Origin of the sequence: Bifidobacterium primatium, assembly GCF_002802875.1 — a bacterium.
GTDB classification, from domain to species: domain Bacteria; phylum Actinomycetota; class Actinomycetes; order Actinomycetales; family Bifidobacteriaceae; genus Galliscardovia; species Galliscardovia primatium.
Window position 1 is genome coordinate 283977 of record NZ_PEBI01000003.1, and the last position, 115343, is coordinate 399319.

Sequence of the window (115343 nt, forward strand, 5' to 3'; positions counted from 1 at the left end):
TTGCCGTAGAGTCAATATCGGATACGCGTACGGTCATAGCTTTGCACACATGGCCTCATACCTTTTCACCAATCCCATAGTCAGGTCCTGCCTGATAATGACTGAGTAACCCCTTGTTCTTTTGAGAGGTCGCTTCGCTGATTATCGTGAGCTTCGTTAAGCTCGGTTTCGTTGCAATGACGCCGTTTTGGTGACGTTCACGAGATTCGTTGATTGCCGTCGATTTCGCTGTTCTCCGCGGCCATTGTGTCCCGGTTGTGTCCACAACGGCACCAGTGTAGTCAAATGAGACGGAACGACTGAGGAGCACTGGAACCGGCGACGAGGCATTCATTCGGACCGCTCATGCGAAACGCAGCCGGTGCGAGGTCCTCCATCGCTGCCCGGTTCGCTCTACGTGTAGCGGGACGCCGAACATCGATTCGAGACGTTCGTCGGTAAGTCCTTCGTCAAGTGGTCCGGTGAACGTGATGGTTCCCGGTGTCGTGTTGCCGTCAAGTGTGGCGTAGATGCGCGGATGCGTGTCGAGGGATGTCATGCACTCGTGTTCCATCATTCGGCCCATCATCGCGATATGGTCGAATCCGGCGGGGATGTCCTCCACCCGATGCGTGACGAGTAGCATCGTGCGCTCGTCCCCTCGCGAGGCCAGCGCCGACAGTTCTCGCAACACCGTTTCACGGCCACCTAGATCAAGGCCGGTGGTCGGTTCATCGAAGATCAGGAGATCCGCCGGCGAGACGAGCGCGCGGGAGATCATCACCCTCGTGCGCTCGCCTTCGGACAGGTTGCGCCACTGTTTGCCGGTCAGATATGCGATGCCGAGTCGGCGCATCATCGCGTACGCCTTCTCGTATGCCTCGTCGGCCGAATCCTTCGTTCCTCGTGGAATCCCCGAGGCGACGACCGTGAGCGGGTTCATTCCCGACCCGATGTTGTGCCCGAACGCCGCAGAGACGATGGCTATGCGGGTGCGACGGCGCTCCGGGTCCGAGCCCGCGACTGTTCGGTCCCCGAAGACGCGCAGTCCGCCGACGTTGGGGTAGGTGCGCATCGCGATCATTTCCAGCAGTGTGGATTTTCCCACTCCGTTCGGTCCGAACAGCACCCATCGTCCGCCGGTGGCAATGGTGAGGTTCACGTCGGCAAGGATTAGCCGCCGATTGCGATAGCAGCCCACCGACCGGGCTAGTACCATTGCGTCGTGGGTTGTTTCGCCGAGCATGGTCATCGCCCCACTTCCGTATTCCGTCCGATGATGATGCCGATGGCGGTCTGTGCGACGGCCAGTATGGCCAGCATGATGAGCACCGTCGCCATCCCGAGGTGATGTCGTAGATCGTTCCGGCCAACATGGGACCGACCGCGGCGAGCAGGTATCCGACGCATTGAGCCATGCCCGACAGTTGCGTCGTCTCCTCGGTGGTCGAGGTCTTCAATCCGATCAATGAGAGCGCCACGACCAGAGAGCATCCCGAGCCGATGCTGGTGACGATGATCCACCGCAGATCAAGCCGCGGCGCGAATGCCAGTCCGAGCGCGCCGATGGCCAATGGCACGCTGGCGACGACAACGGCGGCGACCTGGCTGTCGCCCTTCAGCAGCACGGGGATGAGCAGTCCCATGACGATGCCGACGAGCTGGAAGACCGCCAGATGCCAGCCGGTCCGGTCGGCGGGCACGCCGAAGGAGACCTCGATGGTGGGCAGCCAGGTGACGCACACGTAATAGTTCACGGATTGCAGCCCCATGAACAGGGTGACGGCCCATGCCTCCGGCCTTTTCCACATGGAGACTCGGAGTCGGGTCTCCGATGCCGTACTCCGTCGGCTGCGGGGCTGCGCATCGGCGGCGGTCTTCGCAGCCGGGGTCGTCCTTCGCGCATTCGCCCGTGAACGCCACAGCTACAGCAGCGTGACGATTCCGGCGGGAACGGCCCAGATGCCGAGCGTGCCCCGCCACCCGATTGCATCGGACAGGGGCAATGTCACGGCCGAAGCGAACGCGGCCATGCCGATCATACATGCGGAGTAGATGCCGGTGGCCAGTGATGTGCGACCGGGATAGTCGCGTTTGACTATGGCCGGCACCAGAACGTTGCCCACCGCGATCGAACAGCCGATGACAAGCGTGCCGACCCACAGTCCGGTGGTGCCGCATGCCGAACGGATCACAATGCCGATCGTCAGGAACGCCATCGCGGCCAGCACGGTCCGTTCGATGCCGAGGCGTCCGGCGGCCCGGTGCGCCATCGGGGAGACGGCGGCGAACGCGAGGATAGGCAACGAGCCGAGCAGACCCTACATCGTCGCGTTGAGATGTTCGGACGCCCCTATCCACGGCAGCAGCGGGCCGACGGACGTGAGCGGGGCTCGCAGATTCAGCGCGACGACGAAGACCAGCGCGGTCAGTATCGATGCGGCGAATCGCGATGCCGACGAGGGGATGGGATGACGTTCTGTTATCTGTTCCATGATGATTGATGGGTGATTGATGGGTGTCCGTGTGATGATGCCGTTGATGCGTATGGGTGGGAGGATGGCCGTCATCGCCCGCCGGGAATACGCGCGGCGATGGCGTTGAGGTTTTCGGCGACCGCCGCGATGATCTCGTCGTCGCTTTGTCCGCCCTCCAGCTTGAGCAGTCCGAGCGAGTGGAGCGTCCCGGCGATGGAGAAGACGGCGGCGATGCGCTCGCGCTCGTTCGCTGCTCGGGCGGAGTAACGTTCGACGAGCGTCGATTCGATTTTGCGGAACATGGCTTCGGGGCGGCCTGCGAACAGGACGCGCAGATCGTCGATCTGGCTGTCGATGGCCGGTCTCCAGCCATTGAGGAATGCGGGTGGATCGGACAGGATCTTGTCCTTGTCGGGGTAATGCTCCAGCATCGCGTCGATGGTCTCGTCCTCAAGCTTGTCGTTGAGGTCGTATACGTCGAGGTAATGCTTGTAGAACGTGCTCGGGTTGACGAGCGCAAGGTCGCAGATGTCCTTGACCTTGACCTTCGAGACCGGAACTCCTGATGCCCGTAGGCGCAGGAACGCCTCGCGGATTGCCTTGCGGGTTTTGATGATGCGCAGATCGGTCACCATGCTCCTTTCGTTCTGCCGGTAGCGCCATTCCCACTCCGTCCCATAAGCCGTGGGTTGTTCGACGATTCAGGCGAATCGTCGAATAAGCGAGAAATGTCGCATATCGGTGGTTGTCATCCGTTGCGTTTCGATAATAATTGATGCTCGTTGAATAATCAACAACTATTGTTTATCGGAGTGTTATTGTGAAACTTGGCATCAACAGGAAACAATGGATCATGGTCATCGTGCTGCTCATGGGCACGTTGCTGGCCGTGCTCAACATGTCGGTGGTCACGCCGGCGTTGCCGTCCATCATGAAGGACCTCGGCGTGGACTCCACCACCGTGCAGTGGCTGTCCAGCGGCTATTCGCTGGTCGAGGCGATGGTCATCCCGCTCGCCGCGTTCCTCATGGGGCGCTTCTCCACCCGCAGGCTGTTCATTGGATGCATCTCATTGTTCGCGGCCGGCAGTCTCGTCGCCGCATTCGCGTCGACCTTCCCCCTGCTCATGGTCGGCCGGGTGCTGCAGGCCCTGTGCACCGGCGCGATCATGCCGATGGTCACCGCGGTGATCCTGCTCGTGTTCCCCAAGGAAAGCCGCGGTACGGCAATGGGCATCACAGGACTCGTCGTCGGTTTCGCCCCGGCGCTCGGCCCGTCCGTCTCCGGCGTGATCATCGACTCGTTCGGCTGGCGCACGCTGTTCGTCATCATGGCGGCAGTCTCGCTGATCGTCATCGCGTTGGCCGCCGTCTACCTGCGTAACTTCGACGGCTTCCAACCGGGTGCGTTCGACCTTGTCTCCGTGCTGCTCTCCTCGGTCGGTCTGGCATGCCTGTTGTACGGGCTGTCCACGTTCACGTCCACCGGCAACATGATGCTCACCGTCTCGCTGATCGTCGTCGGCGTGCTGCTCGTGGCCATGTTCGTGCGCCGACAGCTCAAGGCGAAGGAACCGATGCTGCGCGTCGGAATCCTCGCCAACCGCACCTACGCGCATTCGGTGATCATCGTGGCATGCATGCAGGCGGCCCTCATGGGTTGCAACGTCATGGTGCCGATGTTCATCCAGACCGTGCTCGGCGCATCCGCCACCGCCAGCGGGCTCGCCATGCTTCCCGGCGCCCTCATCGGCGCATGCTGCGGCATCGTCTCGGGCCGCATGTTCGACAAATACGGCATCCGCAAGGTCGCCCTGCCCGGCCTGACGGTCATGGCCATCGGCGGCGTGCTCATGGCTCTGCTCGGCGCGGACGCCTCGGTCATCCTCACGGCATGCGCCTACACCGTGCTCTACACGGGACTCATGTTCGCCATGACCCCGGTGAACACCTGGGGCATCAACGCGCTCGACAACGAAAACATCGGACACGCGCAAAGCGTGACCAACACCGTCGGACAGATCGCCTCCTCGATGGGCACAGCCCTCATCGTATCCATCTCCGCGCTGTCCACCACCCTCGCGCCCACCGCCACCGGACACGCGCAATCCATACTCGGCTCGACGCTGGCATTCGCCGCCATCGCGGTCATCCTCGCGGCCGCCCTCATCACGGCGCTTCTGGCGACTCGAACGCACCGAGGCACGACGAAACGGACTCTCGTCGGACAGTGACCGAAACGACAACGCATCAACAGACAACACGGAACCAAAACGAAACGAGACATGATGAACACCACGAACAACTCGCTGACCCACAACATCCGCACCTTCCACCACGGCACCGAACCGCTGGTGGATCCCATCCAAGACACATTCATACGCACCGACAAAGCCGGCAACTCATGGTTCTGGGTCGGTCATTTCGAGACGGGCGGCCACACCCTTGACTTCATGTACCACGTCAGCGTCCTGCAGCTCTCCAAATACCTGCCGGTGCGCATGATCAACAGCGTGCTGTCCATCACCGATGAGACCGGACGCATCTACCGTCACGAAGACCGCTTTTACAAGGTCAGGCGAGGACAGGTCGCAGGCCAGGGACTGCACATCCACACCGACAAGGACGTCATCGAAGGCGACCTCGACAACATGCGCATCGCATCGGCCATGCCGGACGGATCCATCTACCTCGACCTGCACGGCACCGGATACCCACTCTACAGTCTCGGCACCGGCTACTTCCAGATCGCCGGAGTGGCCAACTACCAATACTCGTTCCCGCACATGGCCGCCAAAGGCGTCATCACTCTCGACGGCCAGCGCCACGAGGTGGAGGGGATGGTATGGATGGACCGTCAGTTCGCCGGCATGCCCAAAGGCAGAAGCCTCAAGGACGGCTACAACTGCAAATGGCTGTGGATGAACCTCTGCTTCGACAACGATCCCGACGTGATCAGCCTATGGGGTGTAACCGAACTGGCCACCGGCAGCGAACATTGCTGGGCCAGCGTCCTGCACGAGGACGGCACCCAATCTTCCGCCGGCGTGGATCCGATGGTCGACGACTCCTTCAACGTGTGGGAAAGTCCTGTGACCGGCATGAAATACCCGACCGGATGGACTATCTCCATCCCCGAATGGGAAGCGAAACTCACCGTCACATCCATCATGGACGAACAGGAAATCGCTTCGCCGAACCCCTCAGGACGCAAATACGAAGGCGCAAGCCAAGTGGCCGGCACCTACCGAGGACACTCGGTGACGGGCCACTGCTGCCTCGAACTCGTCGGAGGATGGAACTGACAACACCGGCCCATTTTCCGAAAAACACCGGCATCGGGCTGATTCCGCCAACCCGCCGAAGAAAGCCACAACCCGACGAACCGGTGAACAAGGAATTTGGAATGGGCACTGAATAGCCTTTCGGGGGCTCTCGCACAAGTTAAGCCCGTCTCGCGCACAACACGAGACGGGCTTAACTTCTTGTTTTTATTTAGCTTCGCCGGCTTTGCTGAGCTTGCCGCTGAACGCCTGGTTCACGATTGTGTAGACGGCTTGTGCGACGCCGATGACGCCGGTGAGAACGATGCCCCAGCCGTAGCCGTAGAGGCCGTTGGTGGCGGCGATGGCGATAACACCAAGCAGGATGCTCAGCCGAGAGAAGTCAGCCCCACGTAGTCAGTGGGGATGTACTTCTTAAACTCCTACACGAGTGCAAGCGCTACGAGGGCAACGATGCCGACGGCGAGGGTGGAGCCGCAAAAATGTCCACTCTAACGACAATGAATCAGGTCCTGCGGCCATCGGATAAAATCCGATAAACCACCCCATTCCCGATAAAACAACAAAGCCCTACTCCCCCAAAGCGGGAGTAGGGCTTTCGGTCGGGCCAGCGGGATTTGAACCCACGACATCCTGCTGTATCCGACGTTGTTGGCACTGGTTTGCACTACCATGCGCTACGCTCCTTTTCGTTGATATTTCAACGATTATAGAGCATTCTATGTACACGCTGATGTGCGCTGATTAGCGCTGGTTGCGGTAGCCATGTACCCGATTTGTACCCGATTCAAAGACCTAATTCGAAGCTGTCATCCATGTCTTTCGTCAAAGGTCGAATCGGGAAATGATGCTACTAAAACAAGCATTCAACTTCTTCATGGAGTCAGAGGGAACGTAAAATTCTTCGGATTCATAGCAAAGGCACCTTGCAAGAAGGTACAAAGTCACCTGCATACGTTCATCATCCCGACAAGGATGCTGCTTGGACAAGTCACATATTATATCGAATATGTGCATGAATGTACCATATATTCTTACGTCTCCATTCAATACATTGTTCGCCAGGCTTTCAACCTGTAAAGCTAATTCTTTACGGCCTCGTAGCAGTCCATATTTTTTCGCCCACTGGAAGACCGACGCCATATCACCATACGTTTTGCGGGAAATGGTGCTTTCCGGATTACCCATAAGCCGTGCTTGGGCTTTCAATATGCAAAGCACTTCCTTTTGTCGGTGCCGCAAAGCAGTCACGCGCTCCGCATAAAAAAGGTCTACGGATAATCGAAGCCTTGCCGTTATTTCTTGCTGCTTTTTGTCCTCGGATTCTTCCCCTTGCGTATCATCTTGCCTGTGTTGCTCGGAAAATAACAAGTATCTGCGGAACACATCCTCCTCACACCTCTGTCTCCAAAGCTCATATTCCTGATGCAGGGCATAGGATTGTGATTCCAGTTCTTGTAAATTTTGAAACCCGTCTCTCATGATCCGCAAGCCATCATTCATCCTCTTTGCGGCTTCATTTCCATGAACGTCTTCGACCGGACCGTCGATGAATTGATGCACTTGAATATTGGTCCATCCGAGGGTGGAGAACGGCTCTATCTTCGATAGCTTGTAAGGATTCGCATAGTCCACCAGTAGAGCGCTGAGGGGAATCCCCATCCCCCTTGCGATTAGGCACAATTCCGTCAAAGAGGCGTCCTTCCTCCGTTTATCGCCAGCTTCGAGATTTTTAATAGTGCCTATTTTGAGGGCCTTATCTTCTGGTATTTCGTTATCCGCGAAGTACGCGATTTGTTCTGCTGTCAAATTGATTCTCTTGCGGAGCTCCGCGATTCTCTGTCCAATACTCACGGTGTGAGTGAATCATAATCTGAATTATTTTTTCATTACGACACGCCTATATTTTCAACGATTACTTCCAGAATATGACGAAAAAAGATGTAATTCTGTGCAAAAACGGGCCGTAGGACGCATATAAGGGGCGTCGGATAAAGCATCCGACAGTGCTATCCCGAAAGGAGAATCATGAACGATAACATCGAAAACAACGGCATCCCCGACGCCTTCCGGTCCAAGGTCGAAAAGAACCACAGGCAGAAGGCAGCGAAGGCCGGGACGGAATCCGACGACAAGCCGAAGCCCGCCTCGGCGGGAGACCTGATCCAGCTCGCCCACTCCGGGTGCGACATCCGTCGCCGGGACGATGGCAGGGCGTACGCGGTCGCGAAGGGTCTGGGCGTGTTCCTCGACTCCGACACGTTCAGGGGCTTCCTGAGCAACCTCGCCCGACGCTGCGGGTTCGCGCCCGCCCACAAGTCGACCATGGAGGACGCAATCCTCTGCCTGCAGGACGACGCCAAGGACACCGAGCCCATCCCCGTGCACCTGCGCGTCGCCAGGACCGAAACCGGAGTCTGGATCGACAACATCGGCCAAGATGGCCGGCTGGTCCACATCGCGAACGGCCGCTGGTCCTTGGTGGACAGAGGAGCCGACGCCGGAGCGCCGGTGTTCGAGAGGCCGGACGAGATGCGGCCGTTGCCCGTGCCGTCGGAAGATCACGGCGACCGCCTCGACGCGTTCTGGGAGGTGATCAACTGCGCCGAGCGGGACCGCGGTCTGTTGGCCGGGTGGATGGTCTACGTGCTGACCCACGAGTCCAACCCGTTCCCGCTCCTGTTGCTGGACGCCGAACAGGGCAGCGGCAAGTCCTCCTCCATGAACGCCATCCTCGAGCTGGTCGACCCCAGCGGTATCGAGGCCGGGAAGCTCCAGAAGGACGAGCGGGATACCGCCATCGTGTGCGAACACCTGTGGTGCCTGCGCTACGACAACATCAGCTCGATGGACACCAACAAGCAGGACATGTTCTGCCGGATCAGCACGGGCGGGGGCTACGCCACGCGCTCCTTGTACAGGAACCGCGACCTCGCGACCTTCCGATTCATGCGCCCCGTGGTGATGAACTCCATCTCCCTGCCGGCCCTCCGCCCCGATCTCGCGCAGCGCACGGTCAGGCTGGAGCTGCCCCGAATCCCGGCCGAGAACCGGCAGACCGACGCAGCGTTCAAGGCGAGGAAGGAGCAGCTGAAGCCGATGCTGTTCGGGTGCCTGCTGTCCCTGTGCGCCAAGGTCGAGCAGATGCTCGAAACGGAACCGAACCTCGCGAACCCGCCCCGCATGGCGGACTATGCGGCGACCCTCCACGCCATCGACCAGATCACGGGCTGGAACAGCCTCGACTCCTACCGCGCCCAGCAGCGGCAGCTGTCCGACGAGTCGATCTCCGAGGAGCCGATTGCGCTGGCGCTCGAGAAGATCGCAGAACAGTTCCGCCTCCCATGGGAGGGCACCTCCAAGGAGCTGCTCGAGAAGTTCCCGGAGACGTTGGGCTACGACCTGCCGACGTGGAAGAGCATGCCCCAGTCCGCCGGCGATGTCACGCGCAGCCTCAAGCGTTGCGCACAGTCCATGCGGGCCAAGGGGTGGACCATCGACCGGAGGACCGGAACCGGGCCCACGTCCGGGACGGCCATCTGGCACATCAAGGCTCCCGCGGAGCTGTAGGAGACATCGGTCGGGGGCGGGCGTAGGGAAATCTCTGCGCCCGCCCTTGGCGGACCCTGATAGAACAAAATGCATATGCAAAGCAGGTGCGATACAAAATGGCATGGTATGAAGACAAAAGCCAGTTCCGCTTTAGCGCCGTGAGCACCCTGACCGGGCTGCATGACTATCGTGTTATCCCTCTGGCCAACGGAGACCGTATCTGTCCTACGCGCCAGTATGGCGGCGCCCTTTGGAAGAATGAGCGCAACGACCCCGGCAGGCATCCAGAGCTGTTGCAGCGTATGCTGTTCGGGCTGTATATGGGAAGTACCGACCTTATCTGCTTGGATATCGACCGGCATGAGAACAAAGGCGATGGATTCCTGACCCTGAAAAAGTGGGAAAGCCTGGGTGCCTCTCTGCCCATGACCTTGGCGACGAACTCAAGGCATGGCAGCGGCGTGCACGTGTTTTATCGCGGCAGCGGCAGACTCAATGCCTTGAACAGGGATATCCAGAATCTGAATCTTGGAGACAAGAATCTCACCGGATTGGATGTCATCATCCGGGGATTGGTCACGTTCTGCACCCAGGACCGCCCGCCGCTCATGGAGACACGCGCCAATGGGGAGCCTTTGGCCGTCTGTCCGGAATGGCTGGAATGGCTCATCCACAAACGTCTTACACCGCCGGCAATGCCCGTCAGCGTCCCCGTTCAACGCCACCGTAAGGGATGCCCCGCAAAATGCGTCGAGCCCATCGAGAAAGGTATCCGGAACACGGAGCTCTACCGTTGGGGCTTCGGCATCTCCCATTCATATGACAACTGGGACGAGCACGTCCGGCATCGGGGCCTCGCCAGTGGACTGCCGAGAGGAGAGATCGAGAATATCATCAAAAGCATTAGGCGGGGACGTACGGGCGCCTAAGCTATCAACGCAAGGGGAGATTGGGGAGATTGGGGAGTCCAGAGACGTTCTTTCTCTCTCTTCCCTCTTCCCTTCTCTCCTTCTTACACAAAAGAAAAAACTCGCCCCAAAGCCCCCAAAGCCCCCATCAAGACCCTAACGGCATCATCCTTTCACTGACTGAATGACGCTTTCGGCGAGGGGCACCTCTCCCGTCTCGACCAGTCCCATTACCGTGGCCAGGACCGTGGGCATGGCCCTGAGTTGTTTCGCCTGCCGTCGCGTGAGGTCGATGAGGTTCAGGCCCAGCATGTGACGGTTGATGATCTGTTCATCGTCCTGTTCTGCCCCGATGCCTGCCTCCTTCCGTAGGTGCCGGCTCCATGTGATGGAACGGCGACGGTATACGGCATCGGAATATTCAAGCCATAAGTGGCGCGCTCGTGCCTCCCCCAGACCGTTGATGGTGTCGTCGTCGAGCAGCTCGAAGGGGGCTATCGATCGCCCGCGCCCGCGTTTCGCATCCCCTCGGGCCATCTCCTGCTCGATGCCGTGCGACGGTCTGCCGTCCGGGTCCTTCCCCAGGTATTTCGCCGCCTTATCGGGAGTGTCGGTGATGCCTCGCAGATCCACTCCCCACCGCGGGGACGGTCTCCGCGCACCGGTACGCTCGCACGAAACCGCCCACGATTCGTAAAGCCCGCGTCGCAGTCCGTCCATGGCTGCGTCGTCGAGCGGCCGGTCATGGCACAGGAGCACGTGAAGGTGGGCGTGCCATCCCGATGACGGCCCCCATGTGATTTCCATGGCACGGACGTAGTGGCTGATTCCGTAGGCCTGTTTGATGCGCCGCCAGCGTTGGCTGCCGGCCAGCGCCGACCATGCTCCCGCTATGAGGTCTAGATTGTCCGTCAAAGCGTCCGTTTTTCTATGTCGGGTGGTGAGGGTCGCCATTGACAGACCGTGGGCCGCATCCTGCAGCCAGTAGTCGACGGCCTGCGTCAGGTCCTGTCGGCGGGCGGAGCGGATGATCGGCGTGCAGATGGGGCAGGCCCATGGGCTTGCGCAGTGCTCGAGACCTGCCATGTAGGCGGCGCCGTCCTGGATGCGGATTCCCGCTCTGCCCACCGGCCATCCGCATCTCGCGAGGCGTGGTGGGCAGATGAAACGAGGCACCGGGTCCGCCGTCCTCTCCCGTAGGACGCGTTGGATGAGCCATCTCGAACTCTGGTTGCGCCGCTGCCACTGTCTGGTTCTCCACTGCCTCCGGTTGTCCGCCTGTACTCGTGGATTGACCATTGGCTGCTGTTGTGTCATATCTGCGGCTATGTCCGGTACTGTTCCAGTTGCGTATCGTCGATGAAGGGGACCCTGAAGCGCGTGGCCATGCGCGTATCCCATATCCATCCCGTGCCCGGCCTGTCCAGGGGGATGAGCCATGGGGCGCAGCCCGCCTGCAGGGCATCCTCGCCCATGAGCAAGCGTGATTCCTCTATGGAATTGAGACGTAGGGCGATACGGGAGGGGAAGCGGTCACGTAGTTTGAAGCTTTCCTTTCTGGGGTCCTGACTGGATGCGATGACCATCAGCCCTGCGCTGCGCCCTAGTCGGAGCAACGAATCCAAGGGGGCGAGCAGCTTGCGTGTCGCGGCTTCGGAGTCTCCCCGCAGCTCCGCGGCCTCATCGAGGATTACCAACAGAAGAGGTGTTTCCTGGCCGATGCCGACTTTCCTCCGGTGCTGTTCGATAAGCATACGGTTCCGTTTGGCAAGCTCATTTCGTAGATCCGAAAACATGTCCGACGCCGCGGTCTTTTCGGTGGCAAGACGTCCGATAAGCCGCCCATAGGCGGACATCTCCACACCGTCCTTGAGGTCCACCCCGTAGGTGAGTACTTTTCCTTCGGCGATCGCGTCGGCCATGTTGACGAGCAGATTGGTGATGATCTGGCTTTTGCCGGAACCGGTCAAGCCGCAGATGTAGGTGTGCGTCATGGGCAGGGACACCCAGCGCCGGCGTTCGGTGTCATGGAAGCCCAGCGGAAGCGCACCGGCCGGCCGCTTCCGCTGTTCGCCACGCTTGAATAGGCGTGGCAGGCGTGGCGTCATCGTGTGAGGATCCATGTACGGCGTCGGTGTTTTACCGGCAGGGATTCAGCCCCGCCCATAGACAGCGCGTCCCGTAGTTCGGTGGCCTTCTGATTGGCCTTCTCCATGTCTTTGATGGCGGGGACATCGCGCACGGGCACGGTTATGCGAATGCTGCGGGCCCGTCCCATGGTCCATGGTATGAATTGGGGGAGCCCCCACGGCCCATACCAGATGCGTGGTTTCTTGTCCTCGGCCATTCCCAGCAGGGATTCGACGGTCCTGCTGACGTCCTGCGTGACATAAGCCGCGTAACAGACCACCGATAGGCAGACGAGTCCCACAAGGGCAATGAGGATGATGGGCCAATAGGCGGTGAGAAAATCAAGCATGTATGCCTCCTGATACCGGGGTTGATGGCACCCGCGAACGTTGCCTGCGGGTGCCACCATCGTTATTCCTGATTGAACTCGTCGTCATCCGCGGGGACGGGGATGCTCGCAGGGACGGGGGTGCCGGAGGGTCTGATGGCGTCCGCCCGCATGGTGATTCCGGCGCGTCCGTCAATCGACCACTGGGATGCCGTGAGGTTCTCGATGCTGACTGGCGTCATCTGGGCGATGGCGAGGGGTGTCATGCTGGGCACGTTGACGTCGATGACCTCAGGCTTGCCATTTTCGGGCTGGATGAGAATATGCGTGGTCTGCTCGGGCACGCCGTCACGCAGACGCTGCTTGCCTTCCTGATCGAGTCGCGGTTCGACTGAGACGAACAATGTCGGACCGAGGGCCGGCACGGAAATGGGCATATGCTTCATGGATCACTCCTTGTCTGTCGCTGTATCAGGGCTGAGAATGTCCCCTCATGCAGGGGCTATGCGAGCAGCGAAGCCTTGGTAATAATCGCGGTTAACTCCGTGTGGAATGCAGTCCATGGTGGATGGCAGTCAGTATCGTGGTCGCCAATGTGATATCGGCATCGATGTTGAGGGCCATGATGGCTGCGGTCTCGGCTTCATCCGTCAAGCCCTGCATCCACTGCAGGTAGGCGATGACGGCGAGGCATTGCGCCCGTGCCGGAAGCGCTTGCTGCGCCGCATCCATGATGATGGCGGTCATGTCATCGGCACGGCCGTGCATGATGGCGCGTATCTGCCGAGTGGTGGCGTTGTAGGCTGTGGTCACGATATCGGTCACGATGCGCGCTGTCTTGGCATCGGCCGGTGCTTGGATGATTGCCATGAACTGCCGTTGGCTCAGTGTGGGGTCCATCGCCTTGCACAGGATGGCGTCCCTATGGCAGACCGACATGATGGATTCCCCTATCAGGGTGGTAAGACGCAGACACTGTTGCGGGGTCAGACCGGTCTCCGTCCGGTCCAGAAGCTCCCATAGCTCCCGGTCATGCTGCATGTTGTGTTGTGTCATTGTCCGTCCTTTCGCCTGTTGCTTTTTTGTTTTTGCCGTTTCCGGCTGGCTCCAGGACTGTGGTGGCGTCGCGGACGTCCAGCCGGAACACTCCGTGCCGTGTGTGGGCCGGTTGGACGTCCGCGACGCCACCGCTATCGTGGTGATGCCGGAAACGCCAAAACAGGGCCATCCCGGCCAAGGCCGGGATCCGGGAAAGACATCATCGCCGCCGGCTTGCCACGCCGGCGTCCCTATACGGGTGCGCGCCTGCGCGTTCCTTATTCCCCCGACCACGCGTCGCCAGACTCCGTCGTCTGATGCGGCGGATTCTTCCATGGGCCGCGCTTGCGCGGCCAAGCCCCGACGGGCCGTAGGCCCGGCGGGGCGCCTTGGTAATAATCGCGGTTAACTCCGCATCGATATTTACCTTCGGGAATAGGCCATGGAAAACAAGAACCCCATCCCTCCGATCATGGAGAAGATGGGGCTCTAATGTGTCAGCGTCCTATGGCCGGCTGTCAGCCTTCGATGAGGCTTTGGGTGTCGGTCCAGCCGGCGGCGTGCTTGGCGTAGCGGCGGCGCATGAGGACGCTGCCGGCGCCGGCCACGGCCATGATGGCGGTCAGGCCGAGGATGACGGTGGACTCCGTGCCCGTGTGGGCGAGGCCGTTCTCGGAGACGCCGGCGGTCTTCACGTCGCCGGTGGCGACGGCCGCAGCGCGAGCCTTGGCCTCCTTGGCGGCCTTGGCCTTGGCTTCGGCGGCGGCCTTGGCCTTGCGTGCGGCTTCGGCCTTGGCGGTCTGGGCCTTCTTGGCCTCGTCGGCCTTCTTCTTGGCCTCGGCTTCGGCCTTCTTGGCGGCGGCGAGCTCCTTGTCGCTGGCGGTCTTGTCGGCCTTGGCGGCGTCGTACGCCTTCTTCGCCTTGGCGTAGTTCTCGTCGGCGGTCTTCTTGGCGGCGTTGGCCTCGGCGAGGGCCTTGTCGGCGGCCTCGGCCTTGGCCTTGGCGTCGGCCAGCTCCTGCTCCACGTTGGCGTAGGAGTCGATGACGGCCTGCGCGGCCTTGCCGCGGGCCTCGGCGTCGGACAGGGCCTTGTTCGCGGCCGTCAGGTCCGCGGTCCTCGCGTCGTACGTGGCCTTGGCGGCGTCGACCTTCGCCTGCGCGTCCTTCACGGCGGCGCTGCTGGCGGCGTGCGTGACCTTGGCCGTCTCCAGCGTCTTCTCCGCGGCCTTGAGGGCCGTGTCGGCGTCGGCAACGGCCTTGTCGGCCTTGGCGATGCGGTCCTGTGCGGCCGTGATGGCCTGCTGGGCGGCGGCCTTGTCCTTGACCGCCTGTTCGGCCTTGGCGGCGGCCGCGTCCACGGCCTGCTGCGCCTTCGACTGGGCCTGCTGTGCGGCCGTCAGCGCGTCGGCGGCGTCCGAGGCGGTCTTCGCGGCCGTGTCGGACTCGGTCTTGGCGGTGGCGGTGGCGGCCTTGGCGGTCTCGTAGGCTTCGGTCTTGGCGGTCTGGTCGGCCTTCGCGTCCTTCAGCGCCTGCGCCTTGTCGCCCTGCGCGGCCACGGCCTCGTCGTAGCGCTTCTGCGCCTCCTCGACGGCCTTCGCGGCCGCGGCGGAGTCCTTGGCGGCCTGCTCGGCGGCCTGCTGCGCCTTGGCGGCCTGCTCGGTCGCGGCGACCAAAGCCTTGGCGGCGGCCTCGGAGTCCTTGGCGGCCGTGTCGGCGGCGCTCTGGGCCTTCTGGTAGTCCGCGCCCGCGTTCTTCAGGGCGTCGCGCCATGCGGTCAGGTCGGCGATGTAGTCGTCGACGGTCATGGTGCGGGAGCCCTCGGACTGCCCGTAGAAGTCGCTGGTGCCGAAGCCCATCTGGGAGACGTAGCCGCCGAAGACGTTGCCCTCCGCGCCCGCGCCCACGACGGCAGCGCCGGCCACGTCGTTGTACGTGTTGATGAGGTTCTGGTAGTGGCCGGTCCGGTTGAAGTCCGTCACGCCCTTGTCGTACTGCTCCTTCTCGGCGAACCACCAGCCGCCGAACGGGCCGTCCGTGTTGTCGGTGTCGTTGAGGTTCGGATCGTAGCCCATCGCCAGGTTTTCGGTGCCGACGATGCCGGAGTGGTTGCCGATCATGGAGCCGCGCAGGGCGCTCAGGGCGGAGGTCGCCATGATCATGTCGTTGACCTTGAGGGCGGGCAGACCCTGGGTGGCGCGCAGCTCGTTGGCGCGCTTGATGAGCTTCAGCGCGGCGATGACGTTGTCGATGTTCGTCGGCGAATCCGGATTGTCATAGCCCAGCTTGGCGAGGTCCTTGACAGCCTGGTTGCGGTTGGGGTTTGTGGCGAAGGTGGGGTCGGTAAGCGCCTTGTACGCAGCGACAGCCCCCTTGTCGAGGTAGTATCCGGCCACCCCCTGGCTGAGCTTCTCGTCGGCCGAGTCGGCCTTCGCCTTCGCGGCCTTGGCGGCGTCGGCCTTCGCCTGCGCGTCGGCCTGCTTGGCCTGCGCGTCGGAGGCCTTGTCGCTCTTCGCCTTGTCCGCGTCGGCCTTCGCCTTGTCGGCGGCGCTCTGGGCGGCCTCGGCCTTCGCCTGCGCGTCCTTGGCGGCCTGCAGCTGCTCGGCGAGCTTCGCCAGCCCGTCGTCGCCCGACTCCAGGTCCTTGACCTTCTGGTCGGCCGCGTCCTTCGCGGTCTTGGCGTCGGCCTCGGCCTTCTGGGCCTTGTCGAACGCCTCGAGCTTCGCCTTCGCATCCGCATCGGCGTTCTGCTTGGCCGTGGTCTTCGAGGCCACGTCCTTGTCGGCGGCCGTCTTGTCCTTCGCGGCCTGCTCGCCCTCGCTCTTCGCGTCCGCGGCCTTCTGGTCGGCGGCCTTGTCGGCGGCCTGCGCGTCGGACAGCGCCTTGTTCGCGTTCGACTGCTCGGCCACGGCGTTCTGCTTGGCCGTGGTCTTGGCGTCCACGTCGGCCTGTGCGGCCTTCTCGGCGGCCGCGTCCTTCGCCTCCGTCTGCGCCTTGGCGTCACGGTCGGCGGTCGCGGTGTCGAGCTGGCCCTTGGCGGCCGACTGCGCCTGCTGGGCCTGCGTCACCTGCTGGCTGGCTGCGGCCGCGTCCTTGGCGGCCTGCTGGGCCTGCGCCGTCGCCTCGGCGCGCTTGGTGCCGGCCTCGTCGGCGCGCTGCTGCGCGGTCGCGTAGCCGTTGTGTGCTGCGGTCGCGTTCGACTGGGCCTGCTGCTGGTTGGCCGTGGCCTGCGATTGGGCCTGTGCGGCGGCGTTCAAACCGGCCTGCGCCTTCTCGAGGTTCGCCTGCGCGGCATCCGCCTTCGCCTGCGCCTCCTTGCTGGAGGTCGGAGCCGCCTTCACCGCGGCGTTCGCCTCCGACGCGGCCTGGACGCTGGCCTGCGCCTGCGCGACCGAAGCGGCCGCCTCCTCGTCCTTCAACTGCGGTTGCGCCGTCTCCGCCGCGTTCGCCGCAGCCGGACCCGCCAGCGACGCCACCGCCGCGACCGTGGCGACCGTGGCCTTCAATGCCTTGCTCATGTGTTTCTCCTTCGGTTCCTCCATGGAAACGGGACACCCCCACACCCCGACAACCGACATGCGGAAGCGCTATACATGCGTTTGTATGCCACATATATATGGCATCCACCATATGACGGAGCATGAACAACCCCCGACCCCCACCACTGCATTTAGCCATATAAGAGAGGCTATATACATGTTGCATAGGTTTCAGCATGGATGTCATGCCCAAGACCAGCCCCGCAGACGACGAATGGCGCGAATACGTAAAACGACTGGGGGTCAACCTCCAGCGGGCGCGCCAGCAAAGACGCCTGTCGCAGGAACGCGTCGCCTACGACGCCGGCCTGTCGCGGTATACGTACCAAAAATTCGAGAAGGGCGAGTCCATGCCAGGTACTCCGGCGAATCCCAGTCTCCACAACGTCATGGCCATAGCCCAAGTTCTTGGCGTCGATTTGACCGACCTGCTTCCGGAGCCATGGCCCGACCTACGGGCCAAATAATCAGACTATTGGACCTATAGCAGCACGTCGTCATTTATCGCCCCGGCAATCTCGCTTGCACGATTCGGCCATAAGTCGGCATAGGTATCCAACGTCTCGGCGGCCGAGGCATGGCCCATAACGTTCTGCAACGTTTTCACATCACACCCATTCCGTATGGCGATGGACGCATACGAGTGCCTTAGGGAATGAATGGACAGCCCACGAACGCCGTCCAGCCCGGCTGCTTGCAGAGCATGTCTCCATATACGACTGCGCCAGTTATTTACGATATGACGTCCTCCGCGTGGTGCCCGAAACAGATAGTCGTCGTCCCCTTGTCTCTCGGTAAGGGCCATGAGCATTGGCTTCAGCTTCGTCGGGAAAGGCACCGTACGGGATCTGCCATTCTTCGGAGTGGTCTCAATGGCATGCCCTTCCGCATCCACTGACTGGGTGCGGGTTATGGATATGGTCGCCGCATCGAAATCGACGTCACCGCAGCGTAGGGCCACAGCCTCCCCTATGCGCACGCCTGTGTATGCGAGCAGATAGACCATTGACCTGTCAGGTACGTTCATCTCGGATGCAATGGCGTGAATCTCCTCAGGGGTGAGATACACGCGCGGTACGGAAACCGTCTGCTTCGGGATTTTCACGTCGTTCACGGGGTTGGACTGCATCCACCCTGCTTTGACCGCGTAATCCAGACATCCCTTGAAAACCACCTTGACGATCGATCGGATGGATTTGGGGGCAAGCGGTCTGGGTTCTCCGATTTTCCCGTTTCTGGGAGCGGTTCCCTTGACCAGTTGCGCCACCCATGCCTGTATGGAGGTCGATGTGATTCGCCCCAAGGGAACTCGCCCCCATCGGGGGAGCACCCATATGCGCAGTTCGCGCAGGTAACGCCCCTCCGTCGCACCCTTAACCGTTCCGGTCAGACCGGAAGACCACGAATCCGCAATCTGCTTGAATGTACGTTCCAGATTGTCGGGGTTGATGTACCGGCCGGATCGAATATCGTCCTCAACGGATGCCTTGAACTCTTCGGCCAAGCGGTATTCGGAGAAATTCCTCTTCTTCCTTTTCCCGTCGGCGTTCCAATAGACGGTCCATCTCGCCCCCTTGCCGAATTCCACGGTCCGGAATTCCTCCGGTACCTTCGCCCGCTCGGGGTGCGTCATGTTCTGCGCCAAGGACCGCTTCATTTGAGGAGAGGGCTCGACACGCGTCTTCGACCCATCCCCCAACGTTATTTGTGCCGAGGTAAGCCACCGGTCGTTTATCCATGCTCGTGCCATACCGACCTCTATGCGTCCAGAGACGACCGGTTGCCCCGCATAGCCAGAGGCATGATGACCAAAGATGATAGCGAGGAGAATCTGCTCACCCCGGCGCAGGTGGCGAAGATTCTCGGCATACCGGTAAGCACGTTGTCGCGATGGCGAAGCGAAAGAAGGGAACTGCCGTATGTCAAAATCGGCCGGGTCGTAAGATACCGCCCATGCGACCTGGCGGAATGGCTGGAGACCAAAATCGTCCACCCACGCCCGTAGGAAGGACCTCCATCATCCATGTACCCGATAGGTACCCGATTGTGAAAACAGCGGAATTCCAACACCATAGAAACGTTGAAATTCCGCCACTTCGGTCGGGCCAGCGGGATTTGAACCCACGACATCCTGCTCCCAAAGCAGGCGCGCTACCAAACTGCGCTATGGCCCGTCGCATTCATCATCGTCAGATGACCAATCTGAACACGAGTTATCAGTATAACCCATGAATGGAATGAATATGGCATATCCGCAGAATATTTTGTGTCTTTATCCTGGCATCTATAGTGCAATCTACAGTGGATGTGTATTGCGAACGCATATCATACATCTTCGGACGGGTGCAACGCATCGCGTATAACAGGCAACGGCACGGGTGGAGGAAGTATTGGGAAGGCATCAGCAGGCCGAGACGCTCGGTCTCATCGCGTCACTGGTGTGCGCCGTCGCCTCCGGCGTTGTGGCCGATTTGTATCTTGGTTTTGCTTCGGCGATTTGGCTGGTCTCCGGTCGTCTGTTCGCGGTGTGCTCCGGCATGGTCGCCGCATGTGGTGTCGTATCGTTCATTGTGGGGTATTCCCGGCGTTCGCATTCGTGGAGTCTGAAGCGTGGATGGTTCGTTCCCGTCCGACGGGCGTTTGAGACGCTGTCGCTTTCCGTGGTCTATGGCTCCACAATCTTCCTGAGCATGTATGCGCTGTTCGGCGTCATCAACAGCACGATGGGCCTGCGGTCGTTCAGTTCGTACGTTCCCGCCGTGGTCGCCCTGTTCTCCGCCGTGACCGGCTATCTGGTGTTCGTGCAGGCGGATTCGCTCAATTCGAAGACCATCGCCTCGCTGCTGCCGCTGTTCGTGGTGTCGGGTGTCTCCACGGCCGGTCTGACCTCCGACGATCCGAACTGGTGGAAGAACAATTTCTCCCAGCTTGGCGACCGAACCACCTTTGCTGCCCGCATGTTCAACTCCACACTGGTGTTGGCCGGTGTCTGCGTGGTCATTCTGAGTTATTTCGCCGTGTCCGAGCTCATCGCCACGCAACGCATGCGAATGCTGTGGCACGCCACCGCCGAGAAATCGTCCGATGACGGGGAACCCTCCGGTGAGGGCAAGCCCGACGAAGTGGACATCCCCCGTTTCTGGGCGAGAATCATCTGCCTGTCGGTGCTGCTGACGTTGGCGGGCATGTGCTTCGCCGGCGTGGGGCTGTTTCGCTACACGCCACATCCCATACTGCATAACGTATTCGCTCGTGGCCTGAGTCTGCCGATGAGCCTGCTCATGATATTTCTTCCCTGGCTGGCGCCGCAGTTGTCGAAGGCGATGTATGTGGTGTCCGATCTGATCATCGTCGCGATTGCGGTGGCGGGGGTGCGCTGGCTGCAGGGCGGCACCACGCTGACGAATGTGGAGGCGTTGGCCTGCATTCTGTTCATGGGATGGTTCATCGTGTTCTCACGTCAGATCGCCGCAATCGAGGCGGATCGCGTGCATGCGCAGCTTATGACGAGCCGTCCGGTGAGCGTGGTCCCGCGTGATTCCCGCATCTCGCCGAGGAACTGAACGCCCGGACACCGGCCGTCTCGCGAAGCGAATCATCACGCGGCCAACGGTTTCACCGGTCCGTCGTAGAGGATCTCGTCACGGGTCACCGCCGTCGACAGCAGCATGGAGACCGCAAGGTCGGCGATGTATCCGGCCATCGGGGAAAGCTCCCATCCTTTGCGCGTGACGAGGGCGAATGTGTCGTAGATGGGTTTCTCGAATGCCGTGGTATGGATCGACGTGGGGAAATCCTTGTCCATGGTCACGGCGCGAGGCAGGATGGTGTCCCCCAGTCCATGCGCCACGAGGTCGACGGCCGCGCCGACGGTTTCGATTTCGATGATGGGCTCCAGGGTCACGCCCCTCATCTGCGCCTGTTGGGCAAGCTGACGTCGGGACGGGTCATGCCATCCATGATGGGCGTCATACAGGATCAGCGGCTCCTTGGGGATGTCCTCCACACGCATGGGCTTCGCGCAGCGCTCCGGCTTGGAACTGGCCCATACGATCTGCTGACGCATGAGCGGCACGATCTCCAAGCCGTCGGAGGGAACGGGAAGGCAGAGCAGACCGCCTTCGAGCTCGCCGTCGCGCACGGCGTCGGCCACTTCGAACGAGTTCTGCCCGACAAGCCGCAGATGAACGTTGGGGTGGGCCCGGCAGAAGACCGCGGCCAGACCGGAAAGCCCGTAATATCCGGCGTTGCGCAGAATGCCGAAGGAGACCGTGCCGCCTTCTCCGGTAAGCAGGGCGTTCATGGCGGTCTCGGCTCCGAGCATGCCGTCGAGCAGACGTTTCGCCCAAGGCAGCAATGTTCGCCCGGCGGTGGTCGGCACCAGTCTTCTGCCGCCGCGAACGAACAACGGCAGCCCGTATGTCGATTCGATCTTGCGTACAAGCTCCGAAACGGTCGGCTGGGTCATACCGAGATAGTCGGCGGCCGCAGTGAACGATTCCAATGTGGCCGCATAGTAGAACGCCTGCAGCTGTGTTACGGTCATGTTACCTTTTTGACCGCTCTGGGCCGGCGATCGATGGAGATCGACGTCATGGTTTTGCCGTGATTGCAACGTTTTCATGAGTGTCATTCTATATCGCATAGGTTTTCCCTATGTTAATTCAAGGAAGTGGTGCCCTTGTACGATACGAATGCGCTGCGTATGGTCATGAACTGTTGTTGCAGCCACCCAACGGCGGCAATGAAACATCGACAGCACAGACCGATTCGGGTCTGACACGACCGGACCATGAGGGAGAAACACCATGACCGCTGCGATTCTGACACCAGTACACACCACCGCGACCACCGCCGACGCCACGCGGACCGAGCATGACTGCATCGGCGAGCTGCAGGTGCCGGCGAGCGCGTACTGGGGAATCCACACACAGCGTGCCATCGAGAACTTCCCCGTCTCCGGCGTGCCGGTCAGCCGTCACCCGGAGCTCATCCAGGCGTATGCGCTCGTCAAGCAGGCGTGCGCCCGCGCCAACGTGCAGCTCGGCGGCATCACGAAGACGCAGGGCCGTCTCATCGACGCCGCCTGCCGAGACATCTACGACGGAGGATTCAACGACCAGTTCCCCGTCGATGTGCTGCAGGGCGGCGCCGGCACCAGCACTAACATGAACATGAACGAGGTGATTGCCAACCGCGCACTCGAGATCGGCGGTTACGAGAAGGGAGACTATGCGGTCATCCATCCGAATGACACGGTGAACAAGTCTCAGTCCACGAACGACACCTACCCTGCGGCGGTCCGCCTGTCGCTCGTTTTCGCGCTGCGTACGCTGATCCGCAGCTGTGACGCCCTGGCCATGTCGTTCCTCGCGCTCTCCCACCGCACCGAGAACATCGTAAAGCTCGGCCGCACCCAGCTGCAGGACGCCGTCCCCATGACGTTCGGCCAGGAGTTCGGCGCCTTCCACACCGTGCTGGCCGCCGATGCGAAGAAGCTCAACGCCGAAATCGCCAGACTGTCCGTAGTGAATCTGGGAGGCACCGCCATCGGCACGGGCATCTGCGCGGACGCGAGGTTCCGCGGCCTCGTGACCAAGGAGCTGCGCAACGTCTCCGGCGTATCGGTTACCGCCGCCGAGGATGCGATCGCCGCGACCAGCGACATGGCCGACTTCGTGGATACGTCGTCGCAGATCAAACGTCTGGCCGTGCATCTCGGCAAGATCGCGAACGACATTCGCCTGCTGACCAGCGGCCCGCAAGCCGGTCTGGTGGAGATTCACATTCCGGCACGTCAGGCGGGGTCCTCCATCATGCCGGGCAAGATCAACCCGGTAATTCCCGAATGCGTGAACCAGAGCGTATTCACCGTCATGGGCATGGACACCACGGTCAGCTGCGCCGCCGAGGCGGGCCAGTTGCAGCTCAACGCCTTCGAACCGGTCATCGCCCATTCGCTGCTCGATGGCATCGCAATTCTCGCCCACGCCATGGATACCCTGCGCACCAACTGCGTGGAAGGCATCACCGTCAACGAGCAGATCGGCCTGGCGCGCGCCACGAACAGCGCGTCGCTGGCCACGTCGCTCAACGGATACGTCGGCTACGAGGAGGCCGTGCGTCTGGCGAAGAAGGCCCTTGCCGAAGGTCGCAGCGTGCATGACGTCGCCATCGACGAAGGCATGGTGCGCAAGGAGATTCTCGATGACGTGCTTGACCCGTTGAAGCTCACCCGTCTGAACAAGTGAATTTGATTGAATGATGATGCGAGGCCCTTCTCCCGAAAATTCCGGGAGAAGGGCCTCGTCCATCCCGAAAGCGGGATGATTCGAAATCCGGTTATGCCAAGTGCAAAGACCATGGGTCGGTGTTGATCTGCGACAGGGTTATCGGCATGACAACACCGTATGCCTGTTCGATGGCGTCCCGCACATCGCCCACAAGATAATGGAACAGGGAACGCTCGATGGCGGAATGCGGCGTATTGATCAATGCGGGCCGAGGCGTTTCGTCACCGGAACCGATCCGATATCCACGTTCGCGCAGACGGGCCTCGTATCGTGCCTGCTGCCAGGCGTCGGTGGCCGGGTGATGGCGCAGGTCGCTGGTGATGTATACGTCGGCGCCACTGGCACGAACCTCATCGAACAGTGAATCCCCCGAGCCGGGCAGAGTGGCCACGAGTCGCACCGGGGCGTCCAGTTCTCCGGCCACCTGCACGCCCATGTTCGTCTTCGGCAGAAGCTCCACAACGCAACGGGCCAGATCACGAAGGGTCATGGTCTCGGGCAGTGTTCCCACACGACCGAGACCAACGGGAAACTCGCTGCGTTCATCATGAACGGGCACGAGCGGCCGCTGGTCGACCAACCCCAGTCGGTCGGCGAATGCGTGGGCGGTGCCGCGATGGGCCGAATCGGCATTCGTGTGCCCCACCCACAGGGCGCAATGGTTTTCGATGAGCCGGTTGACGATATCGCCGCGGAACCCAAGGCCCGAGACCTCATGTACCGACCGGAAGAACAGCGGATGGTGGGTGATGAGCATGCCGGCGCCGGAAGCGATCGCCTCATCCACGGTCTCGGGTGTCGGGTCGACCGCGCAGTGGATTCTGCGCACCGGCCATGAGGGATCTCCCACGATCAGCCCCGGAGCGTCCCAATCTTCCGCATAACGCAGCGGATACAGTGTCTCCAGAACGTCCACGACCTGCTTCACATCGATGGAATCAACCATGGGAATCCTTCCTTAGGGCCGGTGCGACCGGCTATGGGTTTGCGGGAATCAGTGTGCGGCAAGCTGCCAGTCGTCGCCGATACCAGTGGACACGTCCAGCGGCACGTCCAAATCCACCGCGTGTTCCATGGCGTCGCGAATCAGCGCCGTGACCTGCTCGCTTTCGCCGGGAGCCACCTCCAGCACGAGTTCGTCATGAATCTGCAGGATGATGCGACTGCGCATGTTGTGTTCACGCAGTTCGGCATCCGCCTTGATCATGGCGAGCTTCATGATGTCGGCCGCCGACCCCTGGATGGGAGCGTTGAGGGCTCCGCGTTCAGCCGCGTCGCGGACCCGTCGGTTCGTGGACCGCAGTCCGGGGAAATACCGGCGGCGTCCGAACATCGTCTCCGTGTACCCCTTGTCCTTGGCCTCGGCCACGAGTCCCTCGAGATAGTCATGGACCTTGCCGAACGTGGCGAAGTACTTCTCCTTGAGCACGTCGGCCTCGGCCGGGGAGATCTTCAGCTGCTGGGCCAGTCCATACGTGCTCAGGCCATATGCGAGGCCATAGCTCATCGCCTTGACGTGGGAACGCTGGTCGCCGGTGATCTCATCCATCGGAACCTCGTAGACGAGCGAGGCCACGTACCGGTGGAAGTCGGCTCCCGAACGGAACGCCTCGATCAGCGACTCGTCGCCGGAGCAATGCGCCATGATGCGCAGCTCCACCTGCGAGTAATCGCAGCTCAGCAGGGAGACGAATCCTTCGCCGGGCACGAACGCGCTGCGGATTTCACGACCGGCCGCGTTGCGGTTGGGAATGTTCTGCAGATTCGGGGCGGCGGAGCTCAGACGTCCCGTGGCGGCGACGGTCTGCTCGAACGTGGTGTGGATGCGACCATCATCGTGATTGACCTCGTCAAGCAGGCTCTGCACGATCTGCTTGAGCTTGTTGGTCTCACGATGCCTCAGCAGCGCTACAAGGAATGTGGTCGCCCGTTCGTTGCCGACATTGCGCACGACCATTTCCTGGAGTGCGGCGGCGTCGGTGGTGTATCCACCGGTCTTGGTCTTGCGTGTCCCACGAAGCTGCATGTCGTCGAACAGTACGGCTTGCAGCTGCTTGGGGCTTTGCAGATTGATGCGCCTGCCGGCGGCCTGCCACGCCTGTTCCTGGGCGTCACGCGCCTCCGTGGCGAACCGGTCACGCATGCCGATGAGCCTGCCTTCGTCCACAGCCGCGCCGACGGATTCCATGCCGGCCAGTACCCGTGATACGGGAAGCTCAATCCTGCGCATGATGTCGTCCTGCTTGCGGTCGAGCGTCATCGGCCGCAGATGTCGGACCAGCGCGGCCACGCACGCCGCATGATGCGCCGGGATCTTCGCGGCCGTAGCATCGCCGTCATCGGAGTCATCATCCAGATCGAGCGACAGCTCGCCCTGGGACGAGGTCTCCTCCTCTTCGACATGCAGGTCGAGGAAATGCTCGGCGGCGGCATCCAACGAATCGGGATGGAAATCCGATTCCACGAGGTATCCGGCCAGCTGCGTATCGAACCATGGCAGCGGCACCTCGATGCCGGCCGCCGAAAGAAGATGGGACTGCTCCTTGTACCCGTGCATGGCAAGTCCGTCGGCATGCGCGGATGCCAAGGCAACGACGACGTCCGAGACCAGGGACGGCCAATCGCCTTCCAGTACGACGACATGGTTGTCGGGGGCCAGAAGAGTCAAGGATTTCAGCGTGCTCACACCGTATCGGGTGGTGCCTTCCGCATGCAGCACCCAGAACGCGTCCGCATCCTGCCGATTCGCACCGGTCTCAATGTGTTCGCCGATCCACGAGCGCACGGAGGATTCCACATCGGCCGAACCGTCGAGAATGTCAACAAGCGGATCCTCGAAATCGTCCTCGACCGCATCGTCCATCGCGGCTTTCAGGCTCTCGTCCTCGAATCCGTCGGGAAACGCCTTGAGTACACGGCTTTTCGTACGCGGACCGAATTCGAGCTTCGTGAACAGGTTGTCCAATGCCGTGATGTTCGGCGGCGAAAGCACCAGTTCGCCGATGTCGACTCCAAGGTCGAGATCACGCACTAGGGCGTTGACCCGTCGGTTCAGTTTGACCTGCTCGATGTTTTCCCGAAGGGCCTCGCCCTTCTTGCCCTTGATTTCCTCGGCATGTTCGATGATGCCGTCCAGCGAGCCGTACAGGTTCAGCCATTTGGCCGCGAAGCCGTCGCCCACGCCGGGGACGCCGGGAATGTTGTCCGCGGTCTCGCCGCGCAACGCCGCCAGATCGGGATACTGCTGCGGCGTGACCTTGTACTTGTCCACGACCGACTGTGGCGTCATATGACGCAGGTCCTTGAAATGATGGCCGGGGTACAGCACCGTGATCGAATCGTCGATGAGCTGGAATGCATCCCTGTCGCCGGAAAGCACGAGCGTGCGGAAGCCGGACCTCTCCCCCATGGAGGCCAGTGTGCCGATGACATCGTCGCCTTCGAATCCCGGCTTTTCGATGTAGGTGACGCCCAATGCGCGGAGCATGTCCTGAATGACCGGTATCTGCGGAAGCAGGTCCTCCGGCGCCGCGTCACGTGTGCCCTTGTACTGGGGCAGCAAATCGTTGCGGAATGTGCCGCCCTTGACGTCGAAGGCCACGGCGACATGCGTGGGCTTGTTGTCGAGGATGACACGCGTCAGCATGTTGGCGAAGCCCCATACCGCATTGGTGGCGAAGCCGGAGGATGTGGTGAAGTTTTCGGCGGGGAGGGCGAAATACGCCCGGAAGGCCAGGGAATGGCCGTCCACGACGAGCAGTGTCTTTTCTGCCGTCGCCTCCCCCGCTATCGTGTTTTGCGAAGACAGAACCATGAACCTGCTCTCAGCCCTGCACCTGCTCGATGACGGCGTCCGCGACCTCCTGCATGGTGAGTCGACGGTCCATCGAGGTCTTCTGAATCCAGCGGAACGCCTCGGACTCGGTCAGACCCATGTTCTCCATCAGCAGGCCCTTGGCACGGTCGACCCGCTTGCGGGCTTCGAAACGCGCCTTCATGTCGGAGACCTCGTCACGCAGCGCGTTCATCTGGTCGAAACGGCTGATGGCAACCTCAAGGGCGGGGAACAGCTTTTCGGGAACGAACGGCTTGACCACATAGGCCATGGCACCGGCGTCGGCTGCCTTCTCCACAAGATTCTGCTGGGAGAACGCCGTCAGCATCACGACCGGGGCGAGATTCTCCTCGGCGATCTCCTTCGCTGCGGTGATGCCGTCCTTTCCGGGCATCTTGACGTCCATGACGACCACGTCGGGCACGAGCTCCTTGACGAGGTCCACGGCCTCCTGACCGCTGGCCGCCTCACCGACCACGTCGTATCCGGCGCCACGCAACGACTCCACGATATCCAGACGAATAAGGGCCTCGTCCTCTGCCACGACTACGGTGCGACCCTTGGAATCGTCGACCATTCCATCAACGTCAATGTCTGCCATTTCCGACCCTTTCAACTGCTTGAATGCGGGTGACACTTCACTCCATTGTAAGAAGACACGGCAGAGAGGCATTTCTGTTCGACCCGTCATGGACGGACAGAGGGGACGCCTCCGATATGTCTCCAATTACGGAATTCTAGTTGCCTTTTCCTGTTGCAAGTGTATCAGAATAGCATCCGCCGGCGATTGCACGGAATTCGCGTGTTTCACCACGTCATGGAATACGGAACAGGGCCGGAAACATTGGATTTCCGGCCCTGTCGATACCTGTGCCCCGGGTGGGACTCGAACCCACACTGTACAGATTTTGAGGCTGTCTCCTCTACCAATTGGGATACCGGGGCGGCACCAGATGTACATTACACCATGTTCATGGTTCTGACAAACACAAGAGACCTGCCTGCGTGTCCTTGAGACACGGCAAGCAGGCCTCTTGTCGTCACCGTTCATACGGCGACGATGACATCAAATCCGATGCACGGAATCAGGCCTTGTGGCCGACGGTGTGCACGTAGATGGAGTCGGTGCTGCCCGGCTTGTGATCGCCCTGGGAGCAGCTGAGCACGACGATGTGGTCGCCGTCCTCGACCTTGCCGGCGGCCTTCAGGGTGGCGTCGGTGAGGGCCATGACTTCCTTGCGGGTCATGTCGTGGTAGTCCTTGTCGAGCAGGAACGCCTCGGTGCCCCAGCTCAGAGCCAGCCAGTGGTAGGTGTGCTCGTTGGCGGTCAGGGCGTAAATCGGGGCGGCCGGACGCTCGCGGGAGACGCGGTGCACGGTGTCACCGGTCTGCGTGAAGGCGACGATGGCCTTCGCGTTGAGCTTGTCGGCGAGATCCACGGCGGCGGAGGAAACGGCGCCGGACTTGGACATGTCGAGGTTCTTGAGCTCCGGGATACGGTCGAAGCCGTGCTCGGTGGCGTAGCCGGAGATGCGGGACATGGTGGCCACGGTCTCGGTCGGGTACTGGCCGACGGCGGTCTCGTTGGAGGTCATGGTGGCGTCGGCGCCGTCAAGCACGGCGTTGGCGCAGTCGGAAGCCTCGGCGCGGGACGGAACCGGGGAGTGGACCATGGAGCCCAGGACCTCGGTGGCCACGATGACGGGCTTGGCGTACTGACGGGCCAGCTCGATGATGCGCTTGGTGGCCAGCGGAACCTCTTCCAGCGGGCACTCGACGGCCATGTCGCCACGGGCGGCCATGATGCCGTCGAAGGCCTTGACGATGTCCTCGAGGTTCTCGAGGGCCTGCGGCTTCTCGATCTTGGCGACGATCGGGATGCGACGGCCTTCCTCGTCCATGATCTCGTGGGCGCGGTCGATGTCGGAAGCGAAACGCACGAAGGACATGGCGATGATGTCGGCGCCGGTGCGGATGGCCCAACGCAGGTCGGCCTCGTCCTTCTCGGTCAGGGCGGGCAGGCTCACGGCCACGCCCGGCAGGTTGATGCCCTTGTGAGAGGAGACCGGTCCGGCCACGACGACCTTGGTGTGGACGTTGTTGCCTTCGACCTTGGTGACCTCGAGGCGGACCTTGCCGTCGTCGATCAGGATCGGATCACCGGGGTGGCAGTCGCCCGGCAGGCCCTTGAACGTGGTGGAGGTGATGTGCTCGTCGCCTTCGATGTCGTCGGTGGTGATGACGAACTCCTGGCCTTCCTTGAGGATGACCTTGTCTTCGCCTTCAGCGTTCTTCTTGAACCAGCCGCAACGAATCTTCGGGCCCTGCAGATCAACCAGGGCGGCGACATTGCGACCAACGGTCTTGCCGGCCTCACGGAGGTTGTTGTAGACCCTCAGATGATCCTCGGGCGTGCCATGGGAGCGGTTCAGTCGAGCGACGTCCATGCCCGCTTCGACGAGCTTGGTGATGTTCTCGAGAGACTCGGTGGCGGGTCCGATGGTATCTACGATCTTGGCTTTACGCATATTGCCTGCCTATTCCTTCTAGACGGACGGGGATCAGGGAACGTCCCCGCTGTTGCCATGGATTAGCTTACTAGCTGTTCAAGACCTGATTGATAACCGCGACGGCGTGTTGCATGAACACCTGATGACGCGCAATGGACGCCAAGACGCGGACGGTCGGTCAGGATTGGACACGATAACAATAGCAAAACGCCCCGCCCGCGGGTACCACGGACGGGGCGATGAGCTTGTCTATCGCGAATGGGACCGGACGTCGTCGGATGCTCCGTTCTCGGCCGGAACCGCGGTTCAGTCCTTTTCGGCTTGGGCGTCGATCTTGCGCATCTTGAGCACACTGGCAAGGGCCGCGGTGCCGATGGACACGACGATGACGGCAAGCGAGAGCCAGGTGGGCACCTCGGGCACGGCGTGGATGGGCTGGCCGCCGTTGATGAACGGTAGCGTGTTGGCGTGCAGGGCCTCCATGATGAGCTTCACGCCGATGAAGCCGAGCACCACGGACAGACCCACCGGCAGGTAGACGAGCTTGTCGAGCAGCGCGCCCAGCAGGAAGTACAGCTGCTGCAGGCCCAGGAGTGCGAACACGTTCGAGGTGAACACGATGAACGGGTCCTTGGTCAGACCGAAGATCGCGGGAATGGAGTCGAAGGCGAACATGACGTCGGTGGTGCCGATGGCGAGGAACACGATGAGCATCGGGGTCCAGTACTTCACACCGTTCTTCGTGGTGCGCAGACGCTCGCCATCATATTCGTCGGAGATGCGGATGACCTTGCGCAGCGTCGAGATCAGGGCGTTCTCATGGTATTCCTCGTCGTCGTCCTTGCCGAAGGCGAGTTTGAACGCCGTGACGAGCAGGAAGGCACCGAACAGGAAGAACACCCAGGTGAACCGTGTGATGATCGCGGCGCCGAGCAGGATGAAGATGCCTCGCAGCACCAGCGCAATGGTGATGCCGATGGACAGTACGAACTTCTGCAACTGCTTGGGCACGGCGAAATTGGCCATGATGATGACGAACACGAACAGGTTGTCGATGCTCAGAGAATACTCGGTGAGCCAGCCGGAATAGAACTCGATGGCGGGTTTGGATCCGGCGACACCCCATACGATGCCGCCGAAGATCAATGCCATGACGACGAAGAACGCGATATGCTGCACGCATTCCCTGGTGGACGGCACATGCGGCCGCCGTCCGATGACGAACAGATCGATGATAAAGAACACGGCGAGCACGACAAACGTGCTCACCATAAACCACAGTGGAGTCTCAGCCATGTGACATCACTATACGGAAGGTTTGTGACGGCACAAGAGCCGGTATGGAAACTCTGACGTTTTTTTACAAAGGAATCGGCCTTCGGACGAAAAGCCCATACCACATGGTTCAAGGTGTCATTCGCCGGATTTCCCGGAGTCCGGACGGTCCTGCGCGGTTCCCCTCCCACCCTTGAACGGGTCAAGCAGCGTCGAGGCATCGGATACGCCGAGCATGCTGCGGCCGCCGGTACGTTCCGGATGGAGATTCAGATACAGCGTGGAAAGACCGGCGGGAACCATGACGACAAGCAGTATCAGCGACAGCCACCAGCTGTATCTGACGCCCACGAACACCAGCATCGCCACGGCGAGGACCGTCACCACCGCATATGAGGCGATGCGTCCCGAACGCGAATCGTGGCCTGACTGATTGCCCTTGGTCATCATGACGCTCCTTTGCTCGGTTGCCGTTCACGCCGTAGTATGGTGCGGGCGCGTCCGCACCATACGCGTATCCCGCAATCGATACTACCCCCTCAGTCCTTCACCGGCTATTTCTGCGCTTCGGTCATCTGCCGCAGTTCCTTCTTCAGGTCGCGGATCTCGTCGCGCAGACGGGCCGCCAGTTCGAACTGCAGCTGTTCCGCCGCGGTGTGCATCTGTTCGCTGAGCTGCCGGATGAGGTCGGCGAGGTCCTGCGCGGGAAGCCCGGCCTCGAGAATCTCCCTGTGCCGTCTGTCGGCTTCGTCCGCATTGAACGTCGGTACGCCGAGATGGGAGTTTCCGGCCTTGTTCGCGTTACGGTACCCTCCTTCGAGCAGGGTCTGGGTGTCGACATCCTCCTTGGCGAGCATGTCGTTGACGTCGCTGATCTTTTTGATCAGCGGCTTCGGGTCGATGCCATGCTCCCTGTTGTATTCGATCTGCCTCGTGCGACGACGGTTGGTCTCGTTGATTGCCTTGGTCATGGCATCGGTACGATGGTCGGCGTACATGATGACCGTGCCGGACACGTTGCGGGCGGCGCGGCCGATGGTCTGGATGAGCGAACTGTATGACCGCAGGAACCCCTCCTTGTCGGCGTCGAGGATCGCCACCAACGAGACCTCCGGCAGGTCGAGGCCCTCGCGCAGCAGGTTGATGCCGACGATCACGTCGATCTTGCCCTCCCTCAGTTCGCGCAGGAGCTCCACTCGGCGCAGCGTGTCGACGTCCGAATGCAGATATTCCACCTTGATGTCGCGTTCCAGCAGATAGTCGGTGAGGTCCTCGGCCATCTTCTTGGTCAGTGTGGTGACCAGCACGCGTTCGTTCCTGGCCACCCGGTCCTTGATCTCGCCAAGCAGATCATCGACCTGCCCTTCGACGGGCCGCACGTCGATCTTCGGGTCGACCAGACCCGTCGGCCTGATGATCTGCTCCACCACGCCATCGGAGAGTCCGAGCTCATAGTCGCCCGGCGTGGCGGAGAGGTATACGGTCTGACCGATGCGTTCGAGGAACTCGTCCCATTTGAGCGGCCGGTTGTCCATGGCGCTGGGCAGACGGAAACCGTGCTCGACCAGCGTGCGCTTGCGGGAGGCGTCGCCCTCGTACATGGCGCCTATCTGGGGGATGGTCACATGGGATTCGTCGATGACCAGCAGGAAATCGTCGGGGAAGAAATCCAGCAGGGTGTGCGGCGGCGTGCCGGGGGCACGGCCGTCGAAATGCCGCGAGTAGTTCTCCACGCCTTGGCAGACGCCGATCTGCGTGAGCATCTCCAGATCATAGGTGGTGCGTTGGGTGAGTCGCTGCGCCTCGAGATCCTTGCCCTGCTTCTTCAGCTGTGCCACACGCTCGTCGAGTTCCTCGCGGATGGTCTTGAGCGCGCGTTCCATACGCTCCGGGCCGGCCACATAGTGTGATGCGGGGAAGATGTGCACCTGAGGCTCGTGTGCTATCTCGTCGCCGGTGAGCGGATGCAGCGTCGAGATGCGGTCGATCTCGTCGCCGAAGAATTCGATGCGGATGGCCAGTTCCTCGTAGACGGGGATAATCTCGACGGTGTCGCCGCGGACGCGGAACGTGCCTCGGGTGAAGGCGATGTCGTTACGCTTGTACTGCATGTCGACGAACCGGCGCAGCAGGTCGTCGCGATCGATTTGTTGCCCCTCCTTGAGAAACAGCATGCGACCTGCGTATTCCTCCGGGGTTCCCAGACCGTAGATGCAGCTGACCGTGGCCACCACCACGCAGTCTCGCCGTGTCAGCAGATTGGCGGTGGCGGCGTGGCGCAGGCGCTCCACGTCGTCGTTGATGTTCGAGTCCTTCTCGATGTAGGTGTCGGTCTGCGGGATGTATGCCTCGGGCTGGTAGTAGTCGTAGTAGCTCACGAAGTAGCTGACGGCGTTGTCGGGCATGAGCTCGCGGAACTCCGCGCACAGCTGCGCGGCAAGCGTCTTGTTCGGCTCCAGGATCAGCGTCGGCCGTTGAAGACGCTCGATGAGCCAGGCCGTCGTCGCGGTCTTTCCGGTGCCGGTGGCGCCCATGAGCACCACATCGTTCTCACCGTTCTCGATGCGTCTGGCGAGCTCCTCGATGGCCTGGGGCTGGTCGCCGCTTGGCTTATAGGGGGATTTGACCACGAAGGGTTTGTCGATGCGTTCGATGTTGTATCCCATTGCCCCACCTTGCCCCGTTCCGCGCGGATTCCACGGACGGTCGTTTGCGAATCTAATACGACGGATGCGTCAGTATGCGATACAGCCTATCAACATCCTCGAACATCTGTTCGATGGGCTTTGTGGAATCGATGACATAGTCGCTGATGTCGAAACGCTGCTGTTGCGTCGCCTGGTTCCGGATGCGGGCCTTGGCGGCGGCGCGAGTCATGCCGCGGTTCCTGACCATGCGTCGGATTCGCGTCTCCTCGGGGGCCTCCACGGTGATGATGGCGTCGAAATAGTCCCACCGCGACGTCTCTACCAGCAAGGGGATGTCATGAATGACCAGACGCCGCGTGCCGTCCTTGGGCTCGGGATGCGAGTCGATCCACTGGTACTCCAGCCTGCCGGCCTCGCGGAACACGATGGGATGGACGATGCGGTTCAATTCGTGCAGACGTTCGGGATTCCCGAACACATGGTCGGCCATCCATTGTCTGTTGAGTTCGCCGTCCCTTCCACGGGCGTGGCGCCCGAAGCATGCGATGATCTGCGCGAGCCCTTCGCTGCCCTTCTCCACGGCGGCGCGGGCAAGCCTGTCATAATCGATGACGTAGGCGCCCAGCTCGACGAATCGTGATGCGACCGTGCTTTTCCCCGCGGCTATGCCGCCGGTCAGTCCGACACGTGTGAACATGCATGCTCCCTTCCGGATGCCGGACGACAGAGCATCGTCGCCTTGCCGAACCGCTCCGTTCCTCCCGGCCTACATCTGCCAGTCTACAGAGAAACCCGGTTGCCATGGGTAATGACAACCGGGTTTCTCATTCAGTCAGTCAACGCTGAAGGCTGGCTCACTTCTTCTCGTTGAGCAGCTGCTCGCGCAGGGCGGCAAGCTGATCGGAATCGGCGAGAGTGCCTTCGGACGTGCTCTCGGAAGAGTAGTTGGAGGTCTCCTCCACCTTCTCTTCCTTCGGCTCGCCCTGGCCATCGGCGGCGGCGGAGGCTTCGGCGTTCTCGAGCTCCTTGGCCACGAACTCCTTGTGCTGCTCCCACAGATCGTGGGCGGCGGCGTACTGGGCTTCCCACTCCTCGCGCTGCTTCTCGTAGCCGGCGATCCATTCGTTGGTCTCCGGGTCGAAGCCTTCGGGGTACTTGTAGTTGCCCTGCTCGTCGTACTCGGCCGGCATGCCGTACAGAGCCGGATCGAAGTCCTCGGAGGAGATGTCAACGGAGTCGTTGGCCTGCTTGAGGGACAGGGAGATGCGACGACGATCGAGATCGACGTCGATCACCTTGACGAACACCTCTTCGCCCGGCTTGACGACGGTCTCCGGGTTCTCCACGTGGCGGTTGGCCAGCTCGGAGATGTGCACCAGACCCTCGATGCCGTCGTCCACGGAGATGAACACACCGAACTGGACGATCTTGGTGACCTTGCCCTTGACGATCTGGCCGGGAACGTGGGTGCGGGCGAAGCGCTGCCACGGATCCTCCTGGGTCGCCTTGAGGGACAGGGAGATGCGCTCGCGGTCGAGATCGACGTCGAGCACCTCGACGGTGACCTTGTCGCCGACCTTGACGACCTCGGACGGGTGGTCGATGTGCTTCCAGGAAAGCTCGGAGACGTGGATCAGGCCGTCAACACCACCGAGATCGACGAAGGCGCCGAAGTTGACGATGGAGCTGATGACGCCCTCGCGAATCTGGCCCTTCTTGAGCTGCGAGAGGAAGGTCTCGCGGACTTCGGACTGGGTCTCCTCGAGGTACTGACGACGGGACAGGACCACGTTGTTGCGGTTCTTGTCGAGCTCCAGGATCTTGGCCTGGATCTTCTGGCCGATGTACGGGGCCAGGTCGCGCACGCGGCGCATCTCGACGAGGGAGGCGGGCAGGAAGCCACGCAGGCCGATGTCGACGATAAGACCGCCCTTGACGGCTTCGATGACGGTGCCTTCGACAACGCCATCGGCTTCCTTGATCTTCTCAACATCGCCCCAGGCGCGCTCGTACTGGGCGCGCTTCTTGGACAGAATCAGACGGCCTTCCTTGTCTTCCTTGGTGATGACAAGGGCCTCGACGGTGTCGCCGACCTCGACGACATCGTCAGGATCGACGTCCTTCTTGATGGAAAGCTCGCGGGAGGGAATCACACCCTCGGTCTTGTAGCCGATATCCAGGAGCACCTCGTCGCGATCGATCTTAACGACGGTACCTTCGACCAGATCACCATCATCGAAGTTCTTGATGGTGGAATCGACTGCCTTGATGAAGTCCTCTTCGGTGCCGATGTCGTTGATGGCAACCTTGGTGGCTTCAGTGTTGTTCTCTGCCATGTAGGTATATGGTTTCTCAATAGATGGATGGATAATTACTCGATATTCAGTTATGCACGCATACTCCCGTACACGCAAGTTTTAAGAGTACCGCCAGGCATGGTCAAAAAGGCTATAAGGAATTCGGGCGTGTCGCGATACGACACGCCCTCATACAACTCGCATCACCTCGGCTCCGTCGTGTCGCCTCGGCGTCGCCTACGGACAGTCCACCGGACTGTCCGCTTGACGGCTCCGTGGACGAGTCGCGATACGACACGCCCTCATACGACCCGCATCACCTCGGCTCCATGGTGTCGCCTCAGCGCCACCTACGGACAGCCCACCGGACGGGGCAGCACGGGGACGGGATCAACGCAGCGAACGCTCGGCGATTTCAACGACATTGCGCAGCAACATGGCGCGGGTCATCGGTCCGACTCCGCCGGGGTTCGGCGTATAGGCGCCGCATACCTCGCGGGCGGCGGGATCGACGTCGCCGAGAATCCTCGACCTGCCGGTCTCGGGGTCGGTGACGCGGCTCACCCCGACGTCGACGAGCACGGCGTCCGGTCTGACGTCCTCGGGCTTGACGAAGTGCGCGCTGCCCATGGCGGCCACGATGACGTCGGCCTGCCGCATCAGCTCATGCACGTTCCGGGTACCGGTGTGGCACTGCGTGACCGTGGCGTTGATCTCCTTGCGGCCGATCAGCAGGCCGATGGTGCGGCCGATGGTGATGCCGCGGCCGAGCACGACCACATGCTTGCCGTTCAGATCGATGCCGTTCATGGACAGCAGCTCCACGACGCCGCGTGGGGTGCAGGGAAGCGGGGTGGACAGCTCGCCGCGGGGATGGAGGACCAGCTCGCCGAGGTTGTACGGATGCATGCCGTCCGCATCCTTGGCGGGATCGATGAGGTCGATGATCCTGTTCTCGTCGATTCCTCGCGGCAGGGGCAGCTGCACGATGAATCCGGTGCACGCGGGATTCTCGTTGAGCCTGCGGACCGCCTCGGCGATCTCCTCGTAGCCGGCGTCCTCGGGAAGCTCCTCGGCGATGGATGCGATGCCGACCTCGGCGCAGTCACGATGCTTGCCGGCGACGTACTTCACCGAGCCGGCGTCATGACCGACGAGCAGTGTTCCCAGCCCCGGGACCACGCCCTGCTCCTTGAGCCTCGCCACGCGCTCGGCCAGATCGGCTTTGATAGCCGCGGCGGCCTGCTTGCCATCCAAACGTTGTGCCATATCCGTAAATGTCCTTCCGTGTCGCCGGATTCGATACTCCGCATCATAGGCTATCGTGAAAACAGCCCGATGAACGATATTATGCGAACGCATATTCGGGGATGCGACGAGGATGTCCCCGAACGGTTTCCCGGGCCGGCAGCAGAAGGCGGTGTTGATTGTTATGACGTTGTTCACCATGTGGAATGCCGCGGCGCGCATGAGGGGCGCGGCGGCGGCAGTGGTATGCGCGGCCGTTCTCGCGGCGACGGGGTGCGGCTCGGGAACCCAGTCGACGGAGGAAGGCTCCGGTTCGACCGCGCAGTTCGATCCGATCGCCGTGGTCGCGTCAATCAACCAGTGGGGCATGCTCGCCAAGGAGGTGGGCGGTGACCAGGTACGCGTCACCTCCATCCTCGGCTCCACCAATGTGGACGCCCATGACTTCGAACCGAAGACCAGCGACATCGCGACCGTGTCGAAGGCAAAGGTGTTGGTGGCGAACGGCGCCGGATACGACGAGTGGGCGACGAAGGCCGTCAGCGGCGACACCACGGTCGTGACGGCCGCCACGACCGTGGGAGCCTCGGATGGAGACAATCCCCATCTGTGGTTCTCGAAGGACGCCCGCAAGGCCATGGCCAAGGAACTGAGCGAGGCCTTCTCGAAGATCAAGCCCGACAGCAAGGATTATTTCGCCAAGCGGCTTGCCGCATGGCAGGAGGACGAGGACGAGCTCGAGACCTCCATGGATAAGTTCTCCGAAAAGCACCCCGAAGCGACCTACGCCTCGACCGAATCCGTGGCCTACTATCTGATGAGCGACCTGAACGTCAGGGACGTCACGCCCGAACAGTACGCCCAGACGATGCTCAACGGCGGGGAACCCGCACCCGCCGATGTGCAGGACCTGCAGACGCTGTTGGAGAAGCACAAGGCCGGCATGCTCATCAACAATCCCCAGGAGGCGTCCGACACCACCAATCTCATCACCGGCACCGCCCATAAGTCCGACGTCCCCGTGGTGAACGTCACCGAGCAGGTTCCCGAACGCTACGACAGTCTGGTCGATTGGATGGATTCGCTGGTCACGGAGTTCGACAAGGCCCTGGCTTCCGACGCCACGTCGCCGGAAGCCACACCGAGCCCGTCATCCTCGGCATCGGACGCCGGCTCCAAGTAGTTCCGGACGCACAGCAGACGGTCAGGCAGAGTCATGGCGCCTGTGCCCGCGGCCATATCCGCGGGCACAGGCGCCATGCATTTACACACGCAACACGACGAAGTGGACGAAATCCATGAATATTGATTACTATTCTCATTAGCAATATCCCGTATTCCAAACCTGAACAGAGATGATGCATCATGACCTCCCCCACTGCCCACGACGACGCCGTCGTGCTTCACGATGCCGCCGTACGACGCGGCGGAAGACTCATCTGGTCACATGGAAACTTCGCGATTCCGCGCGGAACCGTAACCGCGGTGGTCGGCACCAACGGAGCCGGAAAGACCACGCTGCTGGACGCCGAGCTCGGCCTGATCCCCACATCCCAAGGCGACATCACGGTACTGGGGCGGCCGGCGGGCCAAAGCAACCAACGCATCGGCTACGTACCACAGACCTACACTTCGGGGCTTGATTCGACGATCACCGCACGGCAGTCGGTAATACTGGGGCTGACGGGCACGAAGTTCGGCATCCACTTCGTCTCCGCGGAGGAGAAACGGCGTGCACAGGAGGTCCTGGAATTCGTCGGGCTCGCCGACAAGGCCGACTACCGGCTCAACGAGCTTTCCGGCGGCCTGCGCCAGCGCGCCGCCATCGCGCAGGCGCTGGCATGCAGCCCCGAACTGCTGCTGCTTGACGAGCCTCTGGCCAATCTCGACATCGCCAGCCAGCGTTCGGTCGTGGAACTGCTCGCCCGTCTGAACCATGAATGGGGCATGACCATCGAGGTCGTGGCCCACGACCTGAACATGCTGCTGCCCATCCTCACCGGAGCCATCTACCTGCTCGACGGGCATCCGCACTACTCCCCCATCCGTTCGGTGCTGGACTCCGATCTGCTCACGCATCTCTACGGCACACGCGTGGAGGTCGTCACCACGCCCCAGGGCGACATGTTCGTGACCCCGAACCGCAAGCTCGAGCCGGAGGAGCGCCTCCAGGACACCCATGACGTACGCGAGGCCGCCCACTTCCACGAGCACGGGGATCCGAAGGACGGAGGAACCCATGCCGATGCACATATCGCAGGCACCAAGGCCAAGGAGATGAATCGATGACCATACAGTTCGCCTTCGACCCCGAATGGATGAGCGTCCTCACGGCACCGTTCATGGTCAATGCCATCGAAGCGGGACTGCTGATCGCCGTCGCCGCGGGAATCATGGGGTATTTCACCATCACGCGGCATTCGACGTTCGCCGCCCACGCGCTGGCGCACATAGGGCTCCCCGGCGCGACCGGCGCCGTATTGCTCGGACTGCCCGTCTCGCTTGGCCTGGGCGCATTCGCGCTGGGCGGGGCGCTGGTCATCGGCGCATTGGGCAAAAAGGTCTCCGAGCGCGAAATCGCCACGGGCACCGTGCTGGCGTTCGCCACGGGTCTGGGACTGTTCTTCGCGAGGCTTTCCTCCAGCGCCTCGCAGCAGATGCAGTCCATTCTTTTCGGGTCCATCCTGACCATCACCGACAATCAGATCGTCGGCTTCGCCATCTTCGACGCGTTGCTGCTGGTGGTGGTGTCGCTTGTGTACCGGCCGCTCCTGTTCAGTTCGCTGGACGAGCAGGTCGCACGGGCCAAGGGCGTGCCCATCGGTGCGATGAACGTGCTGTTCATGGCCATCATGGCCGGGGTCATCACCGTGGCTGTGCCGGCGGTGGGTACATTGCTGATCTTCGCCCTGGTCGTCACACCTGCGGCGACGGCGTCGATCGTCACCCGATCCCCATTCGCGGCCATCATCGTGTCGTGCGTGCTGTGCCTGGCGAGCATCTGGGGCGGACTGGTGCTTTCGGCGATGTTCCCCACCCCGCCCAGCTTCGTCATCGTCACGCTCAGCACGGCGATGTGGGCGATCGCGAAGATCGTCTTCCGCAATCGCTGACCGTGATGGCAGGCCGTTCTCAGCCGCGGACGGCCAATGCCGTGGCGATGGCTGCGACGCCTTCGCCACGACCGGTGAACCCTATGCCGTCCGTGGTCGTCGCCGTGATGCTCACCGGCGCCCCCAAGGCGCCGGACATGGCATGCTGGGCCTCGTCGCGACGACGCCCGATGCGGGGGGCATTGCCGACTATGGATACACCGACGTTCACGATGGTCCAGCCATGCTCCCGCACATGATCGCCTACGGCGCTCAACATGGCGTCGCCATGCATGCCGGAGCCGAGGCTGCGGGGGCCCACGCCGAACAGCGTGCCGATGTCACCGAGACCGCAGGCCGAGAGCACGGCGTCGATGACGGCATGCGCGGCGACGTCGCCATCGGAATCGCCGAGCACCCCTTCGCATCCCCGCCGCTCGTCCTCCTGCCAGCGCAGGCATGCGAGCCACAGCTCGCGCCCCGTGCCGGAGGGGGCGAAACGATGCGCATCGAAACCCTGTCCGATGCGCATATTCGTCACGTCCGCCATCGGCTACTTGGCCGACTTCCTCGTGCTCTTCTTCTTGCCCTTCGCGGCCTTGGCCTCCGCCTCGATGCGGTTCAGCGTCTCGCTGGCCGGTTCCTTGGGGCTCTTCGTATGATGCTTGTCGTCGCCGGGCTCGGGATCGCGGTAGCCGAGGTTGACGTCGAGCAGACGCTGGGTCTCCTCCTCGCTCAGCTTCTCGCTCAGCGAGATCTCGGAGGTGAGGATGTTGCGGGCCTTGGTGAGCATGCGCTTCTCACCGGCGGACAGGCCGTGTTCGTCGTCGTCGCGCTGGGCGAGGTCGCGCACGACCTCGGCGATCTTGTTCACGTCACCGGTGGCGATCTTCTCCACGTTCAGTTTGTAGCGGCGGGACCAGTTGGTCTTCTCCTCGACGATGGGCGTGCGCAGGATCTCGAACACCTTGGAGACGGCCTTGGCGTCCACGACGTCGCGCACACCGACCTTCTTGACGTTCTCCGCCGGAATCTGAATCACCAGACCGTCGGACGACAGCACGGAAAGCTTGAGATACGTGCGCTTGACGCCGTTCATCTCCCGCTCGGTAATCTCTTCGATCTTCGCTGCGCCATGGCGCGGATAGACAACGGTATCGCCAACCTGGTAAGTCATGTATCAAGCCCCTCTATAGATTAAAGAAGACATCTTATGATTGCACGGAGGTTGGACTTATAGTCATGAGCGAGCGAAATTTCAGTATATACGCCCAAGGGGGCGAAATCCAAAAGAGAACGCTCACATGTTGAACGTTCAAAAAATCAACACGTCGTTAAGCGTTTTTCACGAAATCATTTCGTACACTCGTTTGTATGAGCAACACAAACAATGCCATCCCGCAGCCGGTCAGCGTCGACCATGCGATTCTGGATGATGTCAGCAACGGCGTATACTACGACCCGCACACCGTGCTGGGAGCCCATCTCAACGACGAGGCAGGCGGCGAGGGCTACGCCACCGTTCGTGTCCTGCGCCCCTTCGCCAAGCACGTCGTCATCGTGACCGAGGATGGGGAGTACACCGCCGAACATGAGTGGAACGGCGTCTTCACCGCCGTCATCCCCGCAATCGCCTCCACGGACGGCGAAGGCTATGCAACCCCCGACTACCGCATTCGCGTATCCTACGAAGGCGGCGACACCGCACTGGTGGACGACCCCTACCGCTACATGCCCACCGTCGGCGAAATGGACATGTACCTCTTCGGCGAAGGCCGTCATGAGCGCCTCTGGGAGGTGCTCGGCGCGCATGTGCGCACCTACGACGACGTCATGGGAGACCCGGACGGCTCCTCCCCCGACACGGTCACCGGAACCTCGTTCGCGGTATGGGCCCCGAACGCGCACGCCGTACGCGTCGTCGGCGACTTCAACTCCTGGTCCGGCCGCCAGCATGCCATGAGGGAGCTGGGCTCCTCCGGCATCTGGGAGATCTTCATCCCCGACGTCGGCGCCGGCGAGCTGTACAAGTACGAGATCCTCAACGCCAACCATGAATGGAAGCAGAAGGCCGACCCGATGGAGAACCTCCACCAGGTTCCCCCGCTGACGGCATCGGTCGTCGTGGACTCCAAGCACGAGTGGCACGACGAGGAATGGATGGAGCACCGCCGCAACACCGATCCGCACTCCGGCCCCGTCAGCATCTACGAAGTCCACGCCGGCAGCTGGAAGATCGGCATGGACTACAGCAGGCTCGCCGACGAGCTGGTGCCCTACGTGAAGAAAATGGGCTTCACCCATGTGGAGTTCATGCCGCTCGCCGAGCATCCGTTCACCGGCTCCTGGGGCTATCAGGTCACCGGCTACTACGCGCCGCAGTCCCGTCTCGGCAACCCCGACGACCTCAAGAAGCTCATCGACGCCTTCCATCAGGCCGGCATCGGCGTGATCATGGACTGGGTCCCCGCCCACTTCCCCAAGGACGATTTCGCGCTGGCGCGCTTCGACGGCACGCCGTTGTACGAGGACCCGGACCCGCTGCGCGGCGAGCACCCCGACTGGGGCACCTACGTGTTCAACTTCGGACGCAACGAGGTGCGCAACTTCCTCGTGGCCAATGCCTGCTACTGGCTTGACGAGTTCCATGTGGACGGTCTGCGCGTGGACGCCGTCTCCTCGATGCTCTATCTCGACTACAGCCGCGAGAACGGCCAGTGGCGTCCGAACAAGTACGGCGGGCGCGAGAACCTCGAGGCCATCGACTTCCTCAAGGAGGCCACCGCCACCGCATACGGCCGCAACCCCGGCATCATGATGATCGCCGAGGAGTCCACCGCATGGCCGGGCGTGACCGCGCCGACGAGCGAGGGTGGACTCGGATTCGGTCTCAAGTGGAACATGGGATGGATGCACGACACCCTCGAGTACCTGCATGAGACGCCCGTCAACCGCAAGTGGCATCACGGCGAGATCACCTTCTCGATGATGTACGCCTACTCCGAGCACTATGTGCTGCCCATCAGCCACGACGAGGTCGTATACGGCAAGGGCGCGCTGTTCGGCAAGATGCCCGGCGACGACTGGCAGAAGTACGCCGGCGTGAGGGCCCTGTTCGCCTACCAGTGGGCGCATCCGGGCAAGAACCTCACGTTCATGGGCAACGAGATCGCACAGTACGGCGAATGGGACTACAAGAGCTCGGTGGACTGGAACGCGCTGAACTGGCCCGACCATCAGGGCGTACAGAAGCTTGTACGCGACCTGAACGAGCTGTACCGCAAGAGCCCCGAATTCTGGAGTCAGGACTTCGATCCCGCGGGATTCCAGTGGCTCACCAGCGACGACGCCGACCACAACGTCCTGAGCTTCATGCGTCTGGACACCAAGGGCAATCCGATTGTGGTCGTGGTCAACTTCTCCGGCTGCGCCTGGCAGGACTATCAGGTCCCGCTGCCCAGCGGCGGCGAATGGGAGGAGATCCTCAACACCGACGCCGAGGAATACGGCGGCTCGGGGATCAGCAACACCGACATCGTCGCCGAGAAGGGCGAGTACCACTCGCGTCCGTATTCGGTGAAGATCACCGTCCCCGCACTCGGCGCCCTGTTCCTCAAGCCCAAGGCATAGAATCGCCGATGACGGGAGCATCGCTCATCTGATAACGTAAGGCCAGGTTGAAATCCTGGCCTTACGTATGATATACGCTAAGACACATCTGATTGGATATATATCAAGGGATCAAAGGGATTAATGGCGATGAACAGCATTGATACACACACCCAGCAGCGCACGATTCTCGTTGTCGAGGACGAACCCACGCTGGCCACGGCCATCGCCCAGCGTCTGACCGCGGAAGGCTGGAACGCCCGTGTGGCTGGTGACGGCGCGAGCGCGGTGCAGGCGGCGTCCCAGCTGAAGCCCGATCTGGTCATCATGGACATCATGCTGCCGGTGATGGACGGCCTCGAGGCCACCAAACGCATCGTGGCCAGCCGCCCGGTCCCCGTGCTGATTCTCACGGCCCGCGACGACGAGGCCGACAAGGTCATCGGTCTCGGAGCCGGTGCCGACGACTACATGACGAAGCCGTTCTCGATGCGCGAGCTGATCGCCCGCTGCAAGGCGCTGCTGCGCCGTGTCGAGCGGGCGAAGGTCATCGCGAAGAACTCCGAAAACGAGAAGCTGCTCGACTTCGGCACCCTGGTCATCGATCCTGCCCAGCGCATCGTGACCTTCGAGGGCGAGCCCGTACACCTCACCCCGACCGAATTCGATCTGCTCGCCACGCTGGCGCGCCGTCCCAAGTCGGTGCTCACCCGTGAGAAGCTGCTCGAGGAGGTATGGGACTGGGTAGATGCCTCCGGAACCCGAACCGTCGACTCCCATGTGAAGGCGCTGCGCCATAAGCTCGGGCCGGAACTCATCCGCACCGTGCATGGCGTCGGATACGCCTTCGAACCGCCGGAAGCCAAGTGACCATGGCCGAACGCAAGGGGCAGGCCGCCCGTCAGAAGCGACGCGCGCTGCGGGACCGGCCCATAGGCATGCTGTCCTCCCTGAAGGTGGAGCTCAGCGTACTGATCGTCATAGCAACGGCCATAGCGTTCGTGCTGGCCTGGCATTTCCTCAAATGGGGGTGGAGCGGGTGGATTGCCATGCCGCTCACCCTTGTCGTCGCCCTGGGCATCACATACTTCTTCGCGCATGGTCTCACCGCGCCGCTGCGTCAGATGAGGGATGCCGCCGAGGCCATGGCCGAAGGCGACTATTCCGTGCGCGTGGAAGGCGTCACCAATTCCCGCGACGAGGTCGGACAGCTCGCCAGGTCCTTCAATGAAATGGCCGCCGAGCTGCAGCACGCCGATCAGATGCGCAGGGACATGGTCGCCAATGTGAGCCATGAGCTGCGCACTCCCGTGTCGGCGCTTCAGGCGCTGGTGGAGAACATGGCCGATGGCGTGGTGGAACCGACCCCCGCGAACCTCGAGGGTATTCTCAATCAGACGCACAGGCTTTCCGACCTCATCGCCTTCCTGCTCGATATGTCGCGCGTCGAAGCCGGCGCGGCCAGTCTTGAAGTCGAACGCTTCGACTTCGGCGGATTCCTCGACGAGACCATCAAACCTCTGGAGATTGCGGACGGCGGCCACAACCACACCATTCATCTTGAGGTCCCCGACCATCTCATGATGGAGGGCGACCAGGACCGTCTCAGCCAGCTGTTCACCAATATCATCGCCAATGCGTTGAAGCACTCCCCTGACGGCACGTCCGTACTGATCGAAGTGCATGAGGACACCAGTCTCGGCACCATCATCACCAACGTCGTGAACTACGGGTCGCAGATTCCCGAAGAGGCCCGCAATGATATCTTCCGTCGCTACGTCAAGGGGGCGGGCCGTCCGGGCACCGGGTCGGGTGGAACCGGACTCGGCCTGTCCATCGCCCGCTGGGCGGCGGGCCTTCATGGGGGCACCGTCAAGGTGGTGCCCGACAAGCGCGGCGCCAACTTCGAAATCGCACTGCCCAAGAATCACGTCGCGCAATAGGCGACTGCAGCAAGGACCATGGCGGCGACCACCGTCGCGTCATGGTCCCGCAGCGTCTGCGAGCACTGGCGTATGGTGGCGCCCGTGGTCATGATATCGTCCACCAGCAGAATCTGGCCACCACGCAGCGCCTCCGGATTCCGCACGCGGATATGCCCTGACAGTCGTGCCGCACGTTGTCCCACCCGCGACCCCTGTACGGATTTCGTCCGTACGCCGGTAATCGATAGCGCCGGCATGACAACGGCGTCAAGACCGCATGAGGTCAGATGCGCGCATACCGCCTCGGCCAACGGAACGGTATGGCGGCGTCCCCTGCGACGCAGCGATTTCGGCGATGAGGGAACCGGTACGACCATGACACTTCGGTCGACATCCATCAGCCGTTCCACGGCGCCGTTCCGTGCGCGTTCCCGCATCATGGCGGCCAGGTCCGGGGTGATCTCCTCGTCTCCGTGGTCCTTCCATCGCAGGATGGCCCGGCGGACGCCTTCCCTGTACCATCCGCATGCCAGGACACGTCCACCGGAGCACATGGTGGCGGGTACCGTTCGTACGACGCGTCGACGGAATCCCGCGGTGCACCCCGCACAGAGACGCTCATCCGGCATATCGCAGCCGGCACAGCCACGTGGCAGCATGATGTCACGTATCAGCCGCAGCAGTGTTCCTGATTCGTTGTCGTCCATGTTCGAACCATACCCGATGCGAATGCGGATGGTCCAGCCGTGGAGACGATGTTGACGAACGTGCCCCGACGGCCACCGGAGACATGGCGTCGCAATCAGCGGTGGGAAAAGACGTTCAGCAGATTCCGAATGACACGCAGGGTGTCGTCGGGGCCGGAAACATGAATCGCGTACGCCCCGGCGACCGCCGTGGGATAATCGTTGCCATCGGGATCCATGCGGTCCCCCACGAACGCGATGCGGGGGATGTCCACGCCGAGAATGCCGGAAAGCTCACGGATGGCATATGACTTGTCGATGCCGCGGGCGACCACGTCCACGCTGGTCGACCCGCCCGACCGGACGGTGAGCTGCGGCAGATCGGCCGCGACCGCGGCGGCGAGGCGATTCTTCTTCCTACGGTCGGGGTCCCATGCCTCCTTCGCCTCCACCGGCGCGAGCTGGCCGAGCGCGGAGAACGTTATCTGACTGCCGCGGTCCTCGAGTCGGTCTCCCCATATGCGGTCGTCCGGCAGCCACAGCCCCTGTTCCTTGGCATGTCTGGTCAGTGATTCGATGGCGGCATCCCGGTCCCTTTCGCTGAGGTCGTGGGCATATCGGCATTCCCAGTCGTCACCGTTCCACGCATAGTACCGAGTTCCGCTGGTGGGCATGAAATGCAGGTTCCTCCGATCTGCCATGTCGCCGATTCTGGCGATGATCTGTCGGGAGAACAACTCGTATTTGCCTCCGGAGACCACTGCGCAGGGAATATGATGCGTCAGCTCGGAGAATGCCTCGGCCATCTGCGGCGTCATCGGGGTCTTCGACTTCGCCAGCGTGGTGTCGAGATCGAATCCGATGGCCCCGATGTGCGATTCCAGCCATGCATAGTCCACTTCATCCCAGCGATGAATGGTCACGGCACCCATACAGACTCCTATCCCTGACGAAGAAAACCCACGCGCCATCCGGCAGACGGCATACCTAGCATTATCGCATAGACGGCCGCCACAACCCGCGAGAGACGGCGGAACACCGGGCAAAACGTCCGTTCGGCGATTAGGCTGTATGCCATGACCGAAGAGAAAACGACATCCGCAGGCATGCTGCGCACCGGAGGCACCCCGCTGCCCTGGGAACGCAAAGTCTACCGCAACCGGCATGGCCGGGGCAACCGGCAGGCGACGTTTGGCATCCGTATGCCCCGATACCGCACCAAGGCCGGCATGTTCGACAGCATGGTCGTGGCGCAGCTCAAGAGGCTGAACGCGGCCTGGCCGCAGCTGTTGGACGGCGTGCAATGCGCCGTGGAGGACGTGCCGCCCTCGGCACCCGTCTCATGGGAGACCAGACGTGCGTTCCTTTCCCAGAGCTTCCCCGCCAACCACGGCATTCCCGCCCGTATTGTGCTGTACCGCCGTCCCATCGAACAGCGTGCCGTGGGCAGGGTGGATCTGCAGCTCATCATCCGTGACGAGCTGGTCTCCTGCCTCGCCGACCTCAGCGGGAAGCATCCGGAGGACATCGATCCGGATTGGGGCTTCTAGGCTTGCTCCAAACGTCCTTATTGGGAAGGGCCATCCCATTTGCGGGAATGGCCCTTCTTCGATATCTACTGCACGACGTTCAATGATCTGTTCACACGTACCGAGGCCTGCGTCGGCATGAGGCTGGTCGAGCCGATGTAGGCAATGCCTTTCGCCTTGGCCTTGGAGACCGCGTCGTTGCGGACGACGGCGCCCCATGCGACGGCCTTGCCGGTATCGCTCATCGTCAGGGCGACCGCGTTTCTGGCTACGTCCTTCGGAGCCAGCACCACGGCCTGACGGCCGTTCAGCGTGATCTCCTTGACACCGGCCTGGTCTCCCTGCTGCGAATATGCGGTCAACGTGACCGTCGTCTTGGTGTCGGTCGTGTTGACGACATCGATAAGCGCCTCGATGCCTTCGGGAAGCGCGATGGCGCTGACCTCCTGGACGTCGGCGGCCTGGACCAGAGAGAAATCGGACTGATCGGAGCCATTCTCGACGCACATGGCCGTCGCGTTCATCTTGACGTCGGCGGTGACGCTCACGGCCACGGCATCAGATGGGGCCTTGCCCAGCGACAGCACCGCGACCCTGTTGGCTTCAAGCCTGACCGTCTTGGCCTTGACGGTCCTCGACTTCGTCACCCATGACAACGTGGCATTCCCGGCCTTCTCGGAGAACATCTCGACGGTGACGTCGCTGCCGGATGCCACAGCGGGCAGCATCAGCGATTCGGAGGGAGTCCCGACCGGCGTGGCGAAGTCGGAGCCGCGGGAGACCAGTCCCTCGGCGTGCACGGCACGCACCACGGCGGCGACCGCCGTGGTGGTGCTGTTCAATGTGACGTACAGTCCCTGCTGCGACGGCGCCGCAGCCGACAGATTGACAACGGTCTCGCCATTGGCCGCCACGGTCACCTTGCTGTCGGTGGCAAGGGGAATCGAATCGCCGTTCCTGGTGCCTTGGGCTTCGATGGCGACCGTCGTGGACTTGTCCGAGGGATTGGACAGCACGAGCTGTTGGGTCCAACCGGTCTGTGTACCCGGAAGCAGCAGCGACTGGGTCAGTTGCGGGGTGACGCACCGCGTGGACGAGACGCCCTGCAGATCGCCCTTGGTGGCCCATGACGCCACGGCGGAGGCCGCGCCCGAACCCTTGTCCGTCTCGAGAAGCCGGGTCGTGTGCAACGACGACTTCTTATCGGCGCCGGATTGGTGGATGAAGGCCTTGGCCGAATCCGACATGTCGATGGAGGCGGTCTTCTGCTTGTTGTCGCCGCTGATATCGGTGACGGAGGAATCATAGAGGGAGCCGAATGCCGCGAATCTCGTCTTGCCGGTGATGTCGCCTTCGGAGGACCGGTATTCGGCGTCTCCATACGAACCGGTGTCCGCCAGCTGCATGCGTGCCGGGCACACCGTCTGCAGCGTGGTCTGGCCTACGGCTACGGTATGCGACGACGAACCGCCGTCGCCATGGTCGATGGCCCCACGCACGGGAACGAACACCGTGGCGACGCCGAACAGACCGAGCAACGCCACCAACGTGACGGTGGAGACCGTGGCTTTGGCGACTGTGCCCCATATGGACCGTCGGGGGCGTGCTCCCCCGTGCCTCGATGTCTTGCTCATGCCTTCACCCCATTTCGACGGATGCGGGGGAACGCGACGACGATATACAGTATCGTGACGATTCCCATGCACCATAGCCATGCCCATCTCCAGGGACTGTGCAGCGCCTGGGCCTCACCGGATTCATCGATGCCCTGCGTGGTCGTGTCGTCGACGGTGAGACGAATATACGTGCCTGATTCATTGCTGACGACGGATTGCGTGCCGTCGCTCGCCAGAATGTTGGAGACCAGCGAACGGCTTGCCGAATCGGGCGCGTACGGAATGTATATGCCTCCGAATCCCAGATCGACGATCTTCGCAATGGCGTCGTCGTCGTTATGCTGCAGCAGTGTCGCGGACGATGCGGCGATGGTCTGGGACGTCCGGTCCCATCCCGTGGAAACGTGCGCGGCGGATACCGACGGCGAGTAGTCGATGAGATCGCCCCGTGCGGTCCGCATGGACGAGAACGACACCTCCGTGGAGGAATCGGCGCGCAACGCCAGAATCCTATGCCCATCGCCCGAAGCGAGATAGTCCTGGGCGATCAGTGGAAGTTCATAGCGCTGCGGAACGAGACGCTCCCCCTTGTAGGCCCTGACGCCGCCGATGGCGCCCCACAATGCCACGCATGCCGCGAGCAGCAGCACCAGCAGCGCACGCGCGACGATGACGAGATTGCGTCGCGCATAGTGTCCGCGATCCTTCGAACCGATGGCGCGACTGTGGTCGACCTCGCGCGAGACCAGCGGAGAGAACGGCTTCGCCGCACGACCGGCCACCATGCACACGCATGCGAGCATACCGACCATGACGAAGGCCAGACCGGGCAGCGTGGTTCCCGCGACCGCGCCGGTCTGTGCGGGGGCAACGGCCATGCGTGCGGCAAGCAGCGTCTCGAAGGCGCCGGCCACTACGATGACCCACATCATACGGGAGACACGCAACGCGAAGGGAAGCAGCAACGCACACGCCGCGATGACACACAGCGCCACAAGGCTGAGCATCGTAAGCAGGGCGCCCATGTTCGCCGTGGACGGCAAAGCGCGCAGATCAATGCCCGGTCCGAATCCAAAGGCGTGCAGCGTCAGCGAGAACAGATTCGACGCCGAGACCGTCGATGCATCGCCGGATGCCGGGTTCATATCGGCAAAGAGCTGACGGTACGAACCGTCCCCAAGGTTCAGCACGACGTTGAGCAGCGTGGGGGCAAGCGCAAACGCTCCGGGAACCGGAATAAGCAGCAGCATGATCCTGTGGGAGCGTACGAGCACCATGAAGGCCGCGAACACCACGAGCAGCGGCAGCACCAGCTGCGGTTCGGCCGCGACGACCATCATCATGCACAGCGAGGCCAATGCGGCCGACTGCACCGAAGCCGTGGCGGAGACCACATCCTCGGTGTGGTACATACCCACCGCTCGGAACGCAAACGCCATGGCCGCAGGCAGGAAGACCATCACGGTGAGCATGGGGAGATTGCCTTGCGAATACAGCCCCAGGACCCCTCCGAACACGCACCACAGCAGTCCCATGACAACGCGAATCGGGTTCGAACGGGTGAAGATGCCGGCGAGCGCCCAGAACGACAACGCCGACAACGGGGCGGCGGCGAACACCATCAGTCCGATGGCCACGGTGACGTGCCCGAGGGTAACGGCCGAGGAGGCCAGCAGCACAAGAAGGAACGGGGACGGAGGCGCCGCCACGCCGAGGCCGTCGGCGTAGGTGTAGGCCGACGTGGCCGACTCGAACAGCTGGCGCCATGACGCCGCGGAGGCGACCAGCGTCGAGGAGTGGAAGCTTCCGCCGGTGACCAGGGCCTTCCATGCATCAAGGTTCACCAGCAGGCCGGCGACGAAGGCCAGCACGGCCATGACGGCGGCCCATGCCAGACGACGACGGCGCTGCCTGCGCAGATGGGCCACGGCAAGGGGGCTGAGCAGGGGCACGTTCTTCGAGTCGGCGAACGCGGCGCTTCGTTCACGCCATTGCGCCACCTGGTCGCGACGGGCCACCAGCACGGTCAGCTGTCGCAGCGTGGCGGTCGATTGCCGGGCCACTTTCCTGCGGGAGCCCATCAGTCGGGGCATCGCCAGCAGCAGGCGCCACGGCGCCCCCAGTTCGCACGCCGCCTCATACGGACGCTTGCCCACGAGTTGCCTGATGAACAGCACGATCGAGACCAGCAACCGCCATACCCACATGGGGGCCCACAACGCAAGGCGAATGTCGGTGAACCGGTAGCGTTCCCGCGCGTCGATGAGGTCAGCGGAGACCCTGGCGCTTTCGTGACGGGTCGGTTCGCCGTCATGGGTGCGCAGTCCCTCGAATCGCGCGCGGCGGTGCGCGATAGCGCTCTTGGGCACCACAAGCACGCGGCCGCCGGACAGACAGACACGGCGGCAGAAATCGGCCGATTCCGCGAACTCCCCCATAGCCTGGTCGGTGCCGTCAAGGGTACGCCACACCGGCAGCGACACCAGCGCGCCCGCAAGATCGACCATGTAGACATCCTGTCGGGCGTCATACTGCTCCTGATCGGGCTCGCCGTCCACGACCAGCGAGGCCACGCCATGGTTGGTCGTGGCGTAGCAGCCCACGTCATGCAGGGTTTCTTCCTCATCCCATCCGACTTGCTTGCAGCCGAGCACGGCGGCGGTCGGCGCATTGCGCCATGCCTCGAGCATGGTTTCGAGGCATGAGGCGTCACGAGGCCGCGAATCATCGTGCAACAGCCACAACGACCGCACCGTCGTGGGCAGGTACGCGTTGTCGAGCGCCTTGCGAACCGCCTGGCCGAACGACGAGGCGCCGGCCGCACCGACAAGACGCACCTCCACGTTCTGCATCGAGGAATCCGCGCTTACCGTCGTCTTGGTCGCCGATTGCCCCTCGTCCGTGCAGTCGGCGATGACGATCACGGAAGGAAGCACCGTCTGGTTCAATACGGATCGCAGGGTCCGTGAAAGGAAACGCCGGTCATCCTCCACGGTGATTATGGCGGCCACGGCCGGTTCCACGGATTGTTCGGCGGACACCCGGCATTCGGCGAGGACACCGCCCACTACATCTTGCACGCTTCGCGCCTCATCAATAACAGGATTCATCTTTTCCACTGTAGAACACCGGACGTCGCTTCGTCGGATATGCTAGGCCCGTTCTTTACCATGTTCTTTCTTATACCGCCGGCGCTCGCGTTCGCTCATGCCACCCCAGATGCCGAAACGCTCATCGTGGTCGATCGCCCATTTGAGGCACTGCTCTCGCACCTCGCATTCGGCGCACACCTTCTTCGCGTCGCGGGTGGATCCGCCCTTCTCCGGGAAGAACGCCTCGGGATCGGTCTGCGCGCATAGCGCCTTGTGCTGCCATGACACATCCTCGTCGGGATTGAACAGCCCCCAGAGTTCCAGAAGGGCGTTGCCGTCGGCACCTCGTTCGTGCTGATTCTGGGAATCGTCGAACACCCCCCACATGTCGAAACCTCCCGCAACGCCTGCTCATTTTCACGGACCCGAAACCAAGTCCGTGCTAAATTACACACTTGTCATTCACGTTTTGTCAAGTCTCTTGAGTGTCATTACCGCATTTTGAAATGTTCAGTGATAATGTTCGCCCTTCCGCTCTTTTCATGGCCTCCCCCTCATTCTGTGCCGTTCCTGAGAAGGATTGACGATATTCTTCATCTCCTGCAACGTTTTGCGCAATAGTCATTGCAGCACCATCGCCGTCACCCGAGGAGGAATCAAATATGGGACAGGGGCCTCTTGACAACCAGTCAGGGAGCAATCCTCCGAGCTTCATCCCCTCGGGAGCCCCACGCCGACGCGCCACGACCGCAGCGCCCGCACAGACGCCGCGGTCCTTCAGACCCCAGGAGATTCCCGCCCGCCCTCGCCCGACCGTACGACATCGAGACGAGAACCCTCACGGGAATACGTCCGGACGCGCATCATCGGCCCCGCCAAGCTTCACCCCCTCGACGGGCGGAGATGCAGCCCGCCACACCGAAGCCCCGCGCACATACAAGGCGGCGAACCGGCCGGCAATACCCTCACCGGCCCGTCGCCGCCATCTGCCCGGCCACACCGCGAAGACGGGCCGTGCAGGCGGGACGATGCGCACGGCGGCCATGCGACGCCCCGACGCGAAACGAATCGCGTTGTGCGTCGTCGGCGCGCTGCTGGCGCTCGCTCTCGTCCTTGTGTTCGGCACAGTCGGTTGGATCAACGGCCAGCTGAACCACAGGTCCATGCTCACCGACATGCGCAACACTCCGGCCTCCACCTGGCTGATTCTCGGCAGCGACGAAAGGGACGGCACGGCCGGCACCGGATCCTCGAAGGACGTCAGCGGCTCCCGCACCGACTCCATTCTCGTGCTGACCAAGCCAAGGTCGGGCAACAGCTCGCTGATCTCCATCCCCCGTGATTCCCTGGTCAACGTCAACAACCAGGACATGAAGATCAACGCGGTCTCCACCCTCGCGGGATATCCGTCCTTGGTCTCGGAAGTGGAGAGCATCACCGGCATGAAGATCGACCATGTGGTGCAGATCGGCTTCGGTGGCGTGGAGAAGGTCGTCGACGCCGTCGGCGGCGTGGAGCTGTGCTACGACAGCACCGTGAACGACGCCCGATCGGGACTCAACTGGAAGGCGGGATGCCACACGGCCGACGGGGCCACGGCCCTGGCGTTCTCCCGCATGCGCTATTCCGATCCGACCGGTGACATCGGACGAGCCAAGCGGCAGCGCGAGGTCATCGCCGCCGTGGCGAAGAAGGCCTCATCGCCTTCGGTGCTCGCGAATCCCGTCAAGGTCAAGAAGCTCGCCAAGGCCGGATTGTCCTCCCTGACGGTGGACGAGAAGACCAACGCCTTCTCCCTGGCCTCCATGGCCCTGGCCTTCAAGGCGGCCACCGGGTCCAATGGCATCACCGGCACGCTGTACTATCAGAATCCCAACTACTACCCGTCCTCGGGCATCGGCTCGACGATTCTTCTGGACGGCACCAGAAACACCCAGCTCTTCGACCAGCTGGAGGCGGGCACCCACGACCCCGGCACCGTGGGCGGTATGTAGGGGCATTGCGGAAACCGTTCACGTTCGTCCACATTCCTCTCTTGGCTTGCCCTGACATCACGTCGGACGTCACCATGGAGACATGGGTTTTTCAACAAAGCGCGACACGCGCAATGAATCGGCATTACTGGCCATTTCCATGGTCGCTCCCGTTTTGGGGCAATTCGCGCTGCTTGTGATGATGATCGCGGAGCGACGCTGGATGTTCCTGTGTCTCGTCATACCCGGACTGATCGGCTGTCTGGCGTCCGCCATCGCGGCGATGGCCGCACACCGCCGCCGGACCGTGTCGGAGGCCTCGTCCGACACAGGACAGCCTCCCCCGGACGGCCGGGACGCCATGCGGCCCGATGCCGCCCGATGCGCGACGCTGCGCCCTCGTCTTGAATCGCTGCTGGGCCTCGAACCGTCCCGCCCCGACCACCTCTGGCGCCGCATCGCACGTAACTGGCATGAGGCCTCGGAAGCACAACGAATCCGCAAGCAGACCGTGCTCGACGGCATGCATGCCGTCGCCGTCGGGGAATCTGACAAAGGCCGGACGACGACCCTGAACCTGCCGAAGGCCGGGCCACATGCCCTGGTGGCGGGAACCACGGGGTCCGGCAAATCCGTTCTATTGGAATCCTGGTGCCTGTCGCTGGCATGCCGGTTCCCACCATCGATGCTGAACTTCGTCTTTCTGGACTTCAAGGGCGGTGCGGCGTTTCGTGTGCTCCACCGTCTTCCCCACACGGTCGGATTCGTATCCGATCTGAATCTCGACCATGCGGTCCGCGCCCTGCGAGCCATCGAGACGGAACTGCGCAGACGGGAACGAGTGGTGGCGGAGCATCACGTCGCAGGCACCGATGAGCTGGATGATCCCCCGCCACGGCTCGTGGTCGTCATCGATGAGTTCCATGCGTTGAGGCAACAGCTGCCGGACTATATGACGCAGCTTGTGGCGCTGGCCTCGCTGGGGCGCTCTCTGGGCATGCATCTCATTGCATGCACGCAGAATCCCATGGGACAGATCGGCGGAGACATGAAGGCGAACATCGGATTGAACATCTGTCTGCGCGTACGGGACCCCCTGCAGTCGACGGAGCTGCTCGGCGTCCGGGACGCGGCGTTCATCAGTCCACAGCATCCCGGGCTGGCCTACCTGTTCGATGGCGAACGGCGCATGGCGTTCCGTTGCGCGATGCCCGTATCTGCGACCGCACTCACCCATGGATGCGACCATGCCCGCCGGTTCCTGAATGAGATCGAGGCAACGCCACTGTTTTCGCCGCCGCTGCCGAACATGGTGGAGTGGCCGGGCCTCGACACGGTTTCGAAACGGCCGTTGGACGCCGTCTCGCTGGGATTGCTTGACCTCGGAGTGAGACTCGAAGCGCTGGAATTGCCATTGGACTCCGGCAACATCGCCATCGTCGGCCCTGAAAGACGCGGCAAGACCTCCGTGCTCGGTCTGATCCGCCGACAGCTCGCCGCCCGTCCGGGCCTGGAGATCGTCGATGTCACCGTCAGCGGCACGGGATACGAACGCACAACAACCATGGGGTCGGCGCCGTGGCACGAGGGCCGACGATCTTCCGCGACCCGCGCCGAAGACGCTCCTCCCCCGCCGCCGCGATCGACGAGGATATGGCTGGTGGACGATGCCGACGCCCTGCTCGATCCCCTGTACACGGATGCGTTGCACGACGAGTTCATGCGGACGCTGGCGGATCCGCACACCCCCGTGGTGTTCGCCCTCAGCTCACCACGGCATCTGCGGTTCCCCGACCATTGCACGATACGCGTGCTGTTCCCCACCGGGGACAGGACCTCCGACATGATGGCCGGCATACCGTCGCAGGCCCTGTCGTCGTGCACCGACGACGACTGGCGCACACCGGGCAGGGCCATGCTGCTGATACACGGCCAGGCACGTCTCATCCAGTGTTTTCGCCTTGCCGAGGAATGACATCTCCACATGTTTTGGGTATTTCACTCTTGAAAAATGACCGCATTCGTGGTTTGCTCGTATATAAGAGTTTTGTATTTCAATCGGGATCGAGGGACACAGATGAGCAGTGCATATGATTGGCGCGCCAAGGCGGCCTGTCGAGACAAGGATCCGGAGTTGTTTTTCCCGGTGGGCAATACCGGCGCCGCCTATCAGCAGATCGAGGAGGCCAAGGCCGTGTGCCGCACCTGCAAGGTCATCGACGCCTGCCTGAAGTGCGCGATGGACACGAATCAGGACTATGGCGTATGGGGCGGCCTCAGTGAGGATGAGCGCCGTGCGCTGAAGCGTCGTGCCATGCGTGCCCGCCGTTCGGCGGCGTTGCAGATGCAGGCGTAGCAGTCTGTCTCTCCCCGCATCCGCTATCGTTCATATACGACGGAAAAGGGCTCTTCCGAAGGTTTCCTCTTCGGAAGAGCCCTTTTTGCTATCGCTCATTGCGACGGCACCGAACGAGCCCGTTCACTGGGCCGCACGCAGCTTCATGTCGAGCACGACGCGGGTGCCTCCGTCACGTCGCGGTTCCCAACGGACCGAGCCACCGAAGTCGTTCGTCACGAAGGTGTTGATGATCTGCGTTCCCAGTCCGGAACCGCTGGAGCGCGCCATGCCCTGGTCGGACTCCGAGGTGTATCCGATGCCGTCATCCTCCACGACGACGTTGAGGTTGTTGCCTCCACGACCGACGGAAATCCATACATTGCCCTCGGTGCGCCCCTGGAAGCCGTGCTCCACGGCGTTGGTGACGAGCTCGGTCAGCACCAGCGACAACGGCGTCGCATCCTGCGCCGGCATCATGCCGAACTTGCCGAGATACGAGATGTGGATGTGCTGGTCCTTGCTCGTGGCGAGGTCGACGCTCATGCGCAGCAGATCGGAGATGACCTTGTCGAAGTCGACGATCTCGTCGGCGGTCTGGCTGAGTCCCTCATGCACGACGGCGATGGTCTCCACACGGCGCATGGCCTCCTCCAGCTCCGACTTCACCTCGGGGGACTTCGTGCGGCGCGCCTGCAGGCGCAGAAGGGCCGAAACGGCCTGCAGGTTGTTCTTCACACGATGGTGAATCTCGGCGATGGCGACGTCCTTGGTCTCCAGCTCCTTCTCGCGACGACGCAGCTCGGTGACGTCACGGCACAGCACCACGGCGCCGGTACGTCCGCGGTCGTCGAAGAACGGCAGCGACCGCATCGAGACCGTGGACCGGTTCGCGTTGATCTCGGAATCGACGGCCGCCTTGCCGGAAAGCACCAGCGGCAGGGTCTCGGAAAGCAGGTCGTTCTCATGAATCAGCGAGGTGCCGATCTCGGAGAGATAGCGTCCCTCCATGACCTCGAGCGAACCGAGACGACGGAAGCAGCTGATGGCGTTCGGCGAGGCGTATTCCACGATGCCGTCGACGGACAGCACGATGAAACCATCGGACACGCGGGCGTTGTGCCGCTGGTTGAGGATGGTGTCGTGATACGGGAACGTGCCTGCGGGAATCATCTCGAACAGACGCTTGCCGGCGGCGATGCTCTCCGATTCGAAACGACCGTTGAGCATACGCGTGGCCATGTTCGTCTCGCGGACCACCACGCCGAGCACCTTGCCGTTATGGCGGACCGGCGCGTACACGTCGCATACGGTGGTATTGCCCACTGCGCGATAGTGGTCGAGGCGCGAGATCTTCTGCTCGCTCATGGTCTTGGATATGGCGCGGGCGTCCTCCCCCTCGATGACCTTGCCGACCATGTCCTCGAATCGGATGGACATCACCGTGGAGGGACGGCATTGGCCCGCCACCACAAACTGTCCGGAGGGGGATGGCAGCACCAGCAGCAGGTCGGCGAAGCTCAGGTCGGCGATGACCTGCCAATCCGCCATGAGATGATGCAGCCATTCACGGTCCGATTCGTCGAAATCCGGATTATTCGCTACAAGATGAGAAAAATCAACCATGGCTTTATGCTAACGGTTGACGAGGAAAACGACGACGGGCAACACGGAATCTGACACACGTTCACCGTATATTGACACGAAAGCTACGGCAGCGTAAGTTACGGTAACGTAGGATTGATGCCGGACCCATCAGACGAGGTGAGCTATCCATGACGCAGCTGCAGACCCACGATTCCGGCGAAGGCGCGGACGGCACGGAACAGACCCGCGAGCAGCGGCTCGAACAGACCCGTCAGGCCGTGCGGGCCGCGTTCCTCAAGGACCGGCAGGCCAAGGCCGACGAGGTGCGCGCCCATGCGAAGGCGAAGGCCGAACGCGTGCTCGCCAAAGGCGAGCTCAAGGCCCGTCGCATCGAGAACAAGGCGCTCGGCATCCGTCGAGTCCGTCTCGACGTCCATGGACGTCCCAAGCCCCTGATGCGCGGATGGATCCACGCGTTCGCCACCCCCCTCGCCCTGGCGGCCGGCATCGTGCTCATCTGCCTGTCGAGCACGGCCCCGCTGAAATGGGCCTGCGCCGTGTTCATGACGTGCTCGCTGATCCTCTTCGGCAACTCGGCCTGCTACCATCTGGGAGACTGGTCCCCCAGGGTGACCGACGTGCTGCGCCGCATCGACCACGTCAACATATTCCTGCTGATCGCCGGCACCTACACCCCGGTCTCGTTCGCACTGGAACCGTTCTGGATGGATATCATCCTCATCGGCATATGGTCCTGCACCCTGGTGGCGCTGCTGATCCATGTGGTGTGGATCTCGGCCCCGCGATGGCTGTACACCATCGTGTACATCATCTTCGGCGTCTCCGGCGCGGCATATCTCGGACTGTTCTGGCAGTCCCCGACCGCCGGACCGGTCGTGGTGTGGCTCATCGTGGCCGGAGGCATCTGCTATATCGCCGGCGCGATTGTCTACGGTCTGCGCAGACCCGACCCGTGGCCGAAGGTGTTCGGATTCCATGAGATCTTCCACTGCGGCACCGTCGCCGGCTACGCCTGTCATATGGTCGCCATCTACTTCGTCATCGTCGCATTGATGTAGTGGCAGAATGCAAGGATGGCGGCGGGAGATGAATCTCCCGCCGCCATCCTTCATATTGCGCGGACGTGCCGCACAGTATCGACGAGCGTCATGCCTGCAGCGGCTTGGACTCCTTGATGGTGACCTTGATGTCACGACCATTGGGGGCCTTGTAGCTCACGGTATCACCCTGCTTGGCGCCCATGATGGCCGCGCCGATCGGCGACTCGGGGCTGATGATCTCGTACTTCGTGGCCACGGCGAGGTCACGGGAACCGAGCACATACTGCATCTCGTTGCCCATGACGTCGAGCGTCACCAGCGAACCGTTGCCGACATTGCCAGCCTCGGGGGCCTCGAGAATCTTGGCGGAACGCAGCTTGACCGTAAGCTCGTCGATGCGTCCCTGGTTCTTGCGCTGGGCCTCGCGTGCGGCCTGGTAGCCGCCGTTCTCGCTCAGATCGCCCTCGGCCCTGGCCGCAGCGACCTTGGCGATGATGTCATCGCGGTATTCGCCCTCGCGCCATGCCAGCTCCTCCTTCAGCTTGTCGTATGCCTCCTGGGTGAGCAGCAGCACCTTATCTTCTGCCATAGTGAACTCCTCGTGGATTACCGTCAGCGGGTGGAAATGATGTCGATGACGAACACCAGGGTGTCGTCGCCGCCGATCCCCGCCTGCGGGACGCCACGGGAGCCGTAGCCGTACTCCGGCGGGATGGACACGACGAGTCGGGAGCCGACGTTGTGGCCCGGAACAGTCTGGTCCCAGCCCCTGATGACCTGGCCCACGCCGATGCCGAAACTGGCCGGACTGTGGCGCTCGAAGCTGGAGTCGAACGGGGCCTGCTTGCCCCACACGACGCCGTGGTAGTTCACGGTGACGGTGTCGCCCTTGCGGACCACGGGGCCGTCGCCCTCCACGATCTCCACGCTCTTGAGGCCGGCGGGTGCGGACGGCGTCGGGAACTCGATCTGCGGCGCGGCGCCGAACTCGGCATTGACCTGGGGCATCGTCGATTCGCTCATCATTGCTCCTTGCATGATATTCGTTGGTATGTGTATCGGATTCGGGCGTTCCTTCGCCCAAAAGCTCGCATATAACCGTTAAACGTATACGGTATCGCAGACACTTGCAAGCATGTGATCACCGTTCGGCCTTGCCATGGAGCCTAGCCGAGAGTCGAGTAGAAGCCCCAAAGGAAGAACGCGCCCAGCGCTGACAGCGCCAGCACGACGACGCCCATGGCCACGCACGCCGGAACGCGCCGCGACAGCCTCGGTGCGAATATCGCCGCCAGCAGAAAACCCACCAGGCCGATGATGGCGCAGTTGAAGACGATGGCCCACACGTTGCCTCCGGAGATGGAGGGCAGACCGGCGGGTTCCAGAACGGAATTGATGAACGTCGGGTAGATGAGCCCGCCCCAGATGCCGAACGAGGCCATGCCCACGATGCCGTAGCTCACCGGGGCGAACCTCGCGGGGAAGTTATGGGCGATGTTGTCGGCGAGCCAGAGGAACGCAAATCCGAGGACGGCCATGAACACGACCGCCAGCAGACAGGCCACGGCGGCCCACGGGACAAGGGCGAAGGCCCCCGAGACCATGCTGATGATGACCGGCGCGCAGATGATCTCGCACACGCACATCACCGAGGCGACGACGACGGCCTGGGCGAGCATCAGAGGCACGGGGCCCTCTGCGGCATCCGCCGCCGGCACCGGGGAGGACGTTGAAGTCCGGAGAGAATGGTTCTTGTCAGTCATGCGCTATATCCTGCCATGGATTTCGAACGGACAGGTTACCGCAGTCCATATTGCGACGCGAGATGCAAGCCACAGCGATCGGGCTATCGGATGAGGTGCCCCCGGTGGGACTCGAACCCACAAGCCGAAGCGGCCGATTTTAAGTCGGATGCGTATACCAATTCCGCCACGGGGGCATGCCGGCGAAAGCCGACTTGGCCATTATGCCACGAAACACCGAGAAACGGGGCTCATTCGAGCCCCGTATGTCAGAAGCGGTCAGGAGTTCAGCAGACGGCGCCCCAGATTCAGCACGATGCCGTCGAGCAGGCCGTGCTCGCTGGTCACATATGAGTTCAACTCGCGTCCGGAATCCTCATGCACGGCGTCGCGCACGCGTGCGAGCACGCGGTTCCATACCAGGGCTCCCCCGCCGATCACGTCGATGCGGCCGGGATGGATCACCTGATATTCCGCCCGTTCGGCGCGGGTCATCCGCAGCACCCTGTCGCAGGTGGTACGGGCGTCGTCCACGGTCACGATGGCGCCGTCGACGGCGTCGCGATCGTATTCCCTCAGCCCCATGGCGATGCCGCTCATGGTGGTGACCGTGCCGGAGACACCGATCAGGGTGCCGGTTCTGCCTGCGGGAACCGTGGCGAACGCCTCGTCGATATGGGCGTCGATGTCGGCGATGGCCTCATCGATCTGCTGCCGTGTCGGCGGATCGGACACCAGATGGCGTTCGCTCATACGCACCGATCCGATGTTCATGGAGAACGCCGCGACGGGATGGTCCGCCGGCGCCTCGACGCCGTCGCCGCCGATGACCATTTCCGTGGAGCCTCCGCCCAGGTCGACGACCATATACGGTGCCGGAGGCATGTGCGGACCATCCTGCGACTCGAGCACCGAAGTGGCGCCGAGGAAGCTCAGCGCCGCCTCCTCCGTGCCGGGAATGACGTCCGGTCGCACACCAAGACGCGATTGGACGGCGTCCTCGAACTCGTCGCGGTTCTCGGCGTCGCGGGTGGCGGATGTCGCGACGAATCGCAGCGCATCCACCGGATGCTCCTTCAGCACGGCGGAAAACTCGTCGATGGCGGCGTACGTGCGTGCCAGCGCCTCGTCGTCGAACCGGTGCGTCTTGTCCACGTCCTGACCGAGACGCACCACGCGCATGATGCGAGGCACCTCCACGGTCATGCCGTTCTCGCTCACCGTGGCGATCATCAATCGGATGGAATTGGTGCCGCAGTCGATGCCGCCTACCGTAACCGCCGTCATGCGCGATGCTCCTTCTCCGTTTCGTCGTCGACGATCACCGAGCATCGACAGACGTTCGTATCGAATTCGTCGGTGATGCGGTCCCGGACCGCATCACCAATCGGGTTGACTCCCCGGCCCATGACCAGTGAGTGGCCGAGCAACGCGTGAAGGCATTTGACGCGCACGGGCATGCCGCCCGCACTGATGCCTTCGATGTGCTCCTCGCTGTCGCCGAGGCGTTCGGCCAGTTCATGACGGAATGCGAGATAGAGCCTGTGGGCGCGCTCGTAGGCCAGACGCACGTCGTCGTCCTCCTGCACCTGCCGGGTGTATTCGGTCATGCCGCCGGCGGCCTCGATCTTCGAAACGGCCTTCACCGCCTCGGGACTCGTGAGATAGCAGGTGGTGGGGAACGGAATTCGCCCGTCCACAAGCGGGCGGGTGATGACGGCGAGCGGATTGCCGCAGACGCAGCGTGCACCGACCGCGACCATGCCTCGCGGGAAACGTCCCAGCTGGCGCTGCACCACCGCGATGTCATGCGCACTGGGCTTCACGGCGAGTTTCTCGTCCAGAACGTCCTGGATCAGTCGGGTATCGTCGTTGGTCATTTACCTTCCTTTGACTGTGTGGGCGTTGCATCGGCCTTTTCGAATGAGGAGAACATGTCCTTGTACCAGGGCAGCTTCTGCTCGGTGTCGGAGGACGACTTGCTCGAGGCGTCGGAGTCCGTGGTCTTGCCGGTCACCGCCTCGGGATGCAGTATGCGGATGGAACGCTCTCCGGGGAACACGAAGCCCAGCCGTTCCCTCGCCTGCGCGGTCACGTAGGCGTCATCGCCCCAGCGGTCGATGTCGTTGTCGAGCTGCTCCTTCTGCGCTATCAGCGACGCCTCCTCGTTTTTCAGCGAGTTGAGTTCGGCGAGGTTCAAGGCATAGGTGTGGAATGTGGACAGCAGCTGGATGGCGCCCAATATCACGATGATGATGGTGATGAAGAACGTGATGGGAGCGGAGGACAGCAGCCCCGACGACGCCGACGATTTGCCTCCGTTCGCACGGGTCGCGCCTTTTTTCACGGTCGACGGCCTCCCCTGACGTTTCGATCTGGCGTCCTTGTTGCTCATAGCTATGAAAATACCCGTCGCATTCGACTTGACCCGAATGCGACGGGTATTGTTCACCAGTTGTTCAAAGCGTGGATGTCACGCGATGATTCACTTGGCGATGTACTTCTTGCAGGCCTTGAAGGCGCTGTAGCCGGCGTACTGAGCGGTGGAGCCGAGCTCCTCCTCGATCTCGAGCAGGCGGTTGTACTTGGCGACGCGCTCGCCACGGGCCGGGGCACCGGTCTTGATCTGGCCGGTGTTCTTGGCAACGGCGAGGTCGGAGATGGTGGTGTCCGGGGTCTCGCCGGAACGGTGGGAGACCATGGAGGTGTAGCCGTTCTTGGTGGCGAGCTCGATGGCGTCGAGCGTCTCGGTGACGGTGCCGATCTGGTTGAGCTTGACCAGCAGGGAGTTGGCGGCGCCGAGCTCGATGCCCTTGGCCAGACGGGCCGGGTTGGTCACGAGCAGATCGTCACCGACGAACTGCAGGCGGTCGCCCAGCAGCTTGGTGATGGCGGTCCAGTCGTCCCAGCCTTCTTCCTGGAACGGATCCTCGATGGAGACGATCGGGTACTCCTCGATGAGCTGCTCGTAGAAGTCGAGCATGTACTGGGAGTCACGGTCGTCACCCTCGAAGTGGTACTTGCCGGTCTCCTTGTTGTAGAACTCGGAGGAGGCCACATCGAGGGAGATGCCGATCTGCTTGCCGGGCTCGTAGCCGGCGGCGGAGATGGCGTCCATGATGTAGTTGAGGGAGTCCTTGTTGGACTTCATCTTCGGGGCGAAGCCGCCTTCGTCGCCGAGGCCGGTGTTCAGGCCTTCCTTCTTCAGGACGTTCTTCAGGGTGTGGTACACCTCGACGCCGGCCTGCAGGGCCTCGGAGTAGGTCTTGAAGCCGTACGGGGAGATCATGTACTCCTGGATGTCGGTGGCGAAGTCGGCGTGGGCGCCGCCGTTCATGATGTTCATGTTCGGAACCGGCAGGATGTGGCCGTTGGTGCCGCCGAGGTAGCGATACAGCGGCTGGTCGGCGGATTCGGCCGAAGCGTAGATGGCGGCGAGGGAGACGCCGAGGATGGCGTTGGCGCCCAGCTTGCCCTTGTTCGGGGTGCCGTCGAGCTCGATCATGGTCTCATCGAGAGCGCGCTGATCGGAGGCGTCCATGCCGATGACGGCCGGGGCGATGACCTCGTTGACGGCCTTGACGGCGTCGAGAACACCCTTGCCGCCGTAGACGGACTTGTCGCCGTCACGACGCTCCCAAGCCTCGGCCTCGCCGGTGGAGGCACCGGAGGGGACGAGACCCAGGCCCTGAGCACCGTCTTCGGTGTCGAGGACGACCTCGACGGTCGGGTTACCGCGGGAATCAAGGATCTGGCGCGCGTACACGCTTTCAATTGCTGCCACAACTTCTCCTTAAGACAAATTATGTTGTGCTGACAGACTCTAAGAGTAATGCCTTTTATGGACGTTGCCCAGATTTTCACCGAAGGTGTCGTCAAAGCGCCGGTTTTTCGTCAGATATGGCCGATTTGTCCATGTTCGCGCTCACATGCAAGGCGTCCGTACTCCTGCATAAGCCGCCGGGTAATCGGCCCCGCAGGAATCGCGGTGCCGCCGATGACGGATACCGGACGCACTCCCATCAGCGCGTTGGTGGCGAACACCTCGTCCCACCGACCGAGTTCGAATGCGCCGCCGCCGAGCCCGTCCCCGTCCCGGGAGGCCATGACCGGCATGCGGCTCTCGACCACCGGCCGACGCTCGCATACCCACTGCCGTACCGTGCCGGGCAGCAGCCCGCATTCCTCCGCCGGCGTGCGGATGACGCCGTCACGTACGAAGAACAGGTTGGCATTGGTGGTCTCGCAGATCTCGCCACGCGTGTTCACGAATACGGCTCCGTCGAATCCCGATGCCCTGGCGCGGCGAGTCTCGAGGATGTTGTCCCCCTGGTTGAGGGTTTTGTGGAAGGTCAGCGGCGAGCGCTCGTTGCGCCACGCCCGGCACCATCCGAGCTTCAGTGTTCGGTCGTCCGCCCACCGATCGTAGGGGTTGGCCCGTTGGGTCAGGACCAGCTCGTCGTCGGAGGTGATGACCTTCAGTGCGCAGGACGTCCAGAGCGAGGGGTTCTCCTCGCGCAGCCGACGCAGGTGCCGGTCGATGCGTTCCCTGAGGGATGCGTCATCGGGATCGGGCACGCCCACCGCATGGCAACCGCGGTGGAGGCGTTCGATATGGCGCTCGAGCATGATCGCGCGGCCATGCCTCACCGCGATGGTCTCGAATACGCCGAGCCCGAACTGGTATCCCTCGCCCGGACCGGCCGGACCGAAGCCAGGCGCGACGCAGTGCAGGTCGTCGGTGCTTTCGTCAGTCATGCCATTGGCCTTTCATGTCGCAGCCGAGGGCATCGAGGAGCGCCTCGGCCTTCTGCATAGCCTCGTCGTATTCGAAGTCGGGGTCGGAATCGATGGTGATGCCGCCTCCGGCGCCGATCAGGTATTCGTATTCGCCGCCCTGTCCGTTCATGCCGGCCGAACCGATATGGGTGGCCGAACGAATGAGGATGTTGAGGTCGGCGTCCCCGTCGAATCCGATGTATCCAAGGGAGCCGGTATAGGCGCCTCTGGCCGATCGCTCGTAGCGGTCGATGAGCTGCATGACGCGGCGTTTGGGCGCACCGGTGATGGAGCCGCCCGGCGACATGGCCTCGATGGCGTCCTCGACCGTCCGCCCTTCGGCGAGATCGGCTTCCACGGTGGAGATGAGATGATGCACGTGGGCGAAGCTGTGAACGGCGGCGAACGCCGGCGTGACGACCGTCCCCGGCTTCGCCACCCGGCTCAGGTCATTGCGTTCAAGGTCGGTGACCATGAGCAGTTCGCTGTGGTCCTTGTCGGATCGTTCGAGTTCGATGCGGTTGACGAGGTCCCGGCCGGGGTCGTTCGAACGCGGACGCGTTCCCTTGATGGGTTCGGTGGAGATGTGACGTCTTCTGCATTGCAGGAACCGTTCGGGCGAGGAGCTGACGATCTGCCATCCGCCGCCGTTGACATAGCCGGCGTACGGCGCCGGATTATTGATGGCAAGCCTTTGGAACAGCCGCATGGGCGCCAATGGGCCGGAAACGGAAAACCGCAGCGAGTAATTGGCCACATAGGCGTCGCCGTCGCGCATATGCGCGCGCAGGGACTCGATGCCCTGCACGTATGATGCACGGTCGTGATCGCAGGTCCAGGTCGCACCGGCGAGATCGTCATGAGATCCGGCCGGCTCCGAAGCGGCGGATCGCCATAGGTCCTCGATGCGAGGCGCATCGTCGCGACGATGGTGGGATATCAGCGTCGTTCGGCGGGCGCGATGGTCCTCGACGAGGATGTCGTCGAAATCCCACCATGCGGCGTCGGGCATGGCCGTCGACCGGACGTGGCGGGATACGAGACCATGTCGCCTCAACCCGTCGTCATAGGAGAGAAATCCCATGACACCATGGACGAACGGCGGGTATGCGTCTCGTCTTCCCGATGGCGTCGAAGTCGATGCGTCGTCGTCCGCCCCATCGCCCGTTGCTCCGCCATGGGCTTCCGCGGACCAGCGGCGAATGATGTCCATGACGTCGGAGTCATGATGAACCGTCCGTGCCCACGTACCGGATTCGTATCGCGACTCCCTGACGTCGCCGCCGTACTGCAGCAGCTGCCGGCACGGATTGACGCCGAGTATGGAGTACCGGCCCCCTTCTTGCGAATCGAGGAGGACCATGGGGGCGTCGTCGGAACCGAGGACTGCGGCCATGTCGGCGAGCGCACGGTATGGCCGCAGTTCCTTCATGGTGGTCGCGTTCGTCATGGCCGCTTTTCCGGCGTGTGCTTCCAGGCCAGGTCATCGAGCAGCTGGTCCGTCCAGTCGATCACCGCTTCGGAGTCCATGGGGCCGGATCCCAGCGATCCCTGGAAAGGCGCGGGGATCAGGTACGTATGGGTGACCGGCCGGTATTGGCTGCCCTTGTATATACGGCCGATGCGCATCGACACCGATTCGGGCGGGTCGATCCTGCCTACGCGCACGTTGCGTCCCTGCGCCACGATCTCGCTGATGCCCAGTGATCGTGCCTTCGCACGCAGGCGGGCGACGTCGAACAGGATGTCGAGCTGCCTCGGCGGGTTGCCGTAGCGGTCGGCGAGCTCGTCGCGCAGTTCCCGAAGGTCCTGATCGTCGCGTGCGGCCGCCATCTTCCGATAGGCTTCGAGACGAAGCTTGTCGGAGTCGATGTAGGTTTCGGGGATGGATGCGTCCAGCGGCAGGTCGATGGTGACCGACACCGGTTCGGTGCGCTGCGGCTCCTTGTATTCGGCGACGGCCTCGGAGACCATGCGCACATAGAGGTCGAACCCGACGCCTTCGATGTGTCCGGACTGTTCGCCGCCGAGCAGGTTGCCGGTGCCGCGCAGCTCAAGGTCCTTCATGGCCACGTCGTAGCCGGAGCCGAGCGCCGTGTTCTGGGCGATGGTGGCGAGACGGTCGTGCGCAGTCTGCGTCATCGTCTTGGACGGGTCATAGAGGAAGTACGCGTAGGCGCGTTCGCGGCCTCGGCCGACGCGGCCTCTCAGCTGGTGCAGCTGGGAGAGGCCGAACTTGTCGGCGTGGTCCACGATGAGCGTGTTCGCGTTGGAGATATCCAATCCGGTCTCGATGATGGTAGTGCATAGCAGCACGTCGATGTCCCTATGCCAGAAGTCGCGGATGACGGCGTCGAGCTGCTTCTCCCCCATCTTGCCGTGAGCGATGCCGACGCGGGCCTCGGGCACAAGCTCCTTGAGCCTGGCCGCGGTGCGTTCGATGTCGTTCACGCGGTTGTGCACGTAGAACACCTGACCGCCGCGCAGCAGTTCGCGTCGTATGGCGGCCGTGACCTGTGCGTCCTCATAGGCTCCCACGTAGGTGAGCACAGGGAGCCGGTCCTCGGGCGGCGTGGCGAGTGTGGACATCTCGCGGATGCCGGTGATGGCCATCTCCAGCGTGCGCGGAATCGGCGTGGCCGAAAGGCTCAGCACGTCCACGTTCGTGCGCAGCGCCTTGAGCGTCTCCTTGTGTTCGACGCCGAAGCGCTGTTCCTCGTCGATGATGACGAGCCCCAGGTCCTTGAATCTGATCTTCGGGTTGAGCAGCTTGTGCGTGCCGATGACCACGTCGACGGTTCCTTCGGCCAGGCCCTCGGTCGTCGCCTTGATCTGTGCCGGCGTCTGGAATCGGCTCATGGCGGCCACGTTCACGGGAAATCCCGCGAACCGTTCGGTGAAGGTCTCGTAGTGCTGCTGCACGAGCAGCGTGGTGGGCACCAATACGGCGACCTGTTTGGAGTCCTGCACGGCCTTGAACGCGGCACGCACGGCGATCTCGGTCTTGCCGAAGCCGACGTCGCCGCATATCAGCCGGTCCATGGGCACCGGCTTTTCCATGTCGGCCTTCACGTCGTCGATGGTGGTGAGCTGGTCGGCGGTCTCCTGATAGGGGAACGCGTCCTCCAGCTCCTTCTGCCACGGGGTGTCGGGACTGAACGCGAATCCCCTGGTCTGCTGACGGGCCGAATAGAGCTTCACCAGGTCCTGGGCAATCTGCTTGACGTGCTTGCGAGCCTTCGCCTTGGTGGCCGCCCAGTCGGAACCGCCGAGTTTGTTGAGCTTGGGCGTGTCGGCGCCCACGTACTTGCTGATCTTATCGAGCTGGTCGGTGGGGATGAACAGCTTGTCCGGCGGGGCGCCGCGTTTGGACGGCGCGTATTCGACCACCAGATACTCGCGTTGCGATCTGGTCGCGCCCGAACCGATGGTGCGCTGCCGCATCTCCACGAACCGGCCGATGCCGTGCTGTTCATGGACGATGTAGTCGCCGGCCTTCAGCTCCACGAGGTCGATGCTCTTGCGGCGGCGCTTCGGTGTCTTCGCCTGCGCCGCCACGCCGGATTTACCGGTAAGGTCGCGTTCGGTGAGCAACGCCAGTCCGGCCGCAGAGTCGATGAAGCCGTCCGACGCGCGGGATGGCAGATAATCGACGTCGGCGATGCCCGCCTCGGCCAATGCGCGACGCAGACGCGACAGCGTGCCGCCGGCCGCAGCCGTGATGGTGACGCGCATTCCGGAATCGACAAGTCCCTGGATGCCGGATGCGGCCTTCCGCCCGTCGCCGCGGAACTCCTCGGGGGCCACGGCGCCGAGAAGAATATGGCCGCTGCGTTCGGGATCGACGCCGAAATCGGCAAGGGACCATACCTGACGGTCGGAATGCTCGAGGTCGCGCACGACATCGTCGTAGTCAAGGAAGCTGGCCTCGTCGAAGCTGATGGGGGCGCCGGATCCGTGTCCCGACGCCGCGACGTGCCAGCTGGCCGCCAGGAACTCGTCGGCGGTCTTGTTCAGGTCCTCCCCCGCCCGGCGCAGGCGCTCGGGTTCGTCGAGCATCACGCAGGCGCCGGCCGGCAACAGCGTGGATACCGGGACGAGATCGTCCACCAGGGCCGGCAGCAACGATTCCATGCCTTCCACAGGTATGGCCTGGGATATGGATTCGAGCATGTCGCGTGCGTTGGGGATGCGTTCGGCCAGTTCGCCGGCACGGTGGCGCACCGCTGCGGTGAGCTGCAGTTCACGGCAGGGCGTCGCCCATATCGTCCTGAGCCCATCGCCATAGGTTCGCTGGTCGGAGGCGTGGAATTCGCGGATGGAGTCGATGGTGTCGCCGAAGAACTCGATGCGGACCGGATGCGGCGCGGTCGGGGGAAACACGTCGAGTATGCCGCCGCGCACGGCGAATTCGCCACGGTCCATGACGAGTTCGGTGCGTGTATAGGCGTTTTCCACGAGTCTGGACACGGCCTCGTCCAAGGGTATGTCCTCGTCGATAGTGAACACCAGCGGATCCACGTCGCCGAGGCCGGCGACCACGGGCTGGATGAGCGAACGCACGGGCATGACGAGGATGCGGATCGGACCGAACATGCCGCCCGCAGCACCCGGATGGGCGAGACGGCGGAACACGGCCATACGGCCGGCGACGGTGTCCGAACGGGGCGACAGCCGCTCATGCGGCAGCGTCTCCCACGCCTGGAGCAGGGCGATGTCGCCGGGGTCGCCGCCATACCAGGAACGCAGCGAGGCCACGGTCTCCTCGGCGTCGCGCCCGGAGGGAACGACCATGACCACGGGCCGTTTCGCTGTCGAGGCCACGGCCGCGGCGAGCGCCGGCCGGATGCCGGCGGCCGCGCCGATGGTCAGCACATGTTCGTTCGAACGGACCGTGTCGCGGAAACGACCGTCGGCGTCCAGTCCTTCGAGAATCGGGGACAGCGAGCCGTCCGCGGCCGCTGCGTTCCGGTCAGCGGCCATTGAACCGCTCCTGAGCCCGGCTCAGGCCGTCGATGATGATGGTTTCCGCCGCGTCGGCGCCGTCGGCGAGGAATTCGTCGAGCTGCTTGCGCTGCTGGGGCGAGAATCCGCCGAGCACCCAGTTGACGGTGTTGTCGTGGGCGTTCGGGCCGCGACGGGCGTGGCCGACGCCGAGCCGGACGCGCGAGTACTTGTTGGTTCCCAATGAACGGTCGATGGATTTGATGCCGTTGTGGCCGCCTGCCGAACCGCCTGCCTTGACCTTGATGCGGCCGAAGTCCAAGTCCATGTCGTCGTGGATGACGACGATGTGCTCGGCGGGGATGTCGTAGTATGCGCTGATCGAGGAGACGGCGTTGCCGGACTCGTTCATGTAGGTCAGCGGCTTGGCGAGGAAGAACTTCACGCGCTGCCCGCCCAGGGACATGACGCCCTTGCCGAGCTTGGCCAGACCCTTGTGGTCGGAAAGGCTGACGGACCAGCGTTCGGCCAGCACGTCGGCGCACATGAAGCCCATGTTGTGACGGGTCCCCTCGTATTTGGAACCGGGGTTGCCCAGTCCTGCGATAAGCCAGAAATCGGATGCCATTTAGTTTCCCAACTCCTTGTACCAGTAAGCCACATCGAGTAGTTTGTCGCCGTTGCAGCACGCCTTGGGCAGGTACCCGTAGCGTTCGAATCCGAAGTGATGCATGAGCGCGGTCGAGCCGGTGTTGTCGGCGAAGACCACGCAGACCGCGATGCGGAAGCCGATGCGCTTGGCCGCCTCGACCAGCCATTCGACCAGCATGGTGCCGAGCCCCTGGCGGGAGAACGCCTTGTCGACGTAGTAGCTGAACTCGGTGATGTCGGAGTAGCCGGCACGGGCGTGGTAGCGCGACAGCGACGCGAATCCGGCCACCTTGCCGTCGACCTCGATGACCACCACCGGGTACTGGTCGCGGGGGTTATGGGAATACACCCATTCGCGACGCTGATCGAGATTGCGCGGGGTCAGGTCGGCGGTGCTGCCGCCTACGACGACGGCCATGTTGTAGATGCGGGTGATGTCGTCGAGATCGCTGTCCTCGGCGTCTCGGATCACAATGGTACGGCCGTTGGAATACGTCGTGGAATAGGTTTCGTTCAATAACTGCACGGCAATAGTGTATATCGGCACGGGACCGATATGAATCGAGGGGCGCGGCGACGCACGACGTCGGTTCCGTGCGTCACCGCGCCCCTCGATCCGGGACGGCGGGAAGACTCTGCCTACTGCTGGTCGCCGCTGAGCGACATCGCCTTGTTCAGCGCGTCCTGCAGCTGCTTCTGCGCCTTGCCATAGGCGGTCCAGTCGCCGTTCTTCATGGCGGCGTCGGAGTCCTTCATGGCCTGGGATGCGTCCTGCAGCGCCTGCTTCATCTCCGGCGTCATCGCGGTGGCGGAACCGCCGGACTGCTGCGACTGCGACTTGCCGGACGTGGATTCGCCGGTCTTGTCGCTCTTGCCGGACTGCTGCTGGCTCTGTCCCGTCTTCTCGGCGTCGCCGGCCGAGGCGCCGGAATCACCGCCGAACACCTGGTCGAGCGCCTCGTCCAGGGTGTCGGCGAAGCCCACCTGGTCGCCGAAGGCGACGAGCACCTTCTTCAGCAGCGGGTAGCTGGTCGCGCCACTGGACTTGATGTAGACCGGCTGCACGTAGACGAGGCCGCCGCCGATGGGCAGGGTGAGCAGGTTGCCGCGCTCCACCTTCGTGCTGCCGGACTCGAGCAGGTTCAGCTCCTTCGACACGTCGGCGCTTGAGTTGAAGTTGTTCTGCGCCTGTCCGGGGCCGGGGACGTTGGTGTCCTTGGGCAGTTCGAGCAGACGGAGCGTGCCGTAGTTCGGCCCGACCTTGCCCTTCTCGTTGCCGGCGTCGGAATCGACGGACAGGAATCCGGTGAGGATCTCCCTGGTCTGGCCGCCCGCCGGAATATAGGTGGAGGTCAGCGAGAACGTCGGCTCCTTGGTTCCCGGGGTCTGCATGGTCAGGTAGTAGGGCGGCTGCTTGATGTCCTGCTTCTGCTCCTGCTGGGACTCGGTGGGGTCGGTCGGCGTCTGCCAGAAGTCCTCTCCGGAGAAGAACTGGCTGGCGCTGGAGACGTGGTACTTGCTCAGCAGCGAGCGCTGGACCTTGAACAGGCTTTCCGGATAGCGCATGTGGCTCATCAGGTCGCCCGAGATCTCGGAGATGGGCTTGTACTGGTTGGGGAAGATGCTCTCCCACGCCTTGAGCACCGGATCGCTCGGATCCCATGCGTACAGGTCGACCGAGCCGTCGTAGGCGTCGACCGTGGCCTTCACGGAGTTGCGGATGTAGTTCGCCTGCTGGCTGCCCAGCCCCTTGACGGTGTCGGAGCTCACGGTCAGCGAGTCGGTGGTGGCCGATCCGAGGTCGGTCTGCTGCGAATAGGGGTAGGCGTCCGACGTGGTGTAGCCGTCGACGATCCACTTCACCCTGCCGTCCACGACCGCCGGGTAGACGCGGCCGTCGAGGGTCAGGTACGGGGCGACCTTGGCGACGCGGGTCTGCGGGTCGCGGTCGTAGAGGATCTGCGAGGCGGAGGTCACACGGTCGGAGAACAGAATCTGGTCGGAACCGAACCGGATGGCATACAGGATGCGCGAGAACAGGTTGCCCACGCTCGGCCCGCCGTCGGCGTTGAACGTGGTGGTGGCGCCCTTGGAACCGGTCGGGTAGTCGAACTCCCATGCACCGGTGCCCTCGGGCGCGCCGACGATGGAGTAGTCGGGCGAGTTCGGCGAGAAGTAGATGCGCGGCTCGTAGTGCTGCGATTCGGTGAGCTTGCCCTGGGTGGGGATGCCCTGCTCGAAGAATTCGGGCTGTCCGTCGGAGGTCACCTTGTTGCCGTAGGCGGCGACGACGCCGTAGCCGTGCGTGTACACGGTGTGGTCGTTCACCCAGTTGCGGTTGTCGTTGCCCTCGAGGTTGATGTCGCGCACGCCGATGACCGTGTCCTGGCTGACGCCGTCGATCTCGTACTTGTCGACGGCCAGCGTGTCGGAGAAGGTGTAGTACTGCTTGGACTGCTGCAGCTGCCTGAACGTCGGGGACACGACCTGCGGGTCGAGCAGACGGATCTGTGCGGTGGTCTCGGCGTCGGATTCGAGCGCGCCGGATTTGCCGGCGGTCGTGGCGTCGTATTCCTGGGTCTTGACCTTGTCGAGGCCGTAGGCGGCGGTCGTGGCGTCGATGTTGCGCTGGATGTACGTGGACTCGAGCTCCTGGGCGTTCGGATTCACCTTGAAGCGCTGCAGCAGGGCCGGGTACACGATGGTCAGCAGCATGGACGCGATGACGACCACGGCGATCGCCACCACCGGAGTGCGCCATGCCCTGAGCGCCGCGGCGGCGGAGGATGCCGGGGTGTCGTTGCTCAGGCTCTTGGTGGTCATCATCCACACGCCGAGGACCACGCCGAGGACGGCCACCAGCACGGCCATGGCGAACGTCACCGGAATCGTGGCGTGCACGGCGGCGTATGCGGCGCCGGTGATGCGGTCGCCCTGCTCGGTGAGCGTGGAGAACACGCCGAGCGCGATGCGCACGGCCCACACGAGGAAGAACAGGATGAGCCATACGGCGACCTGGCGACGGGCGCGACGGGTCATGTCGAAGATGGAGCGGCCCTTCGTCGGCATGCCCAGACGGATGCCTCCCATGAGCACATGGGTGATGACGGAGAACAGCAGTCCCATGACGAGCATGGTGAACAGCGCCGAGGCCACCAACTTCAGGCCGGGCAGCACGAACACATAGAAACCGTTGTCCAGACCGAACTGGGCGTCCTTCGTGCCGAAGGACTGATTGTGGAACAGCAGCAGGATCTCGGACCAGTTCGCATTGAACTGGAAACCGAACACCAGACCGACGATCAGCGAGATGATGACAGCGATGCGTCGGGCCATCTTCGAGCTGACGCCGGGATCCATCTCCATCACGCCGTTGCGGAAACGAATCTTGGTGCCGTCCTCGAAATCGGGACGTGCACGGATGGCGAGCCACGCCGCGATGTACGCCACCAGGGCGACGACGACGGCATACACCACCCACAGGCCGATGCGTACGCCGTACGTGGTCCAGATCACGCTGGAGAAACCGAGCTGCGAATACCACATGACCTCGGTGATGAAGCGGGAAAGGCCGAATACCAGGCCGAGGAGGATGACCAGCGCGACCACCACGCCGATGAAGATCCTGTTGCCGCGTCCCATCGAAGGCATGCCGGCGGAGCCCGCCTTGGGGATGCGGGGGAAGTTCGGGGGAACGCTGCCTCGTGACGAGCGCGACGAATCGCCGTCGTGACGCTGCTCGCCGTCGGCGGTGACGTCAAGGATCACGGGATCGTCATCGCCTCCGCGCTGGCCCTTGGCGCTTCGTCGGTCACGATTGCCCTGAGGGTCAAAGGGATCGGGGAAACCAAACATATCAAATAACGACATGGTTCAAGACTACAGTAGTCCCGCGAAAGGCCTCGGATCTCCGTCTTTTTCCATGGCCCGACATCCGGACGTCATATGGCCGCCGATAATGGTATGGAAACAGAGAGAAGCCAATCAATAAGGGACACTGGACCAATCATGAGCCATTCGACAGGTACCCCTGACATTCCACGACCGCCGAAGCGGAAGGATTCGCCGGCGGCGAAACGACCGGCATTGCCGCCGAAACCCGCCGCAGGCCCGGCGATTCCCCCACGCCCGTCCGTCCCCGACGCGCCGACGGTCGAGTCGCCCGCACTGCCGCCGAAACCGAGCCTGCCCCTGCCGACGGCGAGGCGTGAGCGGAAGGCGACGTCCCCAAGCGATGACGCCGGCGCCACGATGCTGCGCCGGCGGGGCTCCGCCGTCTCCAGCCGTGCCAAGGTGGCGATGCCTCATACCGTGAAGGGCGTGTTCGACCCGCGGGGCGGCGGCAGCGGCACCATCGGCAGGGACCCCGCCTGCACCATCGTCCTCAGCGACATGCTGGTGTCGCGACGTCACTGCTCGGTGCGCGCGTCCCGCGACGGCATCGAGCTCACCGACCTCGGCAGCGCGAACGGCACCTATGTGAACGGCCGCCGCGTGGGCAAGGTGTGGCTCAAGGAGAACGACGTCGTGACGCTGGGCAACACCGATCTGGTCGTCACCGGTTCGGTGCTGCAGGCCCGCAAGTCGTTCATGAGCACCAAGTGCGTCTCCTGCGAGGGCATCGGCCTCACGGTCGGTCAGGGAGGCAGGGCCAAGCGTCTGCTGGAGGGCATCGACGCCACCTTCAACGTGGGCTCGCTGACCGCGGTCATCGGCCCGTCCGGAGCCGGAAAATCCACATTCGTCAAGATTCTCGCCGGCCTGGAGTCCCCCACCGACGGACATGTGGTCTTCGACGGCCACGACGTGCAGCGGGACATCGCGCTGCTGCGCAGCCGTATCGGCTTCGTGCCGCAGGACGACGTGGTGCACGGCAAGCTGCGCGTGGACGCGGCCCTGCAGTACGCGGCCAAGCTGCGTCTGCCCGGCTCGACCGCCTCGGAACGCACGCAGGTGATCGACAAGGTGCTCGACAACCTCGAGCTCACCGAGCACAGGAACACCCGCATCGACCGTCTTTCCGGAGGTCAGCGCAAACGCGTCTCGACGGCGATCGAGCTGCTCACGGAACCCGAGCTGCTGGTCATGGACGAGCCGACGTCCGGCCTCGATCCGGCGCTGGACCTGCGTGTGATGTCGATGCTGCGCAAGCTCGCCGACGAGGGGCGCGTGGTCGTGGTCGTCACCCACTCGCTCTCGTACATCCACGACCTGTGCGACAACGTACTTATGCTCGCCCCCGGCGGCAGGCCCGCGTTCTACGGGTCCGTCGAACAGATGGATGAGGCGTTCAAGGGCCGTGAATGGTCCGACATCTTCAAGGACGTGGCCGAGCATCCGACGCGCACGTTCAGCACGGCGCCTGCCAACCGGCCCAAGGCCGTGGTGCAGCGGCACGACGGGGAGAAGCCGCCGAAGCCACGACGCTTCCGTCAGTCGCTGACCCTGGTGCATCGACAGCTGCATCTCGTGGTGGCCGATCCGGGACTGCTGGTGTTCCTGCTGCTGTTGCCCCTCATACTGGGCGCGCTTTCGCTGGTGGTGCCGGGGGACCATGGCCTTGGCCTGGCGGACGTGAAGGACTCCCCCACCGAGCCGAACCAGCTTCTCGTGCTGCTGATCCTCGGTGCGAGCTTCATGGGAGCGGCGCTTTCCGTTCGCGACATCGTCTCGGAACGCCCCATCTATTTCCGCGAGCGCGCCGTGGGGCTCTCCCCGACGTCGTATACGCTTTCGAAGTTCGTGGTGCTGTGTCTCGAGACGCTGCTGCAGTCGCTGCTCCTGGTCATGGTCGTCGTCGTGGGCGGCAAGGACATGCCGAAGTACGGCGCCGTGTGGCGCAACGGCAGCACCGTGGAACTGGTGCTGGTGGTTTGGGCGACGGCATGGGTGTGCTCCATGCTTGGTGCCGTGGGCAGCTCCCTGGTGAAGTCCACGGAGCAGACGATGCCGCTGCTGGTCATTGTGGTCATGGCGCAGCTGGTGTTCTCCGGCGGCATGATCCCGGTCACCGACCGTGCCGGACTGGAACAGGTGTCCTATCTGTTCCCGGCACGTTGGGGATTCGCGGCCGCGGCGTCCACGGTCGATCTGAAATGGGCGATGCTCAACGCCGAGGACGATCCGCTGTGGACGCATTCGACGCAGCAGTGGTGCTTCGACATGGCGGTGCTGGGGCTCATGCTGCTGGTGCTCACCGTGGCGCTTCGCATCCGCATGGGCATGAAGCAGTCGCAGCGCGACTGAGATGACGGGGCGGGAACGGTTCGCCTCCCGCCCCGTTCCTGACGGATTCCGTCCGCACGGTTGATATTTCAGCCTATGGTGACCGGGGTATCGACGGGCAGCTGCTCATACAGCCATTTCGCGTCGGCCACCGTCAGTCGCACGCAGCCGTGCGAGGCGGGACGTCCGAGTTTCTCCGCCTCGGAGACGATGTAGCGCCCCTGCCTGTCGGTGGGTACGGAGTGGAACAGGTATTCGCCGTAGTTGGCCCATGACACCCAGTATTTCGCCCCCATGTTCTCGTTGGGATTGAAGAAGTCCTCGCCGCGGTTCTGCACCTTGAATCTTCCGGTCGGGGTGCTGCCCTTCATGCCGGTGGAGCATCGCATGGTGTAGACGACGGTCTTCCCGCTGAGGATGTAGGTCTTCTGCTCGGCGATGGACACACGTACATTCAGGTCACGCACCTTGCGCAGGTCGACGTGGGCGCCGCCGCTGGGCATCTGCCATGACGGGGTGGTCGGTTTCGGTGAGGGCACCGCCTTCGCGCGCTTCACCGAAGCGGTCGGCGTAGTCGTCCTTTTCTCCATGTCGACCTGTTCGACGACGGGAGCCGTGTCATCGAGCAGCGGCTCCGGCCCCTTGGGAATGACCACGGCGAGGGCCACCACGGTGACGATGCCGCAGGCGATGATCAGCGCACGCGTCGGCTTGTCGAACAGCCTGAGGAACGACGCGATCATCGACAATATGGTCCTGCGCGCCGGAGTCCTCTCCTTCGCATCGGAAATTCTGGGAAACACCATACTGCCACCTCTGCCATTCACATCGTCCGCCCTGATGATGCAGACGACGGATTCCTCTCTGTCTCGACCGTCCCCAGCGTATCACTGCAATCGGCTGCGGCGCCCGGGCTTGGCGACGAGCGCAATCCTTGGATTGGGGGCGTGCTATCAAGGGACGTATGACCATCAAGCGTTCCATCCTCTCCGGCCGCGACATGAGCGGCCGCATGCACGGCACTGCAGGGAGGCGTCTTGCTGCGGCGTGCGCGACGATCGGCATGCTGCTGGCCACGGCCGGCTGCTCCATGCCGCTGTTCCCGTCCTCGGAGGCAGCCCCATCGTCTTCGGCCGCAAAGCCGGCGGGCAAAAGCGCCGTTCCGTCTCCCAATGCGACCACATCGTCCCCGCGGGCGACCTCGCAGGATGCCGCCGACCAGGCGCGATCCATGGTGGCCTCCATGAGCGTGGAGGAGAAGGCCGGCCAGTTGCTGATGGTGCCGTTGTTCGCCGGCAATCCCGCCACCGACGTCAAATCCCTGGTGCAGGACAGCCATGTGGGTTCCGTCGTGCTGCTGGGCAACTGGAACGGCGGCACGACGTCGGTCGCGAAGGTCTCGAGCACGCTTCAGGGGTATGCGCCGGACAACGCCAAGCTGCTGATCGGCGTCGACCAGGAGGGCGGACAGGTCCAGCATCTCACCGGCAACGGGTTCAGCGACATGCCCAGCGCCGTGGAGCAGGGACGACTGAGCACCGATGCGCTGCGATCGTCCGCAGCCACATGGGGCAGGGAGCTCAAGTCGGCCGGCGTGAACGTGGACCTCGCCCCGGTGGCGGGGACCGTGTCGACGGCGAGCCGCAGCCAGAACGCGCCGATAGGCGCGCTCGACCGGGATTTCGGTCTTGACGCGGCGGGCAACGGCCAACATGCCGCGGCGTTCATCACCGGCATGAAATCGGCCGGAGTGATGACGACGGTCAAGCATTTCCCCGGACTGGGCGCCGTGACCGGCAACACCGACTTCACCGACCAGGGCATCACCGATACGACCACAAAGCTCGACGGCGGTCAGATCGAGGGATTCAGACAGGCGCTCGCCGCCAGGCCCGACATGGTCATGATGTCGCTGGCGACGTATCAGGCCATCGATTCCTCGCAGCCGGCGGCGTTCTCGAAGACCATCATCGACGACTATCTGCGCGCGAAGCTGGGCTTCCAGGGCGTGGTCACGTCGGATTCCGTATCCGCCGAAGCCGTCAGCTCCATCCCGGCGAGGGATCTCGGCGTCCGGTTCGTGGCGGCCGGGGGCGATCTCATCTGCATCGGCGACTACGAGAACGTGGGGCCGATCATCGACGGCCTGGTCTCCAAGGCGAAATCGGACGCGGCGTTCGCCCAATCGCTCGACCGGTCGGTACAGCGCGTGCTGACCCTGAAAATCAATGCGGGACTGGCGAAATCATCGTGACGAACCGGCCTGCGGGACACCATGGGAAACGAACATTCGCGCCATTCGATATGTTCGTTCCATACGTTACGATGATATGCGAATCATCAAGGACATCAAGAGTAAAGGAAGTGCGATCATGGCTTCTGACAACAACCTGTTTCTCGTGGTGAAGGTCGTCGACAAGGCCACCGGCGCGAAGTCCCTCGTGGGCGTCACCTCGGCTCTCGGCGATGCCGCACTGCTGATCGGCAAGGACCACCCGGACTTCAAGGACGCCAACATCAACTTCGTGGGAGAACGCGAGGAGTTCGGCGCCCTGCGTCAGCTGTTCAACCTGCCGTTCGACGACACCTATCTCATCTACAAGGTCCAGGCCGGCGCCGTGCTCGACCCGCTGCTGACCAAGTAGTCCCGTCGTCCATCCACCAGACGATAGACGACGGCCCGTATCCGGGCTATGAGAGGCGGCCGTTCCGAAAGATCGCGGAACGGCCGCCTCTCATATGCGATCCCCGTCGTACCTCATGTACGCATTCCATATGTGCCGACGTATCATACGCATGTTCCGGCATATGCCGGTCCCATGAATACGCGATGCACGGACGATATGGACTATTATCGAACTATGTTGCCAGCGGAACGAATGAGCGCAGTCGCTTTCGCCGCCACGAACTGCGCGCTCGAATCAATGACGATCAGCCCGCGAACGATGAGGCTCGCCCGATCGTATATGGACGGCAGGATGCCTCTTGACGAGTTCGTGGACAGAACCCCGTCCGACGGCGGGGACGATTTGGCGGACTGCGCGGACGCCGTCTTCGCCCGTACCATCCTATTCGCTGAACGGCCCGCCTCCCCCAGCGGCGACCTTGCCGAACTGCGCGCCATCCACCATACGTTGTTCGAGGGCATCCGCGTCGATGCCGGCATGCTGCGCAGGCGCGACACCGCACAGGGGGCATACAACGTCCGGGCGAACGACATCGCCGCCAATACGCAGGCGTTCTTCCCCGCGGCATTATTGGAGACGGGCGCGGCGAACATCGCCTCCGAACTCCACGAATCACGCAATCTCGCATGCCTGGACCGGGCGGATTTCGCCGAACGACTCGCCCACTTCTACGACGAGCTCGGCTACCTGCATCCCTTCGCCTACGGCAACGCCATGGTGCTGCGCATCTTCGCCTCGCGGCTTGCCCATAGCGCCGGCTGGGACCTCGACTGGCAGTCGGTCACCGGCAACGACTACAGGGATGCCAAACGCCGCGCATACACCGGTGATACGTCCGGTTTCGCGCACATGTTCGGCTCGATCGTCCGGCCGGCGAACCCGACCCGCGTGTTTCTGATCTCGGGATGGGATCAGGGACCTGCCCACTGAACGTTCGGCCGCCCCTGACGTCGTCCCGACGGCACGGTCAGCCTCGCGCCGGACGTTCACCGTCCGTCCGGCGCCTCGGCAGATGAAGCTCGCTGAGCAATATGGCGCAGAAGATGAGCGCGAAGCCGCATACCGTCGACATGGTGAGCCGCTCGCCGTAGAAGATGACGGACATGAGCACGCCGAAGATGCTTTCGGTGCTCAGGATGATGGATGCCTGTGACGTGGGCACGAACTTGATGGCCACGGTCTGGAATATCTGCGCGATGATCGTGGAGCCGATGACGAGGTATGCGAATCCGGCGACGAGGTCCCATCGCGCCCATCCGGGCTGCGGGGCTCCTTCAAGCAATGACGCGCCACCGAGGAACAATGCGGCGGTGAACACGAACTCCATGAACATCAGCGCCACCGGATCGAACTTCCTGGCGAGGATGCCCACGGCCACGAGGTTCGCGGCGAAGAAGAACGCACCGATGATGGTGTAGACGTCACCCGCGCCGATCTCGAGCACCCCCACGGCGGCGCCTCCTCCCAGGGAGACGAATCCGATGCCGACGATGCAGACCACGGCGGCGAGCATGTGCTGCCAGTTGGGCCGACGGCGGGTGATGGCCCAAATAAGGAACGGCACCATGACGCAGTATGTGTCGGTCAGGAACGCGTTGCGCCCCGGGGGAATGGTCTCAAGCCCCTTGAGCTGGAAAAGGAATCCCAGCCAGTAGGTGAGCGCCAGGATGATGCCGGGGACCACGAGCCTCCCCAGCCGGATACGCCGCAGGCGCGGCAGGAAGATGATGCCCATGATCAGGGCTGCGCTGGAAAGGCGGATGGCCATCATCCACTGCGTGGGAACCGTGGCTTGGATGTGCTTGAGGATGGTGTACCCGGATCCCCATACCGCAGCATTGACCAGCAGCATGAGTCGCGCGACATGGGGCGAGACCGCCTTCGGCCTCACGTCGTCCGCACCCGTCTGCATATCCTGCGTTGCCATCGTCGTTTCGTCCCGTCTCGCTCTATCCTCTGGGCCAGAGGCGATTATAGCGAATCGCCGGCCATGCCACGCGGGCGTGCGGCACGCGGCCGAAGCCCGTATCATGCGATATAGATTGGCTGCATGTTCGCCGGAACGACCCAGCGACACCGAACACAAGGGAGGTCCCATGACCGTCTCGAATACCGCATCGGATTCATCGGAGAAGACCGTGCCCCAGCCGCCGTTCGCCACGCATGCGATGCCCGATTGGGTGCGTCATGGCATCTGGTGGCATGTATACCCCCTCGGATTCGTGGGCGCGCAGATCCGCCCCGAAGGCGGACGCCGGTTCCTTGGACGAGGACTGGACGCATTGATTCCATGGCTCGACTACGCCCGTGACCTCGGCGTCTCGGGCCTGCTGCTCGGACCGATCTTCGAATCCTCATCGCACGGCTACGACACGATTGACCACATGCATGTGGATGTGCGCCTCGGCGGGGACGAGGCGTTCGATCGGCTCGTCTCCGCCTGCCATGGCAAAGGACTGCAGATCATCCTCGACGGCGTGTTCAACCATGTGGGCCGCGAGCATCCGGCGGTGAGGGCCGTGCTTGACGGCGACTCGGACGGCCCCTGGGCCGGACTGGTGAAGGCCCGCACCGGCGAGGACGGCAGACCCGTGCTGGACGTATTCGAAGGCCACGACCGCCTGGTCGACCTCAACCACGACTCCCCCGCCACCATACGGTATGTGGCCGAGGTGATGAATCATTGGCTCGACCGCGGCGCCGCCGGCTGGCGTCTTGACGCCGCCTACTCCGTGCCCCCGGGATTCTGGACGAAGACGCTGCCCGCCGTGCGCGAACGCCATCCGCATTCGTGGATCTTCGGCGAGGTGATCCACGGCGACTACGCGCAGATCGTCAGGGATTCCACGATGGATTCGGTCACCGAATACGAACTGTGGAAGGCCGTATGGTCGAGCCTGAAGACCCGGAACTTCTACGAATTGGATTGGACGCTCGGCAGGCACAACGGCTTCCTCGACGCGTTCGTTCCACAGACGTTCGTCGGCAACCATGACGTCACGCGCATCGCCAGCCAGGTCGGCGCGGACAAGGCGGTGCTTGCGCTCGCCGTGCTCATGACGGTGGGCGGCACGCCGAGCGTCTATTACGGCGACGAGCAGGGGTATACGGGCATCAAACGCGAATGCCTCGGCGGCGACGACGACATCCGCCCGATGTTTCCCGCCTCGCCCGACGAATTGTCGGCGCTGGGCGAGCCGATATATCGTGCGCATCAGAATCTCATCGGGCTGCGCCGACGCAATCCGTGGCTGGTCGAGGCCCGCACGCAGACGCTGCGGCTGGAGAACGAACGATACGTCTACCGTTCCGTGAGCGCCGACGGCGCGCAGGGCCTTGTCGTCGACTTCGACATCGCGAACCGACCGTCCGTCACCATCGCCGACGACGCCGGTACGGTGCTGTACCGATACGAGGGGCATGCGGGCGGCGGGACCATATAGCATCCAGCATTTGCGCCGCCCGCGCCCATGCCACCCGACGCCTCGGCTACTTCGCGTACTGTTCGAGATGCGGGTCGACGGAGTGGACCACGTCCACAAGGTCGCCGTTGCTGAGCATGGGCTTCTGGAACTCGCGCCATGGATCGACCTTCACCTCCCAGCGGCCGATTGCCTCGTTGAACACGGGGCGTGCGGTCTGCTCCCAGCGTACGCGCTGCGAGGTGCGGCCGGTGTTGGGGTCGCGCCGCGAATAATGCAGGCACGTGCAGTTGGTGATGGTCCATGCGTCGTCGGAGGTACGACGCAGGAACTCCTCGTCGGAGATGTCCTCCAGGGTGAGCATGAGCGCGAACATGAAATCGCCATGGGAGACGGCGACCACGGACTCCGCCTCGGCGCGGCGGTTGAGCGACGTAAGCAGGTTGTGCACGCGGTCCTCAGCCACGTCGGCGATGGATTCGCCGGCCGGCGGGCGCCAGTACAGGGGATCGGTGTGCTTGAACATCCAGTTGCGCGAATAGTTGGTGCGGAACTCCTCCTGGGTGATGGTGTTGATCTCGCCCCATGAGCGTTCGCGCAGCACGCGCGTCTCCTCCCACCGGGCCTTGGGCAGCGCCATGGTGGCCGCCGTCTCGCGGGTGCGCACGTATGGCGAGACCAGGTAACGGTCGAAGAGCGGCTGCTGCTCGACCAGCCACCGGCCGATGCAGTCGGCCTGCTTGCGGCCGGTGGCCGTGAGCCTCCAGGATCGGTCGGGGACGGTGACGTTGTCCTGCGTGTAGAGCGAATTGTCCCCTTGTTCTCCGGCCTTGACGATGACATTCGCCTCCGACTCGCCATGTCGGATGACGTACAGATCCAATGGCATTCCCATGCCGTATACCTCATTTCACATGTTCACAATGGTTACGTTCGAGGCACCGATGCCTCATCGTGGTATTCACCATAGCCGATGACCCGCATCCGTTCGCTACCGGATGATGGAACCCTTGGTGAAATTCTGGAAAAATCCGGTTGACGGCGACACGCCCGGTCGGGACAATGGGAAGCCGCTATACCGAACGAGGAGAGATGATGGCCAACACCACCGACAACCATGCCGAAACCGCCACCGCCGCATCCGGAAGGACCGCCCGGCTTGGCTCCAGGGCCCGCGTGCTGATGACGTTCACGTTCTTCTCCATGTTCTTCGGCGCCGGCAACCTCATCTTCCCGCCGTTCGTCGGAGCCCAGGCCGGCGCGATGACGCCGATGGCGGCTGCCGGCTTCATCATCTCCGCCGTGGGATTGCCGATTCTCGGCGTGGTGGCGGTCTCGCTCGCCGGCGGGTTCGAGCAGCTGGCGGGCCGAGTGTCCCCGAAATTCGCCTCGCTGCTGGGGCTCGCCATCATCCTGACGATCGGCCCGTGCTTCGCCATCCCCCGAACGGCGACCACGTCGTTCGAGATGGCGATCGTACCGTTCACCGGCTCGATGCCGCAAACGCTCTCATGGCTGCCCCAGCTCCTCTATTCCGCGACGTTCTTCGCCGTCTCGTTCATTCTTTCGGCACACCCGGAAAGGCTGTCCAAAACGCTGGGCCGTTTCATGGGACCGTTGCTGCTGGCACTCATCGCCGTACTGTTCGTGGCCTGCGTCGTCAGGCATTCCAGCGGATTCGCCGCACCGATGGGCGATTACGTCTCCGGTCAGGTGTCGCGTGGTTTCCTCGACGGATACCAGACCATGGACCTGCTGGCGGCACTGTATTTCGGCATCGTGATCTCGGCGAACGTACGTTCGCGGGGCATCGGCGACGAATCGCAGGTGCGCAGGGAGACGGCGCTCGCCGGCGTCGGCACCGGCATGCTGCTCATCATCATCTATGGCGTGCTGGCATATATGGGTGCGGCGTCCGGTTCGATAGCCGCAATCGATCCCGCGCACGATACGGGCGCCACGGTGCTGACGAATCTGACCGCCGCGTTGTTCGGCCCGTTCGGCACGGCGTTCGTGGGATTGGTGTTCGTCATCGCCTGTCTGAATGTGTGCACCGGATTGATCTCGACCTGCGGCACGTATTTCATGAACCGTTTTCCCGTCGTGGCGGGCCATCGCATGAAATACCGTACCTGGGGCGCGATCTTCGCCGTGTTCAGCTTCGTGGTGTCGAACGCCGGCCTGAGCATGATCATCAAGGTGTCGGTGCCGGTGCTTTCGGCCCTGTATCCCATGGCCATCGTGCTGGTGGCGCTGACGCTGACGCATCATGTGTTCGCCGACCGGTTCCCCCGCGTGTACTTCTGGACGGTGCTGCTGGTGGGCGCGGTGGCGGCGCTCGGCTGCATCGCCAGTCTTGTCGCCGTGTTCGGCGGCGCGCTGCCGTGGCTGGATGCGACGCTTGGCCTGCTGCCGTTGTATGACGCCCAGCTGGGCTGGCTTACGCCGGCCGCAGTGGGCGTCGTCATCGGCATGGTCGACAGCGTGATGCGGCGCCGCTGACCGGGCGCGCCGCCGGATCAACGGCGCCGGCAATCGGCGACTCAGCGGTAGTTTCGTTCGATGAGGATGTCGGAGACGGTGAGGTTGGCGTCGTTGACAAGATTGAACAGGATAACCTCCGCCAGCTCGGCAGGGCTCATGAACGAGTGCTGCTTCTCCAATGACACATAGTCGTGGCTGTCGCGGTAGAAGTCGGTGTCGATGCCGCCAGGGTACACGCCCACGACCTTCACGCTGCTGCCCTTGTACGCGGCCTTGAGGCTCTGCGTATAGCCCCTCTCCCCCCATTTGGTGGCGCAGTACACGGATTCGTTCGCATTGCCCCGGGTGGCGGCGGTGCTCATGACGTTCGCGATCTTGAGATCCCGCTCCCCTGTGACGCGCAGCGTCTCGACACTCCACAGAATCATGCCCCTAAGCCCTTTGAGACATTTGTCCACGTCAGCGGCCTCGTATTTCGCCGGTTCCTTGAACGACGGCTGGCCGGCGTTGTTGATGAGCAGGTCGATATGACCGATTCCGGCGATTTCGGCCACGGATTTCTTGACGAACAGTTCGTCGGAGACATCGCCGACGAAGCCATGGTACGAGTCGGCGGGGAATTCCCTGGCCAGTTCGACCTGACGCTCCTCGTTGAAGTCGATGCCGGCCACGAACCAGCCCCTGCCGATCAGCTGTCGGGCGAGCTCATAGCCGAGGCCCATGGCGCTGCCGGTGACGATGGCGAGTTTCTTTCCCGTGTTCGTGCTCATGTTGTTCCTTCCGTGGATGATCCTGATCACCGGATTACCGACCTTGGTCATCGTCCGGCGTCCATGCCGGTCGCGGCGGTTCCGCTTCGATGATAACGCCGAAGTCCACGTTACGGCCGGATATCGTCCGCACCGTTGCCCGACGATTATCATCGGTTGCGTTTCGTACTCATCCGACCGTTATCGAACAGGAGCGTCATGACCATTGCGGGAGTTTCGGCGGTCACCCTGCTGCTGGTGCTGATCGCAGGTTTCGGCACCGGTTTCATAGGGTATGCCACCGGTGCGGCGTCGCTGGTGTCCTATCCGTCGCTGCTGGCCATCGGCGTGCCTCCGGTATTGGCGGACACCACGAACACCGTGGGCATGCTGGGCACCGACATAGGCGGCCTGCTCTCCGCCCGCAAGGAGCTTTCCGGCCATCGCGCGCGAGTCATCATCTATGCGGTCATCGGTGTCATCGGCGGTGTAGCCGGCGCATTGCTGCTGATCGAGCTGCCGCCCGTCGTATTCGAGTATCTCGCCCCGCCGCTCATCCTGTTCAGCGCCATCACCATCGTGGCCGATCCCGGCAAACGCATCGCAAATGCGAATGCAACGGTTCCGGACCGAGACGATCCACGCCGTGATTCGTGGTGGATGTGGCTGGGCGTGGTGTTCGCCTGCGTGTACAACGGGTATTTCGGCGCGGGTGCCGGCACGCTCACCATAGCCGTGCTCGGGCTGGGACGCGTCGGGTCGTTCCATGAGATCAACGCGTTGAAGACCGTCATCGGATTCGGGTCGAACGTCACCGCCGCCGTGTTGTTCATCGCGCGGGGCACGGTGAACTGGCCGTACGCCATCGCCTTGGGCGCCGGCTGCTTCATCGGCGGTGCGCTGGCCCCTCCCGTCACCCGCCATATTCCCGCGAATATCATGCGCATGGTGGCCATGGTCGCCGGTGTCCTTCTCGCTGGGGTTCTGGGATGGAGCACCTATCGCTGACACTGCCGATGATAGAGGACACAAGCAATCGTATGAAACATACGGCAACGGTCCACGTTACGGTCAGACGTTCGACCGACCGGTGGCGAATGGCTATGCTCGCTTGTTGTTCAATTCGTTTTCGATGACGACATGATGTGAGGAAGACCATGACCATTGCCGGAATCTCGGTAGTCACTTTGCTGCTCGTACTGCTCGCCGGCATCGGCGCCGGGTTCGTCGGCTACGCGGTCGGCGCCTCGTCGCTGGTCTCCTATCCCGCCTTGCTGGCCATCGGCGTGCCGCCGGTATTGGCGAACACCACGAACACCGTGGGCGTGGTCGGCACCGGCGTGGGCGGATGCCTTTCCGCCCGCAAGGAGCTGACCGGACATCGCACGCGCGTCATCATCTATGCGACCATAGGCGTGGTCGGCGGTATCGTCGGCGGTCTGCTGCTGCTGGAACTCCCCCCGGCCGTGTTCGAATATCTGGTGCCGCCACTCATCCTGTTCAGCGCGCTCATCATCGCGTTCAACCCGAAAGAACGTGCCCACGCCCGAGACTCCGTCGGCAAGGCGCTGGGTCCGGATTCGGCGCAGGCGCGTGAGGCCGTGGAACGCGAACTGGCCAAACCGAAGGACGACGTGCGCAAGGACCCGTGGTGGATGTGGCTGGGCGTGAGCTTCGTCGGCATCTACAGCGGCTACTTCGGCGCGGGCGCCGGCACGTTCGCGCTCGCCATCCTCGACCTCGGCCATATCGGCAAGTTCCATGAGATCAACGCGCTGAAGACCGTCATCGGATTCGGCGCGAACATCACCGCGGCCATCATGTTCATCGTGCGAGGATCCGTCAACTGGCCGTTCGCCGTCGCCCTGTGCGCCGGATGCTTCCTCGGCAGCTACATCGCGCCGCCCATCACTCGCCGCATCCCCGCCAGAATCATGCGCGCGGCGGCGGTGCTCGCCGGCGTCATCCTGGCGGCCAAGCTCGGATGGAGCACGTATCTGTGACTTGCCTTCGCAATCGTCCGGCGGTCATGAACCGCGCGGTGGATGCGGCTATGCGCCAAGCGATCTGACGGCACTTGCCGACAGTGTCTTCAACACGTCGAACAGCAGGGTGCGGGTCTCGCGGTCGGTACCGCGCGCCGCGTCGAGAATCTTCGGCAGCGCCGTGGACCAGTTCGCGGCCAGCTCGGAAAACCGGTCGTATCCGGCGGCGGCGAAGATCTGGTAGGTTTCGTCGATGACCTTGCGGCGGCGTTCGGGAGGCACGGCCTCCAGCCATGCGTCCACGACCCTGCCGATATAGGCGGCGGGGTCGCCGATGGTTTCGGCCGTGCGGAACCCGCCGGATTCGCCGGAGCGGGCGCCTTCGGCCACCTGCCAGCTGAGCCCCATATGCTGCATGATGCCGGTCTCGTCCGATATGACCACGGTATAGTCATTCACCGTATGCAGCAGCATTCCGATGATCGAGGATTCCGGCACGGTCTTGTGTATGCGTCCGGCGATGGCATGGAATGCCGCCGTGTCGGCCGTCGATTGGGGCAGTCCCGGACCGTCATGGGAGAACACCGCGCCGATTCGTTCGGACCGACCGGTGACGGGGGCCGATGGCGACGGCACCAGGCCAAGGCGACGCGCCCGCTCCCCTATACCGTCAAGATCGGATTGCACGATGCCGGTGGCGGCATACACCGCCATGTTGCCGCCCTTGGAATGTCCGCCGACCATCACAGCCGGAGCATGACCGCCGGGGAAGCCCGCGGACCGGTCGATGATGGATTCGAGATAGGCCATGGCGTTCCGCTGCGCCGGCACCGGGCACCGGAACGCCATGTTGAAGTCCTCCTTCCACCCGACAAGCGTGCCATCGGTGCCGCGGAAGGCCACGTACAGCAGTCCGTTCATCACGGCGTCGCCGACGGCGGAGCCTTTGGGGCTCCTGGCGGGCCGGGCCCTTCCGATTCCCGCGCAGTCGCCGAGGTCGAAGGTCATGGCCGCGAACTGCATCTCCTCGCCGACGTCATATCGTTCGACATATTCCCCCACCCGCAGCCCGCGGAATCGCGGGGACTCGCAGATCGCGCGCAGCAGGTCGGCCCGCGATGCGTTGAGCCGCTCGGACCCCGTATCGAACATGCGGGGGTAGTCCTCGGCCCGCAGCAGCATCGTGATCGGCACGGTGTCCACGGATCTGGCGCGGCCGTATCGGGGCACGACTTGCGGCGCATGCATGTAGGCCAGTTCCGAAAACACCAATGAATCGACCTCGTTGAACTCCAGTTCTGCGAAGTCGCGAAACTCGTTGCGCACGTAATCGACGATGTTGCCCATGCCGGTCCTTCCCCGTTGCCCTCGTTGCCCTTCGATGCGGAAATCAGCTTTCGGATGAGTCGGTCTGGGCCTCGCGTCCGGCGATGGTCCCCTCGCGCCGTGCGATATCCGTTTCGACATCGCGCAGACGGTTGCGCAGAGCGGCCTCCACATCCACTCCGTCGGCCTGGGCCCGACGGATGACGGCGAGTATCTCGTCGGCGAAGGCGTCGGGTCGGGACTCCGCCATGGAATCGGCATCGTCGATTCCGCCGAAGGCACCGAACAGTTCTTCGGCATGCGGTGACTTGGAGACGCGGGAGACGACCTTCGCGGCGCGCAGGAACGCACCCTGCGTGTGCGAGATGCCCTCGAGCACGGACTTGCGATGCTTCTCCTTCTGCTTGACCTTTTCCCACAGGGCAAGCGTATCCTCCGGGGATTCGGAGCCGGAAGACGGTGCTGCAGCGTCGTCGTCAGGCACGAACACGTGAGGATGACGGGTGATGAGCTTGTTCACCAGCCGGTCGGCGACCTCGTCGATGTCGAACGGATCGTCGGGGTCGGCTTCGCATACGCGCGCCTGGAATATGGATTGGAGCAGCACATCGCCGAGCTCCTCGCGCATGTTGTCACGGTCGTCGGTCTCCACGGCGTCGATGTATTCGTAGGTCTCCTCAAGCAGATGCTTGAGCAGCGTGCGATTGGTCTGCTTGCCGTCCCACGGGCAGCCGCCGGGCGAATAGAGGATGTCGACGATGGCCTTCACCCTGTCGAGCGCGGTCTTCGCCTCGACGACGGGCCTGAGCTTCGAGCAATGCTCGAACCCCTCGGGCAATTGATAGGAGGAGTTTTCTCGTACGGTATCGTCTGTCATATGCATTGACCTCCTGCGATGATTGACGTTCTTGCCGGTCGATATGTGTCGAACGCCGTCAGATGATGACGCCGTTGCAGTGGTCGACCTCGTGCTGGATGATCTGAGCGGTGAAGTCCTCGAACCGTGCGGTGCGTTCACGCCAGCGACGGTCGCGGTAGGTGACGGTGATGCGGCGGTAGCGTGTGGTGTTCCTCTCCCCCGTCAGCGACAGGCATCCCTCGCTCGCCGCATACGGTTCTGCCTTGTCGACGATCTCGGGATTGAACATGACCATGTTGCGTCCGATCAGTTCGTCGGCGAACACGATGACACGTCTGGAAACGCCGATCATGTTCGCCGCCATGCCGACGCATTCGTGCGCATGGGCCTCAAGCGTGTCCCTCAGATCGTCGCCCACCGGCAGGTCGTCCTGCGTGGCCGGCTCGGATGCCCTGCGTAGGAACGCCTCGTTCTTCATGATCGGTCGCCGCATGGGTTCGCTCCTTCGTTCATGTTCTCTTATGGCAATGGCACGCTTGCCCCGCCATCCACCCAAATTCAACATCCAATGTAGCAATCGACGACGAAACGGACATTCCCCAGTGTCTACCATATTGCCTATGGATGATGTTTTTGACGGGGCTTTGCGGCGACAGTCGCCGCTTATCGTGGACGGGTCGATGGCGACGGAACTGGAGCGGCAGGGCGTGGACACGGCGAGTGCGTTATGGTCCGCGACGGCACTCGTCGACAGTCCGCGAATCATCCGTGACGTGCATCGGGCCTATTTCGAGGCGGGAGCGAACATCGCCATCACCGATTCGTATCAGGCGAATGTTCCGGCGTTTGAGAAGCTGGGATTATCGGGAAAGCAGTCCAGACGTCTGATCGCCGTCGCCGCGGAGGAGGCCATCGCCGCTCGGGAGGAGTATCGCAGGGCGCACACGGACGACGAGACCGCCGACCGTCCGCTTGTCGTCGCCGGCAGCGTGGGGCCGTATGGCGCGTTTCTGGCGGATGGCAGCGAATACACGGGAGACTATGCGCTGTCCGACGCGGAGTATCGCGATTTCCATCGTCCGCGTATGCAGGCGCTTGCCGATGCCGGCGTGGATCTGTTCGCGTTCGAGACGATGCCGAATATCGGCGAGGTGCGGGCTTTGGTCGGATTATTGAACGATGAATTCGCGGGAACACAGGCATGGGTGTCGTTCAGTCTGCAGGATGCGGGGCATCTGTGCGATGGAACGCCACTCAAGAAGGCCGTGGCCGAGCTTGACGGCAATCCGCAGATTGCGGCGATTGGCGTCAACTGCGTGCCGCCGGAGACGGTCTCCCCTGCTGTCCACATCATTCGTCGCGCAACATCGAAGCCGATTATCGCCTATCCGAACAACGGCGATGTCTACCATCCCGGAACCAAGACGTGGACACCGAATCCCGGAGGTCTGGATATCGCCCGGCTCGCTTCGGAATGGTTTGCCGAGGGAGCCACGATCATCGGCGGATGCTGCCGCACCACGCCGGATGACATCCGTCGCGTGGCCTCGGCTCTACGAGACGTCAGCTATCAAGGCATGGAAACGGGAAGAACGAATCAGCCAAGGTAAATCAGCGCGCTTCCTTGCGTTCGTAGCGCAGAGCGAATGTGGCGAGCAGCAGCACCGCGACCACGGTGAACGGTAGACCCGCCAGTCCGGTGACGTGGTAGTTCATGCCGGAGGCGTTCAACGCCATGCCGCCGACCAGTGAGCCCACGGCGTTGCCGCCGTTGAAGCCGATCTGCACGGCGGCGCCGCCGATGAGCTCGCCGCCGCCCTTGCCGGCGTCGGCCATGAGCAGCATCTGCGGACCGTTGATGAAGAACAGCCCGAACGCGATCCAGAACGTGAGGATGGCACAGGTGACGAGGTTCCCCGGAACGAGGAACACCATAAGCAGGCCTATGGCGGAGATGGCCTGCCCTGCGGAAGCCGTCGCGGCGTGAAGCCACCGGTCGGCCAGATGCGAGCCGGCGAGACCGCCGACGACCATGCCGAATCCGGCGAGCATCATGAGCAATGGCACGAACTGCGAATCGTAGCCGCCGGTCTTCTGCAGCCATGGAGAGACGTAGCTCCACCAGCAGAACACGCCGGAGTTGCCGACGAACACGGCTCCGAGCACCAGCCACGGACCGGGCTTGGCGAGGAAGCGGAACTGCCCGGCGAGGCCGGCGTCCGGCACGGCGGGGATGAGCGGCATCCAAGCCAGCGTGAGCACGATGGTGAGTGCCGAGCCAAGCGCCAAGATCACGAAGGCAAGACGCCAGTCTAGGTATTCGGCGAGCAGGGTCCCGGCGGGCACGCCGAACATGTTGGCGATGGTCTGGCCGGTGACCATAACGGACACGGCCTTGCCCTCATGCCCCTTGTCGGCGAGCGCCTTCGCTATGACTGTGCCGGTGCCGAAGAACGCGCCATGCGGCAGGCCTGCGATGAAACGGGCGATGACGAGAACGATGGCGTTCGGCGCGGCCGCGCTCATGGCGTTGCCGATGAGGGCGAGCGCCATGAACAGGATCACCAGATGCTTGGGACTGGTCTTGCGGCCGAAGACGAGCATGGTCACGCCGACGCATACGCCGATCGCGTATGCGGAGATGAAGTGGCCGGCCGTGGGGATGGAGACGTGTGTGGCCGAGGCGGCCTGGGGCAGGATGCCCATCATCACGAATTCGGCGGCGCCGAGCACGAAGGCTCCGGCGGCGATGGACAGCAGGCTCTTCTTCATGGAGGCTCTCTTTCCTCTCATATGGGAAGTATTCGTATTCGGGACTGATATAGCGTACCGCCAATGGTTACCGCTCACAAAACGTTTGAGCGCAATCGGTCACAAATCGTCGGCAAAGTCGTATGAGCCTTCTGCGGGAGGAACATCATGCCGATTATTCAATCGGTGTTTCCTGCATGGGGTTCTATTCCGAGGATCGTGCGGGACGGGGCCCATACCGGAACGGTCTCCGTCGATCCACCGACGGTTATCGCTCACCAACGCGGTTACAATGACGTTATGCAACAGTATGTGGTCGATGCGTTCACCGACAGGGTTTTCAGGGGGAATCCGGCCGCGGTGTGTCTGCCGCCCTCCTGGCCGTCCGACGAATTGATGGCGGACATTGCGATGGAGAACCGGCTTTCGGAGACCGCATTCATCGTGCGCGAGCCTGAGGGTTACCATCTGCGATGGTTCACACCGGGTGGCGAAATCGATTTGTGCGGCCATGCCACCCTTGCATCCGCCTATGTGGTGCTGCATTTCGTGGAGCCGAAAGCCGACGAGGTGCACTTTCATACGATGAGCGGCGAATTATCCGTGGTACGACGACGAGACGAGTCGGGCCGAGAGATCTTTGTCATGGATTTTCCCGCCTATGACCTTACGTCGGTTCCCGTCACCGATGCGATGGAACAGGCGCTGGGTGCGAGGCCCGTCGAGGCATGGCTGGGCCGTGACCTGCTGTGCGTGATGGACGGCGAAAGGACCGTGCGCGGTCTGACACCGGATATGACGTTGATGGCAAAGCTGGATGGACTGCTGGTCAATGTCACGGCGGCCGGCGAAGCGGGAACGGGCTTCGACTGCGTCTCCCGTTCGTTCGCGCCGAAGCTCGGCATAGTCGAGGACCCGGTCTGCGGCTCGGGCCACTGCCATATCCTCCCCTATTGGAGCCGTCGTTTCGGCAAGTCGAATCTGGTGGCCTGTCAGGCGTCCGAACGCGGAGGAATCATCCACGCATCGGTCGGTGACGGCCGTGTAAGCCTCGGCGGCGAGGCTGCGTTGTTTTCCATGGGCGAGATACTGCCGAATCACTGAGGTTTTCACGTTTTTTGCGAGTGGGGTTCCGTTCCGGACAATCATCGGAACGGAGCCCCACTTGGCATGATTTCGGTTACGCCCCTCCGCTGCTCCTCGCGGGGGCGGAGAATCCACTATTTCCACTATTTCGAGACGTTGAACTTGAACTCGACGATGTCGCCGTCCTGCATGACGTAGTCGCGGCCCTCCTGGCGGAGCTTACCTTCCTCCTTGATCTTCGTCATGGAGCCTTCGGCGGCCACGAAGTCGTCGTAGGAGACGATGTCGGCCTTGATGAAGCCCTTCTCGAAGTCGGTGTGGATGACGCCGGCGGCCTGCGGAGCGGTGTAGCCCTTGTGGATCTGCCAGGCGCGCACCTCCTTCTCGCCGGCGGTGAGGAAGGTGGACAGGCCGAGGATGTCGAAGCCGACGCGGGCCAGCTGGTCGAGGCCGGATTCGGTCAGTCCCGCGTCCTCGAGCATCTCGCGGGCGTCCGCCTCGTCGAGTTCGGTGAGGTCGGCCTCGAACTGGGCGTTGAGGAACACGGCCGGGGCGGGGGCCACGGAGTCGGCGAGCTTCTTCTTCAGGTCGTCGTTCTGCAGCTCGTCGTCGTCCACGTTGAACACGTAGATGAACGGCTTGGCGGTGAGCAGGTGCAGGTCGTAGACATCGGCCTTGTCGATCTTGCCCGCGGCGGCGGCGTGGTCGATGGTCTCGCCGGCCTCGAGAATCTCCTTGGCCTTCTTGACGGCCTCGAAGTACGCGGGCTCAATCTTCTTGCCGCGCAGGTCCTTCTCGAGTTTCGGCAGTGCGTTCTCGATGGTCTGCATGTCGGCGAGGATGAGCTCGGTGTTGATGGTGTCGATGTCGTCGGCGGGGTCGATTTTGCCGTTGACGTGCACGATGTCGTCGTCCTCGAAGGCGCGCACGACCTCGCAGATGGCGTCGGCCTCGCGGATGTTCGCCAGGAACTTGTTGCCCAGGCCCTCGCCCTCGGAGGCGCCCTTGACGATGCCGGCGATGTCGACGAAGGTCACGGTGGCGGGCACGATCTTCTCGGTGTGCACGAGCTCGGCGAGCACGGGCAGGCGTTTGTCGGGCAGCGGCACGATGCCGGTGTTCGGCTCGATGGTGGCGAACGGGTAGTTCTCCGCAAGCACGTTGTTGCGGGTCAGCGCGTTGAACATGGTGGACTTGCCGACGTTCGGCAGACCGACGATTCCAATAGTTAAAGACATGTCTCCCAGTCTAAGGGTTCGGGGGACATCGGCGGGCATGGCGTCCTGCCGCGCATCGGACGCGACGACGGGTCCTTATAAATGCCGTTTATAGGAGGTAATCATGTTTCCTATAACGAAATTCCGGCGACGCAATCACGACACACCAAAGTTTTGTTATGGTGGTTATTGATTTGCTGATAGCACGTCATAAACGATGTTCATAACCATGGGAGGTCCCTTCATGGGCTCGACGCTTTGACGACCGGCGCATGCCCCGTCAAAACACCAATGACCGCAACGTTTCCATAGACAGATGACGACGCTTCGACGTCGTCCGTCAAACGTCTGACGTCATTCTCCCGCAACCGCCACCGGACGGCTCCGCGGCCGATGGCGTTCTTCGGGCGGTCGAAAAACCCGTATGGTATTCACAGACGTTTTTCAAGAGAAAAAGACTCATGCAAAGCAAAGAGATAGAGATAAGAATTCACGGATCGGAGGAGGCTGCACGATGAGCTGGCAAGTCATCCAACAGGCCCTCCCCCTGTTCCGCAAGGCCTTCGTACTGACGCTTGAGCTTTCGGCCATCGGCGTCGTGCTGGCGACCATCCTGGGACTGGTCATCGCGCTGCTGCGTGAATACAAGGTGCCGGTCCTCTCCCAGATCTGCGCCACGTTCGAGGAGCTGCTCCGCAATACCCCGTTGCTGATTCAGCTGTTCTTCCTGTACTACGGCTTCCCGTCGATCGGACTGAAGCTCAGCGCCCAGGCATGCGCCATCATCGGCATCTCGCTGCTCGGCGCAGCCTACATGTCCGGCGCGTTCCGCGGAGGATTCAGCGGCATCCCGACCATCCAGGTGGAATCCGCCAAGGCGCTGGGCCTCTCCCCGCTGCAGATGGTGCGCCACGTGACGCTTCCCCAAGGACTGACGCGCAGCGTGCCGGCCGTGGCCGCCAACGCGATCTTCCTGGTCAAGGAGACGTCGGTGTTCACCGTCATCGCCGTGCCGGAGCTGACCAACACGGCCCGCGACCTCATCGGCATGTACTACCGCACCGACGAGTACCTGCTCATGCTGGTCGTCGCCTACGCCATCATCCTCATCCCGCTGTCCGTCGTGCTGACGCTGCTCGAAAGGAGGGTCCGTCGTGGTACTTTCGGCGATTGATTCCGCAACGACCGTGCTGGCCGCCGACTCCGGCTGGACGATTCTGTTCACGGGCGACAACCTCACCCGCCTGCTCGGCGGCCTGTGGACGTCGGTAAGCGTGGCCGGACTGGCGCTGGTCTTCGGCATTCCGCTGGGCGTCGTGCTCGGCGCGCTGCGCATCATGCACAATCCGGTGCTGCGCGCCGTGCTGCGCCTGTATCTTGAGTTCTTCCGCATCATCCCGACGCTGGTCATCCTGTTCCTCTTCTACTACATCCTGCCTCGTGAGATGGGCGTACAGGTGGACGGCGAGACCATCGCCGTGGTGGCATTCGGCCTGTGGGTCGCCGCCGAGATCAGCGACGTCGTGCGCGGTGCGCTCATCTCCGTGCCCGAGCATCAGGTCGACGCCGGCAAGGCACTGGGCATGAACGGCCTGCAGCTGCTGTGGTACGTGAGGCTCCCCCAGTCGGTGAACCTCATGGTGCCGGCGACCATCAACCTGGCGGCGCGTGTGATCATGACCACCTCGCTGCTGCTGCTCATCAGCGTGATCGACGTCGTCACCGTCGGTCAGCAGATCATGGAGGCGAACCGCATGGCCCACCCGGATTCCGCGTTCTGGGTGTACGGATTCGTGTTCCTGCTGTATTTCATCGTGTGCTGGCCCCTGGCGATGATCGCCCGGGCCCTGGAGAAGCGTGCCAAGGAGCGTAACAATGGCTGATTCGAACAACGACGAGATCCTGCTGTCCGTGCAGCATCTCAAGAAGGCGTACGGCGACCACGAGGTCCTCAAGGACATCAGCTTCGACGTACCGCGCGGCAAGGTGTTCGTGCTGCTCGGACCCTCCGGATCGGGCAAGTCCACGCTCATCCGCTGCCTCAACGGCCTGGAGACCATCCAGGGCGGCACCATCTCGTTCAAGGGCAAGCCCATCGATGGCAGCGAGAAGACCTGGCGCAAGCTGCGCACCGAAATCGGCATGGTGTTCCAGAGCTACGACCTGTTCCCGAACCTCACCGTGGCGCAGAACATCCTGCTCGGCCCCACCAAGGTGCAGAAGCGCCCGAAGGCCGAGGTCGAGCAGCAGATGGACAAGCTCCTCGCCGACGTGCAGCTGAGCGAATACAAGAACGCGTATCCGCGCGAGCTCTCCGGCGGCCAGAAGCAGCGCATCGCCATCGTGCGCGCGCTGACCATGAACCCCGAACTCATGCTGTTCGACGAGGTGACCGCCTCGCTCGACCCGGAGATGGTGCGCGAGGTGCTCGAGCTCATGCTCGGCCTGGCCGAACACCACATGACCATGATCGTGGTGACGCATGAGATGGAGTTCGCCCGTCGCGTGGCCGACACCGTGCTCTTCCTCGAAAACGGCGTCATCCTCGAAAGGCAGTCGGGCCACGATTTCTTCGCCAACCCCGAAACCGACCGCGCCAAGGCGTTCCTTGAGAGCATGGCGCCGATCAGCGACGAGGAGTAGGCGGAGGCGTCAGCCTTTCGGATTTTTCAAGTTTTCTAAAGGGATTCATCACATAGAGAGGACAGTAACGATGAATACACTCAAGAAGGTCATCGCCGGTGTGCTGGCTGGCGTCACCATGATCTCGCTCGCCGCCTGCGGCGGTTCCAGCAGCTCCGATGGCGCGGCTTCCTCCCAGCAGGGCCAGACCGTCGAGCAGATCAAGAAGGCCGGCACCATCCGCATCGCCACCTTCGGCGACCTGCCGCCCTACGGCTACGTGAAGAACGACGGCACCCGCGCCGGCTACGACGTCGCCCTCGGCAACCAGGTGGCCAAGGACCTCGGCGTGAAGGTCGACTGGGTTCAGGTGAACGCCGACGGTCGCGTGGACGCCCTCAAGTCCGACAAGGTCGACCTCGTGCTCGCCAACTTCACCGTGACCGACGAGCGCAAGCAGGTCGTCGACTTCGCCAGCCCGTACATGAAGGTCTCCATCGGCGTGGTCTCCCCCGACAAGGCCAAGATCACCAGCGCCGACCAGCTCAAGGGCAAGACCCTGGCCGTGACCAAGGGCACCACCGCCGAGACGTTCTTCACCCAGAACTACCCCGACGTGAACCTGCAGAAGTTCGATTCCAAGACCCAGCAGTTCCAGGCGTTCAAGGACGGCCGCGCCGACGCGCTCGCCGACGACAACACCTACCTGTACGCGTGGGCCAAGGACAACAAGGGCTACACCGTGGGCATCAAGACCCTCGGCGAGGAATCCACCATCTCCCCGGCCGTGAAGAAGGGCAACAAGAGCCTGCTCGACTGGACCAACAAGGAGATCAAGACCCTCACCGAGCAGGGCTTCTTCGAGAAGGCCTACCAGTCCGAGCTCGCCCCGAGCTTCACCTCCGACATCAAGCCGGAGGACGTCATCATCAAGTGATGACGCTCGTGGCCTGAGGTTCAGGCTCACCGCATGACGATAGCGAAATCGCCTGGGATTCCAGATCATGGAGTCTCAGGCGATTTCTTTGTTTACGGTCATGGAAACGGGCATCATCCCATCCAGCCGGCCGTCGGTCGCCATCCCCTCAAGGGGAAGACAGCGGAGGAGCTATTGCAGGTCGGCGAGGTCGCCGCGGTTCAGGGCCTCCTCGTAAAGCCGCCGGAACACGCGCGTACCGTGATGCACGCCGTCGTGCTCGAACTCGTTGGTCACCCATGCGTGGGAGTTCCCGACACGGGAGAGCGTGTCGAGCTGCATTCCCGAATCCACGTACATGTCGTCGTGGTAGACGGCCGCCTGCAACGGCACGTCGTTACGGGCCAGCCGGTCGGCGTCGTAGATGCGACCGAAACGCGTGTCCTCCATGAGCAGCTCCACCGCCGGTTTGAATGGTCTGAGGGAACTGTCCTCGTCGAACATCCACGGGAACACGGCCTCGCCGGTGAACATGAGCGGCCGCGCGGTCGTCGCGAATTCGGGATGGCGTTCCAGCTCATGCTGTGCAGCCCATCGAATCGGCCGCTCCATCTCGCCGTCCGCGTAGATGAACTCCTGCAACGGCCAGTACAGCGGCCGCTCGTACGATGCCGTACGCGCCAGCACGTTCATGAGGAAGCCCGTGGAAAGGGCCGCCGGCGCCTGGCCAAACGCATGGTCGGCGTGGGTCACGCCCGATTCGTCGTCCTCGGGCAGAATCGCCCCGTCTCCCCCGGTGAACGCCTGGTCGACGAGCCAGTGCAACCGCTCGAAGCTCGGCTTCATGCCGAAGTCGCTGCCCAGCATCTGCAGACGACGCACGGAGAACGGGTCACCGTTCGGCAGGGTGACATCGCCCTGCGCCAGACGGTCGGCGATGGCGGCCACACGGCGCGCATCCTGCGGGTAACGCTCATAATACTGCCGGGTCTTCATGGCCATGCGCGGGAACGTGTGCGCATACACCTCGGCGGCATCCGCCGGCACATGCGGAATGCCGCCCGTGGTGAACGACGCGGCCAATCCATGCGGATACAGCGACAGATACGTGAGCGTAAGGAAGCCGCCGTAGCTTTGGCCGAGGCTCACCCAGCGCGCGCCGTCGAACTCCTTGAGCCTCAGATATTCGAAGTCCCGGACGATGGAGTCGGCGAGGAACAGCTTCAGATAGTCGGCGGCCCGGCGCGCGCCCATGCCCGAAATGACCTGTGCGTCGATACGCGAGGATCGGCCGGTGCCGCGCTGGTCGGGCAGGACCACGCGGAAGTGTTTGATGGCTTCGGCAATCCATCCGTCATCGTCCGGCCCAAGCGGCCGCGGGCACTGCCCGCCGGGACCGCCCTGCAGGAAGACCAGCAGCGGCAGGTCGTCATGCACATGATCGGGCGCGCACAGCACCCGGTAGAACAGGCTCAATGTGGGAGGAAATCCGTCGTCGACGTCCTTCGACGACTTCGGCAGCCCCGAACGCATGACATCGGCGGGATTCGCGCCGTTCCAATCAGTCGGCACGGCGATGGCATGGTCCTCCACATACAGGCCCGGCACATAGTATTTCCCCAGCAATGGCATGATGTTCGCTCCTTGTTCGTAACGTCATCGAACGCCATCATTGTCGCACCGAAGTATGTCGAAATCATCATCCGAGGAGAATCATCATCCTCCGGGAGGATTGCACACGACCGACGAACGATTAGTCTATGGGTGTGATTGCTTTCCGAAACGTCGCGAACACCGTCCGACGATTCATCGACCGTCGTCTCATATCGGACGTCATACTGGCGTTGGCATTGACCGCCCTGCTCAGCCTGACCACCTCGTCGAACGATCTTTGGGGGCTGCAGGACGGGCTGCTGTTCCCCACGTCGGACAGGGCGCTTACAGCATGGACGTGGATATACGCCCTGCCGCTGGCCTTCCGGCGTAAGGCACCGCACGCCTCGGCCGTACTGTTCGTGACGTTGTGCATCATCCAGCTCGTGTTCGGTCCGGCGCTGGTGGTCACCGACTGTTTCGCACTGATGCAGTTGTATGCCGTGATTGCATACGGCCGACGCGAGACCGCACGACCGTTCATCATCATCGCGGTGGGCATGGCCTTCCTGACGACGGGCGTCAACACCGAGGTGATTGCCTTTGGTCCGCTGACCATGACCGGAACCGAACGCTATCAGACGGCACCGTATGAGTGCCTTACGCCGGCGGGCACGATGGACCTCGGATCATGCGACCCCGCCCTACGCACCAACGCCGCCATCATGCTGGGCATGATACTGATTCCGGTCATCGCGGTCATCATCATGGCGTACTGGCAGCGGGCGCGACTCGCCACCGCACGATGGATGCAGGAACGCAACGCGGCATTGGAGGCCCGACGCGAGGAGGAGTCCCACATCGCGGCGCTCGCCGAACGCGCACGCATCGCCCGCGACATGCATGACGTGGTGGCGCACACGCTGTCCATCATCATCGTGCAGGCGGACGGCGGACGGTTCGCCGGCGCCAACGACCGAGAACTCGCCAAATCGACGATGACGACCATCCGCGACGAAAGCGCGAAGGCGCTCGCCGACATGCAGCGTCTGCTCGGCATCTTCGGCGGGCACCATGACGACGGGACCGACGCCATGAAGGAATCACCCACGCATCACGACGAATCGGAGGACGACGACCATCCGAGCTATGCCAACATCGACGGGCTGGTCGCCCAAGCGAGGAACGCCGACTCAGACCTGCGTCTGGAACGCAAAGTGCTCGGCAATCCCCTCCCCGACAAGCTTGGCGCCCCGGCGCAGATCGTCGTCTATCGTATAATGCAGGAATCGTTGACGAACATCCGCAAGTACGCCGGGTCGGACGTGCACGCGGACATCGAGGAGCAATGGGACGAGGATGGACTGCGGCTGCGCATTCTCGACGACGGCAGGGGCGCCGCGTCGATGGCCGACGGTCATACGCAGGGCTATGGGCTCATCGGCATGAGGGAACGGCTGACCTCGCTGGGAGGCTCCGGCACCGCCGGACCCCGAATCGGAGGAGGATTCGAGGTGACGGCGTTCATTCCCTACGCCTCCTCCCCCGATATGCGCGATCCGGTCGATTCGACCGCCGGCGGATGCGGTGAATCCCCGCTTACGGCATCCGTTGCGAACGGCGAACGCAGCGGCACTGCCGGGCGGATATCGACGCGCGTAGCCAGTGGCTTCAAACAGGCCGTAATCGACCATATTCATACGATGGTCAATACCATACGAAATGACCGAGAAGACCGACACGCAGGCAAGGCACCGGAGACCGACGACTTCAACATCATCGAGAAAGTATCCGAATGGACCGAACGCCATTACCTGCTGATGGACCTGCTTGTCGCCGTGGCACTGTTCATGATGTACTACGTCTCGGCGGCGAACGGCATGACGTCGGGATATGCCGCGGTGCGAAACCTCTCCAACATGCTGACGCTGCTGCCGCTGGTATGGCGACGACGGTTCCCGCAGGCCAGCGCCGCGGTGTTCGCCGCGGTCACGATCCTCGAACTGCTGGCATTGCCGTGGAACACCCTGGCGCCATTGGTGTCGGTGTATTCCGTGTATTCGGTGACGCTGTACGGGCCGAGAACCGCGAAACGATGGGTCATCCCCACGATCGCGCTCGGCTCGCTCACGTTCGCCGTCAACTTCACCGCGCAGAACTACCTCGGCATGTCCATGACAACACTGATCGGCAGCATTCCCGCAATCATGGGGGACACCGGAACGACGAAGTCCATCGGGGCGCTGCCCGTGCTGCTGACCTGCACGTTCGCCGCGTGTATAACGCTGTTTGGCGTGATGGCGGCGGGCATGTGGTCGCGGGCCCGAGGCGCGAACATGCTGGTGCTGCAGGCGCGCGAGGAGGCGCTGCGTGACGAGGAGGCCAAGCAGAGAATCCTCGCGGCGAACATGGAACGCGACCGCATCGGCGCGAACATCCGGGCGGACGTTTCCGACACCTTGCTCGGAGTCATGGGCAAGGCCGACGCGGGACTGCGGCTGCTTGATTCGAATGATACCGACACACAGATGATATCCGACGCGTTCGCCGGCATTGCCAAGGAAGGCCGTGCTGCGCTGAAGCGCATGAGACAGTTGCTCGGCGTGCTGCGCGAAACCGGATTCAGCGACGACGCGCAACGTGAGGGAATGAGGCTGGCTCCCGCAAGTCCTTTGGACGAGCAGCTACAGTGGAAGGCCGGAGGACCAACGGGCGGCGCCGTATCGGACGACACCGGCCGATCCCAGTGAACGGCAAGGAAGGGAAGGATTCATGACGGACATGTCGCAGCATTGCATTCGCGTGGTCATCGCGGACGACCAGGAGCTGGTCCGCGCCGGATTCGCCATGGTCATCGGCTCGCAGCCCGACCTCGCCGTGGTCGGCCAGGCGGGCGACGGCGCCGAGGCGGTGGCTACGGTCGAACGGCTGCATCCGGATGTGGTGCTCATGGACGTGCGCATGCCCGGCATGGACGGCATCGAGGCCACGCGACTCATCACCGCGTCGTCGCAGGACGGTGCCGACACCGAGGAGGCGCACACGACGAAGGTCATCATCCTGACGACCTTCGACCTGGACGAATACGTGATGGCCGCCATCAATGCAGGAGCCTCCGGGTTCCTGCTCAAGGACACCGAGCCGGAGGCGCTGCTCGACGCCATCCGCACGGTATATCAGGGCAACGCCATCATCGCGCCCTCGGCCACCAAACGCCTCATCGAGAAGATGAGCGACGGCCGCATCGCGCAACGGTCCGCTCCCCCGGCGGACTACACCGACCCCGAGCTCGAACTGCTCACCGACCGCGAGCGCGAGGTGCTGGTCGAGATCGCGCATGGGCTGAGTAATCAGGAGATCGCCGACAAGCTGTTCGTGAGTCTGCCGACGGTGAAGACGCATGTGGCGCATATTCTCGCGAAGATCAACGCGCGTGACCGCGTGCAGGCGGTGGTGTTCGCCTACGAGAACCATCTGGTGTAGTTTCGCCTGCCGCCGTCGACGAGTCGAATCAGAGCGGTTCGGGCACCCACCATCCACTCCGGAATGGACGATGCCCGCCGTTTCACGTCCGGAGACGTGTCGTGCGGGCATCACTGGGGAATGCGATTCTTCTCTTATCTGTTGTGTTCCGTTATAGGTTTTCCGTCTGGGAGAAACCTTGGTGGTTCATCGATGTTCTCCCTGAAAGCGGCGGGCTAGGCCTCGGCCAGCGCCTCCACGGGCGCGGTGCGTACCGCCCGGCGGGCGGGCGCAACGCTGGCGATGAGTGCCGCCAATGCCGCGACCAGCAGGATGACCGCGTACATGCGCCAGTCGACCGGGTATCGCACGGTGCCGATCGAGGAGAGCGCCACGTTCGAGCCGAGCCAGCCGAATATCGTGCCGACGACGAGACCGACGACGCCGCTGCCGAGCGAGATGAGCAGCGCTTCGACGGCAAGCGAACGGCGCAGCTGGCCGCGGGTCATGCCGATGGCCCGCAGGGTGGCCGATTCGCGGGTGCGTTCGATCACCGACAACGACAGCGTGTTGGCCACACCGACGAGGGCGATGAGCACAGCGACGGCAAGCAGGGCAAAGAGCACCGCCATGACCATGTCGATCTCCTGGTTCCATTGCATGCGTTCGGCGATGGAGCCGGTGACCTGTACGCCGGGTTCGTCGCTGACTGCGTCCTGGACTGCGGCGAACAGGTCGGCCGGCGTGGTGGTGCCATCGGATTTCACCCAGATCTGCGTGGTGACGGGCACGCCGGATGCCTTAATCACCGCGGGGTCGACGAGGGCCACGCCCGCATAGTCGGAGCTGATGCGGAAGTCGGATTTGTATGCCGTCAACGTGGTGGTTCCGGCGGTGTTTCCGGAGTCGTGGGAGGCGTTCATGGCGCTGAAGGAGACGTCGACCTTGCCGCCGTTGGAGATGGGGTTGGTCTTGTCGCCCATCGTCGTCATCATGTCGATGGTGTCGCGTCCGATGGGGTGCGTGGCTTCGGTGGCGTTGAATACCTTGGTTCGCTGGCGTTCGCTAATGCCGACCGCTTCGACGGTGACCTTATCGGAGGAGCCGGGCTGTTTCCATTGGGCTATGGCGGTGGCGACGGGTTCGGCCGCTTCCACGCCATGGACACCGGTGATCTTCTTGACCATGCGCTGGTCGAGGTTCGGCCCGGTGACCTGCAGGTCCACGCTGTAACGGGAGTCGAGCGCTCCCGCGGCGGTGGCTTTGGCACTGGCCGCGCCGGTGCCGATGCATGACACCAGGGTGACGCCGATGAGCAGGGCGGCTCCGGTGGCGGCGATGCGTCGGGGATTCCTGCGGATGTTCGCCGAGGCGATGGCCGCGCTCGGTCCGATATGGCCGACCAGTGAGCCGGCACCGTGCAGGAGCGCCGGCAGCCATCGGATGGCCGACATCAGCAGGCCGAGGAACGCCAGGGCCATGCCGGCCATGAGCGGCAGGAGGATGACGTCGCCGCTGATCATCGTGCTCTGGTGGAGGTCGAGCCTCCGGTTCTGCCAGACGGCGAACGCCATTGCCGCGACGCCGAGGATGAGCATGAGTATGCTGGCGAGCATGCGTACAAGGCCTGTGCGGCGGGTGTCGGCCAGTTCGATGGGCCGCAGCGCCTCCAATGGGGACACCGCCGTGGTGGATCGTGCGGCTCCGAGGGAGGAGAGCATGGTGACGGCCACGCCGAACACGAGCGGCACCCAGAACACCTGCGGCGTGAGGACGAGCGCGAATTCGATGCCCTGCAAACGCAGTCCGGAGACGTGCAGCCCGCCCATGAGTGCCAACGCGGAGGCCACGCCGAGCGTGGACGAGATCAGTCCCAGCAGCGCGGCCTCGCCGAGCACGGAGGCGTACAGCTGCCCCTTGCGTGCGCCGATGGCGCGCAGCAGCGCCAATGTTCGGCGACGACGCGCCACCAGCACCTGAAAGGTGTTGGCGATCACCAGCGCGGCGACGAACATGGCGAGCGCGCCGAAAGCGAGCATGAACGTGGTGATGATGTCGGTGCCGTTGCCGCTGAGCTGCTTCATCTGCTTGTCGGCGTAGTCGTTCACGTCGGTGACGGTGATGCCGGACGGCAGCGCCTTGCGCACCTGGGATATCACCTGCTCCTCGCTGGAGCCGTGCGGAGGCTCGACGAGCAGATACAGTACGCCGGCGGGCAGGTCGTCGAAGCTCTCGCCAACGCCGGACATGATGGCGGTGTCCCGTTCGCTGATGGCCGCCGCTCCCCCGTACGAGGCGAATGCGCCGTTGTCGTCGCTGGTGAGACCGACGATCTTCTCGCGCAGGACATGCGCCGTGTTCGCGCCGGCATAATCGGAGGAGTTGTCGATGGTAATGACGTCGCCGAGCCCCACCCCGAGCCGGTCGGCCGCGTCGGCCGGCAGCGCCATCTCGCCGTCGGCCTTCGGCCATGCGCCCTTGGTGAGGGCGATGGGCATGAGCCGGCTGTTGCCGGCGACGGGGATTACCGGCAGTGTGGAATGCTTGCCTCCGAAGCTGGCCTGCACCTGCGCGCCGACGTTCGGCCGCACGCCGGCGACGCCGTCGATGCGGTCAAGACGGTCGATATGGTAGTCGGCCACGGTGCGCATCGCATTCGCCGGATCGTCGTCGGATGCGGCGACGGCGTAGTTGGCGTCGCCGAACATGGCGGTCATCTGGCGTCGCATCGAATGGTCGAGCGTGTTGCCGAACAGGAAGGTGCTGGAGATGAACAGCGTGCCGATGAGGATGGCGATGCCGGCGGGGATGAGCATCTTCGCGTTGCGGCGCATCAGTCGGATGGTGATGGAGAACATTGGTGGTCTCTTTCCTCTCGTACCGTGGCTCAGCGGACGGTCATGGCGTCGGCGGTGGAGTGTCGGCGCTCTTCCATGAGCAGTTCGTTCATGCGTTCGGCGGTCGGTCGGGTCTCGTCGGCGACGATATGGCCGTCGGCGAAAACGAGGGCGCGGTCGGCGTAGGATGCGGCGACGGCGTCGTGGGTGACCATGATGATGGTCTGCCCGAGTTCGCGTACGGACCGTTTGAGGAATTCCAGCACCTCGGCGCTGGAGACGGAGTCGAGGTTGCCGGTGGGTTCGTCGGCGAAGACGATGCCTGGTTTGGCGATGAGCGCGCGGGCGATGGCCACGCGCTGCTGCTGGCCGCCGGACAGTTCGTTCGGCCGGTGGTCCATGCGTTGTTCGAGTCCGAGCGTGCGTACAAGCGTGCGCAGCCATGCACGGTCGGGTTTGGTCCCGGCGAGGGTCAATGGCATGAGGATGTTCTGTGCGGCCGTGAACATGGGCAGCAGGTTGAAGCTTTGGAAGATGAAGCCGATCCGGCGGCGGCGCAGCAGGGTGAGCTCGCGGTCGTTCATCGTGGTGATGTCACGCCCGTCGAACAGGATATGCCCGGCGGTGGCGGAGTCGAGGCCGGCGAGCGTGTGCATGAGCGTGGACTTGCCGGAGCCGGACGGCCCCATGATCGCGGTGAACCGTCCGCGCTGGAAGCTCACGTCGACGCCGCGCAGCGCATGCACGGCGGTGGCGCCCTCACCGTAGTCCTTGGTCAGTCCGATGGCCTCGATGGCCACCGATGCCGGTGCGGCACCCAAGCGGCCGGGCGGCAGGGGGATGCCGTATGCGGCATCCGCTGAACGTGCCACGTGCCTGGCGACGCCGGACATGCCTCCGGTGGCGAATGTACTGGCTGCCGTATTCGCATGACGACCCATCGTCTTTTTCCTTTCGTTCGGTCTCCGGGCCATGACGGCCCTGCTGGTTACCAAACTACGGAAAAACGGATGCCCGCCATATCATGCGTGGGACGGAAAAACGATGACGGCCCATCATCCCCGAGGATGATGGGCCGTCATAATCAACGTCGTGATCGGGCTAACGACGCCGTGCGCGGATGCGGAAGGCGAAGGCCAACGCCACGAACGCGGCCAGACAGATGAGAATCATGGCGGCGAACGTCCACGCACCGCCGACCGCAGTGGCGTGCGCGAATGCCGGCGTGCCTTCCCCGCCGGCACCGGCCTGGGCGATGGTGAGGATGGTGGAGAACAGCGTGGTGCCGGCGGCTCCACCGAACTGCAGCATGGTGTTGAAGATGGCGTTGCCGTCCGGAGTGAACTGTGCGGGGATGGCGCTCAGGGCACTGGTCATGATGTTGGAGTAGCCGAGCGCATAGCTAAGTCCGAAGATGAAGTAGAATCCGGCGAGCGTCGCCGGGGTCAGGCGCATGGAGAAGACGAGCAGCAGCACCGGTCCGATGATGGCCACGGCAAAGGCCGAAAGAATCGGACGCGTGGGGCCGAATCGGTCGTAGAGCACGCCGCCTACGGGCGCGAAGAACGCGCCGATCAATGCGCCGGGCAATACGAGCGCGCCGGCGAGGAAGGCGCTGGTGCCAAGCGATAGCTGGGCGAGGTTGGTGATCACGTAGCCGAATCCGATGCCCACCACCGGCAGTATCGCATAGGCCAGCAGATGCAGCAGCACCACCGGGTCACGCAGGATGCCGAGTCGGATGAGCGGCGAGAACGACCGTCTGGACGAGTATCCGAAGAACAGCAGCGACAGCACGCCGATTGCAAGGCTTGCGCCGGCAATGCCCGCCGACTGTGCGAACGGGGCACCGTTGACGGCCTCGCTGATGGCCACTCCGGCCTGGTTCAACGCCATGATCAGTCCAGCCAGGCCGAGCACGATGGCGAGGAACTGCAGCGGATTGAGCTGTGCGAACTGGGTGGGCGTCTTCTGCTCGATGCACAGGAGCCCCACGATGAGCGACACCACCATCACCGGCAGGATGAGCACGAAAATCGCACGCCATGGCAGCACGCTGGAGATGGCGCCGCCCACGGTGGGTCCGATGGCCGGGGCCACGGTGATGACGAGGGATCCGACGCCCATGAGCCGACCGATCTTCGTCCGCGGCGACTGCTCGAGGATGATGTTGATCATCAGCGGCGTGGCGACGCCCGAACCCACGCCCTGGATGATGCGGGCCACGATGAGCACCGGGAAGCTGTGGCCGAAGATCATGATGACGCATCCGACTACGGCGAGAACGACCGCGGCCACGAAGATGGCCTTCAACGGGAAACGTCGTTTGAGATACGAGCTGATGGGCATGGTGACGGCCACCGACAGCAGGTATATGGTGGTGATCCACTGCACGGTGGCGGTGCCGACGTTGAGCTCCCGCATGAGTTCGGGGAACAGCACGGTCATCACCGTTTCGGTCAGGATGCCGAAGAACGCCAGCGAGCCGACGGCGAAGATGGCGCCTATCAGCTTGCGCGGTATTCTTTCGTCGGATACGGCTCCCGCCGTTCCGCCGTCCCCCGAGGGGGGCGTCATCGTTTCGTGTTCCACCTTGGGCCGCGGTTCCTTCACGATTCCATCCTTACGTCACATCATCGGAATTTCGAAACGCTCTTCGTTACGCCCATTACGGATCCCATCCCTGAGGGTCCATGTCATCCACTGCGAGCCGGTACAAAAGCATGGAGCAGTGTAGCAGCACGGGCGAGACAAGCGGCACGGCCCGAGGCACTCGGCGTCTATGCCTCGAGGGCCGCCTCCAGTCCGGCGGTCACGTCGACCGGATGGCCGAGCTCGGCGAGCGCCGAGCCGAGCACGCCAAGTGCGGTGACGACCTTCTGCCGGCTGGCGGTGTATCCCATGTGGCCGATGCGGATGAGGCGGCCGGCCTCGTCGCCGAGGCCTCCGGAGATGTGCAGGCCGTATTCGTCGTCCATGATGCCGCGCAGCTTCCGATCGTCGATGCCGTCGGGCACGGTGACGGCGGTGACGGAGTTGGCCATGTTGGCGTCGTCATCCACCCATAGCTCCAATCCCATGGCGCGGACGCCGGCACGGGTGGCCCTGGCCGCGCGTTCGTGACGGGCGATGGACGCATCGATGCCGCCCTCGTCCATGATGATGTCCAATGCGGCCTTCAGCCCGTATATCGACGAAATCGGCGGCGTGTACGGCACATAGTCGCGCTCCACCCACTGCCGCCACGGCAGGAACGACAGATACGAACGTTCGTATCGACCGGTCCGTGCAGTGACGGCCTCGGCACGCTCCCATGCGCGACCGCTCAGGGCGACCAGCGACATGCCGGGCGTCGATCCGAGGCATTTCTGCGTGCCGGTGACGCATACGTCGACCCCCCATTCGTCGAACCGCACATCGGAGCCGCCAACGCCGGAGACGGAATCGACGATGGTGAGCACGCCACGCTCATGGCATTCGCGGCAGATGGCCTCCATCGGGTTCTCGGAGGCGGACGGGGTCTCGGAGTGCACGAAGGCCAGAACCTTCGCGTCGGGATGCCGATCGAGCGCCCCGCGCACCTGGTCGATGGGCACGGACGTGTTGTACGGCACGGCCACGTCGACGACGTCGCCGCCGTAGGCGCGCAGCACCTTGGCGTACCCGGCTCCATAGTAGCCCGACGCCAGGTTGACGCATACGTCGCCGGGCTCGACGAGGTTGTAGGCGGCCATCTCCAGCCCGAGAATCGACTCGCCCTCGATCGGCAGTACGCGCCCGTTCGTCTTGAACAGCTTCGACAGGTCGGCGCTGACCGACAGCATGAGTTCGACGAAGTTGTCGGTGCGGTGGTGCACCATCTGCTGGCCCATCGCGGCCAGCACCTGCGGATAGACCGAGCAGGGGCCCGACGCCATCATGAGGTCGGGGATGCGGGTGCGGAATTCGGTGGTCATGATGCCTCCTATCATTCGAGACGTTCACTCATCGTCATCGTAGTCGCGGAACATGAACGACGACACTTATCGAAAGGTTGCTCGAAGAAGTGCCGTCAGCCGATACAATGGGCGATGGAAAGGCTTTCGATTGGCAACTGCAACCACTGCGCAGGTCAAGCTGCATAACCGACACCAGGTACTTGACTACATCTACCGTCACCACGGCTCGTCCAAGCAGGACATCATGCGCGACCTCGACATGAGCCTGCCGACCATCACGCAGAACCTGCGCGACCTCGAGGCCGAGGGGCTGATCCAGCGTGGTGGACTGTTCAAATCGACGGGGGGCAGGAAGCCGCAACGATACGTGTTCAACAGCCAGGCGCGATTGTCGATCGGCGTGCGCATGACGGCGAAGCAGATCATCGTATGCGCGGTGAACCTTCGCGGCGCATGCGTCAAGCGCGCCAGCGGACGCCTGCCATACGCGCATTCGGCGGCGTATTACCATCGCATCTGCCAGTTCGTCAACCAGTTCATCGACTCTCTCGGCGTGCCGTCACGGACGATTCTGGGGGTATCGTTCTGCATGCAGGGCATCGTCTCCTCCGACGGGCAGAGCATCACGTTCGGCGAGATCCTCGGCAATACGGGACTGACGACCGATACGTTCAGCCGCGAGATCGACTATCCGTGCACGTTCATCCATGATTCAGACGCATCCGCGATGACCGAGCTGTGGCTCGACCCGAAGATCGACAACGCGCTGTGCGTGTACCTCGAACCGTACATGGGCGGCGCCATCATCATCGACGGGCGCCTGCGTCAGGGCAGCAGCATGCGCAACGGCACCATCGAGCACATGACCCTGGTCAAGGACGGAGCCGTCTGCTACTGCGGACGCAAGGGATGCCTCGACGCATACTGCTCGGCGAGGGTGCTGACGCAAAACCGCGAGGAAAGCCTGGAGGAGTTCTTCAACCAGGTGCGCGACGACGAATACACGCATCGCCGCGTGTTCAACATCTATCTCGACAACCTCGCGCTGGCCATCAAGAACATGCGCACCGTGCTCAACTGCGACGTGATCGTGGGAGGGCAGGCCGGGCAGTACTTCACCAACGACGACATGGCGGACCTCAAGGCCCGCGTGCAGAGGCTCGACTCGTTCCCCGACTGCGAGTTCACCATACGAAAGAGCGCCTGCACGACCGATCAGGACGTGCTGGGCGCGGCGCTGACCTTCGTGGAGCGGTTCATCGACGAGGTCTGCGGGCGGTAGCCGCGGCAGGTCCCATATGGACCGCCGCGAACGGAACCACATATACGTATATATACGTCCAACGCATACGGAAAGAGGCCGAGGATACCGGCGATCGGCGTCCTCGGCCTCTTGTCCGCATGTCCGCCCCTTGCAGGAAAGGCCTACGGCGCGGACATCGAAGGGAGATGTACGTGTCTTCGGACGAAGGCACGATGACAGGGGCCCGACGCCATCCCCCAACAACGCCGGGCCCCGTGCATTTTCAGCCGGGAGTAAGGTTCCCCCATCGTCCTTTCGGACTACTTGGCCAGACCGGACTCACGCACGGCGGCGAAACCGGCCTTGAGGTCATCGAGGATGTCCTCGATGTTCTCGGTGCCGATGGACAGACGGATGGTGCCCTGGTGGATGCCCTGGTCCTCGAGCTCCTCCAGCGTCTCCTGGGAGTGCGTGGTGGAGGCCGGGTGGATGACGAGGGACTTCACGTCGGCCACGTTGGCCAGCAGGCTGAACAGGTGCAGGTTGTTGATGAACACGCGTGCCGCGTCCTTGCCGCCCTTGATGTCGAAGGTGAAGATGGAGCCGGCGCCGTTCGGGAAGTACTTCTTGTACAGCTCGTGGTCGCGACGGCCCTCGATGGACGGGTGGGAGACGGACTCGACCTCGGGCACGGTCTGCAGGTACTCGACGACCTTCAGCGCGTTCTCGACATGACGCTCGACACGCAGCGACAGCGTCTCGGTGCCCTGCAGGAGCAGGAATGCGGCGAACGGGGACAGCGTGGCGCCGGTGTCGCGCAGCAGGATGGCGCGGATGCGGGTCACGAACGCGGCGCCGCCCAGGGCCTCGTAGAAGTTCAGGCCGTGGTAGGACGGATCCGGCTCGGTCAGGGTCGGGAACTTGCCCGGCACCTCGGCCCAGTTGAACTTGCCGCCCTCGACGACGACGCCGCCCAGCGTGGTTCCGTGGCCGCCGATGAACTTGGTGGCGGATTCCACGACCACGTCGGCGCCGTGCTCAAGCGGACGGAACAGGTACGGGGTGGCGAAGGTGTTGTCCACGACGACCGGCAGGTGGTGCTTGTGGGCGATGGCGGAGATGGCCTCGAAGTCCGGCAGGTCGGCGTTCGGGTTGCCGAAGGTCTCGAAGTAGACGAGCTTGGTGTTCTCCTGGATGGCGTCCTCGAAGTTCTGCGGGACCTCCGGATCGACGAAGGTGGTGGTGATGCCGTCGCGCGGCAGCGTGTGCTTGAGCAGGTTGAAGGTGCCGCCGTAGATGTTCTTGGAGGAGACGATGTGGTCGCCGGACTGGGTGATGTTGCGCACGGCGTACTCGACGGCCGCGGCGCCCGAGGCGACCGCGATGCCGGCGGTGCCGCCTTCAAGGGCGGCGATGCGGTCCTCGAACACGCCCTGGGTGGAGTTGGTCAGACGACCGTAGATGTTGCCCGGGTCGGCCAGTCCGAAGCGGGCCTCGGCGTGGTCGAAGTCATGGAAGACGTAGGAGGTGGTGGCGTAGATCGGGACGGCGCGGGAATCGGTCGCCGGATCGGCCTGCTCCTGGCCGACGTGCAGCTGCAGGGTTTCGAAACGGTAGTTCTTGTTCTTCTCAGCCATGATGGTGAGCTCCTTCAAGTTCGTGTCTGGCTTGTTTTTGGTTGATGACTGTGACAATATCCGCTCGAAGCCCCTGTTTTCAAGCCAAAACGGGCTTTTGGCTATCAGGGTTGGTTATAGCCTTTTCCCAGTCGCATGTTCCCCAATGGTTTGTCGACGCCTGGGTGCGGCCGGTTTTCCCGCGGTTTTTTCATGACACGCCGATGGCCTCCCGCGCGCCGGCGGATTGTGGACACGGGGCCGGACCATCCACATGCGGCCGGGCGTACGGGCCGGTCGTCCACATGCGCCGGCCAAGGGTGGCACGGTTTTCCACATGCACCGAAAACCATGCCGCGCCGGCGAC

The 115343-nt window shown here is 63.0% G+C and carries 96 protein-coding genes, 3 tRNA genes and 1 pseudogene; 36 read left to right on the forward strand and 64 right to left on the reverse strand.

Features of this window, described 5'->3' with window-relative positions:
• Positions 1–343 precede the first annotated feature (343 nt).
• The 5 genes and pseudogenes from CS006_RS07285 to CS006_RS07305 all read right to left on the reverse strand — a co-directional run bounded on the left by CS006_RS07285 (position 344) and on the right by CS006_RS07305 (position 3091).
• Positions 344–1225, reverse strand: coding sequence for an ABC transporter ATP-binding protein (locus CS006_RS07285; protein WP_100511288.1), 882 nt, complete (start codon positions 1223–1225; stop codon positions 344–346).
• Positions 1226–1415: 190 nt separating this feature from the next.
• Positions 1416–1904, reverse strand: a pseudogene (locus CS006_RS11125) (MFS transporter); the annotation flags it as partial.
• Positions 1905–2285 carry an MFS transporter gene (locus CS006_RS07295; RefSeq protein WP_100511150.1) on the reverse strand — a complete coding sequence of 127 codons (381 nt, stop codon included), beginning with the start codon at positions 2283–2285 and terminating at the stop codon, positions 1905–1907. It lies immediately after the preceding pseudogene.
• A gap of 15 nt (positions 2286–2300) precedes the next feature.
• Positions 2301–2474 carry a hypothetical protein gene (locus CS006_RS10760; RefSeq protein ID WP_165777283.1) on the reverse strand — a complete coding sequence of 58 codons (174 nt, stop codon included), beginning with the start codon at positions 2472–2474 and terminating at the stop codon, positions 2301–2303.
• Positions 2475–2545: 71 nt separating this feature from the next.
• Entirely contained in the window at positions 2546–3091 is a 546-nt protein-coding gene (locus CS006_RS07305) for a TetR/AcrR family transcriptional regulator (RefSeq protein ID WP_100511152.1), read from the reverse strand.
• A gap of 185 nt (positions 3092–3276) precedes the next feature.
• On the opposite strand from CS006_RS07305, the gene CS006_RS07310 reads away from it, so the two are divergent.
• Together CS006_RS07310 and CS006_RS07315 are read left to right on the forward strand one after the other, a co-directional pair.
• Positions 3277–4689: a DHA2 family efflux MFS transporter permease subunit gene (locus CS006_RS07310; protein ID WP_133119543.1), complete on the forward strand. Its 1413-nt coding sequence runs from the start codon at positions 3277–3279 to the stop codon at positions 4687–4689.
• Positions 4690–4740: 51 nt separating this feature from the next.
• Entirely contained in the window at positions 4741–5760 is a 1020-nt protein-coding gene (locus CS006_RS07315; RefSeq protein WP_100511154.1) for a lipocalin family protein, read from the forward strand.
• Positions 5761–6564: 804 nt separating this feature from the next.
• On the opposite strand, the gene CS006_RS07325 is transcribed toward CS006_RS07315, so the two are convergent.
• Positions 6565–7548, reverse strand: coding sequence for a hypothetical protein (locus tag CS006_RS07325; protein ID WP_133119544.1), 984 nt, complete (start codon positions 7546–7548; stop codon positions 6565–6567).
• Positions 7549–7767: 219 nt separating this feature from the next.
• On the opposite strand from CS006_RS07325, the gene CS006_RS07330 reads away from it, so the two are divergent.
• Positions 7768–9309 carry a hypothetical protein gene (locus CS006_RS07330; protein WP_100511157.1) on the forward strand — a complete coding sequence of 514 codons (1542 nt, stop codon included), beginning with the start codon at positions 7768–7770 and terminating at the stop codon, positions 9307–9309.
• Between the two features lie 98 nt (positions 9310–9407).
• Positions 9408–10220, forward strand: a complete 813-nt coding sequence (locus tag CS006_RS07335) for a bifunctional DNA primase/polymerase (RefSeq protein WP_100511158.1) — start codon at positions 9408–9410, stop codon at positions 10218–10220.
• 144 nt (positions 10221–10364) lie between these two features.
• On the opposite strand, the gene CS006_RS07340 is transcribed toward CS006_RS07335, so the two are convergent.
• From CS006_RS07340 to CS006_RS07365, 6 genes are all read right to left on the reverse strand, one after another.
• Positions 10365–11327: a protein rep gene (locus CS006_RS07340; protein WP_100511159.1), complete on the reverse strand. Its 963-nt coding sequence runs from the start codon at positions 11325–11327 to the stop codon at positions 10365–10367.
• A 197-nt stretch (positions 11328–11524) separates the two neighbouring features.
• A complete protein-coding gene (locus tag CS006_RS07345; RefSeq protein WP_165777284.1) occupies positions 11525–12307 on the reverse strand; it encodes a type IV secretory system conjugative DNA transfer family protein in 783 nt (260 codons plus the stop codon).
• On the reverse strand, positions 12304–12678 hold the full coding sequence (locus CS006_RS07350; protein ID WP_133119545.1) for a hypothetical protein: 375 nt from the start codon (positions 12676–12678) through the stop codon (positions 12304–12306). Before CS006_RS07350 ends, CS006_RS07345 begins: the two co-directional genes overlap by 4 nt.
• Before the next feature lie 62 nt (positions 12679–12740).
• The gene (locus CS006_RS07355; RefSeq protein ID WP_100511162.1) at positions 12741–13103 is read right to left on the reverse strand and encodes a hypothetical protein; all 363 of its coding nucleotides are present in this window, start codon (positions 13101–13103) and stop codon (positions 12741–12743) included.
• A gap of 91 nt (positions 13104–13194) precedes the next feature.
• On the reverse strand, positions 13195–13713 hold the full coding sequence (locus CS006_RS07360) for a hypothetical protein (RefSeq protein WP_100511163.1): 519 nt from the start codon (positions 13711–13713) through the stop codon (positions 13195–13197).
• 500 nt (positions 13714–14213) lie between these two features.
• Entirely contained in the window at positions 14214–17210 is a 2997-nt protein-coding gene (locus CS006_RS07365; RefSeq protein WP_100511164.1) for a CAP domain-containing protein, read from the reverse strand.
• A gap of 206 nt (positions 17211–17416) precedes the next feature.
• Here CS006_RS07365 and CS006_RS07370 point away from each other — a divergent pair, with 206 nt between their 5' ends.
• On the forward strand, positions 17417–17698 hold the full coding sequence (locus tag CS006_RS07370) for a helix-turn-helix domain-containing protein (RefSeq protein WP_100511165.1): 282 nt from the start codon (positions 17417–17419) through the stop codon (positions 17696–17698).
• Positions 17699–17712: 14 nt separating this feature from the next.
• On the opposite strand, the gene CS006_RS07375 is transcribed toward CS006_RS07370, so the two are convergent.
• Entirely contained in the window at positions 17713–18876 is a 1164-nt protein-coding gene (locus tag CS006_RS07375) for a tyrosine-type recombinase/integrase (protein WP_165777286.1), read from the reverse strand.
• Between the two features lie 159 nt (positions 18877–19035).
• Between CS006_RS07375 and CS006_RS11130 the strand changes: the two genes are divergently transcribed.
• On the forward strand, positions 19036–19236 hold the full coding sequence (locus tag CS006_RS11130; RefSeq protein WP_207760021.1) for a helix-turn-helix domain-containing protein: 201 nt from the start codon (positions 19036–19038) through the stop codon (positions 19234–19236).
• A 95-nt stretch (positions 19237–19331) separates the two neighbouring features.
• Here the strand turns inward: CS006_RS11130 and CS006_RS07385 are convergent.
• Positions 19332–19405: transfer RNA gene (locus CS006_RS07385), tRNA-Pro, on the reverse strand.
• Between the two features lie 216 nt (positions 19406–19621).
• Here CS006_RS07385 and CS006_RS07390 point away from each other — a divergent pair.
• Positions 19622–20794: an ABC transporter permease gene (locus CS006_RS07390; RefSeq protein ID WP_100511168.1), complete on the forward strand. Its 1173-nt coding sequence runs from the start codon at positions 19622–19624 to the stop codon at positions 20792–20794.
• A gap of 35 nt (positions 20795–20829) precedes the next feature.
• Here the strand turns inward: CS006_RS07390 and CS006_RS07395 are convergent, their stop codons facing one another.
• Positions 20830–21777 (reverse strand): LysR family transcriptional regulator, encoded by a 948-nt coding sequence (locus CS006_RS07395; RefSeq protein ID WP_100511169.1) that lies wholly within the window; start codon positions 21775–21777, stop codon positions 20830–20832.
• Positions 21778–22039: 262 nt separating this feature from the next.
• Between CS006_RS07395 and CS006_RS07400 the strand changes: the two genes are divergently transcribed.
• Positions 22040–23482: an aspartate ammonia-lyase gene (locus tag CS006_RS07400; RefSeq protein WP_100511170.1), complete on the forward strand. Its 1443-nt coding sequence runs from the start codon at positions 22040–22042 to the stop codon at positions 23480–23482.
• A 91-nt stretch (positions 23483–23573) separates the two neighbouring features.
• Here the strand turns inward: CS006_RS07400 and CS006_RS07405 are convergent, their stop codons facing one another.
• The 11 genes from CS006_RS07405 to CS006_RS07455 all read right to left on the reverse strand — a co-directional run bounded on the left by CS006_RS07405 (position 23574) and on the right by CS006_RS07455 (position 37358).
• Entirely contained in the window at positions 23574–24470 is an 897-nt protein-coding gene (locus tag CS006_RS07405) for a Nif3-like dinuclear metal center hexameric protein (RefSeq protein WP_100511171.1), read from the reverse strand.
• A 48-nt stretch (positions 24471–24518) separates the two neighbouring features.
• Positions 24519–27338 (reverse strand): DNA polymerase I, encoded by a 2820-nt coding sequence (gene polA, locus CS006_RS07410; RefSeq protein WP_100511172.1) that lies wholly within the window; start codon positions 27336–27338, stop codon positions 24519–24521.
• Between the two features lie 10 nt (positions 27339–27348).
• Positions 27349–27960 carry an ANTAR domain-containing response regulator gene (locus CS006_RS07415; protein WP_100511173.1) on the reverse strand — a complete coding sequence of 204 codons (612 nt, stop codon included), beginning with the start codon at positions 27958–27960 and terminating at the stop codon, positions 27349–27351.
• A 270-nt stretch (positions 27961–28230) separates the two neighbouring features.
• A tRNA-Leu gene (locus tag CS006_RS07420) sits at positions 28231–28304 on the reverse strand.
• Between the two features lie 140 nt (positions 28305–28444).
• Positions 28445–29887 carry a pyruvate kinase gene (gene pyk, locus CS006_RS07425; protein WP_100511174.1) on the reverse strand — a complete coding sequence of 481 codons (1443 nt, stop codon included), beginning with the start codon at positions 29885–29887 and terminating at the stop codon, positions 28445–28447.
• Positions 29888–30175: 288 nt separating this feature from the next.
• Positions 30176–31165 (reverse strand): TerC family protein, encoded by a 990-nt coding sequence (locus CS006_RS07430; RefSeq protein WP_100511175.1) that lies wholly within the window; start codon positions 31163–31165, stop codon positions 30176–30178.
• 117 nt (positions 31166–31282) lie between these two features.
• Positions 31283–31591: a hypothetical protein gene (locus CS006_RS07435; RefSeq protein WP_133119546.1), complete on the reverse strand. Its 309-nt coding sequence runs from the start codon at positions 31589–31591 to the stop codon at positions 31283–31285.
• Between the two features lie 107 nt (positions 31592–31698).
• Positions 31699–33810, reverse strand: a complete 2112-nt coding sequence (uvrB, locus tag CS006_RS07440; protein ID WP_100511177.1) for an excinuclease ABC subunit UvrB — start codon at positions 33808–33810, stop codon at positions 31699–31701.
• Between the two features lie 52 nt (positions 33811–33862).
• Complete coding sequence (gene coaE, locus CS006_RS07445; protein WP_100511178.1) at positions 33863–34489, reverse strand: dephospho-CoA kinase; 627 nt, start codon at positions 34487–34489, stop codon at positions 33863–33865.
• 157 nt (positions 34490–34646) lie between these two features.
• Complete coding sequence (gene rpsA, locus CS006_RS07450) at positions 34647–36128, reverse strand: 30S ribosomal protein S1 (RefSeq protein ID WP_100511179.1); 1482 nt, start codon at positions 36126–36128, stop codon at positions 34647–34649.
• Between the two features lie 351 nt (positions 36129–36479).
• On the reverse strand, positions 36480–37358 hold the full coding sequence (locus tag CS006_RS07455; protein WP_100511180.1) for a bifunctional methylenetetrahydrofolate dehydrogenase/methenyltetrahydrofolate cyclohydrolase: 879 nt from the start codon (positions 37356–37358) through the stop codon (positions 36480–36482).
• Between the two features lie 163 nt (positions 37359–37521).
• Between CS006_RS07455 and CS006_RS07460 the strand changes: the two genes are divergently transcribed.
• The 3 genes from CS006_RS07460 to CS006_RS07470 all read left to right on the forward strand — a co-directional run bounded on the left by CS006_RS07460 (position 37522) and on the right by CS006_RS07470 (position 40450).
• A complete protein-coding gene (locus tag CS006_RS07460; protein WP_243386872.1) occupies positions 37522–38520 on the forward strand; it encodes a metal ABC transporter solute-binding protein, Zn/Mn family in 999 nt (332 codons plus the stop codon).
• A gap of 182 nt (positions 38521–38702) precedes the next feature.
• On the forward strand, positions 38703–39626 hold the full coding sequence (locus tag CS006_RS07465) for an ATP-binding cassette domain-containing protein (protein WP_100511181.1): 924 nt from the start codon (positions 38703–38705) through the stop codon (positions 39624–39626).
• Positions 39623–40450: a metal ABC transporter permease gene (locus tag CS006_RS07470; RefSeq protein ID WP_100511182.1), complete on the forward strand. Its 828-nt coding sequence runs from the start codon at positions 39623–39625 to the stop codon at positions 40448–40450. Before CS006_RS07465 ends, CS006_RS07470 begins: the two co-directional genes overlap by 4 nt.
• A gap of 19 nt (positions 40451–40469) precedes the next feature.
• On the opposite strand, the gene ispF is transcribed toward CS006_RS07470, so the two are convergent.
• Positions 40470–40961: a 2-C-methyl-D-erythritol 2,4-cyclodiphosphate synthase gene (gene ispF, locus CS006_RS07475; protein ID WP_100511290.1), complete on the reverse strand. Its 492-nt coding sequence runs from the start codon at positions 40959–40961 to the stop codon at positions 40470–40472.
• 21 nt (positions 40962–40982) lie between these two features.
• Positions 40983–41606 (reverse strand): CarD family transcriptional regulator, encoded by a 624-nt coding sequence (locus CS006_RS07480; protein WP_100511183.1) that lies wholly within the window; start codon positions 41604–41606, stop codon positions 40983–40985.
• 197 nt (positions 41607–41803) lie between these two features.
• On the opposite strand from CS006_RS07480, the gene glgB reads away from it, so the two are divergent.
• The 3 genes from glgB (at position 41804) to CS006_RS07495 (ending at position 45981) form a co-directional block, all read left to right on the forward strand.
• Complete coding sequence (glgB, locus tag CS006_RS07485; RefSeq protein WP_100511184.1) at positions 41804–44059, forward strand: 1,4-alpha-glucan branching protein GlgB; 2256 nt, start codon at positions 41804–41806, stop codon at positions 44057–44059.
• A gap of 129 nt (positions 44060–44188) precedes the next feature.
• On the forward strand, positions 44189–44908 hold the full coding sequence (locus tag CS006_RS07490) for a response regulator transcription factor (RefSeq protein WP_100511185.1): 720 nt from the start codon (positions 44189–44191) through the stop codon (positions 44906–44908).
• A 2-nt stretch (positions 44909–44910) separates the two neighbouring features.
• The gene (locus CS006_RS07495; RefSeq protein WP_100511291.1) at positions 44911–45981 is read left to right on the forward strand and encodes a sensor histidine kinase; all 1071 of its coding nucleotides are present in this window, start codon (positions 44911–44913) and stop codon (positions 45979–45981) included.
• Here the strand turns inward: CS006_RS07495 and CS006_RS07500 are convergent.
• Positions 45966–46670 carry a ComF family protein gene (locus CS006_RS07500; RefSeq protein ID WP_100511186.1) on the reverse strand — a complete coding sequence of 235 codons (705 nt, stop codon included), beginning with the start codon at positions 46668–46670 and terminating at the stop codon, positions 45966–45968. The two genes, CS006_RS07495 and CS006_RS07500, sit on opposite strands and share 16 nt — an antisense overlap.
• A 95-nt stretch (positions 46671–46765) precedes the next feature.
• Positions 46766–47581 carry an HAD-IIB family hydrolase gene (locus CS006_RS07505; protein ID WP_100511187.1) on the reverse strand — a complete coding sequence of 272 codons (816 nt, stop codon included), beginning with the start codon at positions 47579–47581 and terminating at the stop codon, positions 46766–46768.
• A 144-nt stretch (positions 47582–47725) separates the two neighbouring features.
• Between CS006_RS07505 and CS006_RS07510 the strand changes: the two genes are divergently transcribed.
• Positions 47726–48199 carry a metallopeptidase family protein gene (locus CS006_RS07510; RefSeq protein ID WP_243386874.1) on the forward strand — a complete coding sequence of 158 codons (474 nt, stop codon included), beginning with the start codon at positions 47726–47728 and terminating at the stop codon, positions 48197–48199.
• 65 nt (positions 48200–48264) lie between these two features.
• Here the strand turns inward: CS006_RS07510 and CS006_RS07515 are convergent, their stop codons facing one another.
• The 4 genes from CS006_RS07515 to CS006_RS10765 form a co-directional block, all read right to left on the reverse strand.
• Positions 48265–49812 carry a DUF5719 family protein gene (locus CS006_RS07515; protein WP_133119547.1) on the reverse strand — a complete coding sequence of 516 codons (1548 nt, stop codon included), beginning with the start codon at positions 49810–49812 and terminating at the stop codon, positions 48265–48267.
• Positions 49809–52874: a glycosyltransferase gene (locus tag CS006_RS07520; RefSeq protein ID WP_165777287.1), complete on the reverse strand. Its 3066-nt coding sequence runs from the start codon at positions 52872–52874 to the stop codon at positions 49809–49811. Before CS006_RS07520 ends, CS006_RS07515 begins: the two co-directional genes overlap by 4 nt.
• A gap of 72 nt (positions 52875–52946) precedes the next feature.
• Positions 52947–53273, reverse strand: coding sequence for a WhiB family transcriptional regulator (locus CS006_RS07525; RefSeq protein WP_225432850.1), 327 nt, complete (start codon positions 53271–53273; stop codon positions 52947–52949).
• 85 nt (positions 53274–53358) lie between these two features.
• A complete protein-coding gene (locus CS006_RS10765) occupies positions 53359–53511 on the reverse strand; it encodes a hypothetical protein (RefSeq protein WP_165777288.1) in 153 nt (50 codons plus the stop codon).
• A gap of 403 nt (positions 53512–53914) precedes the next feature.
• Here CS006_RS10765 and CS006_RS07530 point away from each other — a divergent pair, with 403 nt between their 5' ends.
• The 3 genes from CS006_RS07530 to CS006_RS07540 all read left to right on the forward strand — a co-directional run bounded on the left by CS006_RS07530 (position 53915) and on the right by CS006_RS07540 (position 57215).
• Positions 53915–54880 carry an LCP family protein gene (locus CS006_RS07530; protein WP_243386889.1) on the forward strand — a complete coding sequence of 322 codons (966 nt, stop codon included), beginning with the start codon at positions 53915–53917 and terminating at the stop codon, positions 54878–54880.
• An 82-nt stretch (positions 54881–54962) separates the two neighbouring features.
• Positions 54963–56834: an FtsK/SpoIIIE domain-containing protein gene (locus CS006_RS07535; RefSeq protein WP_243386891.1), complete on the forward strand. Its 1872-nt coding sequence runs from the start codon at positions 54963–54965 to the stop codon at positions 56832–56834.
• Positions 56835–56936: 102 nt separating this feature from the next.
• The gene (locus CS006_RS07540; protein WP_093961469.1) at positions 56937–57215 is read left to right on the forward strand and encodes a WhiB family transcriptional regulator; all 279 of its coding nucleotides are present in this window, start codon (positions 56937–56939) and stop codon (positions 57213–57215) included.
• A gap of 123 nt (positions 57216–57338) precedes the next feature.
• Here CS006_RS07540 and CS006_RS07545 read toward each other — a convergent pair whose 3' ends face one another.
• Positions 57339–58820 carry a sensor histidine kinase gene (locus tag CS006_RS07545; RefSeq protein ID WP_100511191.1) on the reverse strand — a complete coding sequence of 494 codons (1482 nt, stop codon included), beginning with the start codon at positions 58818–58820 and terminating at the stop codon, positions 57339–57341.
• Between the two features lie 149 nt (positions 58821–58969).
• On the opposite strand from CS006_RS07545, the gene trhA reads away from it, so the two are divergent.
• Positions 58970–59860 (forward strand): PAQR family membrane homeostasis protein TrhA, encoded by an 891-nt coding sequence (trhA, locus tag CS006_RS07550; protein ID WP_100511192.1) that lies wholly within the window; start codon positions 58970–58972, stop codon positions 59858–59860.
• An 88-nt stretch (positions 59861–59948) separates the two neighbouring features.
• Here trhA and CS006_RS07555 read toward each other — a convergent pair whose 3' ends face one another.
• The 14 genes from CS006_RS07555 to CS006_RS07620 form a co-directional block, all read right to left on the reverse strand.
• Positions 59949–60431, reverse strand: a complete 483-nt coding sequence (locus CS006_RS07555) for a GreA/GreB family elongation factor (RefSeq protein ID WP_100511193.1) — start codon at positions 60429–60431, stop codon at positions 59949–59951.
• Positions 60432–60454: 23 nt separating this feature from the next.
• Positions 60455–60865, reverse strand: coding sequence for an FKBP-type peptidyl-prolyl cis-trans isomerase (locus tag CS006_RS07560; RefSeq protein ID WP_100511194.1), 411 nt, complete (start codon positions 60863–60865; stop codon positions 60455–60457).
• A 143-nt stretch (positions 60866–61008) separates the two neighbouring features.
• The gene (locus CS006_RS07565; RefSeq protein WP_133119548.1) at positions 61009–61605 is read right to left on the reverse strand and encodes a 4-hydroxybenzoate polyprenyltransferase; all 597 of its coding nucleotides are present in this window, start codon (positions 61603–61605) and stop codon (positions 61009–61011) included.
• 96 nt (positions 61606–61701) lie between these two features.
• A tRNA-Leu gene (locus CS006_RS07570) sits at positions 61702–61781 on the reverse strand.
• Positions 61782–61863: 82 nt separating this feature from the next.
• Positions 61864–62871: a Ppx/GppA phosphatase family protein gene (locus CS006_RS07575; protein ID WP_100511196.1), complete on the reverse strand. Its 1008-nt coding sequence runs from the start codon at positions 62869–62871 to the stop codon at positions 61864–61866.
• A complete protein-coding gene (locus tag CS006_RS07580; RefSeq protein ID WP_100511197.1) occupies positions 62868–63464 on the reverse strand; it encodes a DUF501 domain-containing protein in 597 nt (198 codons plus the stop codon). The genes CS006_RS07575 and CS006_RS07580 overlap by 4 nt, the downstream gene beginning before the upstream one ends.
• Positions 63461–63979: an FtsB family cell division protein gene (locus CS006_RS07585; RefSeq protein WP_100511198.1), complete on the reverse strand. Its 519-nt coding sequence runs from the start codon at positions 63977–63979 to the stop codon at positions 63461–63463. The genes CS006_RS07580 and CS006_RS07585 overlap by 4 nt, the downstream gene beginning before the upstream one ends.
• Before the next feature lie 90 nt (positions 63980–64069).
• A complete protein-coding gene (eno, locus tag CS006_RS07590; RefSeq protein WP_100511199.1) occupies positions 64070–65368 on the reverse strand; it encodes a phosphopyruvate hydratase in 1299 nt (432 codons plus the stop codon).
• Between the two features lie 110 nt (positions 65369–65478).
• Positions 65479–66342 (reverse strand): aminotransferase class IV, encoded by an 864-nt coding sequence (locus CS006_RS07595; protein ID WP_100511200.1) that lies wholly within the window; start codon positions 66340–66342, stop codon positions 65479–65481.
• Positions 66335–67813, reverse strand: a complete 1479-nt coding sequence (locus CS006_RS07600) for an anthranilate synthase component I family protein (protein WP_100511201.1) — start codon at positions 67811–67813, stop codon at positions 66335–66337. The genes CS006_RS07595 and CS006_RS07600 overlap by 8 nt, the downstream gene beginning before the upstream one ends.
• Positions 67810–71346, reverse strand: a complete 3537-nt coding sequence (gene mfd, locus CS006_RS07605) for a transcription-repair coupling factor (RefSeq protein WP_100511202.1) — start codon at positions 71344–71346, stop codon at positions 67810–67812. The genes CS006_RS07600 and mfd overlap by 4 nt, the downstream gene beginning before the upstream one ends.
• Positions 71336–71935 (reverse strand): aminoacyl-tRNA hydrolase, encoded by a 600-nt coding sequence (gene pth / locus CS006_RS07610; RefSeq protein WP_100511203.1) that lies wholly within the window; start codon positions 71933–71935, stop codon positions 71336–71338. Before pth ends, mfd begins: the two co-directional genes overlap by 11 nt.
• Positions 71936–72484: a GNAT family N-acetyltransferase gene (locus tag CS006_RS07615; protein WP_243386900.1), complete on the reverse strand. Its 549-nt coding sequence runs from the start codon at positions 72482–72484 to the stop codon at positions 71936–71938.
• Between the two features lie 113 nt (positions 72485–72597).
• Positions 72598–75828 carry a UPF0182 family membrane protein gene (locus tag CS006_RS07620; protein WP_100511204.1) on the reverse strand — a complete coding sequence of 1077 codons (3231 nt, stop codon included), beginning with the start codon at positions 75826–75828 and terminating at the stop codon, positions 72598–72600.
• 216 nt (positions 75829–76044) lie between these two features.
• Here CS006_RS07620 and CS006_RS07625 point away from each other — a divergent pair, with 216 nt between their 5' ends.
• Positions 76045–78204 carry an ATP-binding cassette domain-containing protein gene (locus CS006_RS07625; protein ID WP_165777290.1) on the forward strand — a complete coding sequence of 720 codons (2160 nt, stop codon included), beginning with the start codon at positions 76045–76047 and terminating at the stop codon, positions 78202–78204.
• Between the two features lie 68 nt (positions 78205–78272).
• Here the strand turns inward: CS006_RS07625 and CS006_RS07630 are convergent, their stop codons facing one another.
• The gene (locus CS006_RS07630) at positions 78273–78989 is read right to left on the reverse strand and encodes a L,D-transpeptidase (protein ID WP_100511206.1); all 717 of its coding nucleotides are present in this window, start codon (positions 78987–78989) and stop codon (positions 78273–78275) included.
• Between the two features lie 158 nt (positions 78990–79147).
• Here CS006_RS07630 and CS006_RS07635 point away from each other — a divergent pair, with 158 nt between their 5' ends.
• From CS006_RS07635 to CS006_RS07645, 3 genes are all read left to right on the forward strand, one after another.
• Positions 79148–80437, forward strand: a complete 1290-nt coding sequence (locus CS006_RS07635) for a glycoside hydrolase family 3 protein (protein WP_165777291.1) — start codon at positions 79148–79150, stop codon at positions 80435–80437.
• A 118-nt stretch (positions 80438–80555) separates the two neighbouring features.
• Positions 80556–80828: a hypothetical protein gene (locus CS006_RS07640; protein WP_100511207.1), complete on the forward strand. Its 273-nt coding sequence runs from the start codon at positions 80556–80558 to the stop codon at positions 80826–80828.
• A 234-nt stretch (positions 80829–81062) separates the two neighbouring features.
• A complete protein-coding gene (locus CS006_RS07645) occupies positions 81063–81800 on the forward strand; it encodes a Fic/DOC family protein (RefSeq protein ID WP_243386909.1) in 738 nt (245 codons plus the stop codon).
• 37 nt (positions 81801–81837) lie between these two features.
• Here the strand turns inward: CS006_RS07645 and CS006_RS07650 are convergent, their stop codons facing one another.
• Complete coding sequence (locus CS006_RS07650; RefSeq protein ID WP_243386911.1) at positions 81838–82797, reverse strand: DMT family transporter; 960 nt, start codon at positions 82795–82797, stop codon at positions 81838–81840.
• 241 nt (positions 82798–83038) lie between these two features.
• Between CS006_RS07650 and CS006_RS07655 the strand changes: the two genes are divergently transcribed.
• Positions 83039–84313, forward strand: a complete 1275-nt coding sequence (locus CS006_RS07655; protein WP_100511298.1) for an alpha-amylase family protein — start codon at positions 83039–83041, stop codon at positions 84311–84313.
• Positions 84314–84359: 46 nt separating this feature from the next.
• Here the strand turns inward: CS006_RS07655 and CS006_RS07660 are convergent, their stop codons facing one another.
• Positions 84360–85187 (reverse strand): histidine phosphatase family protein, encoded by an 828-nt coding sequence (locus CS006_RS07660; protein WP_100511209.1) that lies wholly within the window; start codon positions 85185–85187, stop codon positions 84360–84362.
• Positions 85188–85387: 200 nt separating this feature from the next.
• Here CS006_RS07660 and brnQ point away from each other — a divergent pair, with 200 nt between their 5' ends.
• Positions 85388–86794 carry a branched-chain amino acid transport system II carrier protein gene (brnQ, locus tag CS006_RS07665; RefSeq protein ID WP_404801598.1) on the forward strand — a complete coding sequence of 469 codons (1407 nt, stop codon included), beginning with the start codon at positions 85388–85390 and terminating at the stop codon, positions 86792–86794.
• Positions 86795–86835: 41 nt separating this feature from the next.
• Here brnQ and CS006_RS07670 read toward each other — a convergent pair whose 3' ends face one another.
• Complete coding sequence (locus CS006_RS07670; RefSeq protein WP_100511300.1) at positions 86836–87546, reverse strand: SDR family oxidoreductase; 711 nt, start codon at positions 87544–87546, stop codon at positions 86836–86838.
• Between the two features lie 198 nt (positions 87547–87744).
• On the opposite strand from CS006_RS07670, the gene CS006_RS07675 reads away from it, so the two are divergent.
• Positions 87745–88533, forward strand: coding sequence for a sulfite exporter TauE/SafE family protein (locus CS006_RS07675; protein WP_100511210.1), 789 nt, complete (start codon positions 87745–87747; stop codon positions 88531–88533).
• Positions 88534–88682: 149 nt separating this feature from the next.
• A complete protein-coding gene (locus CS006_RS07680; RefSeq protein ID WP_100511211.1) occupies positions 88683–89528 on the forward strand; it encodes a sulfite exporter TauE/SafE family protein in 846 nt (281 codons plus the stop codon).
• A 48-nt stretch (positions 89529–89576) separates the two neighbouring features.
• On the opposite strand, the gene CS006_RS07685 is transcribed toward CS006_RS07680, so the two are convergent.
• The 3 genes from CS006_RS07685 to CS006_RS07695 are packed head-to-tail and all read right to left on the reverse strand — an operon-like array spanning position 89577 to position 92188.
• Positions 89577–90857 carry an Mbeg1-like protein gene (locus CS006_RS07685; protein ID WP_100511212.1) on the reverse strand — a complete coding sequence of 427 codons (1281 nt, stop codon included), beginning with the start codon at positions 90855–90857 and terminating at the stop codon, positions 89577–89579.
• Positions 90858–90900: 43 nt separating this feature from the next.
• Positions 90901–91713, reverse strand: a complete 813-nt coding sequence (locus CS006_RS07690; RefSeq protein WP_225432857.1) for a nucleoside triphosphate pyrophosphohydrolase — start codon at positions 91711–91713, stop codon at positions 90901–90903.
• 58 nt (positions 91714–91771) lie between these two features.
• Complete coding sequence (locus tag CS006_RS07695) at positions 91772–92188, reverse strand: peptide deformylase (protein ID WP_100511214.1); 417 nt, start codon at positions 92186–92188, stop codon at positions 91772–91774.
• A gap of 28 nt (positions 92189–92216) precedes the next feature.
• On the opposite strand from CS006_RS07695, the gene mmuM reads away from it, so the two are divergent.
• Positions 92217–93305 (forward strand): homocysteine S-methyltransferase, encoded by a 1089-nt coding sequence (mmuM, locus tag CS006_RS07700; protein ID WP_204313985.1) that lies wholly within the window; start codon positions 92217–92219, stop codon positions 93303–93305.
• Between the two features lies 1 nt (position 93306).
• Here the strand turns inward: mmuM and CS006_RS07705 are convergent, their stop codons facing one another.
• Positions 93307–94467, reverse strand: a complete 1161-nt coding sequence (locus CS006_RS07705; protein WP_100511216.1) for an MFS transporter — start codon at positions 94465–94467, stop codon at positions 93307–93309.
• Between the two features lie 147 nt (positions 94468–94614).
• Between CS006_RS07705 and CS006_RS07710 the strand changes: the two genes are divergently transcribed.
• Positions 94615–95550 carry a PhzF family phenazine biosynthesis protein gene (locus CS006_RS07710; protein ID WP_207760022.1) on the forward strand — a complete coding sequence of 312 codons (936 nt, stop codon included), beginning with the start codon at positions 94615–94617 and terminating at the stop codon, positions 95548–95550.
• A gap of 125 nt (positions 95551–95675) precedes the next feature.
• On the opposite strand, the gene ychF is transcribed toward CS006_RS07710, so the two are convergent.
• On the reverse strand, positions 95676–96770 hold the full coding sequence (ychF, locus tag CS006_RS07715; RefSeq protein ID WP_100511217.1) for a redox-regulated ATPase YchF: 1095 nt from the start codon (positions 96768–96770) through the stop codon (positions 95676–95678).
• Between the two features lie 493 nt (positions 96771–97263).
• Between ychF and CS006_RS07720 the strand changes: the two genes are divergently transcribed.
• The 4 genes from CS006_RS07720 to CS006_RS07735 all read left to right on the forward strand — a co-directional run bounded on the left by CS006_RS07720 (position 97264) and on the right by CS006_RS07735 (position 100308).
• The gene (locus CS006_RS07720; protein ID WP_100511218.1) at positions 97264–97923 is read left to right on the forward strand and encodes an amino acid ABC transporter permease; all 660 of its coding nucleotides are present in this window, start codon (positions 97264–97266) and stop codon (positions 97921–97923) included.
• The gene (locus tag CS006_RS07725) at positions 97904–98632 is read left to right on the forward strand and encodes an amino acid ABC transporter permease (protein WP_243386913.1); all 729 of its coding nucleotides are present in this window, start codon (positions 97904–97906) and stop codon (positions 98630–98632) included. The genes CS006_RS07720 and CS006_RS07725 overlap by 20 nt, the downstream gene beginning before the upstream one ends.
• Positions 98625–99392 (forward strand): amino acid ABC transporter ATP-binding protein, encoded by a 768-nt coding sequence (locus CS006_RS07730; RefSeq protein ID WP_100511219.1) that lies wholly within the window; start codon positions 98625–98627, stop codon positions 99390–99392. Before CS006_RS07725 ends, CS006_RS07730 begins: the two co-directional genes overlap by 8 nt.
• Positions 99393–99462: 70 nt before the next feature.
• Positions 99463–100308, forward strand: coding sequence for a transporter substrate-binding domain-containing protein (locus CS006_RS07735; RefSeq protein ID WP_100511220.1), 846 nt, complete (start codon positions 99463–99465; stop codon positions 100306–100308).
• A 171-nt stretch (positions 100309–100479) separates the two neighbouring features.
• Here CS006_RS07735 and CS006_RS07740 read toward each other — a convergent pair whose 3' ends face one another.
• Positions 100480–101919, reverse strand: coding sequence for an alpha/beta fold hydrolase (locus tag CS006_RS07740; RefSeq protein WP_100511221.1), 1440 nt, complete (start codon positions 101917–101919; stop codon positions 100480–100482).
• 128 nt (positions 101920–102047) lie between these two features.
• On the opposite strand from CS006_RS07740, the gene CS006_RS07745 reads away from it, so the two are divergent.
• A complete protein-coding gene (locus CS006_RS07745; RefSeq protein WP_100511222.1) occupies positions 102048–104630 on the forward strand; it encodes a sensor histidine kinase in 2583 nt (860 codons plus the stop codon).
• 22 nt (positions 104631–104652) lie between these two features.
• A complete protein-coding gene (locus CS006_RS07750) occupies positions 104653–105363 on the forward strand; it encodes a response regulator (protein WP_423734834.1) in 711 nt (236 codons plus the stop codon).
• Positions 105364–105578: 215 nt separating this feature from the next.
• Here CS006_RS07750 and CS006_RS07755 read toward each other — a convergent pair whose 3' ends face one another.
• The 4 genes from CS006_RS07755 to CS006_RS07770 form a co-directional block, all read right to left on the reverse strand.
• A complete protein-coding gene (locus CS006_RS07755) occupies positions 105579–108200 on the reverse strand; it encodes an FtsX-like permease family protein (RefSeq protein WP_100511223.1) in 2622 nt (873 codons plus the stop codon).
• Positions 108201–108229: 29 nt separating this feature from the next.
• Positions 108230–109120, reverse strand: a complete 891-nt coding sequence (locus CS006_RS07760; RefSeq protein ID WP_243386915.1) for an ABC transporter ATP-binding protein — start codon at positions 109118–109120, stop codon at positions 108230–108232.
• A gap of 160 nt (positions 109121–109280) precedes the next feature.
• Positions 109281–110756, reverse strand: a complete 1476-nt coding sequence (locus tag CS006_RS07765) for an MFS transporter (protein WP_100511305.1) — start codon at positions 110754–110756, stop codon at positions 109281–109283.
• Positions 110757–110959: 203 nt separating this feature from the next.
• Entirely contained in the window at positions 110960–112135 is a 1176-nt protein-coding gene (locus tag CS006_RS07770; protein WP_165777292.1) for a pyridoxal-phosphate-dependent aminotransferase family protein, read from the reverse strand.
• Between the two features lie 130 nt (positions 112136–112265).
• Between CS006_RS07770 and CS006_RS07775 the strand changes: the two genes are divergently transcribed.
• Positions 112266–113399, forward strand: a complete 1134-nt coding sequence (locus CS006_RS07775) for an ROK family transcriptional regulator (RefSeq protein WP_165777293.1) — start codon at positions 112266–112268, stop codon at positions 113397–113399.
• A 281-nt stretch (positions 113400–113680) separates the two neighbouring features.
• Here the strand turns inward: CS006_RS07775 and CS006_RS07780 are convergent, their stop codons facing one another.
• A complete protein-coding gene (locus tag CS006_RS07780; protein WP_100511306.1) occupies positions 113681–114997 on the reverse strand; it encodes an O-acetylhomoserine aminocarboxypropyltransferase/cysteine synthase family protein in 1317 nt (438 codons plus the stop codon).
• Positions 114998–115343 lie beyond the last annotated feature (346 nt).

What these genes read in the sequence shown, in the direction of transcription:
- CS006_RS07345 (WP_165777284.1), bottom strand. Translation starts at nt 12,307, where the DNA reads ATGACGCCACGCCTGCCACGCCTATTCAAGCGTGGCGAACAGCGGAAG.
- CS006_RS07660 (WP_100511209.1), bottom strand. Translation starts at nt 85,187, where the DNA reads ATGGGAATGCCATTGGATCTGTACGTCATCCGACATGGCGAGTCGGAG.
- CS006_RS07740 (WP_100511221.1), bottom strand. Translation starts at nt 101,919, where the DNA reads ATGCCATTGCTGGGGAAATACTATGTGCCGGGCCTGTATGTGGAGGAC.
- CS006_RS07765 (WP_100511305.1), bottom strand. Translation starts at nt 110,756, where the DNA reads ATGACGCCCCCCTCGGGGGACGGCGGAACGGCGGGAGCCGTATCCGAC.
- CS006_RS07555 (WP_100511193.1), bottom strand. Translation starts at nt 60,431, where the DNA reads ATGGCAGAAGATAAGGTGCTGCTGCTCACCCAGGAGGCATACGACAAG.
- CS006_RS07355 (WP_100511162.1), bottom strand. Translation starts at nt 13,103, where the DNA reads ATGAAGCATATGCCCATTTCCGTGCCGGCCCTCGGTCCGACATTGTTC.
- CS006_RS07330 (WP_100511157.1), top strand. Translation starts at nt 7,768, where the DNA reads ATGAACGATAACATCGAAAACAACGGCATCCCCGACGCCTTCCGGTCC.
- CS006_RS07600 (WP_100511201.1), bottom strand. Translation starts at nt 67,813, where the DNA reads ATGACGAACGCGACCACCATGAAGGAACTGCGGCCATACCGTGCGCTC.
- CS006_RS07645 (WP_243386909.1), top strand. Translation starts at nt 81,063, where the DNA reads ATGAGCGCAGTCGCTTTCGCCGCCACGAACTGCGCGCTCGAATCAATG.
- mmuM (WP_204313985.1), top strand. Translation starts at nt 92,217, where the DNA reads ATGGCAATGGCACGCTTGCCCCGCCATCCACCCAAATTCAACATCCAA.
- CS006_RS07690 (WP_225432857.1), bottom strand. Translation starts at nt 91,713, where the DNA reads ATGACAGACGATACCGTACGAGAAAACTCCTCCTATCAATTGCCCGAG.
- CS006_RS07720 (WP_100511218.1), top strand. Translation starts at nt 97,264, where the DNA reads ATGAGCTGGCAAGTCATCCAACAGGCCCTCCCCCTGTTCCGCAAGGCC.
- CS006_RS07360 (WP_100511163.1), bottom strand. Translation starts at nt 13,713, where the DNA reads ATGACACAACACAACATGCAGCATGACCGGGAGCTATGGGAGCTTCTG.
- CS006_RS07535 (WP_243386891.1), top strand. Translation starts at nt 54,963, where the DNA reads ATGGGTTTTTCAACAAAGCGCGACACGCGCAATGAATCGGCATTACTG.
- CS006_RS07750 (WP_423734834.1), top strand. Translation starts at nt 104,653, where the DNA reads ATGACGGACATGTCGCAGCATTGCATTCGCGTGGTCATCGCGGACGAC.
- CS006_RS07490 (WP_100511185.1), top strand. Translation starts at nt 44,189, where the DNA reads ATGAACAGCATTGATACACACACCCAGCAGCGCACGATTCTCGTTGTC.
- CS006_RS07680 (WP_100511211.1), top strand. Translation starts at nt 88,683, where the DNA reads ATGACCATTGCCGGAATCTCGGTAGTCACTTTGCTGCTCGTACTGCTC.
- CS006_RS07495 (WP_100511291.1), top strand. Translation starts at nt 44,911, where the DNA reads ATGGCCGAACGCAAGGGGCAGGCCGCCCGTCAGAAGCGACGCGCGCTG.
- CS006_RS07735 (WP_100511220.1), top strand. Translation starts at nt 99,463, where the DNA reads ATGAATACACTCAAGAAGGTCATCGCCGGTGTGCTGGCTGGCGTCACC.
- CS006_RS07630 (WP_100511206.1), bottom strand. Translation starts at nt 78,989, where the DNA reads ATGGTGTTTCCCAGAATTTCCGATGCGAAGGAGAGGACTCCGGCGCGC.
- CS006_RS07315 (WP_100511154.1), top strand. Translation starts at nt 4,741, where the DNA reads ATGATGAACACCACGAACAACTCGCTGACCCACAACATCCGCACCTTC.
- CS006_RS07365 (WP_100511164.1), bottom strand. Translation starts at nt 17,210, where the DNA reads ATGAGCAAGGCATTGAAGGCCACGGTCGCCACGGTCGCGGCGGTGGCG.
- CS006_RS07540 (WP_093961469.1), top strand. Translation starts at nt 56,937, where the DNA reads ATGAGCAGTGCATATGATTGGCGCGCCAAGGCGGCCTGTCGAGACAAG.
- CS006_RS07480 (WP_100511183.1), bottom strand. Translation starts at nt 41,606, where the DNA reads ATGACTTACCAGGTTGGCGATACCGTTGTCTATCCGCGCCATGGCGCA.
- CS006_RS07530 (WP_243386889.1), top strand. Translation starts at nt 53,915, where the DNA reads ATGCGCACGGCGGCCATGCGACGCCCCGACGCGAAACGAATCGCGTTG.
- pyk (WP_100511174.1), bottom strand. Translation starts at nt 29,887, where the DNA reads ATGCGTAAAGCCAAGATCGTAGATACCATCGGACCCGCCACCGAGTCT.
- CS006_RS07305 (WP_100511152.1), bottom strand. Translation starts at nt 3,091, where the DNA reads ATGGTGACCGATCTGCGCATCATCAAAACCCGCAAGGCAATCCGCGAG.
- CS006_RS07350 (WP_133119545.1), bottom strand. Translation starts at nt 12,678, where the DNA reads ATGCTTGATTTTCTCACCGCCTATTGGCCCATCATCCTCATTGCCCTT.
- CS006_RS07780 (WP_100511306.1), bottom strand. Translation starts at nt 114,997, where the DNA reads ATGGCTGAGAAGAACAAGAACTACCGTTTCGAAACCCTGCAGCTGCAC.
- CS006_RS07455 (WP_100511180.1), bottom strand. Translation starts at nt 37,358, where the DNA reads ATGGCACAACGTTTGGATGGCAAGCAGGCCGCCGCGGCTATCAAAGCC.
- CS006_RS07470 (WP_100511182.1), top strand. Translation starts at nt 39,623, where the DNA reads ATGACCATACAGTTCGCCTTCGACCCCGAATGGATGAGCGTCCTCACG.
- CS006_RS07760 (WP_243386915.1), bottom strand. Translation starts at nt 109,120, where the DNA reads ATGGGTCGTCATGCGAATACGGCAGCCAGTACATTCGCCACCGGAGGC.
- CS006_RS10765 (WP_165777288.1), bottom strand. Translation starts at nt 53,511, where the DNA reads ATGACTATTGCGCAAAACGTTGCAGGAGATGAAGAATATCGTCAATCC.
- CS006_RS07705 (WP_100511216.1), bottom strand. Translation starts at nt 94,467, where the DNA reads ATGAAGAAGAGCCTGCTGTCCATCGCCGCCGGAGCCTTCGTGCTCGGC.
- CS006_RS07730 (WP_100511219.1), top strand. Translation starts at nt 98,625, where the DNA reads ATGGCTGATTCGAACAACGACGAGATCCTGCTGTCCGTGCAGCATCTC.
- CS006_RS07515 (WP_133119547.1), bottom strand. Translation starts at nt 49,812, where the DNA reads ATGAGCAAGACATCGAGGCACGGGGGAGCACGCCCCCGACGGTCCATA.
- CS006_RS11130 (WP_207760021.1), top strand. Translation starts at nt 19,036, where the DNA reads ATGACCAAAGATGATAGCGAGGAGAATCTGCTCACCCCGGCGCAGGTG.
- CS006_RS07650 (WP_243386911.1), bottom strand. Translation starts at nt 82,797, where the DNA reads ATGGCAACGCAGGATATGCAGACGGGTGCGGACGACGTGAGGCCGAAG.
- CS006_RS07685 (WP_100511212.1), bottom strand. Translation starts at nt 90,857, where the DNA reads ATGGGCAACATCGTCGATTACGTGCGCAACGAGTTTCGCGACTTCGCA.
- trhA (WP_100511192.1), top strand. Translation starts at nt 58,970, where the DNA reads ATGACGCAGCTGCAGACCCACGATTCCGGCGAAGGCGCGGACGGCACG.
- CS006_RS07370 (WP_100511165.1), top strand. Translation starts at nt 17,417, where the DNA reads ATGCCCAAGACCAGCCCCGCAGACGACGAATGGCGCGAATACGTAAAA.
- CS006_RS07430 (WP_100511175.1), bottom strand. Translation starts at nt 31,165, where the DNA reads ATGGCTGAGACTCCACTGTGGTTTATGGTGAGCACGTTTGTCGTGCTC.
- CS006_RS07755 (WP_100511223.1), bottom strand. Translation starts at nt 108,200, where the DNA reads ATGTTCTCCATCACCATCCGACTGATGCGCCGCAACGCGAAGATGCTC.
- CS006_RS07465 (WP_100511181.1), top strand. Translation starts at nt 38,703, where the DNA reads ATGACCTCCCCCACTGCCCACGACGACGCCGTCGTGCTTCACGATGCC.
- CS006_RS07400 (WP_100511170.1), top strand. Translation starts at nt 22,040, where the DNA reads ATGACCGCTGCGATTCTGACACCAGTACACACCACCGCGACCACCGCC.
- polA (WP_100511172.1), bottom strand. Translation starts at nt 27,338, where the DNA reads ATGGTTCTGTCTTCGCAAAACACGATAGCGGGGGAGGCGACGGCAGAA.
- CS006_RS07710 (WP_207760022.1), top strand. Translation starts at nt 94,615, where the DNA reads ATGCCGATTATTCAATCGGTGTTTCCTGCATGGGGTTCTATTCCGAGG.
- brnQ (WP_404801598.1), top strand. Translation starts at nt 85,388, where the DNA reads ATGGCCAACACCACCGACAACCATGCCGAAACCGCCACCGCCGCATCC.
- coaE (WP_100511178.1), bottom strand. Translation starts at nt 34,489, where the DNA reads ATGTTCACACGTGTCGGACTGACCGGCGGCATAGCCGCGGGGAAAAGC.
- CS006_RS07435 (WP_133119546.1), bottom strand. Translation starts at nt 31,591, where the DNA reads ATGACCAAGGGCAATCAGTCAGGCCACGATTCGCGTTCGGGACGCATC.
- CS006_RS07505 (WP_100511187.1), bottom strand. Translation starts at nt 47,581, where the DNA reads ATGGGTGCCGTGACCATTCATCGCTGGGATGAAGTGGACTATGCATGG.
- ispF (WP_100511290.1), bottom strand. Translation starts at nt 40,961, where the DNA reads ATGCGCATCGGACAGGGTTTCGATGCGCATCGTTTCGCCCCCTCCGGC.
- CS006_RS10760 (WP_165777283.1), bottom strand. Translation starts at nt 2,474, where the DNA reads ATGGAACAGATAACAGAACGTCATCCCATCCCCTCGTCGGCATCGCGA.
- CS006_RS07745 (WP_100511222.1), top strand. Translation starts at nt 102,048, where the DNA reads ATGGGTGTGATTGCTTTCCGAAACGTCGCGAACACCGTCCGACGATTC.
- pth (WP_100511203.1), bottom strand. Translation starts at nt 71,935, where the DNA reads ATGGCATCCGATTTCTGGCTTATCGCAGGACTGGGCAACCCCGGTTCC.
- CS006_RS07500 (WP_100511186.1), bottom strand. Translation starts at nt 46,670, where the DNA reads ATGGACGACAACGAATCAGGAACACTGCTGCGGCTGATACGTGACATC.
- glgB (WP_100511184.1), top strand. Translation starts at nt 41,804, where the DNA reads ATGAGCAACACAAACAATGCCATCCCGCAGCCGGTCAGCGTCGACCAT.
- CS006_RS07415 (WP_100511173.1), bottom strand. Translation starts at nt 27,960, where the DNA reads ATGGCAGACATTGACGTTGATGGAATGGTCGACGATTCCAAGGGTCGC.
- CS006_RS07405 (WP_100511171.1), bottom strand. Translation starts at nt 24,470, where the DNA reads ATGGTTGATTCCATCGATGTGAAGCAGGTCGTGGACGTTCTGGAGACA.
- CS006_RS07335 (WP_100511158.1), top strand. Translation starts at nt 9,408, where the DNA reads ATGGCATGGTATGAAGACAAAAGCCAGTTCCGCTTTAGCGCCGTGAGC.
- CS006_RS07635 (WP_165777291.1), top strand. Translation starts at nt 79,148, where the DNA reads ATGACCATCAAGCGTTCCATCCTCTCCGGCCGCGACATGAGCGGCCGC.
- CS006_RS07655 (WP_100511298.1), top strand. Translation starts at nt 83,039, where the DNA reads ATGCCCGATTGGGTGCGTCATGGCATCTGGTGGCATGTATACCCCCTC.
- ychF (WP_100511217.1), bottom strand. Translation starts at nt 96,770, where the DNA reads ATGTCTTTAACTATTGGAATCGTCGGTCTGCCGAACGTCGGCAAGTCC.
- CS006_RS07695 (WP_100511214.1), bottom strand. Translation starts at nt 92,188, where the DNA reads ATGCGGCGACCGATCATGAAGAACGAGGCGTTCCTACGCAGGGCATCC.
- CS006_RS07560 (WP_100511194.1), bottom strand. Translation starts at nt 60,865, where the DNA reads ATGAGCGAATCGACGATGCCCCAGGTCAATGCCGAGTTCGGCGCCGCG.
- CS006_RS07670 (WP_100511300.1), bottom strand. Translation starts at nt 87,546, where the DNA reads ATGAGCACGAACACGGGAAAGAAACTCGCCATCGTCACCGGCAGCGCC.
- mfd (WP_100511202.1), bottom strand. Translation starts at nt 71,346, where the DNA reads ATGGCCGCTGACCGGAACGCAGCGGCCGCGGACGGCTCGCTGTCCCCG.
- CS006_RS07545 (WP_100511191.1), bottom strand. Translation starts at nt 58,820, where the DNA reads ATGGTTGATTTTTCTCATCTTGTAGCGAATAATCCGGATTTCGACGAA.
- CS006_RS07595 (WP_100511200.1), bottom strand. Translation starts at nt 66,342, where the DNA reads ATGACTGACGAAAGCACCGACGACCTGCACTGCGTCGCGCCTGGCTTC.
- CS006_RS07395 (WP_100511169.1), bottom strand. Translation starts at nt 21,777, where the DNA reads ATGACCGTAACACAGCTGCAGGCGTTCTACTATGCGGCCACATTGGAA.
- CS006_RS07675 (WP_100511210.1), top strand. Translation starts at nt 87,745, where the DNA reads ATGACCATTGCGGGAGTTTCGGCGGTCACCCTGCTGCTGGTGCTGATC.
- CS006_RS07770 (WP_165777292.1), bottom strand. Translation starts at nt 112,135, where the DNA reads ATGACCACCGAATTCCGCACCCGCATCCCCGACCTCATGATGGCGTCG.
- CS006_RS07525 (WP_225432850.1), bottom strand. Translation starts at nt 53,273, where the DNA reads ATGTGGGGGGTGTTCGACGATTCCCAGAATCAGCACGAACGAGGTGCC.
- CS006_RS07510 (WP_243386874.1), top strand. Translation starts at nt 47,726, where the DNA reads ATGACCGAAGAGAAAACGACATCCGCAGGCATGCTGCGCACCGGAGGC.
- CS006_RS07285 (WP_100511288.1), bottom strand. Translation starts at nt 1,225, where the DNA reads ATGCTCGGCGAAACAACCCACGACGCAATGGTACTAGCCCGGTCGGTG.
- CS006_RS07575 (WP_100511196.1), bottom strand. Translation starts at nt 62,871, where the DNA reads ATGACGGCGGTTACGGTAGGCGGCATCGACTGCGGCACCAATTCCATC.
- CS006_RS07620 (WP_100511204.1), bottom strand. Translation starts at nt 75,828, where the DNA reads ATGTCGTTATTTGATATGTTTGGTTTCCCCGATCCCTTTGACCCTCAG.
- rpsA (WP_100511179.1), bottom strand. Translation starts at nt 36,128, where the DNA reads ATGGCAGAGAACAACACTGAAGCCACCAAGGTTGCCATCAACGACATC.
- uvrB (WP_100511177.1), bottom strand. Translation starts at nt 33,810, where the DNA reads ATGGGATACAACATCGAACGCATCGACAAACCCTTCGTGGTCAAATCC.
- CS006_RS07565 (WP_133119548.1), bottom strand. Translation starts at nt 61,605, where the DNA reads ATGACTGACAAGAACCATTCTCTCCGGACTTCAACGTCCTCCCCGGTG.
- CS006_RS07640 (WP_100511207.1), top strand. Translation starts at nt 80,556, where the DNA reads ATGGCTTCTGACAACAACCTGTTTCTCGTGGTGAAGGTCGTCGACAAG.
- CS006_RS07580 (WP_100511197.1), bottom strand. Translation starts at nt 63,464, where the DNA reads ATGACCAACGACGATACCCGACTGATCCAGGACGTTCTGGACGAGAAA.
- CS006_RS07585 (WP_100511198.1), bottom strand. Translation starts at nt 63,979, where the DNA reads ATGAGCAACAAGGACGCCAGATCGAAACGTCAGGGGAGGCCGTCGACC.
- CS006_RS07460 (WP_243386872.1), top strand. Translation starts at nt 37,522, where the DNA reads ATGACGTTGTTCACCATGTGGAATGCCGCGGCGCGCATGAGGGGCGCG.